This is a genomic window from Pseudomonas sp. A214 (assembly GCF_900156295.1).
GTDB classification, from domain to species: Bacteria; Pseudomonadota; Gammaproteobacteria; order Pseudomonadales; family Pseudomonadaceae; genus Aquipseudomonas; species Aquipseudomonas rhizophila.
Window position 1 is genome coordinate 863,560 of record NZ_LT707062.1, and the last position, 115,343, is coordinate 978,902.

General features: G+C 60.1%; 82 protein-coding genes and 3 pseudogenes (1 of these 85 running past the window's edge). 53 read left to right on the forward strand and 32 right to left on the reverse strand.

From position 1 onward, the window contains the following. Positions 1 to 8: 8 nt before the first annotated feature. The 8 genes from BW979_RS03875 to BW979_RS03910 all read left to right on the forward strand — a co-directional run bounded on the left by BW979_RS03875 (position 9) and on the right by BW979_RS03910 (position 10,845). Positions 9 to 1,307, forward strand: a complete 1,299-nt coding sequence (locus tag BW979_RS03875) for an MFS transporter (RefSeq protein WP_047226720.1) — start codon at positions 9 to 11, stop codon at positions 1,305 to 1,307. Positions 1,308 to 1,538: 231 nt separating this feature from the next. Beyond that, positions 1,539 to 2,537 carry a phosphate ABC transporter substrate-binding protein PstS family protein gene (locus BW979_RS03880; protein WP_076383209.1) on the forward strand — a complete coding sequence of 333 codons (999 nt, stop codon included), beginning with the start codon at positions 1,539 to 1,541 and terminating at the stop codon, positions 2,535 to 2,537. A 466-nt stretch (positions 2,538 to 3,003) separates the two neighbouring features. Further along, entirely contained in the window at positions 3,004 to 5,037 is a 2,034-nt protein-coding gene (locus BW979_RS03885) for an ABC transporter permease subunit (protein ID WP_172833810.1), read from the forward strand. A gap of 15 nt (positions 5,038 to 5,052) precedes the next feature. After that, the gene (gene pstA / locus BW979_RS03890; RefSeq protein WP_047226723.1) at positions 5,053 to 6,723 is read left to right on the forward strand and encodes a phosphate ABC transporter permease PstA; all 1,671 of its coding nucleotides are present in this window, start codon (positions 5,053 to 5,055) and stop codon (positions 6,721 to 6,723) included. Between the two features lie 139 nt (positions 6,724 to 6,862). Continuing rightward, on the forward strand, positions 6,863 to 7,696 hold the full coding sequence (gene pstB / locus BW979_RS03895) for a phosphate ABC transporter ATP-binding protein PstB (RefSeq protein WP_047226724.1): 834 nt from the start codon (positions 6,863 to 6,865) through the stop codon (positions 7,694 to 7,696). A gap of 121 nt (positions 7,697 to 7,817) precedes the next feature. Beyond that, positions 7,818 to 8,579, forward strand: coding sequence for a phosphate signaling complex protein PhoU (phoU, locus tag BW979_RS03900; RefSeq protein ID WP_047226725.1), 762 nt, complete (start codon positions 7,818 to 7,820; stop codon positions 8,577 to 8,579). Positions 8,580 to 8,748: 169 nt separating this feature from the next. Beyond that, the gene (locus BW979_RS03905) at positions 8,749 to 9,711 is read left to right on the forward strand and encodes a response regulator (RefSeq protein WP_047226726.1); all 963 of its coding nucleotides are present in this window, start codon (positions 8,749 to 8,751) and stop codon (positions 9,709 to 9,711) included. Between the two features lie 237 nt (positions 9,712 to 9,948). Then, positions 9,949 to 10,845, forward strand: coding sequence for a peptidoglycan DD-metalloendopeptidase family protein (locus BW979_RS03910; protein ID WP_047226727.1), 897 nt, complete (start codon positions 9,949 to 9,951; stop codon positions 10,843 to 10,845). Between the two features lie 144 nt (positions 10,846 to 10,989). Here the strand turns inward: BW979_RS03910 and BW979_RS03915 are convergent, their stop codons facing one another. The 3 genes from BW979_RS03915 to phoB all read right to left on the reverse strand — a co-directional run bounded on the left by BW979_RS03915 (position 10,990) and on the right by phoB (position 14,511). After that, a complete protein-coding gene (locus BW979_RS03915; protein ID WP_076383211.1) occupies positions 10,990 to 12,330 on the reverse strand; it encodes a hemolysin family protein in 1,341 nt (446 codons plus the stop codon). A gap of 123 nt (positions 12,331 to 12,453) precedes the next feature. Then, positions 12,454 to 13,740 carry a phosphate regulon sensor histidine kinase PhoR gene (gene phoR, locus BW979_RS03920; protein ID WP_230682609.1) on the reverse strand — a complete coding sequence of 429 codons (1,287 nt, stop codon included), beginning with the start codon at positions 13,738 to 13,740 and terminating at the stop codon, positions 12,454 to 12,456. 81 nt (positions 13,741 to 13,821) lie between these two features. After that, positions 13,822 to 14,511: a phosphate regulon transcriptional regulator PhoB gene (phoB, locus tag BW979_RS03925; RefSeq protein ID WP_003177195.1), complete on the reverse strand. Its 690-nt coding sequence runs from the start codon at positions 14,509 to 14,511 to the stop codon at positions 13,822 to 13,824. Between the two features lie 152 nt (positions 14,512 to 14,663). On the opposite strand from phoB, the gene BW979_RS03930 reads away from it, so the two are divergent. Then, a complete protein-coding gene (locus tag BW979_RS03930) occupies positions 14,664 to 15,050 on the forward strand; it encodes a COG4315 family predicted lipoprotein (RefSeq protein WP_076383212.1) in 387 nt (128 codons plus the stop codon). 92 nt (positions 15,051 to 15,142) lie between these two features. Here the strand turns inward: BW979_RS03930 and ubiA are convergent, their stop codons facing one another. Beyond that, positions 15,143 to 16,033, reverse strand: a complete 891-nt coding sequence (gene ubiA / locus BW979_RS03935) for a 4-hydroxybenzoate octaprenyltransferase (RefSeq protein WP_076383213.1) — start codon at positions 16,031 to 16,033, stop codon at positions 15,143 to 15,145. Next, entirely contained in the window at positions 16,033 to 16,596 is a 564-nt protein-coding gene (locus tag BW979_RS03940) for a chorismate--pyruvate lyase family protein (protein ID WP_047226791.1), read from the reverse strand. Before BW979_RS03940 ends, ubiA begins: the two co-directional genes overlap by 1 nt. A gap of 196 nt (positions 16,597 to 16,792) precedes the next feature. On the opposite strand from BW979_RS03940, the gene BW979_RS03945 reads away from it, so the two are divergent. From BW979_RS03945 to BW979_RS03955, 3 genes are all read left to right on the forward strand, one after another. Then, positions 16,793 to 16,957 carry a rubredoxin gene (locus BW979_RS03945; protein WP_047226732.1) on the forward strand — a complete coding sequence of 55 codons (165 nt, stop codon included), beginning with the start codon at positions 16,793 to 16,795 and terminating at the stop codon, positions 16,955 to 16,957. A 35-nt stretch (positions 16,958 to 16,992) separates the two neighbouring features. Beyond that, positions 16,993 to 18,141, forward strand: coding sequence for an NAD(P)/FAD-dependent oxidoreductase (locus tag BW979_RS03950; protein WP_047226792.1), 1,149 nt, complete (start codon positions 16,993 to 16,995; stop codon positions 18,139 to 18,141). A gap of 192 nt (positions 18,142 to 18,333) precedes the next feature. Continuing rightward, positions 18,334 to 18,609, forward strand: a complete 276-nt coding sequence (locus BW979_RS03955; protein ID WP_047226733.1) for an HU family DNA-binding protein — start codon at positions 18,334 to 18,336, stop codon at positions 18,607 to 18,609. Positions 18,610 to 18,803: 194 nt separating this feature from the next. Here BW979_RS03955 and BW979_RS03960 read toward each other — a convergent pair whose 3' ends face one another. Then, a complete protein-coding gene (locus tag BW979_RS03960) occupies positions 18,804 to 19,712 on the reverse strand; it encodes a hypothetical protein (protein WP_076383214.1) in 909 nt (302 codons plus the stop codon). Then, the gene (locus tag BW979_RS03965) at positions 19,709 to 20,407 is read right to left on the reverse strand and encodes a hypothetical protein (RefSeq protein ID WP_076383215.1); all 699 of its coding nucleotides are present in this window, start codon (positions 20,405 to 20,407) and stop codon (positions 19,709 to 19,711) included. Before BW979_RS03965 ends, BW979_RS03960 begins: the two co-directional genes overlap by 4 nt. Positions 20,408 to 20,936: 529 nt before the next feature. On the opposite strand from BW979_RS03965, the gene BW979_RS03970 reads away from it, so the two are divergent. Then, entirely contained in the window at positions 20,937 to 21,500 is a 564-nt protein-coding gene (locus tag BW979_RS03970) for a hypothetical protein (protein WP_156893486.1), read from the forward strand. A gap of 50 nt (positions 21,501 to 21,550) precedes the next feature. On the opposite strand, the gene BW979_RS03975 is transcribed toward BW979_RS03970, so the two are convergent. The 4 genes from BW979_RS03975 to BW979_RS03990 form a co-directional block, all read right to left on the reverse strand. Continuing rightward, the gene (locus BW979_RS03975; RefSeq protein ID WP_076383217.1) at positions 21,551 to 22,489 is read right to left on the reverse strand and encodes a hypothetical protein; all 939 of its coding nucleotides are present in this window, start codon (positions 22,487 to 22,489) and stop codon (positions 21,551 to 21,553) included. 125 nt (positions 22,490 to 22,614) lie between these two features. Further along, positions 22,615 to 23,664, reverse strand: coding sequence for a DUF262 domain-containing protein (locus tag BW979_RS03980; RefSeq protein WP_172833782.1), 1,050 nt, complete (start codon positions 23,662 to 23,664; stop codon positions 22,615 to 22,617). Then, on the reverse strand, positions 23,661 to 24,668 hold the full coding sequence (locus BW979_RS03985; RefSeq protein ID WP_156893489.1) for a hypothetical protein: 1,008 nt from the start codon (positions 24,666 to 24,668) through the stop codon (positions 23,661 to 23,663). The genes BW979_RS03980 and BW979_RS03985 overlap by 4 nt, the downstream gene beginning before the upstream one ends. Before the next feature lie 524 nt (positions 24,669 to 25,192). Then, complete coding sequence (locus BW979_RS03990) at positions 25,193 to 25,552, reverse strand: DUF6124 family protein (protein ID WP_076383219.1); 360 nt, start codon at positions 25,550 to 25,552, stop codon at positions 25,193 to 25,195. 383 nt (positions 25,553 to 25,935) lie between these two features. On the opposite strand from BW979_RS03990, the pseudogene BW979_RS03995 reads away from it, so the two are divergent. Then, positions 25,936 to 26,810, forward strand: a pseudogene (locus tag BW979_RS03995) (serine/threonine-protein kinase). Positions 26,811 to 26,879: 69 nt separating this feature from the next. Here the strand turns inward: BW979_RS03995 and BW979_RS04000 are convergent. Together BW979_RS04000 and desA are read right to left on the reverse strand one after the other, a co-directional pair. Next, positions 26,880 to 27,413 (reverse strand): cysteine hydrolase family protein, encoded by a 534-nt coding sequence (locus tag BW979_RS04000; protein ID WP_076383220.1) that lies wholly within the window; start codon positions 27,411 to 27,413, stop codon positions 26,880 to 26,882. Positions 27,414 to 27,685: 272 nt separating this feature from the next. Then, positions 27,686 to 28,870 carry a delta-9 fatty acid desaturase DesA gene (gene desA, locus BW979_RS04005; RefSeq protein WP_076383221.1) on the reverse strand — a complete coding sequence of 395 codons (1,185 nt, stop codon included), beginning with the start codon at positions 28,868 to 28,870 and terminating at the stop codon, positions 27,686 to 27,688. A gap of 146 nt (positions 28,871 to 29,016) precedes the next feature. Here desA and dibA point away from each other — a divergent pair, with 146 nt between their 5' ends. The 9 genes from dibA to BW979_RS04050 all read left to right on the forward strand — a co-directional run bounded on the left by dibA (position 29,017) and on the right by BW979_RS04050 (position 39,645). Beyond that, complete coding sequence (gene dibA, locus BW979_RS04010) at positions 29,017 to 30,924, forward strand: phosphodiesterase DibA (protein WP_076383222.1); 1,908 nt, start codon at positions 29,017 to 29,019, stop codon at positions 30,922 to 30,924. Between the two features lie 142 nt (positions 30,925 to 31,066). Beyond that, positions 31,067 to 31,249 (forward strand): sulfur starvation response protein OscA, encoded by a 183-nt coding sequence (oscA, locus tag BW979_RS04015; protein WP_047230313.1) that lies wholly within the window; start codon positions 31,067 to 31,069, stop codon positions 31,247 to 31,249. A gap of 50 nt (positions 31,250 to 31,299) precedes the next feature. After that, positions 31,300 to 32,313, forward strand: a complete 1,014-nt coding sequence (locus BW979_RS04020; RefSeq protein WP_047230312.1) for a sulfate ABC transporter substrate-binding protein — start codon at positions 31,300 to 31,302, stop codon at positions 32,311 to 32,313. Positions 32,314 to 32,526: 213 nt separating this feature from the next. Continuing rightward, on the forward strand, positions 32,527 to 33,345 hold the full coding sequence (cysT, locus tag BW979_RS04025; protein WP_047230311.1) for a sulfate ABC transporter permease subunit CysT: 819 nt from the start codon (positions 32,527 to 32,529) through the stop codon (positions 33,343 to 33,345). A 12-nt stretch (positions 33,346 to 33,357) separates the two neighbouring features. Beyond that, on the forward strand, positions 33,358 to 34,227 hold the full coding sequence (cysW, locus tag BW979_RS04030; protein ID WP_047230310.1) for a sulfate ABC transporter permease subunit CysW: 870 nt from the start codon (positions 33,358 to 33,360) through the stop codon (positions 34,225 to 34,227). A gap of 3 nt (positions 34,228 to 34,230) precedes the next feature. Next, on the forward strand, positions 34,231 to 35,220 hold the full coding sequence (locus BW979_RS04035) for a sulfate/molybdate ABC transporter ATP-binding protein (RefSeq protein ID WP_076383223.1): 990 nt from the start codon (positions 34,231 to 34,233) through the stop codon (positions 35,218 to 35,220). A gap of 333 nt (positions 35,221 to 35,553) precedes the next feature. Further along, positions 35,554 to 36,924, forward strand: a complete 1,371-nt coding sequence (locus BW979_RS04040) for a hypothetical protein (protein ID WP_047230308.1) — start codon at positions 35,554 to 35,556, stop codon at positions 36,922 to 36,924. Continuing rightward, a complete protein-coding gene (locus BW979_RS04045; RefSeq protein ID WP_076383224.1) occupies positions 36,914 to 37,426 on the forward strand; it encodes a sorbitol dehydrogenase in 513 nt (170 codons plus the stop codon). Before BW979_RS04040 ends, BW979_RS04045 begins: the two co-directional genes overlap by 11 nt. Further along, positions 37,423 to 39,645 (forward strand): GMC oxidoreductase, encoded by a 2,223-nt coding sequence (locus BW979_RS04050; RefSeq protein ID WP_076383225.1) that lies wholly within the window; start codon positions 37,423 to 37,425, stop codon positions 39,643 to 39,645. Before BW979_RS04045 ends, BW979_RS04050 begins: the two co-directional genes overlap by 4 nt. Before the next feature lie 130 nt (positions 39,646 to 39,775). Here the strand turns inward: BW979_RS04050 and BW979_RS04055 are convergent, their stop codons facing one another. Then, positions 39,776 to 40,300, reverse strand: coding sequence for an Mpo1 family 2-hydroxy fatty acid dioxygenase (locus BW979_RS04055; protein WP_076383226.1), 525 nt, complete (start codon positions 40,298 to 40,300; stop codon positions 39,776 to 39,778). A gap of 87 nt (positions 40,301 to 40,387) precedes the next feature. Between BW979_RS04055 and BW979_RS04060 the strand changes: the two genes are divergently transcribed. Continuing rightward, on the forward strand, positions 40,388 to 41,074 hold the full coding sequence (locus tag BW979_RS04060; protein ID WP_047230304.1) for a Crp/Fnr family transcriptional regulator: 687 nt from the start codon (positions 40,388 to 40,390) through the stop codon (positions 41,072 to 41,074). 141 nt (positions 41,075 to 41,215) lie between these two features. Here BW979_RS04060 and BW979_RS04065 read toward each other — a convergent pair whose 3' ends face one another. Further along, positions 41,216 to 42,220: an AraC family transcriptional regulator gene (locus BW979_RS04065; protein WP_076383227.1), complete on the reverse strand. Its 1,005-nt coding sequence runs from the start codon at positions 42,218 to 42,220 to the stop codon at positions 41,216 to 41,218. Between the two features lie 100 nt (positions 42,221 to 42,320). Here BW979_RS04065 and BW979_RS04070 point away from each other — a divergent pair, with 100 nt between their 5' ends. Beyond that, entirely contained in the window at positions 42,321 to 43,394 is a 1,074-nt protein-coding gene (locus tag BW979_RS04070) for a fatty acid desaturase (protein WP_076383228.1), read from the forward strand. Positions 43,395 to 43,547: 153 nt separating this feature from the next. On the opposite strand, the gene BW979_RS04075 is transcribed toward BW979_RS04070, so the two are convergent. From BW979_RS04075 to BW979_RS04085, 3 genes are all read right to left on the reverse strand, one after another. Next, positions 43,548 to 46,052 (reverse strand): TonB-dependent siderophore receptor, encoded by a 2,505-nt coding sequence (locus tag BW979_RS04075; RefSeq protein WP_076383229.1) that lies wholly within the window; start codon positions 46,050 to 46,052, stop codon positions 43,548 to 43,550. Between the two features lie 86 nt (positions 46,053 to 46,138). After that, positions 46,139 to 47,140, reverse strand: coding sequence for a FecR domain-containing protein (locus BW979_RS04080; RefSeq protein WP_076383230.1), 1,002 nt, complete (start codon positions 47,138 to 47,140; stop codon positions 46,139 to 46,141). After that, on the reverse strand, positions 47,130 to 47,630 hold the full coding sequence (locus tag BW979_RS04085) for a sigma-70 family RNA polymerase sigma factor (RefSeq protein WP_047230328.1): 501 nt from the start codon (positions 47,628 to 47,630) through the stop codon (positions 47,130 to 47,132). The genes BW979_RS04080 and BW979_RS04085 overlap by 11 nt, the downstream gene beginning before the upstream one ends. A gap of 251 nt (positions 47,631 to 47,881) precedes the next feature. On the opposite strand from BW979_RS04085, the pseudogene BW979_RS28055 reads away from it, so the two are divergent. The 4 genes and pseudogenes from BW979_RS28055 to BW979_RS04105 form a co-directional block, all read left to right on the forward strand. Then, positions 47,882 to 48,859 (forward strand): annotated as a pseudogene (locus tag BW979_RS28055) (cache domain-containing protein); the annotation flags it as partial. Between the two features lie 117 nt (positions 48,860 to 48,976). Next, the gene (locus BW979_RS28060) at positions 48,977 to 49,762 is read left to right on the forward strand and encodes a methyl-accepting chemotaxis protein (protein ID WP_371517439.1); all 786 of its coding nucleotides are present in this window, start codon (positions 48,977 to 48,979) and stop codon (positions 49,760 to 49,762) included. 794 nt (positions 49,763 to 50,556) lie between these two features. Continuing rightward, positions 50,557 to 50,859 (forward strand): IS3 family transposase, encoded by a 303-nt coding sequence (locus tag BW979_RS27740; RefSeq protein ID WP_047230570.1) that lies wholly within the window; start codon positions 50,557 to 50,559, stop codon positions 50,857 to 50,859. Then, positions 50,856 to 51,692, forward strand: a complete 837-nt coding sequence (locus tag BW979_RS04105; protein ID WP_047230569.1) for an IS3 family transposase — start codon at positions 50,856 to 50,858, stop codon at positions 51,690 to 51,692. Before BW979_RS27740 ends, BW979_RS04105 begins: the two co-directional genes overlap by 4 nt. 189 nt (positions 51,693 to 51,881) lie before the next feature. Here BW979_RS04105 and BW979_RS04110 read toward each other — a convergent pair whose 3' ends face one another. The 5 genes from BW979_RS04110 to BW979_RS04130 all read right to left on the reverse strand — a co-directional run bounded on the left by BW979_RS04110 (position 51,882) and on the right by BW979_RS04130 (position 58,897). Continuing rightward, positions 51,882 to 52,346 (reverse strand): SRPBCC family protein, encoded by a 465-nt coding sequence (locus BW979_RS04110; RefSeq protein ID WP_076383232.1) that lies wholly within the window; start codon positions 52,344 to 52,346, stop codon positions 51,882 to 51,884. A 34-nt stretch (positions 52,347 to 52,380) separates the two neighbouring features. Further along, positions 52,381 to 55,800, reverse strand: a complete 3,420-nt coding sequence (locus BW979_RS04115) for a non-ribosomal peptide synthetase (protein WP_076383233.1) — start codon at positions 55,798 to 55,800, stop codon at positions 52,381 to 52,383. A gap of 10 nt (positions 55,801 to 55,810) precedes the next feature. Continuing rightward, a complete protein-coding gene (locus BW979_RS04120; protein WP_076383234.1) occupies positions 55,811 to 56,743 on the reverse strand; it encodes a diiron oxygenase in 933 nt (310 codons plus the stop codon). Further along, a complete protein-coding gene (locus BW979_RS04125; protein ID WP_076383235.1) occupies positions 56,740 to 57,516 on the reverse strand; it encodes a DUF3050 domain-containing protein in 777 nt (258 codons plus the stop codon). The genes BW979_RS04120 and BW979_RS04125 overlap by 4 nt, the downstream gene beginning before the upstream one ends. Before the next feature lie 688 nt (positions 57,517 to 58,204). Further along, the gene (locus tag BW979_RS04130; protein WP_076383236.1) at positions 58,205 to 58,897 is read right to left on the reverse strand and encodes a GntR family transcriptional regulator; all 693 of its coding nucleotides are present in this window, start codon (positions 58,895 to 58,897) and stop codon (positions 58,205 to 58,207) included. 273 nt (positions 58,898 to 59,170) lie between these two features. Here BW979_RS04130 and lapG point away from each other — a divergent pair, with 273 nt between their 5' ends. The 3 genes and pseudogenes from lapG (at position 59,171) to BW979_RS28065 (ending at position 63,413) form a co-directional block, all read left to right on the forward strand. Continuing rightward, the gene (gene lapG / locus BW979_RS04135; RefSeq protein ID WP_370695181.1) at positions 59,171 to 59,794 is read left to right on the forward strand and encodes a cysteine protease LapG; all 624 of its coding nucleotides are present in this window, start codon (positions 59,171 to 59,173) and stop codon (positions 59,792 to 59,794) included. Positions 59,795 to 59,808: 14 nt separating this feature from the next. Beyond that, positions 59,809 to 61,755: a cyclic di-GMP receptor LapD gene (gene lapD / locus BW979_RS04140; RefSeq protein WP_047230504.1), complete on the forward strand. Its 1,947-nt coding sequence runs from the start codon at positions 59,809 to 59,811 to the stop codon at positions 61,753 to 61,755. Positions 61,756 to 63,054: 1,299 nt separating this feature from the next. Continuing rightward, a pseudogene (locus BW979_RS28065) lies at positions 63,055 to 63,413 on the forward strand (DUF6124 family protein). A gap of 286 nt (positions 63,414 to 63,699) precedes the next feature. Here the strand turns inward: BW979_RS28065 and BW979_RS04165 are convergent. Both BW979_RS04165 and BW979_RS04170 read right to left on the reverse strand, forming a co-directional pair. Then, positions 63,700 to 64,038 (reverse strand): hypothetical protein, encoded by a 339-nt coding sequence (locus BW979_RS04165; RefSeq protein WP_047230543.1) that lies wholly within the window; start codon positions 64,036 to 64,038, stop codon positions 63,700 to 63,702. Positions 64,039 to 64,177: 139 nt separating this feature from the next. Further along, positions 64,178 to 75,616 (reverse strand): retention module-containing protein, encoded by an 11,439-nt coding sequence (locus BW979_RS04170; protein ID WP_076383239.1) that lies wholly within the window; start codon positions 75,614 to 75,616, stop codon positions 64,178 to 64,180. 359 nt (positions 75,617 to 75,975) lie between these two features. Between BW979_RS04170 and BW979_RS04175 the strand changes: the two genes are divergently transcribed. From BW979_RS04175 to BW979_RS04185, 3 genes are read left to right on the forward strand one after another with little or no spacing between them, the layout of a single operon-like run. Further along, positions 75,976 to 77,325, forward strand: a complete 1,350-nt coding sequence (locus BW979_RS04175) for a TolC family outer membrane protein (RefSeq protein WP_047230445.1) — start codon at positions 75,976 to 75,978, stop codon at positions 77,323 to 77,325. A gap of 38 nt (positions 77,326 to 77,363) precedes the next feature. Next, positions 77,364 to 79,520 carry a type I secretion system permease/ATPase gene (locus BW979_RS04180; protein WP_076383240.1) on the forward strand — a complete coding sequence of 719 codons (2,157 nt, stop codon included), beginning with the start codon at positions 77,364 to 77,366 and terminating at the stop codon, positions 79,518 to 79,520. Then, positions 79,510 to 80,877 (forward strand): HlyD family type I secretion periplasmic adaptor subunit, encoded by a 1,368-nt coding sequence (locus BW979_RS04185; protein ID WP_047230443.1) that lies wholly within the window; start codon positions 79,510 to 79,512, stop codon positions 80,875 to 80,877. The genes BW979_RS04180 and BW979_RS04185 overlap by 11 nt, the downstream gene beginning before the upstream one ends. A 162-nt stretch (positions 80,878 to 81,039) precedes the next feature. On the opposite strand, the gene BW979_RS04190 is transcribed toward BW979_RS04185, so the two are convergent. Next, complete coding sequence (locus tag BW979_RS04190; RefSeq protein ID WP_076383241.1) at positions 81,040 to 81,729, reverse strand: NYN domain-containing protein; 690 nt, start codon at positions 81,727 to 81,729, stop codon at positions 81,040 to 81,042. A 465-nt stretch (positions 81,730 to 82,194) separates the two neighbouring features. Here BW979_RS04190 and BW979_RS04195 point away from each other — a divergent pair, with 465 nt between their 5' ends. From BW979_RS04195 to BW979_RS04210, 4 genes are read left to right on the forward strand one after another with little or no spacing between them, the layout of a single operon-like run. Beyond that, positions 82,195 to 82,974: an efflux RND transporter periplasmic adaptor subunit gene (locus BW979_RS04195; RefSeq protein ID WP_047230440.1), complete on the forward strand. Its 780-nt coding sequence runs from the start codon at positions 82,195 to 82,197 to the stop codon at positions 82,972 to 82,974. Then, the gene (locus tag BW979_RS04200; RefSeq protein WP_076383242.1) at positions 82,971 to 84,290 is read left to right on the forward strand and encodes an efflux RND transporter periplasmic adaptor subunit; all 1,320 of its coding nucleotides are present in this window, start codon (positions 82,971 to 82,973) and stop codon (positions 84,288 to 84,290) included. Before BW979_RS04195 ends, BW979_RS04200 begins: the two co-directional genes overlap by 4 nt. 1 nt (position 84,291) lies before the next feature. After that, positions 84,292 to 86,388 (forward strand): biotin/lipoyl-binding protein, encoded by a 2,097-nt coding sequence (locus BW979_RS04205; protein WP_047230438.1) that lies wholly within the window; start codon positions 84,292 to 84,294, stop codon positions 86,386 to 86,388. Between the two features lie 9 nt (positions 86,389 to 86,397). Then, entirely contained in the window at positions 86,398 to 86,889 is a 492-nt protein-coding gene (locus BW979_RS04210; protein ID WP_047230437.1) for a GNAT family N-acetyltransferase, read from the forward strand. Positions 86,890 to 87,009: 120 nt separating this feature from the next. Here the strand turns inward: BW979_RS04210 and BW979_RS04215 are convergent, their stop codons facing one another. Beyond that, the gene (locus BW979_RS04215; protein WP_047230436.1) at positions 87,010 to 87,321 is read right to left on the reverse strand and encodes a DUF6916 family protein; all 312 of its coding nucleotides are present in this window, start codon (positions 87,319 to 87,321) and stop codon (positions 87,010 to 87,012) included. A gap of 46 nt (positions 87,322 to 87,367) precedes the next feature. Further along, positions 87,368 to 87,955, reverse strand: a complete 588-nt coding sequence (locus BW979_RS04220) for a phage tail protein (protein WP_047230435.1) — start codon at positions 87,953 to 87,955, stop codon at positions 87,368 to 87,370. Between the two features lie 249 nt (positions 87,956 to 88,204). Between BW979_RS04220 and BW979_RS04225 the strand changes: the two genes are divergently transcribed. From BW979_RS04225 to BW979_RS04245, 5 genes are read left to right on the forward strand one after another with little or no spacing between them, the layout of a single operon-like run. Continuing rightward, positions 88,205 to 89,050 (forward strand): sulfotransferase family protein, encoded by an 846-nt coding sequence (locus tag BW979_RS04225; protein ID WP_047230434.1) that lies wholly within the window; start codon positions 88,205 to 88,207, stop codon positions 89,048 to 89,050. Between the two features lie 53 nt (positions 89,051 to 89,103). Continuing rightward, on the forward strand, positions 89,104 to 95,415 hold the full coding sequence (locus BW979_RS04230) for an Ig-like domain-containing protein (protein WP_076383243.1): 6,312 nt from the start codon (positions 89,104 to 89,106) through the stop codon (positions 95,413 to 95,415). 40 nt (positions 95,416 to 95,455) lie between these two features. Further along, the gene (locus BW979_RS04235; RefSeq protein WP_076383244.1) at positions 95,456 to 96,967 is read left to right on the forward strand and encodes a TolC family protein; all 1,512 of its coding nucleotides are present in this window, start codon (positions 95,456 to 95,458) and stop codon (positions 96,965 to 96,967) included. Between the two features lie 12 nt (positions 96,968 to 96,979). Beyond that, complete coding sequence (locus tag BW979_RS04240) at positions 96,980 to 97,765, forward strand: aspartyl/asparaginyl beta-hydroxylase domain-containing protein (protein ID WP_076383245.1); 786 nt, start codon at positions 96,980 to 96,982, stop codon at positions 97,763 to 97,765. Continuing rightward, complete coding sequence (locus BW979_RS04245) at positions 97,753 to 98,709, forward strand: sulfotransferase family protein (protein WP_076383246.1); 957 nt, start codon at positions 97,753 to 97,755, stop codon at positions 98,707 to 98,709. Before BW979_RS04240 ends, BW979_RS04245 begins: the two co-directional genes overlap by 13 nt. A 601-nt stretch (positions 98,710 to 99,310) precedes the next feature. On the opposite strand, the gene BW979_RS04255 is transcribed toward BW979_RS04245, so the two are convergent. The 3 genes from BW979_RS04255 to BW979_RS04265 all read right to left on the reverse strand — a co-directional run bounded on the left by BW979_RS04255 (position 99,311) and on the right by BW979_RS04265 (position 101,409). Beyond that, a complete protein-coding gene (locus BW979_RS04255) occupies positions 99,311 to 99,694 on the reverse strand; it encodes a DUF6124 family protein (protein WP_076383247.1) in 384 nt (127 codons plus the stop codon). Positions 99,695 to 100,121: 427 nt separating this feature from the next. Beyond that, positions 100,122 to 100,883, reverse strand: coding sequence for a slipin family protein (locus BW979_RS04260; RefSeq protein ID WP_047226796.1), 762 nt, complete (start codon positions 100,881 to 100,883; stop codon positions 100,122 to 100,124). Between the two features lies 1 nt (position 100,884). Further along, positions 100,885 to 101,409: an NfeD family protein gene (locus tag BW979_RS04265; RefSeq protein WP_047226797.1), complete on the reverse strand. Its 525-nt coding sequence runs from the start codon at positions 101,407 to 101,409 to the stop codon at positions 100,885 to 100,887. A gap of 144 nt (positions 101,410 to 101,553) precedes the next feature. On the opposite strand from BW979_RS04265, the gene BW979_RS04270 reads away from it, so the two are divergent. From BW979_RS04270 to BW979_RS04295, 6 genes are all read left to right on the forward strand, one after another. Then, entirely contained in the window at positions 101,554 to 101,799 is a 246-nt protein-coding gene (locus BW979_RS04270) for a DUF2789 domain-containing protein (protein WP_076383248.1), read from the forward strand. 213 nt (positions 101,800 to 102,012) lie between these two features. Beyond that, positions 102,013 to 102,594, forward strand: a complete 582-nt coding sequence (locus BW979_RS04275) for an alpha/beta hydrolase (RefSeq protein WP_076383249.1) — start codon at positions 102,013 to 102,015, stop codon at positions 102,592 to 102,594. Between the two features lie 46 nt (positions 102,595 to 102,640). Beyond that, a complete protein-coding gene (locus BW979_RS04280) occupies positions 102,641 to 103,564 on the forward strand; it encodes a sigma 54-interacting transcriptional regulator (RefSeq protein ID WP_076383250.1) in 924 nt (307 codons plus the stop codon). Positions 103,565 to 103,823: 259 nt separating this feature from the next. Then, positions 103,824 to 104,768, forward strand: a complete 945-nt coding sequence (locus BW979_RS04285; protein ID WP_076383251.1) for a hypothetical protein — start codon at positions 103,824 to 103,826, stop codon at positions 104,766 to 104,768. Between the two features lie 28 nt (positions 104,769 to 104,796). Further along, positions 104,797 to 109,527: an RHS repeat domain-containing protein gene (locus BW979_RS04290; protein WP_076383252.1), complete on the forward strand. Its 4,731-nt coding sequence runs from the start codon at positions 104,797 to 104,799 to the stop codon at positions 109,525 to 109,527. Between the two features lie 177 nt (positions 109,528 to 109,704). Further along, positions 109,705 to 110,487 carry a MetQ/NlpA family ABC transporter substrate-binding protein gene (locus tag BW979_RS04295; protein WP_076383253.1) on the forward strand — a complete coding sequence of 261 codons (783 nt, stop codon included), beginning with the start codon at positions 109,705 to 109,707 and terminating at the stop codon, positions 110,485 to 110,487. A 329-nt stretch (positions 110,488 to 110,816) separates the two neighbouring features. Here BW979_RS04295 and BW979_RS04300 read toward each other — a convergent pair whose 3' ends face one another. Beyond that, a complete protein-coding gene (locus tag BW979_RS04300) occupies positions 110,817 to 111,977 on the reverse strand; it encodes an AAA family ATPase (protein WP_047226804.1) in 1,161 nt (386 codons plus the stop codon). 142 nt (positions 111,978 to 112,119) lie between these two features. Here BW979_RS04300 and BW979_RS04305 point away from each other — a divergent pair, with 142 nt between their 5' ends. The 3 genes in view from BW979_RS04305 to BW979_RS04315 are tightly spaced (each overlapping or abutting the next) and all read left to right on the forward strand, a layout consistent with a single transcriptional unit that may run on beyond the window. Further along, the gene (locus BW979_RS04305; RefSeq protein ID WP_076383254.1) at positions 112,120 to 113,217 is read left to right on the forward strand and encodes an efflux RND transporter periplasmic adaptor subunit; all 1,098 of its coding nucleotides are present in this window, start codon (positions 112,120 to 112,122) and stop codon (positions 113,215 to 113,217) included. Then, positions 113,214 to 114,278 (forward strand): efflux RND transporter periplasmic adaptor subunit, encoded by a 1,065-nt coding sequence (locus BW979_RS04310; RefSeq protein ID WP_076383255.1) that lies wholly within the window; start codon positions 113,214 to 113,216, stop codon positions 114,276 to 114,278. The genes BW979_RS04305 and BW979_RS04310 overlap by 4 nt, the downstream gene beginning before the upstream one ends. After that, positions 114,275 to 115,343, forward strand: partial view of an efflux RND transporter permease subunit gene (locus BW979_RS04315; RefSeq protein WP_076383256.1) — the 5' end (the start) only. Its footprint extends 1,979 nt past the window's final position; the window shows 1,069 of its 3,048 coding nt (coding positions 1-1,069); the start codon lies at positions 114,275 to 114,277; its stop codon lies beyond the right edge, outside the window. The genes BW979_RS04310 and BW979_RS04315 overlap by 4 nt, the downstream gene beginning before the upstream one ends.

A 115,343-nucleotide genomic window follows, 5' to 3' on the forward strand; every position in this document is an offset into this window, starting at 1 on the left:
CCCTTGCCATGACCACTGCGCCTTCGAGCACGGCGACACCCGTTCAATCGGCTCGTCCGTTGACCCGTAACGATTACAAGACCCTGTCGCTTTCTGCCTTGGGCGGTGCGCTGGAGTTCTACGATTTCATCATTTTCGTGTTCTTCGCCACCGTGGTTGGCAAATTGTTCTTCCCCGCCGAAATGCCTGAGTGGCTGCGCTTGATGCAGACGTTCGGCATTTTTGCCGCCGGTTATCTGGCCCGGCCGCTGGGCGGGATCATCATGGCTCACTTCGGTGACCTGCTGGGACGCAAGAAAATGTTCACCTTGAGCATTTTCATGATGGCCGTGCCGACCCTCATCATGGGGTTGCTGCCGACCTATGCCCAGATAGGCATGTGGGCGCCGATTCTGCTGTTGCTGATGCGCGTGATCCAGGGCGCGGCCATTGGTGGTGAGGTGCCGGGAGCCTGGGTGTTCGTTTCCGAGCACGTTCCGGCGCGCCACATCGGCTACGCCTGCGGCACGCTGACGTGTGGCCTGACCGTGGGGATTTTGCTGGGTTCGCTGGTGGCCACGGCCATCAACAGCATCTATACGCCGGTGGAGGTCGCGGATTACGCCTGGCGGATTCCGTTCCTGATGGGGGGTGTGTTCGGCCTGTTCTCGGTGTACCTGCGCCGTTGGCTGCACGAAACCCCGATATTCGCCGAGCTGCAACTGCGCAAGGCCCTGGCTGCGGAAGTACCGCTGCGAGCGGTGCTGCGTGATCATCGTGGCGCCATTGCCCTTTCGATGTTGCTGACCTGGCTGCTGTCGGCCGGCATCATCGTGATCATCCTGATGACCCCGACCGTGCTGCAAACGGTGTATCACTTCAGCCCGACCACCGCGTTGCAGGCCAACAGCCTGGCGATCGTATTCCTGAGCTTTGGCTGCATCGGCTCGGGCGTGCTGGCCGACCGCTTCGGTGCCGGGCGAGTGTTCGTGTTCGGCAGCGCGTTGCTGTTGATCACCTCCTGGACCTTCTACCACAGCCTGTTCAACCACCCCGACTGGCTCTTTCCGCTCTATGCCCTGAGCGGGCTGTTGGTGGGCACCATCGGCGCGGTGCCCTATGTCATGGTCAAGGCGTTCCCGGCCGTGGTGCGCTTCAGCGGCCTGTCGTTCTCCTACAACCTGGCCTATGCAATCTTCGGCGGCCTGACCCCGATGATCGTCACCCTGCTGCTCAAGGAAAGCCCGATGGGGCCGGCCTATTACGTGGCGGTTATCTGCGGTATCGGGATTGCGGTGGGGGCGTATCTCTGGAAGGAAGGTCGTTAAGCAGTTATTGACTGTATTGACTTCATCGCGAGCAGGCTCGCTCCCACATTGGATTCTGTGTTCACCGCACATCCCCTGTGGGAGCGAGCCTGCTCGCGATTGGGCCTGCGCGATCGTCTTTTAAATCTCAATAATGGCCTTTCATCCAATTGTCATATTTCAGCCATAGAGTGTTCACACGGCTTACCGATACTTGGCCGACTTAACACACCTATCTGCTAGGAGTAAGGCATGAAACTGAAGCGTTTGATGACGGCAATGACCTTTGTCGCCGCTGGCGTTGCGACCGCCCACGCGGTTGCCGCTGTCGACCCAGCCATCCCGAGCTACACCAAGACCACCGGTGTGTCGGGCAACCTGTCCAGCGTCGGCTCCGATACTCTGGCCAACCTGATGACCCTGTGGGCCGAGAACTACAAGAAAGAATACCCGAACGTAAATATCCAGATTCAGGCCGCCGGTTCTTCCACTGCGCCACCTGCTCTGACCGAAGGCACCTCCAACCTGGGCCCGATGAGCCGCAAGATGAAGGACAACGAGCTGCAGGCCTTCGAAACCAAATACGGTTACAAGCCTACTGCTGTTCCAGTGGCCGTGGACGCCCTGGCGGTGTTCGTACACAAGGACAACCCGATCAAAGGCCTGACCATGGCTCAGGTCGATGCAATTTTCTCGTCGACTCGCCTGTGCGGCGCCAAGGCTGACGTCAAGACCTGGGGTGACCTGGGCGTGACCGGTGACCTGGCCAACAAGCCAATCCAGCTGTTCGGTCGTAACTCGGTATCCGGCACCTACGGCTACTTCAAAGAAGAAGCCCTGTGCAAAGGCGACTACAAGTCCAACGTCAATGAACAGCCTGGTTCGGCGTCGGTTGTACAGTCCATCAGCAGCTCGCTCAACGGCGTTGGCTACTCGGGCATCGGCTACAAAACCGCCAGCGTGAAAACCGTTGCTCTTGCCAAGAAAGAAGGCGGCGAGTTCATCGAAGACACCGAAGAAAACACCCTGAACGGCAAGTACCCACTGTCGCGTTTCCTCTACGTTTACATCAACAAGGCTCCGAACAAGCCTCTGGCCCCGCTGGAAGCTGAGTTCCTGAAGCTGGTTCTGTCCAAGCAAGGTCAGGAAGTTGTGGTCAAGGACGGCTACATCCCGCTGCCAGCCAAGGTTGCCGCCAAGGCCCTGGCTGACCTGGGTCTGTCCGAAGGCGGCAACGTCGCCAAGAAGTAACACCTGAGCCCGGGCCACACCCGGGCTTTTGTGGGGGCGAGCTAGCTCGCGATAGCGGTAGGTCAGTCAACATTGAGGTTTGAATGTGATGACCCCATCCCGAGCAAGCCCCCCACACCCCAATTTCTGTCCGCTGCCGGTATTCACGGGCGGCGGATTTGTTGCGTCACTGCATTGTCATCTTTCTGTCATACAGGATCGCTAGGGTGTGCGCATGAATGATCTGGCCAATTCCACAATGACTACGACTTCCCCTCCCAAGCGCATTGACTTCAATACGCCTGAACTGCAACGCAAGCGCCGTATCCGCGCGCTCAAGGATCGCCTGACCCGCTGGTACGTTCTGGTCGGCGGGCTCGCCGTGCTGGCGGCGATTACCTTGATTTTCTTCTTCCTGGCGTATGTGGTCCTCCCGCTGTTCCAGGGCGCGGACCTGACCTCCAAGGACTCGATTACTCCTGCCTGGATGCAGGACGCCGGCAAACCGCTGATGATCGCCATCGAAGAGCAGAACCAGGTGGCGATGCGGATCTCCGACAAGGGTCAGGCGCTGTTCTTCGACATCGATACCGGAGCAGAGCTGCGTCGTGTCGACCTGCCGGTGCCGGCGGGTGCCAGCGTGACCTCCATCGGCGAAGACCAACCCGGCAGCCCGCTGGTGGTGATCGGTCTGTCCAACGGCCAGGCACTGGTGGTGCGTCATACCTATAAAGTCAGCTATCCGGACGGCAAGAAAACCATTTCGCCGGCCATCGAGTACCCGTACGGCGAAACGCCGATTGTGCTCAACGAGCAGGGCGCGCCGCTGGAGCACGTATCGCTCAACGCCACTGATTCGACCCTGTTGCTCGCCGGTTCCACGGGCGCGCAACTGCAGGTGCTGTCGATCACCAGCGAAGAAAACATGATGACCGGTGAAGTCACCAGCGAGCAGACGCGTATCGATCTGCCGCAGATGACCGAGCCGGTCAAAAACATCTTCGTCGACCCGCGTCAGCAATGGCTGTATGTGGTCAACGGGCGTGCCCAGGCCGATGTGTTCAGCCTGCGGGAAAAGAGCCTCAACGGTCGCTACAAGCTGCTTGAGAACGGCGACGCCCAGGTCACCGCCAGCACCCAATTGGTAGGCGGGATTTCCCTGATCATTGGTGACTCCACAGGTGGCCTGGCTCAGTGGTTCATGGCCCGCGATGCGGACGGTGAGCAACGCCTGAAACAGATTCGTACGTTCCAGATGGGCACTGCGCCGATCGTTGAGATCACCGCCGAGGAACGGCGTAAAGGTTTCGTGGCCTTGGACGCTTCCGGCAAACTCGGCGTGTTCCACAGTACCGCTCACCGCACCTTGCTGGTGGACCAGGTGGTCGACGGCCAGGGCCTGTTCGGCATGTCACCTCGGGCCAACCGTCTGATCGTGGAGCAAGGCGGCAAGTTGCAACCGTTGCTGCTGGATAACCCGCACCCGGAAGTCTCGTGGAGCGCGTTGTGGGGCAAGGTCTGGTACGAAAACTACGACGAGCCTAAATACGTCTGGCAATCGACTGCGGCCAACACCGATTTCGAACCCAAGATGAGCCTTTCGCCGCTGACCTTCGGCACCCTGAAAGCGGCGTTCTACGCGATGCTGCTGGCTGCGCCGCTGGCGATTGCTGCCGCGATCTACACCGCGTACTTCATGGCCCCGGGCATGCGCCGCAAGGTCAAGCCGGTGATCGAACTGATGGAAGCGATGCCGACGGTGATCCTCGGTTTCTTCGCCGGCCTGTTCCTGGCGCCCTACGTCGAAGGGCACCTGCCAGGTATCTTCAGCCTGCTGATGTTGTTGCCCGTTGGCATCCTGGTGGCCGGTTTCGTCTTCAGCCGCTTGCCTGAGTCCGTGCGCCTGAAGGTGCCAGAGGGCTGGGAAAGCGCGATGCTGATCCCGGTGATCCTGTTCGTGGGCTGGCTCTCGCTGTACATGAGCCCGTACATGGAAGCCTGGTTCTTCGGTGGCGACATGCGCATGTGGATCTCCCATGATCTGGGCATCACCTACGACCAGCGCAACGCCCTGGTAGTCGGCCTGGCGATGGGTTTCGCGGTCATCCCGAACATCTACTCCATCGCTGAAGACGCCGTGTTCAGTGTGCCGCGTGGCCTGACCCTGGGCTCGCTGGCCCTCGGTGCCACGCCGTGGCAGACCATGACCCGCGTGGTGATTCTCACCGCCAGCCCCGGCATCTTCTCGGCGCTGATGATCGGCATGGGCCGTGCGGTCGGTGAAACCATGATCGTGCTGATGGCCACCGGTAACACGCCGGTCATGGAAATGAACCTGTTCGAAGGTCTGCGCACCCTGGCGGCCAACGTGGCGGTGGAAATGCCTGAGTCGGAAGTCGGCGGCAGCCATTACCGCGTGCTGTTCCTGTCGGCGCTGGTGCTGCTGCTGTTCACCTTCATCATGAACACCCTCGCCGAGCTGATCCGTCAGCGTCTGCGCAAGAAATATTCGTCGCTTTAAGAAAGGTAGAAGTCTGTGAAACAGAACTCCCTGAAAGGATGGTTCAAGAGCGGCGCCCCCGGCGTCTGGATCAGCGGTGGTGCGGTGTCCATCGCGGTCATCATGACCATTGGCCTGCTGGCAGTGATTGCCGTGCGCGGTCTGGGCCATTTCTGGCCGGCGGACCTGATCCACGCCAGCTACAACGTGCCGGGCATGCCCGCGCATCTGGTTGTAGGCGAAGTGGTGCAGAAGGAATCAGTGCCCCGCGAGCGTCTGAAAAGCGCTGGCCTGCCGGTGCCGGACGAAGGCCCCGAGTTCATGACCCGCGAGTTGATCAAGGTCGGCAACCGGGACCTCAACGGCACGGATTTCACCTGGATCGTCGGTGACTGGCTGACCAACCAGACCACGCCGCCGGAGCTGATGGCCATCGAGCGTCGTGAGTGGGGTAATTTCTACGGCTACCTGGTCAACGTCAAAGAGAACGGCAAGGTCATCGCCGAAGGCGAAGCGGCCTGGCCGGAACTGCAAGCTCGCGTGGCCCGGGTCAACAAACTCGCGGCTGAGCTCAAGACCCTGGAAAAATCCGACATCGGCGCAATCAACGCAGGGCTTGAGCGCATTCGTCTCAAAGGCCGCAAGCTGGAGCTGGAAGGCAAGCTGGACGCTGCTGCACAAGCGGACCTGGACGCTGACCGCGCCGAGCTCGATGCCCGCTACAAAGACATCGAAGCGCGTCTGGGCGACCTGCATTCGCAGTTCAACCGCGACAGCCTGACCGCCCGCGATGCCAATGGCAAAGAACTGGAAATCGAGATCGGCAAAGTGGTGCATGCCTACCAGCCGAACGGCATGGGGACTTTCACCAAGATCGGTTTCTATTTCAGCAAGGTCTGGGAATTTCTCAGCGACGATCCTCGTGAAGCCAACACCGAAGGCGGGATCTTCCCGGCGATTTTCGGCACCGTCATGATGACCCTGATCATGGCGATGGTGGTGACGCCATTCGGTGTGCTGGCAGCGGTGTACCTGCGCGAATACGCTCGCCAGGGACCGATGACCCGCCTGATCCGCATCGCGGTGAACAACCTGGCGGGCGTACCGGCCATCGTCTACGGTGTGTTCGGCCTGGGCTTCTTCGTTTATGTGTTAGGTGGTTCGGTTGACCGGTTGTTCTTCCCCGAAGCCCTGCCGGCACCGACATTCGGTACCCCGGGCCTGCTCTGGGCGTCCCTGACCCTGGCGCTGCTGGCGGTGCCGGTGGTGATCGTCGCCACTGAAGAAGGCCTGGCGCGTATCCCGCGTACTGTGCGCGAAGGCTCCCTGGCCCTGGGCGCGACCAAGGCTGAGACATTGTGGAAAATCGTGCTGCCCATGGCGAGCCCGGCGATGATGACCGGCATGATCCTCGCGGTGGCTCGCGCCGCGGGTGAAGTGGCGCCATTGATGCTGGTAGGTGTGGTGAAACTGGCCCCGTCGCTGCCGCTGGACGGCAACTACCCGTACTTGCACCTGGACCAGAAGATCATGCACCTGGGCTTTCACATCTATGACGTAGGCTTCCAGAGCCCGAACGTCGAAGCGGCGCGACCGCTGGTATACGCCACGGCGCTGTTGCTGGTGCTGGTGATTGCCACGCTCAACCTGTCGGCGGTGTGGATCCGTAACCACCTGCGCGAGAAGTACAAAGCACTCGATAGCTGATTTCACACTGATCTTTTGTGGGAGCGAGCCTGCTCGCGATGGCATCACCTCGGTTTTAAAGCCAAACCGAGTTGCCTGAATCGCGAGCAGGCTCGCTCCCAGACAACCGAACCGAATTTGTTAGCACAGGGAGCCTCCCATGCAACACGAGACACAAGCACGCGGCATCAACATGTCGGCCCTGGGCCGCGACAAGCAGAGCCTGGACCTGGCTCAGGAAACCGTCGCCATCGAAGTGCCCGGCCTGAACCTGTTTTACGGCCAGAAGCAGGCGCTGTACGACGTCAGCCTGAACATCCCGAAGCAGCGCGTCACCGCGTTCATCGGTCCGTCGGGCTGCGGCAAGTCAACCTTGCTGCGCACCTTCAACCGTATGAACGATCTGGTGGACGGCTGCCGCGTCGAGGGCGAAATCAACCTCTACGGTAACGACATCTACCGCAAGGGCGAAGATGTGGCCGAGCTGCGTCGTCGTGTGGGCATGGTGTTCCAGAAGCCTAACCCGTTCCCCAAAACCATCTACGAGAACGTGGTCTACGGCCTGCGCATCCAGGGCATCAACAAAAAGCGCATTCTTGACGAAGCCGTGGAATGGGCGCTCAAGGGCGCGGCGCTGTGGGACGAGGTCAAGGATCGTCTGCACGAATCGGCACTGGGCCTGTCCGGTGGTCAACAGCAACGTCTGGTGATTGCCCGTACCATCGCCGTTGAGCCGGAAGTCTTGTTGCTCGACGAACCTTGCTCGGCCCTGGACCCGATCTCGACCCTGAAAGTCGAAGAGCTGATCTACGAGCTCAAATCCAAATTCACCATCGTCATCGTGACCCACAACATGCAACAGGCGGCGCGGGTTTCCGACTACACCGCCTTCATGTACATGGGCAAACTGGTGGAATTCGGCGACACCGACACCCTGTTTACCAACCCGGCCAAGAAGCAGACCGAAGACTACATCACCGGTCGTTATGGCTAGTCGAGGCCGCTGCAAGCCGCACGTTTGACGCGGCGATACAGAAGCGGTGCGGTATCAGGATCAACATTCAACTGCTTGAAGCTTGCAGCTTGAAGCTTGCAACTTTCGCGGAGCGCACAAGATGATTTCGAAGGAAGGCCTTACTCACCACATTTCCGCACAGTTCAATGCCGAGCTCGAGGAGGTGCGCAGTCACCTGCTGGCCATGGGCGGGCTGGTGGAAAAGCAGGTCAACGACGCGGTGACCGCGCTGATCGAGGCCGACTCCGGCCTGGCCCAGCAAGTGCGCGAGATCGACGACCAGATCAACCAGATGGAGCGCAACATCGACGAAGAGTGCCTGCGCATCCTGGCCCGTCGTCAACCGGCCGCTTCCGACCTTCGCCTGATCATCAGCATCTCCAAGTCGGTGATCGATCTGGAACGAATCGGCGACGAAAGCACCAAGATCGCCCGTCGCGCCATTCAGCTGTGCGAAGAAGGCGAGGCGCCGCGCGGTTACGTCGAAGTTCGTCACATTGGCGACCAGGTGCGCAACATGGTGCGCGACGCACTGGATGCCTTCGCCCGTTTCGACGCCGACCTGGCACTGTCGGTGGCCCAGTACGACAAGATCATCGACCGCGAATACAAGACCGCGCTGCGTGAGCTGGCGACCTACATGATGGAAGACCCGCGCTCCATCTCCCGGGTGCTGAGCATCATCTGGGTGCTGCGTTCTTTGGAGCGTATCGGCGATCATGCGCGCAACATCTCGGAACTTGTGATCTACCTGGTGCGCGGCACCGACGTGCGGCACTTGGGGCTCAAGCGCATGAAGGCCGAAGTGGAGGGCACCTCGTCCGAAACCGCTAATGTTCCGGGCGAAACTGACGATAAGTAAGATTGCCCAAGAAAAGCGCCCGGCCTTCTGGTCGGGCTTTTTTTTGCGGCTTTTTTAATCGAAAGCAGCACCCCGCGAACGAAGAGTCCCGGCGTGACTGAAGGTTTTTTGGCAATATGCCATCAGTAAAAGCGGTATGCTTGCCGGGATTTTTTAGAGGTGTATCTGGATGAGTAAGGTCAGTGTGTTGGTCGTGGACGACGCTTCGTTCATTCGTGACCTGGTGAAGAAGTGCCTGCGCAACTACTTCCCGGGCATCCGCATCGAAGATGCGGTGAACGGTAAGAAAGCCCAATCCCTGCTGGCCCGTGAGGCGTTCGACCTGGTGCTGTGCGATTGGGAAATGCCGGAAATGTCGGGCCTGGAGCTGCTGACCTGGTGCCGCCAGCAGGACAATCTCAAGGGCATGCCGTTTGTGATGGTCACCAGCCGCGGCGACAAGGAAAACGTGGTCCAGGCGATCCAGGCCGGCGTTTCCGGCTACGTCAGCAAGCCGTTCACCAACGAGCAACTGCTGACCAAGGTCAAGCAGGCCCTGCACAAGGTTGGCAAGCTCGATACCCTGATGAACAGCGCTCCGACCAAGATGAACTCGGCGTTCGGCAATGATTCGCTCAGCGCGCTTACCGGCGGCAAGGCGGCTCCGGTTGCGGCGGCGGCTCCGGCGGTCAATCCATTTGCCAAGCCTGCTGTCGTTGCAGCTGCCGCGCCCGCCGCTGTTGCTGCTCCAGCCCGCGGCATGCTCAACAGCCCGCCGGTCAAGGCGCCTTCAGCCTCCACCGCCCCGGCTGGCGCCAACCGTGGTCAGGGCCAGTTGCGCCTCTCCAGCGGCACCCAGCAATGCGTGATCAAGGCCCTGAGCCTCAAGGAAGCGCTGCTGCTGGTCAAACGCACCGACACCCTGCCACAGGTGCTGGAAAGCGCCGTGCTGGACATGGAGCAGGGCGACAACGCCGAAACCGCTCGCCTCAACGGTTACTTGCACGCCATCGTTGCTCACGAGCAGACCCCCGACAGCGAATGGCTGCAACTGACCTTCCGTTTTGTCGATAAAGACCCACAGAAGCTCGACTACATCTCCCGCCTGATTGCCCGCGGTACAGCGCAGAAGCACTTCGTACCTGGCGCCTGATTCGGCGGCGTCCTTCAGTCAGTCATCGCGAGCAGGCTCGCTCCCACAGTGATCTCTGTTGTTCACAAAATTTGTGTCCACAGCAGATCCAGTGTGGGAGCGAGCCTGCTCGCGATGGGGTCACCAGCGGCAATAGCGCCCTATCGGCCAACCCATTTTGAAACATCCGTCGACTACGCTGGTCCATCCAGCTGCTAGGCTGCTGTACAGGCCTTCATTTCGACAGAATTCTTGCCCATGTTTTTGCCCCTGCTGTTTGCCTGTGGTCTTGTCCTGGCCTCCACCTCGGCCGTGGCCATGACGATATACAAATCCACCGATGCCAATGGCGTGGTGTCCTACAGCGACCGCCCCAGCAAGGGCGCGCAGGTGTTCGTGTTCCGTGATCGCATGGTCGAACGTCTCGAGCGCCAGGTGTTTCTCGATATCAAGAAACAGAAGGGCGCGGACGCGGTGTTCGTGCGCAACGACTTGTACGCGCCGGTGGAGATCGAATTGAGTTTTGCCGGGCTACGCAACGTCAGCGGGGCACCGAGCCGGCCGATCCGGCGGGTGCTGCCGGCGCGCAGTAACCTGCGTCTGGCGCTGCTCACGGCCACGCGCCCCGGAAAGCCTTTGGTGTATACCCCGCGGTTCGAATACTCCCTGGGCGACCCTGCAGGCACGGCGCAGGCTTATCGCTACCCGCTGCCGTGGCGTGGTGGTCCGTTTCGGCTGAGCCAGGGGGCCAACGGTCAATACAGCCACTATGGCCCCAAAAACCGTTATGCCATGGACATCGCCATGCCCGAGGGCACGCCGATCATCGCGGCGCGCGGCGGCGTGGTGGTCAAGACGGAAAATCACCAGACCGGCCGTGGCACCGACCCGTCGGGCAACTTCGTGCGGGTGCTGCACGATGACGGGACCATGGGCGTGTACCTGCACCTGCAAAAAGGCTCGGTGAGCGTGCGGGAAGGGCAACGGGTGATGGTGGGAACGCCGCTGGCGCTGTCGGGCAATACCGGCAACAGTTCAGGTCCGCACCTGCATTTCGTGGTGCAGCGCAATACCGGGTTGGGGCTGGTGTCGATTCCCTACCAGTTCAATCAACCGGTGGGCGACTTGCCCAACTTTGCGTTGGGCAAGCAGTAAGCGGCTGGCGCCGATCTACTGTGGCGAGGGAGCTTGCTCCCGCTGGGTCGCGAAGCGGCCCCAAAAGCGACGACTGCTTCGCAGCCGAGCGGGAGCAAGCTCCCTCGCCACAGAGATTGTGCATGCCTTGTAGAAAGGTGGGGCTCAATCGAGCATCAACACCTTCGCCAGAATAATCTTCGGTCCTTTCATCTTCTTGATGATGATCCGCAGGCCTTCGACTTCCAGCACTTCTTCCTCTTCCGGCACGCGCTTGAGGGTTTCATAGACCAGCCCGGCGAGGGTCTCGGCCTCGATGTGGTCCAGGTCGATGCCCAGCAGGCGCTCGACCTTGAACAACGGCGTGTCACCGCGCACCAGCAGCTTGCCCGGCTGATAGGCCAGGATGCCGCGCTCGGCCTTGCGGTGTTCGTCCTGGATGTCGCCCACCAGCACTTCGAGCACGTCTTCCATGGTCAGATAACCGATGATGTTGCCGTCGGCTTCTTCAACCAGGGCGAAGTGCGAGCCGCCCTTGCGGAACTGCTCCAGCAGCTGCGAGAGCGGCATGTGCCGCGACACGCGCTCCAGTGGGCGGGTGAGTTCGGCCAGGTTGAACGACTCGGGAATGTGATCCAGGGCCGCCAGTTCCAGCAGCAGATCCTTGATGTGCAGCAGGCCGACGAACTCCTGGCGATCGCTGTCGTACACCGGATAGCGGCTGAACTTGTGGCGACGGAACATCGCCAGGATCTCCTTGAGCGGCGCATTGAACTCCAGCGTCACCAGGTCTTCCCGGGAGTTGGCCCAGTCCACCACTTCCAGCTCGCCCATTTCCACAGCCGAGGCCAGCACACGCATGCCCTGGTCGCTTGGGTCCTGGCCACGGCTGGAGTGCAGGATCAGTTTCAGTTCTTCACGGCTGTAATGGTGCTCGTGATGCGGGCCGGGTTCGCCTTGGCCGGCGATACGCAGGATGGCGTTGGCGCTGGCATTGAGCAGGTAGATCGCCGGGTACATGGCCCAGTAGAACAGGTACAGCGGCACGGCGGTCCACAGCGACAGCAGCTCGGGCTTGCGGATCGCCCAGGATTTGGGCGCAAGCTCACCGACCACGATGTGCAGGTACGAAATGATGAAGAACGCGGTGAAGAACGACACGCCCTTGATCACTTCCGGTGACTCAACGCCGACCGCGCCCAGCAGCGGCTCCAGAACGTGGGCGAACGCCGGCTCACCGACCCAGCCCAGGCCCAGGGAGGCCAGGGTGATACCCAGTTGACAGGCCGACAGGTAAGCATCGAGCTGGCTGTGAACGGTACGCAGGATATGCCCGCGCCAGCCGTTTTTCTCAGCGATGGCCTCGACCCGGGTCGAGCGCAGTTTGACCATGGCAAATTCGGCCGCAACGAAAAAGCCGTTGAGCAGAACCAGGATCAGAGCAAAAAGAATCATGCCGAATTCGGCGAAGAGTGTTGCCAGGGACAAGCCAGGGGAAGGGTCCATGATGGAGTTTTGCGGGTTCCGTATATTCGAAAGGATTGGAAATGAGTGCCTGAAAAGGCAGGCACAAGTCAGCCAATGTAGCGGCTGACTGGGCTGTTGCCTAGTGGCGAGTGCTGGCCGGTCTCAATCGGCGGCGCGGGTGAGGCGCGCGCGAACCGTCTGTGCCGGGGCAAAATGGCAGGTAAACGTACTGCCATGGCCGGGCACGCTGCTGATTTCCATGCGCCCGCGATGCCGCAGTAACACGTGCTTGACGATCGCCAGGCCCAGCCCGGTGCCGCCGGTATTGGAGTTGCGGCTGGAATCGACGCGGTAGAAACGTTCGGTCAGGCGCGGCAGGTGTTTGCTGTCGATGCCGATGCCCGAATCCTGCACGCTCAGGTGTGCGCCTTGGCCGTCGCCCCACCAGCGAACGTGAATCCGGCCTTGTTCCGGCGTGTACTTGACGGCATTGAACACCAGATTGGAGAAGGCACTGCGCAATTCGGCCTCGCTGCCCTTGAGCTGCACGTTAGGGTCGGCTTCAAGGGTGATGGTCTGCTGCTTGGGCCCGGAGAGTTCCTGGGCATCCTCAACAATGATTTGCAGCAAGTCGTCGACAGGCACCGGCTGGTTGTCCGAGGGGTAATCGGTGGCTTCAAGTTTGGCCAGCAGCAGCAGGTCATTGAGCAGGGTCTGCATACGCCCGCTTTGCTGGTGCATCTGCTGCAACGCGCGGCTCCAGCGTGGGTTCACTTCCTCGACATTGTCCAGCAGGGTTTCCAGATACCCGCAGATCACGGTCAACGGTGTGCGCAATTCATGGGAGACGTTGGCGACGAAGTCTTTGCGCATCTGTTCCAACTGATGGATGCGCGTCACGTCACGCACCAGCATCAAGTGCTCGTTGTTTCCGTAGCGCGTGAGGTACAGCTGAATGCGCACCCGGTCATTGGTGGGCGAAGGAATCTCCAGCGGCTCGGCGTAGTTTTCCTGTTCGAAGTATTCCTTGAAGCGAGGGTGGCGCACCAGGTTGGTCACCGGCTGGCCGCTGTCCTGGGGGGTCTTGAGGCCCAGCAGGGTTTCGGCGGCGCGGTTCCACCATTCCAGGTTGCCATCGCTGTCGAGCATGATCACCGCGTCCTTGAGCGCCGCAGTGGACTCCTGGACCCGGTCGATCACCGCTTGCAGGCGGCCACGCACGCGCTGGTCACGCCGTTGCAGGTGATAGATGCTGTCGAATACCTCACCCCACAGGCCATAGCCGTCGGGCGGGGCCTCGTCGGGTTTATGCAGGCGCAGCCACTCATGCATGCGCAGCAGTTGCTTGAGCGTCCAGGCCAGGTACAGCGCCAGGCCCGCAGCCAGACTCCAGCCGTAGAAGCCGGTGATCAGGCCCACGACCAGACAGCCGGTCACTAGCAACAACATGTGGCGAATCAGGGTGCCATGCCAGTTTTGATTCAATTGAACGCGCGTCCTTGTCAGCTTGTCGGGCGGTAAGGGCTCGGGTCAGGCCTTGGTCGAAAAACGATAACCGGTGCCGCGCACAGTTTGTACCAGATTCTCATAGGCATCGCCGAGGGCTTTGCGCAGGCGACGAATGTGCACGTCCACGGTGCGCTCCTCGACATAAACATTACCGCCCCAGACCTGGTCCAGCAGTTGCCCACGGGTATAGGCGCGCTCCTGGTGAGTCATGAAAAATTGCAGCAGGCGGTATTCGGTCGGGCCCATCTCGGCGGGTTTGCCGTCGATGGTCACGCGGTGGCTGATGGGGTCCAGCAGCAGGCCGCCGACTTCAATCGGTGCCTCGCCATCGGTCGGACCGGCGCGCCGCAACACGGCCTTCAGGCGTGCCACCAGCTCCCGAGGGGAAAACGGCTTGGTGATGTAGTCGTCGGCACCGACTTCCAGGCCCTGGATCTTGTTGTCTTCTTCGCCCTTGGCGGTGAGCATGATGATCGGGATATCACCGGTCAGCTCATCGCGCTTGAGGCGTCGCGCCAGTTCAATGCCAGACGTACCGGGAAGCATCCAGTCCAGCAGAATCAGGTCGGGCTTGCGGTCGACGATGATGGCGTGGGCCTGTTGGGAGTTTTCTGCTTCCATGCAGTCATAGCCGGCCATCTCCAACGCAACGGCGATCATCTCGCGGATGGGCGCTTCGTCGTCGACGATCAGAATGCTCCTGCCAACCATGGGGTAATCCTCTTGTCATTTAACTGTCTTGCGCCGCATTAGATAACGGAATTATTGCAGTCGTGTGACACTTGTTTCGGCACCCGGCAGTGTAGAGGATCCTGGACTAAGCTTTTGAGTCCGATTCCTGACAACTGCAAAAGAAGGTTTCCATGACTTACCTTACCCAATCCATCAAGGCTCTGGGCCTGGCGGTTGCCTTGGTGCTGCCGGCGCTGGCGTACGCGGCTGACGAACCGGCGATGATCAAAGATGGCATGCTGACCGACCACAAGGGCATGACGTTGTATACCTTTGAAAAAGACCAAGGCGGCAAGTCAGCGTGCGTCGCCAAATGTGCCGAGAACTGGCCACCGCTCAAGGCTGAAAGCGCTGCCATGCCCATGGGTAAATGGACCGTGATTACGCGCGACGACGGGTCGTCGCAGTGGGCCTACGACGGCAAGCCGCTGTACACCTTCGTGAAGGACGAGAAAGAAGGAGACAAGACCGGTGACGGCGTAATGGGCGGTGCCTGGAAGGTTGCCAAGCCCAAGTAGCTGATCGGTGCTAAAACGCTTTTGTGGCGGGGGAGCAATCTCTCCGCCACAAAGATTTTCATGACCGTGGGTTCAGCGCTGGGTCAGCGGTCTCACCGCAACGCGTAATCCAGCACAATCCCCACGAAAATCGCCAACCCGGCCCAATGGTTGTGCAAAAAAGCCTTGAAGCAGCGCATCCGGTCTCTGCTGCGGGTGTACCAGAATTCCCAGGCAAAACACCCGGCAGCGGCCACCAGCCCCAAGTGGAACCAGCCGCCCAACTGGAATTTCGCCCCGGCCAGCAGCAGGCAACCCAAGGCCAAGCCCTGCAGCGTCAGGATGATCACCCGGTCGGCATCGCCAAACAGAATGGCCGTGGACTTGACGCCGATCCGCAAGTCATCGTCCCGGTCAGTCATCGCGTAATAGGTGTCGTAACCCACCGTCCATAGCAGGTTGGCGATGTACAGCAGCCAGGCCGCCGCCGGCAGATGCCCGGTTTCGGCAGTGAACGCCATCGGCATGCCCCAGGAGAACGCTGCCCCCAGCACCACTTGCGGATAGTAGGTGTAGCGCTTCATGAACGGGTAACTGAACGCCAGCGCCAGCCCGCCGAGGGACAGCAAGATGGTCGGTGCATTGGTGCACAGCACCAGCAGGAAGCTCACGCCCATCAGCACCGCGAAGAACACCAGCGCCTCTTTCGAACTGATCTTGCCGCTCACCAGCGGGCGCTGTTCGGTGCGTTTGACGTGGCCGTCCACCTTGCGGTCGGCCCAGTCGTTGATCACACAACCACCGGCGCGAGTCAGAACCACGCCAAGCACGAAAATCACGATGTTGGCCAGGGACGGCGAACCTTCCCCGGCAATCCACAAAGCCCACAACGTCGGCCATAACAGCAGATAGATGCCGATGGGCTTGTCCAGGCGCGTCAGTTGCACGAAGTCCCACGCCCGCGGGTTCAGGCGGTTCAAGGATTTGAGCAGTTGCACGTACATCAGCAGTTCTCCGAATAGGCGCGGGCGACGGTCCACAGGCGCGGCAGGAAAATTTCCGCCACCAGCACACTCAACGTTCCGCGATCAAAACGCGAACGGCGGCCCCACAGTTCACGAGCGCGCACCTCAGCCGGCAACCATTGTTCGGGGTAATGGCAAACCTCGATGGCCCGGCGCTGGAACGCCTGGTCGCAAAACAGCAACTCGCCCAGAGAGCGACTGCCCAGCTCGTCCATCTGCAAACCGTCGCCCTGCAACGCGCTACGCGCCGCCACACTGCGGGCAAACACCCAGGCCTCGCCATGGCCGCGCAGATACACCTCGCGTACCCAGCCTTCGCTGCCCTCGGCCAGATCCAGCGCGGCACATTCATCGGCACGCAAGGGTTGCCAACCTTCGAACAGCGGCGTCACGCTGAAACGCTCATCCGACAGCCGCGTCAGGCGCCGGGTCAGGGACCCTTCGTCGAACAGCCAGTCGAGCACACAGGCGTCAGGGCGAGGCGACAGCAGGGGCTGGGGCAACCATTGGAGTGTAGGAAATATCGAATTTGTATGCGGCACAGAGGTCTTGAATGGCAGCAAATGAGGCCGCGAGCTTACCATGTCGGTTGGCGAATTTGATTCAGCGGGGCGGTCTTAGCGTCGATCATGCTTGCATCTATCGCGACCGATCAGTACAAAACGCCCTGAGCCGGAAGGGGCAGCTTTACATCGACCCAACATACCGGCAAATGCCGACACCTGAGGAAGTACCTGAATGAAAAAGTGGCAATGTATTGTCTGCGGCCTGATCTACGATGAAGCCCTTGGCTGGCCGGATGACGGCATCGCGCCCGGCACTGCCTGGCAGGACGTACCCGAAGACTGGCTCTGCCCGGACTGCGGCGTGGGTAAATCGGATTTCGAAATGATCGCTATCTGATCGTTTCCTGCATGGAGAGCTACATGGAGAGCAACATGAGTGCACCTGTCGTCATCGTCGGTACGGGCCTTGCCGGTTACAACCTGGCCCGGGAGTTTCGCAAACTCGACAGCGAAACTCCGCTGCTGCTGATCAGCGCCGATGACGGTCGCTCCTACTCCAAGCCGATGCTCTCCACAGGCTTTGGCAAAAACAAAGACGCCGACGGCCTGAGCATGGCCGAGCCGGGCGCCATGGCCGAGCAACTGAACGCCGAAGTGCGCACCCACACCCGCATCAGCGGCATCGATCCGGGCCACAAACGCTTGTGGATCGGCGAAGAAACGGTGAACTACCGCGACCTGATCCTGGCCTGGGGCGCAGAAACCGTGCGCGTGCCGGTACAGGGTGATGCCTCGGACCTGATCTTCCCCATCAACGATCTGGAAGACTACGCACGCTTTCGCGCAGCGGCTGCCGGCAAGCGCCGGGTGCTCTTGCTCGGTGCCGGGCTGATTGGCTGCGAATTCGCCAACGACCTGATCCTGGGCGGTTACGAAGTGCAACTGGTCGCGCCGTGCGAGCAAGTCATGCCGACCCTGCTGCACCCTGCGGCCGCTGCGGCGGTACAGGCCGGGCTGGAAAGCCTCGGCGCGCGTTTCCACCTGGGGCCGGTGCTCAATCGCCTGCAACGGGTGGCCGACGGGCTGGAGGCGCACCTGTCCGACGGCCAGGTGATCGCCTGCGACCTGGTGGTCTCGGCCATCGGCCTGCGCCCCCGCATCGATTTGGCCGCCGCTGCCGGCCTGGTGGTCAATCGCGGCGTGGTGGTCGACCGCCACCTGAAAACCTCCCACGCCAACATCTACGCCCTGGGCGACTGCGCCGAGGTCGACGGCTTGAACCTGCTGTACGTCATGCCGCTGATGAGCTGCGCCCGCGCCCTGGCCCAAACCCTGGCCGGCAACCCGACCGCCGTGCGCTACGGTGCCATGCCAATTACCGTGAAAACCCCGGTGTGCCCACTGGTGGTTTCGCCACCGCCACGGGGCAGCGAAGGCGTGTGGAGCGTTGAAGGGCAGGGCAGCGACATCAAGGCCCTGTGCCGCGATGCCAACGGCAACTTGCTGGGCTACGCCCTGACCGGCGCGGCGGTGATGGAAAAACTGGCACTGAACAAAGAGCTTCCAGCGCTGCTGGCGTAAATGCCAGTCCTTCTGTCGTAAATACCCTGCTTTCGGCGCGACAAAGGCCACCCTGACACTGGCGCCGCCTGCGGCCCCGTGCCATCCTCACTCCCGTCTGCCGCAGAGTAGAGCCTGCGGCGCCTTAGGGGCTGTTTCCATGAGTACAGCCCAGACATAACAACAAAAAAACCGTCAAAAGGGGCTTCATTCATGCGTAAACCAGAACTCGCCGCCGCCATCGCGGAAAAGGCTGACCTCACTAAAGAGCAAGCCAACCGCGTCCTCAACGCCGTTCTCGAAGAAATCACCGGCGCCCTGCACCGCAAGGACAGCGTCACCCTGGTAGGCTTCGGCACCTTCCTGCAGCGCCACCGCGGCGCGCGTACCGGCAAAAACCCACAGACCGGTGAGCCGGTGAAGATCAAGGCCAGCAACACCGTCGCCTTCAAGCCGGGCAAAATGTTGAAGGCCAGCGTCAATCCATAATCGCCGCGGGTTCCCCGGTTAGGGGGCAAGCGGTAGAAAAAAAGGGCATGCCGATTGAGTCGGATGCCCTTTTTTTATGGCTTTTTCCCGAACGTCGAAGGCCCCAAACCGCCAATGTGGGAGCGAGCCTGCTCGCGATGGTCGCCTGTTGGTTGGGCGAGGGGATTTATCCCCGCTCGGCGGCGCAGCCCAGATTAACGCCCGTATACCTTCTGCAACTGCGCCTCTGTCAGCGCATCCTCGAACGGCACCGGCACTGATTTCACCGCGCCGTAGAGGTTGCGATAACGCCAGTAACTGCCGTTGTGGGCCAATTGATAACCGCGCTCGACCACGCGCTGACCATCGAGCACATAACGCAAGGTTTCCTGGGCGGCTGGCGGTGGGGTCGGCAGCATCAGGTCGGTGGTCAGCACGCGCATCGATTCGTCGATGCACTCGTCCAGCACCGCCGTGACTTGCGTCAGATCCAGGCTGCCATCATCAATGCAGCGGCTGCCGCAACGCCGAATCGGCTGGCTGGTGACTTCGATGCGCATGCGGTACAGCGCCGAACCGGCAATATCCTGGACCTGCACCTGATTGATCAGCACGAAACTGCCGCGATCGGGGGTGAGCATCAGTTTAGGTTCGACCAGTAGGCGCGCGGTCACGGGCCCCGCTCCCTGCTTGAGGCCGGCCGCCAGCGAAGCCTGCTGGAAACGCTGTTGCAGACGTTCCTGCAACGGTACGCCCGCCAACAGGTCGGCCAGCGGGCGCGACTCCTTGGCCGCAGCGGTTTCCGCATCCCGCTGCAAGCTGCCGCTGCCCATCTGGGTATTGATCAGGCTGGCGACCAGCAAACCGGCAAGCCCGGCGGTGTTGCCGGAACTGGCGATCAGATTATGGCTCGACGACGCGGCCTGCTGCGCGGCCTTGGCGTCGACCACAGTGCTGGCCCCCACGAACGCCGGCGGTAGTTGTACATCCACCTTGACCCCATGGGCCTGGACGTAAGTCACCGCCTCTTGCGACTTGAAACCGGCCGGCGGCGCAGGCTTCTGCGCGCAACCGGCCAGCACCAGCAGGGCCAGCGTGGCGGCCGCTAACAGCGCCCGTTTCATTGTTGTTCGAACGGGGTGATCATTTGCTGGCGGCTGGTATCCATCGCCTGGTAGAAGGCGTTGGTCAGATTGGCGTAGTTGGGCTCGTCCCACTCACCCTGAGCGGCCTGCACAACGGCAAAAGGTTTGAACCACAGCAGCTTGTTGTCGGCCAAATCAACCACCATGCCTTGCCCGCCCACCTGCGCCATCGGCACGCTGGTCGGCACGACGCTGTAATAGCTGCGAGTGGCGCCGGTAGCCAGAATGTTGACCAGCAACAGGCGATCCACCCCGTAAGTCGCCTTGAGCGGCGTCAGGTCGCGGACCGTGTAGCCTTCGCGGAAACTGACTTCCTTATAGACCTTCAGATCCACCGGCTCGTCGATTCGTTTGGCCTTGTAACCCTTGGCCTGCAACTTGGCGACAATGGCGTCCGGCAGCGTGTTGAGGTCCTTGACTTGCCATTTCTCGACACTGTCGCTGAGCGTGCTGTTAACACCCTTGTTGATGGCCAAATCCAGAAGACCCTGGTTGCCGGTCAGCGCCAGCACAGGCTCCGGCACCACGGTAATCGCCACGCCGATAGTAGGCTCCTTGGCGTCCCAGAATTGATGATCCAGTGGTACTGGCGGTTGAACGTGGGCGCAGCCGGTGAGCGTGAGGCAGGCGAGTAACGTCAGTGCAGCGAGAGTGCGGAAGGTGTGAAAAGACATGCATCAAGTCCTTATGATTTAAAAACGATGCTGCCTGTGTCGGCAGCATTGGGCGGAACAATAGTGGCAGATTGATATTTTTCTGCAGAATTACAGGGCGCGCGGGAGGGAACTGGCAAATTTTGAAGCCGCGTGGAGGTTATCCGCGTGGTTCTATGGGGCGAATACGGGCTTGTGCGGTTCATTCCGACGGGCAGCTACGGGCCCAGAGTGTGTAAAAACGCTTCGCCAAAATTGAGGTGTGCGCGTCTACGTGAAATCTGAAATTTATTGGCACGTCAGCAGATGTGGATTTTGCGTAGAAGCGCGATTTCCAGTCCGGATTTGAGTACCTGTCGCGCTGAAAAACGTTTTTACACAGCCTCGGCCAAAAGCAGACCATGGGCATGTTGCTACACTCTCCTCTAATGTGCCAAAAGCCATGTCGCCTTTCCGCCTCACCTAATTTCGTGTTTCTGGAGTAACAATCAAGAAAAACAGAGGTTACGCATGAGCAAAGAAGCCTATAAGGCACAAACGAAAAACAGCATTGAAAATACCGACTAAACCAAATTTTCATTTATTAAAAAATATTAGAGCGTTGGCTGCAATGAACAACCGAATCGGCGACAACCTATTTCACTTTGGCGCAAACGAAGAGCTTGTGCGTGAACTGATGTCGGTCGGTGTGAAATTCGTAATAATCGGAGGCCTTGCTGTCGCTTGGTATTGTCCCGAGCGCCAGGCTGATGATCTAGATCTTCTGATCGAGCCGAGTTTAGAGAATTCAACTCGAATCTCGTCGGCTCTCGCAAAGCTTCATCTATCAGGCTTCTCCGCTGACTCCTTCACTCGGCTTGGCCTGCAGGTGCCGCTGAAGGGTTCCTACTATGCAGAGCTGATCACGCCAACACAGGGGTTGCCAACTTACTCCGAAGTCGAAGCTGACGCTCTTCCTGCCAAGCTCTTTGGTATGCCCGTTCTGGTGGCCTCTATCCCGGCTCTCATCGCTATGAAGAAGATTGCAGTTTCAACACTAGCCGAGCAGTCAGAAAAGCATCTCAATGACATTGCCTTACTGCAGAAGTGTGCTGCCAAAACTCTCCTTCAATGAGACGCGGATTGAGAAAGTCCGGTACGATCCGCACTATCGCACAAGAAGATTCAAATACTATTATTCTTTTGTTCTTTTTCTCGTTTTTGTATCGACATTCGAACTAGTCTAACCCGTTCCGAACTTAGCGGAGAGTGGAATGGTCTTCTTTTTTTGGGAATTGAAATGCCCCAAACTATATTAAAGGCTTTCTTGTGATCATCCCGAATATCGAGAGTTGCAAGCCTCGCCCGCAAAACATCTGAGCGCAAGATAACATCCCTAAGCACGCCATAATCTGGAGATGCCAGTGCTTGATAATATATATACTTGACCTCATATGCCGTAAGCTGAGAAACCACGATGCGCCAATATGCCTGCTTCCTTTGCTCAGACTCTAATTCATCCTCAACCAGAATAAGAATATTAGCTAGCGTTTCAACATATCTGGACTGTCTAAAATAAACAGACTGGATCATTGAAAATAGGTGATAAAGATATTCATCTTGAGCAGCAGGACTTATATCATCCGAGAATGCTCGTAACCCCATACAGGCATCATCGAATCGCTTGTTAAGGTAATTTAAGGCGTCTATGCCAAAAATTCGCTCTGATTGACTTCCGACTTTACGGATCGAGAGCTCGCGTAGATTTTCCTTATACAAAGAAAGCAGCTGATAAAAAGAGCTTTCAAAGCGCTGATGATTAAAGGTTAAGCTTTGTAATTTCAATTCATTCCTTGTTTCTTCGAGCTCTTTCCTATTTAGCTGTAACTCCTCTCTCTGAAGAAATACTGTTGACATCAGCCCCATAAAAGCCAGACCTGTAAAAACAGAAGTTAAAACACCAAAACTATCGCCAAAAGTACCCGCCTTATCCAGAGACCATTCACTTATTGGCCAGGTCACCACCACTATCATCAACGCATATAAGACAAAAGCTAATATGATGCCAGCTGCCGAGAGCTTAACAAACCTAGATACTAAAAATGATTTTTGCTCGCCACTCACAGCTACACTCCACAACCTTGATTATCACAGCAAACGCTACTTTGAGCTAAGCCCCCCGCTCTAGCGAACAGAAAACAAATTCCTTTTGCGGGCTGTTCGCCTGGCAGAATAGCAATTGTAGGACTTTATTTAATTGCGAGTTTTTCTTCCCCGCATGCTGCCAATAAAGAGTTAACCCTTTTAACTCTCATAAAACGCTCTTTTGTCCTAGAGTTCATGCTCTTTTTGTATTCTTCTCGGACTATATTCGTTTCCGTATCACCTCTTAGTTCGCCGTAGAATTTATGTAATTCAGCTTTGTAGCTTTGAACAGACTTTCCGTTGATATTTAAGATAAGGGCAAGCCCCCAAAGACCATAAAGATGAGATACGCCGCTAATGCGAGAGCCAACGTAATCTAGCTCCAGAGAGTTAAGCTCGTCACATATCGATAAAGACAAGCTTAGCGCGTCTTTAAAGTCTTCATCGCAATACTTTAGATACAAGTCATCAAGTATCTTCTGGCTTGAGCCAATGACTAAGCGCTGATGTGAAGATAGTAGGCATTCAGAACAGAATTCTTTGTCCTCCATTCGTGCGAGATCGGTGACTCCTAAGCGCTCGATGAAATATTTGTGACCGCGAAGTTCCTCCACTGATTTTATGATATTAGTTGAGTGGTATTGGGCGTTTCGAAGCTCTTGGCCATTTAGTGCTTCGCCATTACGATTTAATCTGTCAAAAACTTCTTCGATAAGCCCTTGATCGGATGGATCCACATATTCTACTGGGAGGTCGTACTTCCAAAACGCCGCTTTGAACTCTGCCAAGCGTTTATCTGAGCTGAGATCCTTAAAATAACTACCATCCAAAATTCCTTCTTCCTCAACAGGCCCATATTCATTGGCTGCTGGGATTTCATTATTGATGAAGCGAGCAATTGCAGTTAATCGCTGCTTGCCGTCAATGACGTCGAATGTAGTTGTACCTGTATCACTGTCAATTTTTCTATGCAAAAAAATTGGTGGTATAGGAAAATTTCGCAATATGCTATCTATCAAATAGCTTTGCTTTTCGTCGGACCAGACTGAGCGACGTTGATAGGGTGGATCATAGTTGAATTTATTCGCTTGGTTTTGTTCATGAAAACTTGCGATGGATATGGTTGTGGTATTGCGATCTAGTTTTTTAATCACTTTATCATCCTCGCAAGATGTTTTGGATTGGAGTATGAATGGTACGACTTAAACAAACTGCAACAGACTGCTTCAAAGTGTGCATTTGGGAAGGGGTTAACTGAGATTACTCGTGCCTTACGCGAAACCTCCCCTAGAAGCATGTCTATCTCCTTACGGTCCACATGCCAATAGCTTAGACCATAAATGATAACAATGTCATTCTCTTCTAATTTCTTTGCTGCCTCAATAGCCTTATCCCAGATCTGTCTAATCCAGCGATGTTTGTATCTGTCTGACTCTCCAGCTGGAGGCAATATCCCGACTAATGGATAGTGCTTGTCCAAATCCTCATATTTAACCGCAAGCTCGTCTATGCCCCCTTCAGTAAAACTAGCTTCGTAGTTTACCGAGAATGCAGTGTTATCAATGGCTGACTTTCCGCAAAAAGTTATTGAGCCATGAGGTTTATGGATCGTAACTTTGGAGTTTTGATCTTCATCAAGTAGGGGTATTGAAAATGCGATGCCCTTCGCTTGAAGAGTCCTCTCAAGAAAAGCGTCGTAATTAAAATTTATTATATCAACACTGCTTATATTGTCATCTTTTGCGGCTTCAATAAGCCAATCAATTGGCTGACTGGCATCATCACTGGAAAAGAAGTTTTCTGATAGCAGGGTAGTATCATAATGCACAAACAGATATCTCAGATAAGCTACAAGCTCTTTGTATGCACGTATATATATTCCATCTTCAAGTGATGCTGGGTCGGCTAAGCAGCATGCATTTACAGCGGTAATAATCTGCTCTATTACATCATATGAGTTTTGTGGCGAAGTTGTTTGCCGTGCGCCGAGCGCCCACAAATTTGGGCAATGTTCATAGCTAAGGAATCCAGGTTTTCCCGTTGCAGGCCATGTCACATCACATCCCATCGAGAAAAGGTTAGAGAGATCGACGCATTTGTGTATCTGATTCAACATTGAAATAGACAAGCCATTTCCAGCTACAAGCAATATCTTCATATTATATCCATATTTTGCCGGTATTCCTGGGGACGTAATAGGGTTGAAGTCATTAGAGACGCTGGAGGACCATGAGATGTGCACCTTCTGCTGTCTGAACTGACCAATAAACTTTATTTGGGTTAAAGAATTTCGTGGGTGCATTTTTGAAGAAGAGACGATATCGAATTGCCATGCAAATTGTCTATACGTGTATTTTCTCGACAATCATTGAGCGCTATAATTTTGCGCGCTAATTAAAATTCATTTCAACGTGCTTGGCTATTGCTGTTCGCCAGAAACCTGGACCGTACGTCCGCAATTGGCCGATTGCTGCCGGTCACGAATGGTAGCTCATGGCCGATAGCAGGCGAGGATCAACAGCCGTTAGTACTTGGGCCGTTTTGCTACGTGTCTGTAGGTGATGCAGCGAAACGAAAGCGCAGCCCAGTGATGAGATGAAACAGGCTCGCTAGGAAAGCTGCGGTCAGACGCATATACGTCAAACCCGACGCAAGACGTCGGGTTTGACGTCGGATGGGTTGTTATCGCGGATCGACGTTATCCAGCACCCGGTTCGCCAGCAATGAACTCAGTTCAATCAGTTGCTGGACACCGAGGGCGATGTGGCGGCGGGGGCCTTCGAGGTCGAAAGCCAGATTGCTGATCATCGCGTCGGCGGATGCCAGGTTTTCGCTGAGGTTGGCGAGCAGGCATTCGTTGTCGGCGTTTTTTGCCACGGTGAAAAGCTGGCCCGGTTTGGATGCATTTTCGGACTTTTCCGGTTTCGGTAGCAGATAGTGATCCAAGACGCGTTTGGTGGTTTCGTCGTGCTGTTTGTTTTTTCGACCTGGATGAGGAGACGTTGAGTCAGTTTCAGGAGGATTTGGAGTAATTTTGAACATCGTTGCGTTACCTCTAATGAGTAGGCCGCAACCATCTCGCTACTAAACGAAAGGAGGCAGCTGTGCGCAAGTTAGTAGACCGGTAGAGGTAACGGATCCCGGCGCGCCCGAAGGCGCCATGCGCACAGCCACCATCGAGTGCAGGCAATGCCTGACTGATGAGACTCATGCAACCGTTACTACTACCGGGCTACTAAACCCGACCACTGATGGGCAGTGGCAGGGAAACGATAGAACCCGTGGGCAAGGCGCACAAGCGGGCGGATTCTGGCGTAGTTGTAGGCAAAGGCGCAAGGATGCGTAGCTTGATGGAAAAGCGGTGCTGAATAGGTGGGGAGGGTAGCCATGACACGAATTCTGCCTTCGCCAATGCGTCTCCTTCGATGGCATCGGGCGAGCGTCGTATCAGCGACTATCGCAAATACTCGCAGGTCGCTATCACCTGGAACGCCTGCTCGGAGCAGGAGGCATGGGGATCGTGTACCGCGTACGGGACCTGCTACACGAACAATACGGTGATCCCGATCCGTACATTGCGTTGAAAATGCTCAGTGAGCAATTCGATGGCTCGCCTGACGCGAGCGCGCTGCTCTACAGCGAGTTCGCCCTGAGCAGGCGATTGCATCACCCGAACGTGTTGCGTCCATACACCTTCGAAGTGGACGCTGACCATCGACGGGCTTTTATCACCATGGAACTGATGCGTGGCTTGACCTTGGACCAACTGCTTTGCGAGCGGCCGCTGGGTTTGCCCTGGCATGAATTGCAAGCCATCGCCGCGCCGCTGCTCGACGCCTTGGCGTATGCCCACAGCCGGGGCGTGCTGCACGGGGACATGAAGCCAAGCAACGTCATGCTCAGCGAGGAGGGGGTGCGTTTGTTTGATTTCGGCTTGGGCCTGGCGCAAGAAGGGCCTTTGAAGAGCCTGCCAAACCTGAGTCGAGATCGCCTCAACGCCTGGACCCCGAGCTACGCCGCCCCTGAGTTGCTTGACGGCGCACCGTTGTCAGAGGGGGCCGATGCCTATGGGGTGGCTTGCTTACTGTATGAGCTGGCGAGCGGCAAACACCCGTTCCGCCGTTTACCTTCAACCCAAGCTCGAGACGCCCGCATGGAGCGCGAACTCAAAGCTCCGCGCAATTTGCCCAGGCGTTGCTGGGCGGCGTTGCGCTTGGCGCTGACGTTTGATCCGGGACAGCGCCGCATTACTGCGGCGCAGTTGCGTGACGCCTTGGGTGCTGAGTCGTCCTGGTGGTGAGTTGGTTGCGAGCAATGTCATGAGCGTGCCGGCAATGCATCTTGTGGCCGGCAAGCCATGTGCATTCCCTTAGTTTCGGCTCTGCTGGAAGCTCCACTCCTCAGCCCGAACTAGCCGGCAGAACGGCCCTTCAAGAGTCGCATTGTGATGAGCAACGATGTCCTTGGCTTTCATTACTGGCGTGTCTGAACAGGTATGGCCTTCGGCGACAAGTACCGCGTCGAAGCCAAGATCACGAGCAGCACGACAGGTGCTATCGACGCAGTATTGGGTTTTCATGCCAGTGATCACCACGCCGGTAGCCCCGAGAGACCGCAAATTGTCCGCCAGGTCGGTCATTTCAAAGGCGTTGGGCCGCCGTTTTTCGAATACCACCTCTTCACCCAGAAGCTTCAGTTCCTGCGCAACCATCGTCAACGGGCTGCCTGGTCCGATTGGAGATCCATCGGGCCCAATGTGGCGCGCGAGAAAAATCGGGGCGCCAGCGTTGCGTGCCTTGTCCATCAGGGTATTCACTGTTGCCAACAACTCTTCGCAGCGCCATGGTTTTTCCGGGCCGTGAACAAGCCCGACTTGGATATCGAGTATCAATAGGGCGTACATGAGTGCATCTCCTTGCGTTTGAGCCAGCGACACAAGGGCGTAAAAAAGGCCCTGTCCATCGCTGGCGGGCCTTTGAAGTTCGTCTGCTATTGGCTCACGATACCTCGCACGCTCCGCTTTCAGCGGTCGTGGTGGTGGTAGTCGAGGTGAGGCAATAATGGGTCATAGCTCGACACTAGCACACAAAACCCCAAAAAAAGGCGCTTCCCCACTCAAGGAGAAGCGCCATCTTTTTAAGTGAACAGCATTCCGCCGGCTGGCGGGGTTGCTTATCAGGCCGTTGCAGGCCGCAGCGAGTAGGTCTTGAGCTGGTCAGCGAAGTCGCGCAGGGACTGGATGCCGCTGGCCTCGGCTTCGTGGATCCATTCCTTGATGGCCGCGAGCATGTCGTGGCCGTTGCTGCTGGTCTTGGCCCAGATCTGCTGCAAGGCCAGGCGTTTTTCGTAGATCACCTTCAACGCCTGACTGTGTTCCAACATGCTCTGGATGCGCGCGTGGTGACGCTCATCCAGCAGGCTGGTTTCCCGCGATAACAGGCGTTTGGCCCGGTGGAATTGGTGGCGGACCGAGTGATCGACCTTTTCCAGTTCCTGCTTGACCAGCGGCGCGATGACCAGCCTGCGGTACTGGGCCATGATCTGGAAACGGTTGTTGAGGATCGCCATGGCGGTGTCCATGTCCAGATGCCCCTTGCCCTCGACACGGTGGGCGATCGGCGCGACGCGCTGGACCTTGGCCAGGCGCAGGAAACTGAATACCTGGATCCAGGCCCAGCCCAGGTCGAACTCCCATTTGCGTACCGACAGCTTGGCCGAATTGGGGTAGGTATGGTGATTGTTGTGCAGTTCTTCGCCACCGATCAGGATGCCCCAGGGCACCAGGTTGGTCGCCGCGTCGCGGCATTCGAAGTTGCGGTAGCCCACGGCATGACCCAGGCCATTGACCACGCCCGCGGCCCAGACCGGAATCCACATCATCTGGATGGCCCAGATGGTGATGCCGATGGTGCCGAACAGCAGCAGGTCGATGACGCCCATGATCGCCACGCCCATGAGTGGGAAGCGGCTGTAGAGATTACGCTCGATCCAGTCATCAGGGCAGTTCTTGCCGTAGATGCGCAGGGTTTCGGGGTTTTCCGCTTCGGCGCGATAGAGTTCGGCGCCTTTGCGCAGCACGGTGGACAGGCCTTTGATCACCGGGCTGTGGGGATCATCGACGGTTTCGCATTTGGCGTGGTGCTTGCGGTGGATGGCGGTCCACTCGCGGGTGTTCTGCGCCGTGGTCAACCACAGCCAGAAGCGGAAGAAATGTTTGAGGCCGGCGTTGAGCTCCAGGGAGCGATGAGCCGAATAACGGTGCAGGTAGACCGTGACGCCAATGATCGTGACATGGGTCATCAGTAGGGTGACTGCCACCAGTGACCAGGGCGACAAGCCAAGAAAACCTTCGTACCACATAGGCTATAGGGCCCTCGATAAAGATAGAAACAGCCGTTGCATTATCACCTGCCGCACAGATAAAACCAGTCGGCCTTTCAGATAACAGTGGCAGGATGTTTCTTACTCTATAATTCCCACCTCTTTGTGGGGACATGGATCGCCGAATGACCGTCTATCACCGCAGCGCCATGCGTGGAGCGCTGCTTTATCTCGTGCTGTCGGTCGTCTGGCTGCAGCTGGTTGGTTATTTATTGAGCAGCTTTTTCGATCAATCTGCCGATCAGCTTCGCTGGCAGTTGATCAACGGATATGCCTGGGTCCTGGTCAGCGCCGGATTGGTTTTCCTGGCGGGTGTGCGGATATCCCGGCTTTTCGGAAAAGGCGAACACCGTGCCGACGGCGAACGTTTGCGCCAGGCCGCCGCCGTCTTCGATTGCACGCGCGAAGGGGTGTTGGTGACGGACCCGAACGGCCTGATCGTGCACGTCAATCGCGCCTTCATGACGATTACAGGGTATGCCCGGGATGAGGTGTTGGGCCAGCGGCCCAACCTGTTCAAGTCTGGCCGTCACGGGGCGGATTTCTACCAGGAGATGTTTGCGTCCCTGGGCAGCCGTGGCGAGTGGAGCGGCGAGATCTGGAACCGACGTAAAAGCGGTGAGATCTACCCGCAATGGCAGACGATCCGCGTCGTTCGCGACGATAACGGTCAGGTCAGCCATTACGTCGCGGTGTTTTCGGACATCAGCGCGATCAAGGATTCGGAGCACGAACTGGCCTACCTAGCCCACCACGATCCGCTGACCGGTCTGCCCAATCGCCTGCTGTTTTCCGATCGCGCCGAGCAGGCGCTGGCGTCGTCGCAGTTGCACAAACGCGGCTGCGCCTTGTTGCTGGTGGACCTGGACCATTTCAAGAACATCAACGACAGCCTGGGGCATCACGTTGGCGATCAATTGCTCAAAAGCGTGGCGGAGCGATTCCGGGGGCTGTTTGCGCCCGGCGTGACCTTGGCCCGGCTGGGGGGCGACGAGTTTGCGGTGCTGGTGGAAAATTGCTCGCAGCCGGCGCAGGCGGCGGTGCTGGCCCAGCGCATTATCGATGCCCTGAAAGAACCGTTGCGCCTCGAAAACCAGCTCTTGTTCATCAATGCCAGCGTGGGCATCAGCCTGTTTCCTGGGGATGCCCTCAGCGCGGGGCAACTGCTGCGCAATGCCGACTCCGCGTTGTTCAAGGCTAAGAGTGCCGGGCGCGATGGCTACGCCCTGTATACCGAAGAACTCACCGCTCATGCCCAGCAACGAGTCGAGATCGCCTTCGAACTGCGACGCGCGCTCCAGCAGCAGGAGCTGCGGGTTCATTACCAGCCGGTACACGATCTGGCGACCAGCCGCTTGATCGGTGTTGAAGCTTTGGTGCGCTGGGAACATCCCGAGCGCGGGCTGGTTTCGCCGGCCGAGTTCATTCCCATCGCCGAGCGCACCGGGCTGATCGCCCAAATCGATGCCTGGGTCATGGAGCAGGCCTGTCGACAGATGCGTCAATGGCAGGAGGCCGGGGTGGCGTTATCGTTTGTCGCGGTCAACGTTTCCAGTCGGCTGTTCGCCCGTCGCGAGTTGTACGAACAGGTCGCGCGGGTGCTGCACGTTTCAGGCCTGGACCCGGCCTGTCTGGAGTTGGAAGTGACCGAAAGCGCGGTGATGGACGATCCGGAAGTGGCCCTGGAGCAAATGCACCGTCTGCGGGAATTGGGGGTGCGACTGGCTATCGATGATTTTGGTACCGGTTATTCGTCGTTGCTGCGACTCAAACGCTTGCCCGTCCAGAAGCTCAAGATTGATCAGGGCTTTGTGGCCGGGTTGCCGTGGGATGAGGACGACGCAGCGATTGTCCGGGTAATCATCGCCCTGGCCCGCAGCATGGGTATGCAAGTGCAAGCCGAAGGCATCGAGCAGCGCGAGCAGGCAGCGTTCCTGCTGGAACATGCCTGTGGGATGGGGCAGGGCTACTGGTTCGGGCGACCCGTTGCCGCGCACCAGCTGGATTGGGATCGCGCGCCCGCAATCAATTAATTGCCTTTGCACATCGGCTGCTTGTGTTTTTGGTTATATAAAAATTCTTAAATAGTCTTTTTAAGAATATCTAAGCCTATCTAGTATTGCTCCTACGCCACAAACGGTGCCGCCCACTTCCAGGCATTCAAGGAGCAATAGCATGAGCGCATCTCTACGCAGCGTTGACGGTCAGGACGAAGCAACTCTGTTGCGCGAGATCCTCAATGCCTTGCGGGACCTTCGTTTTGGCGCGGTGGAAATCACCGTGCACAACGCGCAAGTCGTCCAGATCGAGCGCAAGGAAAAATTCCGGTTGCAGCAGCCGAGCCACAAACCGGGTTGAAGACCAACACTTCACAAACATAAAAAACCGGAATTCCAGGAGTTTTCACCATGCCGTCAATTCGCCGTTATGCCTTGGCCGTCTTGGCCAGCGCTGTTTTTGCAGGTTCCGCTTTTGCCAAGGATTACGAGTTGCTTAACGTGTCCTACGACCCGACTCGCGAGCTGTACCAGGATTACAACGCCGAATTCGCCAGTTTCTGGAAGAAAGCGCACCCGGACGATAGCGTGAAGATCCAGCAATCTCACGGTGGCTCGGGCAAGCAGGGTCGGGCGGTGATCGATGGCCTGCGGGCTGACGTGGTGACCCTGGCTCTGGCTGGCGACATCGACGAAATCGCCAAGCTGGGCAAGTCCCTGCCGGCGGATTGGCAAACACGCCTGCCGGAAGCCAGCACACCGTACACCTCAACCATCGTGTTCCTGGTGCGCAAGGGCAACCCCAAGGGCATCAAGGACTGGGGCGATCTGATCAAGGATGACGTGTCGGTCATCACCCCGAACCCGAAGACCTCCGGCGGTGCTCGCTGGAACTTCCTCGCCGCCTGGGCCTATGGCCTCAAGGCCAACGGTGGTGACGAAGCCAAGGCCAAGCAATACGTTCAAGCACTGTTCAAGCATGTGCCGATCCTCGATACCGGCGCCCGTGGCTCGACCATTACCTTCGTCAACAACGGTCAGGGCGACGTGTTGCTGGCCTGGGAAAACGAAGCCTTCCTGGCGCTGAAAGAAGACGGCGGCGCGGACAAATTCGACATCGTCGTGCCGTCGTTGTCGATCCTCGCCGAGCCGCCGGTGGCGGTGGTGGACAAGAATGCCGAGAAAAAAGGCAACCTGGAGATCGCTGAAGCCTACCTCAAGCACCTGTACAGCCCGGCCGGCCAGGAAATCGCCGCGAAAAACTTCTATCGTCCACGTGACAAGGACGTGGCCGCCAAGTACTCCCGGCAGTTCCCGAAATTGGACCTGGTGACCATCGACAAGGACTTCGGTGGCTGGAAAACCGCCCAGCCGAAATTCTTCAACGATGGCGGCATTTTCGACCAGATCTATCAGGCGCAGTAAGCTGGGCAGGCCTGAATGAGCTGATTACAAGGTAAGGCCGGACACTGAATCTGTGGCGAGGGGATTTATCCCCGTTGGGGCGCGAAGCGGCCCTGAATCTGGCATGTCTTTATGCTCAGGTGAATTGAGTCGGCTGCTTTGGGGCTGCTTCGCAGCCCAACGGGGATAAATCCCCTCGCCACAGTTTTTGCGCGTTCTCAACCAAGGACCTTTATGTCGCGTCGCATATCCCCCGTCATACCCGGCTTCGGGCTGACGCTGGGCTACACCCTGGTGTACCTCAGTCTGATTGTGCTCATACCCCTGGCGGCAATGTTCGTACATGCCGCCCAACTTACCTGGGAACAGTTCTGGGCGATCATCTCCGCGCCACGGGTGCTGGCGGCCTTGAAGCTCAGCTTCGGCACTGCTCTGTGCGCGGCGATCATCAACGGTGTGATCGGTACGCTGTTGGCCTGGGTGCTGGTGCGCTACACCTTCCCCGGTCGCAAGATCATCGATGCAATGATCGATCTGCCGTTCGCCCTGCCCACCGCCGTGGCCGGTATCGCGCTAACGGCGTTGTATGCGCCGACCGGCCTGGTCGGCCAGTTCGCCACCGACCTGGGTTTCAAAATCGCCTACACCCCGCTGGGCATCACCCTGGCGCTGACCTTCGTGACGCTGCCGTTCGTGGTGCGCACGGTGCAGCCGGTGCTGGCCGATATCCCCCGTGAAGTCGAAGAGGCCGCCGCCTGTCTCGGTGCCAAGCCGTGGCAGGTGTTCCGCCACGTCCTTGTGCCGGCGTTGTTGCCGGCCTGGTTGACCGGCTTCGCCCTGGCTTTTGCCCGTGGCGTGGGTGAGTACGGGTCAGTGATTTTCATCGCCGGCAACATGCCGATGAAAACCGAGATCCTGCCGCTGCTGATCATGGTCAAGCTCGACCAATACGACTACACCGGCGCCACCTCCATCGGCGTGCTGATGCTGGTGGTTTCCTTCGTCCTGTTGCTGCTGATCAACCTGCTGCAGCGGCGCATCGAAACCCCATAAGGAGGCGCGAACATGTCCCAATCGTCTATTTACGCGGCCTCCACCAACGCCGCCCGCCGCGGCAGTGCAACATCGCGGCGAGTCCTGATCGGTCTTGGCTGGTTGATCTTTGCGCTGTTCCTGCTGCTGCCACTGTTCATCGTGGTCTCCCAGGGGCTGAAGCTGGGCCTGGGGGCGTTCTTCGCCGCAATCTTCGAACCCGATGCCCTGTCGGCGCTCAAGCTCACGGTGATCGCGGTGCTGATCTCGGTGCCGCTGAACCTGGTGTTTGGTGTCAGCGCCGCGTGGTGCGTGAGCAAATATTCATTCCGTGGCAAGAGCATGCTGGTGACCCTGATCGACCTGCCGTTCTCGGTGTCGCCGGTGATCGCCGGCCTGGTCTATGTGCTGATGTTCGGTGCCCAGGGCCTGTTCGGGCCGTGGCTGTCGGATCACGACATCCAGATTGTGTTTGCGCTGCCGGGCATCGTGCTGGCGACGATCTTCGTCACCGTGCCGTTCGTGGCCCGTGAGCTGATCCCGCTGATGCAGGAGCAGGGCACCCAGGAAGAAGAAGCCGCGCGGCTGTTGGGTGCCAATGGCTGGCAGATGTTCTGGCATGTCACCGTGCCGAACATCAAGTGGGGGCTGATCTATGGCGTGGTGCTGTGTACCGCCCGGGCCATGGGCGAATTCGGCGCGGTATCGGTGGTGTCCGGGCACATTCGCGGGGTCACCAACACCCTGCCGCTGCACGTCGAGATCCTCTACAACGAATACAACCACGTGGCCGCGTTCGCTGTGGCGAGCCTGTTGCTGATCCTGGCGCTCTTGATCCTGCTGCTCAAGCAGTGGAGCGAAAACCGAATCAACCGCCTGCGCGCCAGCGCCGCGGAGGAATAAGTCATGTCGATCGAAGTTCGTAACGTCAGCAAGAATTTCCACGCCTTCAAGGCCCTGGACGATATCAGCCTGGACATCCAGAGCGGCGAGTTGGTGGCCCTGCTGGGGCCGTCGGGTTGCGGCAAGACCACCTTGCTGCGGATCATCGCCGGCCTCGAAACCCCGGACCAGGGCAACATCGTGTTCCACGGCGAGGACGTTTCCGGCCACGACGTGCGTGATCGCAACGTCGGTTTCGTATTTCAGCACTATGCCCTGTTCCGCCACATGACGGTGTTCGACAACGTTGCCTTCGGCTTGCGCATGAAGCCCAAGAACCAACGCCCGAACGAAAGCCAGATCGCGACCAAGGTCCACGAGTTGTTGAACATGGTGCAACTGGACTGGCTTGCCGACCGTTACCCCGAACAGCTTTCCGGCGGCCAGCGCCAGCGTATCGCCCTGGCCCGCGCCCTGGCGGTGGAGCCTAAAGTGCTGCTGCTGGATGAACCCTTCGGCGCCCTCGACGCCAAGGTTCGCAAGGAACTGCGGCGCTGGCTGGCGCGGTTGCACGAGGACATCAACCTGACCTCGGTGTTCGTGACCCACGACCAGGAAGAAGCCATGGAAGTCGCCGACCGGATCGTGGTGATGAACAAGGGCGTGATCGAGCAGATCGGCTCGCCGGGCGATGTCTACGAAAACCCGGCCAGTGATTTTGTGTACCACTTCCTCGGCGACTCGAACCGCCTGCACTTGGGTGAAGACCGGCATGTGCTGTTCCGCCCTCACGAAGTCTCGCTGTCGCGTTCGGAACTGGAGGATCACCACGCCGCCGAAGTGCGCGACATTCGCCCGCTGGGCGCCACCACCCGGGTGACCCTGAAGGTGGAAGGCCAGAGCGATCTGATCGAAGCTGAAGTGGTGAAGGACCACGACAGTCTGGTGGGCCTGGCGAAGGGCGAGACGCTGTTCTTCAAGCCGAAGGTCTGGCAGAAAGTCTCAAACCTTTAAGATCAAAAGCATCGCGAGCAGGCTCGCTCCCACAGTGGAATGGGCTTGACCACAAGTCTGTGGGCAACCCAAAAAACCTGTGGGAGCGGTGTCGGCCACAACATCTGCGGCCCAGCCCCAGTCTCCTGTGGGAGCGAGCCTGCTCGCGATGGCGGTCCCACTCACGCCCCGATCAGAATCTGAATAACCCCGCCCAACGTTGCTTCGATTGGTTCTACACCAATACCTTTTCCCATCTAAATCCCTACCTAGACTCTGACGTGCCAGGAGGCAGTGAGAGTTCATGACGGACCGGTGTTATCTCCTGGCGCCCTGATGCCAAGGAGATAAAGCATGAGAATGGAAGTCAGTCGGCATGGCCCGTTTGGCTGTGCCTTGCTAAGCGTTTTATTGAGCCCATCCGTCAGCGCCACCCCCTCGTTGTCACCGCAGATACCCTTCGATGTCACGGTTGCCGAGGAACATCCCACGCTGGCCAGCCTTCAGCGCGATTTCGATGACCTGTCATGGCAGACCTTCATTGCCCTGAACTGGCCGGCGCTGGACAACGGCAATCCCAATACCGGCACCTCCATCGGCAAACAGGATGGGGCAACGGTGTGGGAAAGCTGGAAAGAGAGCTACCAGATCTTCCGGGCCAAGGGTCAGGCGCCGTTGGCCTGGGACGCGCCGGCGACGCTTCCCGAAGCGTGCAAGTCGCTCAAGTCCGGGCGCCTGTTGCAGCAGATGGGCAAGGTGCCCGATGTGCTGGATGAGTTTATCCAGCCTTTCGAGAGCGGCCCGCTGGTGGATCAGAACGGTACCTATACGCGCAACGAAATCGTGGTCAACCGATCGATGTTCAATTCCATTGTCGACAATGGTCTGTACAGCATCGAAGGCCAGCAGAAGTTTTTTGCCGCAAACCCGACCAACGCCGTGGCTTTCAGTTGTGGCTCGGCCAAGACACAGGACGTCGGCGCGCTGATGGTGAAAGCATCGTGGAAAGTGCTGGGCGCCAATGATCGTCCGCAGGATTTTCACACCGTCGATGCGCTGGTCTATACACCGGGAAACAGCGACCCGAGCAAAGGACCCATTGTCGGGGAGTCGTGCAAGTCCGAACCGGTGGGGTTGGTGGGACTGCACATCGTTCACAAGACCGACAGCGCCGCGCAGTGGGTCTGGTCGACCTTTGAACATGTAAAAAACGTACCCGAACAGACCACCCCCCCGGCCCAACGGGTGGGACCTTATCTGTTCTACAACGCTGCCAGCCAAAGCGATATCAACCAGCCGCCGCCCCGGCCATGGAACCCGGCGGTCAAGGCAACACCCTCGCAGATCGTGCGTGAGATACCGCTGACCGAAGCCACCAAAACCCTGAACGCCACCTATCAAGCCCTGTTGCGTACAGTCAACCCACAGAGCGTCTGGGCGAACTATCAATTGATCAGTACCCAGTGGCCGTCGGCACCACAGCCCAACTGTCAGATATCAGCCGCCAACCCGCTGGGCAATCCTGCCCCGTTGTTCCTGGCCAACGCCACGCTGGAAACCTACATCCAGGGCACCGTGCCCCAAGCGTCTTCCAGTTGCATGGCGTGTCATGGCAATGCGGCTACCCATGTCACCGAATCGCCGCGCACCAGCTTCGCGGATTTCACCTATTTGCTCGAACGCGCGCAGTCCACGACTGGACAAGGAGTCAAGCATGAGCAGTGAACTGGAAAATTTCGTAGGCCTTTCATCGGTCCTGACTGGCATTTCCACTGAGCGATTGGCACCGGCGATCGACCAGGTGGGTTTGCCTCCGCTGTTTCTTGAATTCATCACGCCAAGAATCACGCCTGATGTGCTCAGTACATTGCTGACTCAATACGCCAACCTGGCGGGGGACAATCAATCCCCGGATCAGATCGCCCAAGCGGTGTTGATGGACGGAGCGCTACCGGCCGACACGCAGACCGCCAAAGCCGCGCGTTCGATCATGAAGCTGTGGTTGCTGGGCGTCTGGTACCAACCCTATGACGCGGCGAGTTTCAAAAAGGATGAGCAGACGGTGGTGTCCGACCAGGCTTATATCAATGGATGGGCCTGGAAAGCCGCCCAGGCTCATCCCATGGGCTACAGCGAGATGTTCTTCGGCTACTGGAACACGACGCCGCCCAGCCTTGAGGATTACACCGGGGTAGTCGCCAACGCGCAGCAAGGAGCTTCGTCATGAGTACCGAACAAGCAGAGGTGGTCATCGTTGGTGCGGGCCTGGCCGGTAGCATCATTGCCTATCAGTTGGGCATGGCTGGCGTGGATGTGCTGGTGCTCGAATCGGGCCCGGAGATCCCTGCCAATCGTACGCAGTATCTGGAGCGCTTCTACACGGCGACCCTGAAAACCCCGGAGTCGCCCTATCCTCCGGTATCGACCCTGGACACACCGCGGGATCCGACCAAGGAAAATGCCCCGCGGGCAACCATCGCCGATCTGATCCTGGGTTGGGACAAACCGGAAATCAGTTACCTGGTGCAGAAAGGCCCGTTGCCCTTCAACAGCACCTATGAACGGGTGGGCGGCGGGACGACCTGGCATTGGGTCGGAACGTGCCTGCGCATGGTACCGAACGATTTTCGCCTGAAGAGCAAATACGGCGTCGGGGTGGACTGGCCGATCGGCTACGACGATCTGCAAAGTGCCTATTGCCGGGCCGAGGCGGAAATCGGTGTATCGGCCAATGTCGCCGACCAGGCTTATCTGGGCATGACCTTTCCCGAGGGCTATTCATTCCCGATGCACAGCATTCCGCTGTCACTGGTTGACGGCAGTTTTGTCAGCGCCGTGACCGGGCAGACGTTCGACGGCTTGCCGCTGGTGGTCAGTCCGACCCCGGCGGGGCGCAATTCCCAGCCCTACGCCGGGCGCCGGGTGTGTGCCGGCAATACCAACTGCACGCCGATCTGCCCGATCCAGGCCAAGTACGACGCCACGGTGACCATGAACAAGGCCCGGGCCACCGGCAAGGTCCGGGTCATGTACCGGACCGTGGCCAGCAAAGTGACCGTGGGCCCGGACAAGAACATCAATGGCATCGAATTCATTCAATATCAGCTTGGCGAGGGACCGAAGACGGGAAACGGTGTGGCCATCGGGCAGCGTTACGTGATCGCGGCCCATGCCATCGAAACCCCTAAATTGTTGCTCAACTCCAAGACCCCGGACTGGCCTAAAGGTGTGGCCAACAGCAGCGGGCAGGTGGGACGCAGCCTGTCCGATCATCCGATTTACCTGGCGTGGGGGCTGATGCCGGAAGGCAAGACGGTTTTCCCATATCGTGGCCCGGTGTCCACGGCGGGCATCGAGAGCCTGCGTGACGGTGCCTTCCGCAGCCAGCGAGCGGCATGGCGCATCGAAATTGGCAATGAAGGCTGGAACTGGCCGGTTGGCGATCCTTACGTCACCGTGGCCGATTTTATCGACGGGAAGAACATAAGTCGCACCAATCCATTGCCGGCGAAAGAGACACCGCCGCCGCCCACTGAAGCGCTGTACGGCACGGCACTGATCAAAAAACTCAACGAACTGTTCATCCGCCAGTTTCGGATCGGCTTCCTGGTGGAACAGGTGGAAGACCATCCCGACCAGTCCAATAGCTACATCGTGCCCTCGACGGATAACTACAAGGACGGGCTCGGCATTCTTCGGCCGGAAATCCACTACGACCTGTCCGATTACACCAAGGAAGGTTTCAGGCAGGCGAAGATACTGGCGAGCCACATCATCAAGGACCTGCTTGGCGCCGTGGAACTGACAGCACCCATTGGCAAAGGGACCTTCAACTACAAAGGCGAAGATTACAGCTTCCAGGGCGCCGGACACCTGATGGGGACCTATCGCATGGGCGATGATCCAGCCAAGTCGGTGGTGGACAAATACCAGCGCAGTTGGGACCACAAGAACCTGTTTCTGGTGGGCGATGGCGTGTTCCCCAGCACGGGCACCTCGAACCCGAGCCTGACGATTGCGGCGCTGTCGTTCCAAGCCGGGGACACCGTGGCCAACGACCTGAAGGCGGTGACCATGCAGGTCCAATCCAACATCGCCTGGCAGGGCACTGGAGTGCAGATCAACGGGTTGATACCGCGCGTGGTTCGCTACGTCAGTGGGTTATGGTGCGCGAGTCCGCAGGGCGGCAATGTCGATGGAAACGGTGGTTCGCGGCACATCGACTACAGCAGCTATGCCTTGCCCGGTGCCGCCGAAGGCGCCTTGATCGGTCGTGTGGGCAACGATGGAACGCCGTTCCTGGTGGGTGATCTGGCGCAGGTTCCGAGCGACCAGCAAGGGGAACTGCAACTGTGCATCAACGATGACCTGACCGGGCAACATGGGTCTGGCTTGAAAGATAACACCGGCGCGCTGACGATACGGGTCGAGTTTGGTGCGCTGTAACCTGAGCGGTAAGGCCTGACTCTTGTGGGAGCGAGCTTGTGGGAGTAAGGCTTGCCCGCGATGCAAACACCTCGGTGTAGCTTGATAGACCGAGGCGATGCCTTCGCGGGCAAGCCTTGCTCCCACAGATTCAGACGGCCGAGCGTTGGTGACGCAAGGCCACGGGCCCGGCGCGTTCTTCAATGGCCCGCTTCAGTTCGCTACGAAGCCCCAGCAGGAAACCCGCCTCCACCACCACGAACAGAGGCCCGACAATCAACCCGGTGAGGTCATCGACGAACGCCGGTTTACGGCCTTCGTAATAGTGACCGACGAACTGGATCACCCAGCCCACCACGAACATCCCCAGGCCACTGCCCAGCCACACCAAGGTGCTTTGCGCGGCGAGCACCTGGCCCAGCCATAGCGCCAGGGCCAGCAGTACCGTCATCAGCACCCCCAGGCGCAACTCAAGGCGTAGATAGAACCAGGCACTGGCTACCGCTATCAGCAGCGCCGGCGACACCAGGACCGCGCCCACCGGCCAACCCGGCCGTGACAGCAGTACGGCGACGGCGACGAAAATCAGCGGAATACCGATGAAGTGCGTGGCGATGTTGCGTGGGTCGCGGTGGTAGGCAGCGTATTGACTGAGATGATCAACGAGGCTTTTCATTGTTGTTCCTCCTGAGGTGATGCCTGCATGATGCCCGGGTTCCACGAGGCGTTCTGTCAGTTAGCCGACACTTGTCCCGGAGTTTCCATGAATACCCATCCCTGGCACTCGCACCTGTTGGCCGGTCACTGGTACAGCCACTTGCCCGCTGAGTTACAGAATAGTCTGTTGGGCATGTCGCGGGTGCGCCGCCTGGTGCCGGGGCATCGGCTGTTTCAGCGCGGTGACCCACCCTGCGGGATGTACGCCGTATTGGAGGGCGCGGTACGGATCGGCGCAGTGAACGAACAGGGCAAGGAAGCGCTGCTCAGTGTGGTGGAAGCCCCCCACTGGTTTGGTGAAATCTGCCTGTTCGATGGCCAGCCGCGCACCCATGACGCGGTGAGCGTGGGCCAGTGCACCTTGCTGCACTTGCCTCAGGCGCCGTTGATGGCGTTTCTGCAAGAACATCCGGTCTATTGGCGAGATATTGCGCGGCTGATGAGCCACAAACTGCGCCTGACCTTCATCAATCTCGAACACCTGAGCCTGATGCCCGCCCCGGTACGTGTTGCCAATCGCCTGCTGATGATCGCCGAAGGCTACGGCGAAATCGAACCGGCGCGACGGGTCTTGCAACTGCCCCAGGAGCAACTGGCGCTCATGCTCTCACTGTCGCGCCAGACCACCAACCAGATCCTCAAGGACCTTCAGGCCCAGGGCATTGTGCAGCTGGCTTATGGTGAGATTGAAATCCTGGATATCGAGCGGTTGCGGGCATTGACCACGATCTGAAGGCCTGTATCGACTGATCCATCGCTATCGCGAGCAGGCTCGCTCCCACAGCGTTGGTGGCGGGCCTGAATGTTGAGTTCACCTCAAGACAATGTGGGAGCGAGCCTGCTCGCGATAGGGCCGCCCAGCCAACGCAAACCCCTAGCGCAACCCATCCCGAAACTGCCCCGGCGTCATTCCGGTCCAGCGCTTGAACGCCCGGCTGAAGCTGCTGGCATCGGCAAAGCCCAGAAGATAACCGACTTCACTCAGTGAGCACTGCGGGTCGCGCAGGTGCAGCAGTGCCAGGTTTTCCCGACATTCGTTAAGCAGCGTGTCGAAGCGGCAGCCTTCATCGGCCAAATGCCGTTGCAGGCTGCGCAGGCTCAGGTGCATGGCCTGGGCGATGCGCTCGGCGCTGGGTTCGCCTTCGGGCAGTTGGGCCTCGATAGCGGCTCGCACCTTGCGCTCCCAGGTCAGCGGCTGGAGCTGGGCGAGGGTGCGCTTGAGTACCGTCTCGTTGTGTTCAGCCAGCTCCGGATTGGCGTCGTCCAGGTGGCTGTCGAAATCGACGAGGCTGAATTCCAGGCAATCTTGCTCGGCGCCGAAATACACAGGTGAACGGAACACTTTATGCCAGGGGCCGGGGTCCGTCGGTTCCGGGCGCCGCAAGTACACCGCCAGCGGCGCGTAATCGCGGCCCAGTCGGTTGCGACACGTGCGCACGTAAATCGCGGCGAACGCATCGATGGCTTCAAAGGCCGGCGTCGCCCGGCCTTGGGGCACGTCGAGCGTGAAGCGGTATCGGTCTTCGCAGCGGCTCAGTTGCAGCATCAACGCATCGCTGACCACCGGGTGATAACGCACGATTCGCTCAAACACTTCTCGCAAACTGCCGCTGGCCACCAGGGCATAACCCAGAGCGTGGAACGTGGTGGGACTGACGAAGCGCGAAACCCGCAGGCCGATCGCCGGATCACCGCTGGCCTGCACGGCCAGTTCCCACAGGCGCGTGGTGGCCGAGAGCGGATAACGGGCATTCGGGTCGTCCATCAACTGCGGATCGAGCCCGGCCTCCAGGCACAGGGAATGGCTGTCCAGGCCCAACGCATCAAGCTGTTTGCGCAGGGCGCGGGTCCAACTGGCGAGGGAGGTGGGTTCAGTCATGGCGATTGGCGCTTGCGGTCAACAGGTTGGCGTTTACGGCTACCACCCTAGGGGGCATCGCCCGGCAGGATGAGCACATCGATAGAAGAGGATGTAAGCCATGCACGGCACTTGCGCAAGCCCCGAGCGATTGAATGCACAACAGCGATCGGCCCATATTCGCCAGGTAGTCTTGGCCCGAGGCGAAGAACTGCGCCAGCGCTACCCGATCCTGCGTCATCAGGATGCGTTGGGCGCGGGCATCCTGGCGTTCGCCCTGGCCGGGATGGTCGGTTCGGCGCTGCTCTACATCAACGGTCACCTGGCCGGTTGGGCATGCCTGCTGCTCAACGCTTTTTTCGCTTCACTGACCCACGAGCTGGAACACGACCTGATCCACAGCATGTATTTTCGCAAGCAACGCGTACCCCACAACCTGATGATGGGCCTGGTCTGGCTGGCGCGGCCCAGCACCATCAACCCGTGGATCCGCCGCCATTTGCACCTCAATCATCACAAAGTGTCCGGCAGCGAGGCCGACCTGGAAGAGCGGGCCATTACCAATGGCGAGCCCTGGGGGCTGGCGCGCTTGCTGATGGTGGGCGACAACGTGATGTCGGCCTTCATTCGCCTGCTGCGGGCCAAGACCTGGGCGCACAAGCGCAGCATCCTCAAGCGCACGCTGAAGGTGTATTTCCCGCTGGCGCTGTTGCACTGGGGCGCGTGGTACGTGTTTCTCGGTTTCCATGGGGCCAACGCTGTCGCCTATTTGCTTGGCACGTCGATTGATTGGTCGCCGACCACGCTGGCAGTGATGCACGTGATCGATATCGCAGCGGTGGTGATCATCGGCCCGAACGTGCTGCGCACCTTTTGCCTGCATTTCATCAGCTCGAACATGCATTACTACGGCGACATCGAGCCGGGCAATGTCATCCAGCAAACCCAGGTGCTCAACCCCTGGTGGCTGTGGCCATTGCAGGCGTTCTGCTTCAACTTCGGCAGTAGCCACGGGGTCCATCATTTCGTGGTCAAAGAGCCGTTCTACATCCGCCAGATGACGGTGCCGGTGGCCCACAAAGTGATGCGTGAGATGGGGGTGCGGTTCAATGATTTCGGCACGTTTGGGCGGGCGAACCGGTTTGTGCGGGAAGAGGGTGTGGTGCGGGAGGAAGGGGATGCGGTGCGGGTTTGACGCAAACAGGTTCGAGAAGTAAAAACCGAACCTTGTGGCGAGGGAGCTTGCTCCCGCTGGGTGGCGCAGCAGCCCCAAAAAAAACAGGGCCGCTTCGCGTCCAGCGGGAGCAAGCTCCCTCGCCACAGAGAATGAGTTACCAAAGAGAACGGGTCAGAACTGATAACTCACCGTCGCCGCCACGTTGCGTTCTTCGCCCAGGTAGCAGTAGCTCAGGCTGGCGCAGGAGGCGACGTAGGTTTCGTTGGTCAGGTTGTTTGCGTTCAGGCGCACGTCCACGCCTTTCAAGCCGACCTTGCCCAGGTCATACCCCACCGACGCATCGAACAACGTATAGGACGGCACCTTCATGGTGTTTTCCGCATCGGCCCAGCTGTAGCCGACATAACGTACGCCACCGCCCAGTCGCAGGCCATCGAGCGCGCCGCTGTCGAACTTGTAGTCCGCCCACACCGAAGCCATGTGGCGTGGGGCCTGGGTCGGTGAGTTGCCCTTGTTTTCGATGATGTCGGTGGTGGTGCTCAACGTGCTGATCATCGATTTCGAATATTCGATATCGGTGAAGGTGTAGCTGCCCAGCACTTTGAACTGCTCGGTCAGTTGCAGGTGCGCTTCCAGTTCCAGGCCCTGGGAGCGAACGGCACCGACGGCGCGGTAGAAGTTTTCCTGGGGCAGTTTGGTCGCCAGGTTCTCCTGGTCGATGCGGAACAGCGAGGCGGTGTACAGGTCATCCGTACCCGGTGGCTGATACTTCAGGCCCAGTTCCCATTGCTTGCCATCGGTCGGCGACAGCGGGTTGCCGGCGCTGTCGGCGTAGGAGTTGGGGTTGAACGACTCGGAGTAGCTGACGTACGGCGCCAGGCCGTTGTCGAACAGGTACAGCGCCCCGGCACGGCCAGTGAGCTTGCTGCGTTTGTCGTTGATCTCGGTGCCTTCCGGGCGGCCGAACTCAGCGATGCGGTTTTCATCCGAGGTTTTCACCCAGTCCTGACGCAGGCCCAGGGAGAAACGCCATTTATCCATCTCGATCAGGTCTTGCAGGTAGACACCGGTCTGTTCCAGGCGTCGCAGGTAGCTGGTGGGGCTGAAGTAGGTGATAGCCGAGTTGCCATAGACCGGGTCGAAGGCGTTGATCGGGGCCAGGCTGCCGCTGGTCCAATCCACCACGGTCTTGCGCCGCTGATAGTCAGCGCCCATCAGCACGGTGTGCTTGGTCGCCCCGCTGAAAAATTCAGCCTGCAGCATGTTGTCGACGATGAACGAATGCAGTTTTTCTTCGGCACCGGTGTAGTAGCGGTTCAGCTCGTTGCTGGTCGGCGTGGTCCAGCCGTAGGCGTAGACCTGATCATTGGTGACTTGGGAGTCCAGGTAACGGAAGTTCTGCCGGGCGGTGAAGACATCGTTGAAACGGTGTTCGAACTGGTAGCCGAACGACTGCTGATCACGTTCATAGCCATCGACGCCCGGCTCGCCTTCGAAGAAATTTTCCGAGATACGCTTGCCGTTGCGCTGATGCAAGGTGCCGTCGGCTGGCATGCCGCCGTGATAACCCCCGTCGGGGTCGTGCTGCAGGTAGGCCTGAAGTGTCAGCGACGTGTCTTCGGTAAAGTCGATGCTCACCGTGGGGGCGAGGGCAAAGCGCTTTTCCTTGGTGTGGTCGAACTGCGTGTCGGACGTATCCGCCAGGCCCACCAGGCGATAGGCGATGCGTTTGTCGTCATCCACCGGCCCGGTAAAGTCGAAGCCCATGCCGCGTTGGCCCTGGGTGCCGACCGTGGCCTGGATTTGGTGATAGGCCTCGTACAGCGGTTTCTTGCTGGTGAGTGCCACCAGGCCGCCGGGCGAGCTACGCCCGTAGAGCACCGAGGACGGGCCTTTGAGAATGTCGACCCGCTCAAGGAAGTACGGGTCGACTTGCATGGAACTGTAGGTGCCGCTGTCGCCCATGGACTTGAGGCCGTCGAGGTAGATGTTGTCCACCGAGCCATCGTTGAAGCCGCGCATCGCCACGTAGTCGTAGCGATGGGTCGCGCCGTAGGGGTTGGTCAATACCCCTGGGGTGTAGCGCATGGCCTGGGAGACGGTTTGCGCGCCTTGGTCGTCCATTTGCTCGCGGGTGACCACGGAGACGCTTTGCGAGGTTTCCCGCAGGGCGGTACTGGTCTTGGTGGCGACCTGGCTGTGGGTGGCGTTGTAGCCCGCCATGCTGCCCAACGCGTTACCCAGGGCAAACCCCTTGATGTCGGTGGTCGGCAGCGCCAACGTGCCGCCCGAGGCCTCGGTTTGCAGCACATAGCTGCTGCCATCCGGGCTGACGGCGGTCAGGCCTGAAGCGCTGAGAAGATGGCTCAGGGCCTGGTCCGTCGAATACTCGCCGTGCAGTCCCGGGGACTGGATACCGCTCGTCTGCTGCGGAGTGCTTGCCAGGGTGATGCCGGCCTGACGAGCGAACTGGTTCAGCACATCGCTCAGGGGGCCGGCGGCAATGTTGTAGCTCTGGCGCGCGGTGGTGACACCGTCTTGCGCCGCGACGGCGAACATTGGCACGGCGCCCGCACTCAACACCGTGCAGAACAGTGCAGCACGGATGGCATGGCGCAACAGGCCTGTTTGCGAGGAGCAGCCAAAGGGGGTGTTGAGGTTTACGCACTCAGTCATTGTGGGTTTCCGTTGGAGTCGCTAAGGGCAGATAAGCGTTGCTTACTGTCCTAGCCGGACTTGCGCGCAAAACCCGCCAAAAAAAATCAGACCGATTCCTGCACCGTGACCCACCAACGGGTTCGATAGCGTAATTGAACGGGGAGCGTGCGCGGCAGGACGGCCAGCAACCTGTCGGTGTCTTCCAGGCGGAAAACGCCTGACAAGCGCAGGTCCGCAATCGACGCGGCGCATTTCAGATAGCCCTGGCGGTAACGTCCTACCTCGTTGAGGAAGTCCTCCAGACGCATGTTGCGCGTCACGAGCAAACCCTCCGCCCAGGCGCCGATGTCCATATCCAGCGGCGGCGCCATGGTCGCTGTCGATGAGCTGAGCAGATAGCTCTGCCCGGCGCTCACCTGTAGCGGGGCACCATCGGCGCCACGGTGTGAAAGGATCGCGACCCTGCCACGGGTGACGCTCAGGCGTGTGCAGGCATTGTCCTGCCGCACCACGAAGCGCCCGTCCAGCCCTTCGAACAGGCCATGTCGGCTGCGCACCAGCAGCGGCCGCGCGGGATCGCGACCGCAGGTGAGCATGATTTCACCTCGCGTCAGGCTGATCAGGCGATGCTCGGTCGTGTAGTCCAGGTCGGCGGCGCTGTCAGTGTTCAGTTCAAGCCGCGTACCGTCGGGCAACTGGAAACCTCGATGTTCGCCGGTGGCAGTGGCGAAATCCGCGCTCCACGGCTGCCAGCCCAGGTCCTTGCCCAGCCAGGCGGCGGAGCCTATCAGCGCCACCCCCGACAACAGTTTCAAGGCCTGGCGCTGACCGAGTCGCTGGGCGCTGTTTTCCAGGGTGTCGAGAGCGACGTGGGCGCCGGGGACCGCCCGCAGGTTCGAGGTCAACTCACTGTGCAGCGCTTGCACCCGCTGCCAGGCCAATTCGTGTTCGTGATGGGCGGCGCGCCAGACCTCGCATTGTTGGCGCAAGGCCGGATTGGCAGCATGGTTGCGCAGGCGCAGCAGCCAGTTGATCGCTTGCCTGACTACCTGTTGGGATGGGCCGCTGCGTCGATTCAACACGTTATCCACAGGCTCAGCTTTCATAGCGCAACACATAGCAGTGATACAGCGCATCGGCGACGTATCGTTCCACCGAGCGCAAGGAAATGCCCATCTGCTCGGCAATCTGCTTGTACGTCAGGCCTTCGCACTGGGCCAACAGAAATGCCCTGCGCACTTTCGGCTTCAGGCCCTCGAGCATTCTGGCGATGGCTTCCAGCAGCTCCAGGATCAAGGCCTGGGCTTCGGTGTCGGGGGCTTGGGCGGGTGGCAGGTGGGCGATGGATTCCAGGTAAGCGCGTTCGATTTCTTCCCGGCGCCAATGATCGATCACCAGGCCTTGGGCGATGGTGCGTAGAAAGGCGCGGGGCGACTTGAGCTCCAGGCGTTCGGTGCGTTGCAGCAGGCGCACGAAAGTGTCCTGGGCCAGGTCCGCTGCGTCGGCAGCATTGCCCAAGCGGCTGCGCAGCCATGTGTGAAGCCAGCCGTGATGGTTGCTGTAGAGCGTCTGTACTGCAAACTCGGGAGATGACATGAACGCGAAGGCCTGGATGTCGCAAATGATAATAGGTCGCATTGTCATCAGGGGTCAGTGAATTTGCAACCACCGTTCGACGCACCGTGTCCTTCCGTCGCCCATTTGTTTAAAGGGCTCATATTTTTTTAACTTTTGCCGACAGCGTTATATGCGTGCACCAAAGTGGAGCAGATCACAAGTCCGCCCGCGCTGTGACATGAATGCTGCAACCGGAATGCACCCCCACTCCCTGCATAAGAAGCCTGTCGATGAATCTGAAGTTCAGCCATAAAATCCTTCTGGCCGCCTCTGGTGTGGTCGTTCTGGCTTTTGCCCTGTTCACGCTCTACAACGACTACCTGCAACGAAAAACCATTGGCAGCAGTCTCGAATCCTCCATCCAGCAGTCCGGCGACCTGACGGCCAGCAGCATCCAGAACTGGATGAGCGGCCGGGTGCTGGTGCTGGAAAACCTGGCGCAGAATATTGCGCACCAGGGCGCGGGTGCCGATCTGCCGGGGCTGGTGGATCAGCCGGCGCTGACGTCGAATTTCCAGTTCACTTACGTGGGTCAGGCCAACGGCGTCTTCACCCAGCGCCCTGACGCAAAAATGCCCGACGGCTACGACCCGCGCCAGCGCCCCTGGTACAAACAGGCAGTCACCATCGATCAAACCATGCTGACCCCGCCCTACCTGGCTGCGGTCGGCGGCCTGGTGGTGACCATCGCCCTGCCGGTGAAGCACAACGGTGAGTTGCTCGGTGTGGTGGGGGGCGACCTGAGCCTGGAAACCCTGGTGAAAATCATCAACTCCGTGGATTTCGGCGGCATCGGCCATGGGTTTCTGGTCAGCGGCGACGGCCAGGTCATCGTCAGCCCGGACAAGGACCAGGTGATGAAGAACCTCAAGGACATCTACCCCGGTACGCCAGTGCGCATCGAGAAAGGTATCCAGGAGGTTGAGCTCAATGGGCAGGATCGCATTCTTTCGTTTACCCCCGTCGCAGGCCTGCCGAATACCCAGTGGTACATCGGTCTATCGATCGACAAAGACAAGGCCTACGCACCGCTGAGCCATTTCCGTACCTCGGCGCTGATTGCGATGTTTGTGGCGGTGGCGGCCATTGCGTTGCTGCTGAGCCTGTTGATCCAGGTGTTGATGCGTCCATTGACCACCATGGGGCGCGCCATGCAGGACATCGCCCAAGGTGAAGGCGACCTGACCCGGCGTCTGGTGGTCCAGGGCAAGGATGAGTTCGGTGAGCTGGGCAGCTCGTTCAACCAATTCGTGGAGCGGATTCACGCGTCGATCTCGGAAGTGTCTTCCGCCACTCGGCAAGTGCATGACCTGTCGCAGCGGGTGATGACTTCGTCCAATGCCTCGCTCATTGGCTCCGACGAACAGAGCGCCCGCACCAACAGCGTGGCAGCGGCCATCAATCAGTTGGGCGCCGCGACCCAGGAAATCGCCCGCAATGCCGCCGACGCCTCGCAACAGGCCAGTGGTGCCAGCGAGCAAGCCGATGACGGACGCCAGGTGGTGGAAAAAACCATCCAGGCCATGACCGAGCTGTCACAGAAGATCAGCCTCTCGTGCACCCAGATCGAAACCCTGAACGCCAGCACCGACAACATCGGGCACATCCTGGACGTGATCAAGGGCATCTCTCAGCAAACCAACCTGCTGGCGCTGAACGCTGCCATTGAAGCGGCCCGTGCCGGTGAAGCCGGGCGCGGGTTTGCGGTGGTGGCCGATGAAGTGCGCAACCTGGCGCACCGCACCCAGGAGTCGGCGGAAGAAATCCACAAGATGATCACCTCGCTCCAGGTCGGTTCCCGTGAAGCGGTGACGACGATGAACGCCAGCCAGCTTTCCAGCGAAGAAAGCGTGGAAGTGGCCAACCAGGCGGGTCTGCGGCTGGTCAGCGTGACGCAGCGCATCGGTGAAATCGACGGCATGAACCAGTCGGTGGCCGCGGCCACCGAAGAACAGACCGCCGTGGTGGAAACCCTCAACATGGATGTCAGCCACATCAACCTGCTGAACCAGCAAAGCGTCGCCAACCTCAATGAAACCCTGAAGGATTGCGATGCCCTGTCGCAACAGGCCAATCGGCTGAAGCAGTTGGTGGACAGCTTCAAGATCTGATCTCAGCCGACCTCACCGCCAACCGTGCCGCCGCCATCGCGAGCAGGCTCGCTCCCACAGGGGATTGGCGGTGTGACTGGATCTTGCTGCCAACCGAAATCAGTGTGGGAGCGAGCCTGCTCGCGATGGCGACAGCACAGCCAACATCATCGCCAGCTGACCCACCGCTTTCGCGAGCAAGCCCGCTCCCACAGGGAATCGGCGGTGGGACTGGATCTTGCGGCCAATCGAAATCAGTGTGGGAGCGAGCCTGCTCGCGAAGACGGCGGCACAGCCAACATCATCAGCCAGCTGACCCACCCCTTTCGCGAGCAAGCTCGCTCCCACAGGGGATTGGCGGTGTGACTGGATCTTGCGCCCACCCCGGAACCAAAACTGTGGGAGCGAGCTTGCTCGCGATGGCGACAGCACAGCCAACATCATCGCCAGCTGACCCACCGCTTTCGCGAGCAAGCCCGCTCCCACAGGGAATCGGCGGTGGGACTGGATCTTGCTGCCAATCGAAATCAGTGTGGGAGCGAGCCTGCTCGCGATGGCGACAGCACAGCCAACATCATCGCCAGCTGACCCGCCGCTTTCGCGAGCAAGCTCGCTCCCACAGGGGATTGGCGGTGTGACTGGATCTTGCGGCCAACCGAAATCAGTGTGGGAGCGAGCCTGCTCGCGATGACGGCAGCACAGCCAACATCATCGCCAGCTGACCCACCGCTTTCGCGAGCAAGCTGAACTGGCCTAATGATTTTGGACACTTCAATCGGGCGCTATGATGGCGCCCAAATCTGAGGTGTTTGGATATGCGCAAATCTTATTCCAGTGAGTTCAAGCTCAAGGCTGCCAGCATGGTGCTGGACGAGGGCCAGTCCGTTCCCGAAGTCTGTGCCAGCCTGGATATTGGCCCTACCGCCTTGCGCCGTTGGGTCGACCAGGTTCGCAAAGAGCGCTTGGGTTCGACCCCCGAGGGGGCTAAGGCGATTACCGCCGATCAGCGAGAGATTCAGCAGCTCAAAGCGTTGCTCAGGCAAAAAGACCTGGACATTGAAATCCTAAAAAAGGCCAGTGCTCTCCTGCTTTTGGACTCCAAAGATCATTCTCGTTGATCAACGAGCTGGACGAGCAGTACGGCGTTAACAATTGCTGTCGGGCGTTTGGGGTCAACCGCAGCAGCTTTTACGCCTGGCGTCAGCGCCAAGGCAAGGTGAAGCCTGAGCGGGAGAAACTCAAAGCCGTGCTGGTCGAGCATCACAAGGAATCCAGAGCATCCGCCGGGTCTCGCACCCTTTCCAAGGAACTGCAAGCAAAGGGGCATCGTGTCGGGCGACATCTGGCTCGCAGTTTGATGCGCGAAGCCGGTGTTGCCAGTCATCAGCGGCGGCGGCACAAGTACAAATCTTCCGGCGTGGAAGCGCTGGTAGCGCCGCATGTGCTCAAGCGCAAGTTTGATGTCACGGCGATCAACCAGGTGTGGTGTGGAGATGTGACGTACATCAAGGTGGGTAAGCGCTGGATGTATTTCGCGGCAGTGTTGGATTTGTTTGCTCGCCGGATCGTGGGGTGGTCGTTTTCAATGATTTCCGATGCCACGCTGACCTGCGAAGCGTTGCGAATGGCGGTTCAATTGCGAGGCTGTCCAAAAGAGGTGCTGTTTCATTCTGACCAAGGTTGCCAATACACCAGCCACAAATTCAGGAATGAGATGCGCAAGCATGGACTCCTGCACAGCATGAGTCGTAAAGGTGAGTGCTGGGACAACGCCCCGATGGAGCGTTTCTTTGGGAGCCTGAAATCAGAGTGGGTGCCAGACGATGGCTACAGCTCGGAGCATGAAGCCCGCGTGGATGTGCAACGTTATGTGATGCGATACAACAACGTCAGGCTCCATAGCTACAACGACTACCGGTCGCCGGTAGCCATGGAGAAACTGGCGGCGTGAAACCTTAACTGGTGTCCAGAATTACTTGACCAGTTCAAGCTCGCTCCCACAGGGGATTGGCGGTGTGACTGGATCTTGCGCCCAACCGAAATCAGTGTGGGAGCGAGCCTGCTCGCGATGGCGACAGCACAGCCAACATCATCGCCAGCTGACCCGCCGCTTTGGCGAGCAGGCTCGCTCCCACAAGGTTTACTTGAACATCACTTGCACATTCCCCATCGCCTCATCGGCAAACCCTTGCAGGAAATCTCGGAAGCCGGACGGGGTATGGGCATCGGTGTGGTCGGCGATGATGGTCCAGGTGGCGCGGCAGCGGTTGTCCGCCAGGGGCTCGACGCGCATTGCCGCCCACAGGTTATCGATGCCCAGGGTGTTGTAGATCAGTGTCCAGGTCATGTGCATGGCCTGGTCATCATGGCTGTTGAGCTGTTCCACCACCAGGTTCTGCCCGTCGCGGAAAAACTTCTTGCGCAGGGACCTCACGCCCTCGCCGGTCATTTCGATGTGCTCAAGTGCCGGGATGAATCGATCGAACCTTGCAAAATTGCCCACCACTGCCCAGACGCTCGCCGCGTTGGCGGGTACTTCCACTGAAGTTTCGACCTCGCAGGCGTGGGGGTTCTTGATCAAGGTGTTGGGTTGAAGTGCATTCATGGTCTTGCTCCTTTTTTTACAGTTGAGGGGTGCTTCAGATGAAATCGATGGCCTTGAGGTAATCAGCGCCGCGGCGCAGCAAGGCCGGGGATTTTTCCGGGTAGCGGGCACCCATCTGCCGTACACCGGCCCGGGCGTTGGCGTGGTTGATCAACGAGATGTCGCCGATGTCTTCCTCGAAACCGTTGAGGTAGAAACCCAGTACGCCGAACAGCGCATTGTCAGCATCGACTCGGCCCAGTTGCCGTTGCCAGTCGGCGACGCTGACCAGGGAAAATTCCCGGCCGCTGTCACGAAACGACGCCACATAAGCGTCCCAGCTCAAGGGCTCGGGGTTGTGCAGGTTGAACACCGCCTGCGTCGGCTGATAACGACTGGCGTGGAAGGAGATGAAGCGCGCCAGGAAGTCCACCGGCATCAGGTCGAAGTTGAGGGACAGATCCGGCACCTGACCGAGCTGGATCGAGCCCTTGAGCATCAGCATCAACCGGTTCTTGTGGGGCTGGCAGACCCCGGTCAGGCTGTTGAAACTGATGTTGCCGGGGCGAAACAGATTGACCCACACCCCGCGATCCCGAGCGCGCTGCAGGATCCGTTCGCCGACCCATTTGGACAGGTTGTAGCCGTTCTTGATGTAGATCGGCGGCGTCTCTGCGGCGGGCTGCTCCAGGACCTGGCCGTCGGCATCCAGCGCACTGGACGCCGACAGCGTAGAGACGAAGTTGAAGATCTTCTTGCTGCGCCCTTCACACAGGCGCAGGCATTCGAAGATCGGCTCCACGTTGTCCCGCGCCAAAGACTCGTAGTCGAGCACATGATTGACGTGGGCGGCGTTGTGCACCAACGCGCCGAAGGTGCGGTCGATGCGGGCATAGACGTCGTCTGGCAAACCCAATTGCGGTTGGGTGATGTCGGCGGCGTAGACACTGACGCGGCTCAGGTCCAGGTGGTTCAGCCGATTGTCCCGCAGGGCCTGGGCAAAGCGTTCGGCCGCGCTTTGTCCACCGGACTCGCGCACCAGGCACGCGACTTCGGTGGCGCCCCAGGCCAGCAAGGCCTCGACGATGTGTACCCCAAGAAAACTGTTGGCGCCGGTCACCACCACCTTGTGCACATCACCACACCGGCTGACAGGCAGGGGATCGAGGTTGAGTTCCGCTTGCGCATCGATCAAGGCCTGGGGGCTGAGGGTCGATGTGCTGTTTTGCGCAGGATCGTCCAGTAACTTCGCCAGCGTGATCAGCGTAGGTGCTTCGATGAAGCGATTGATCGACAGGCTGCGCCCGAAGGCTTCGCGGACCCCCAGCAACAGTTGTGACAGCAGGATCGAATGGCCACCGAGATTGAAGAAGCTTTCATCGGTGGCGATGTCGTCGACCGGCAGCTCCAGCAACTCGGCCCACAGTTGCCGCAGCTGCGTTTCCAGAACGTTCTGCGGCTGGCGCCGATGGCTGCCGACCTGCACTTGCACCGCCGTGGCGAGCAAGGCCCGGCGATCGACTTTGCCATTACTGGTGTAGGGCAGGCTGGGCAATTGCACGTAGGCCGCCGGGTGCATGTAGCTGGGCAGCGCGTTTTGTACATGCTCGCGCAAAGCCTGAAGGGCAGCGCCGGCCCGCTCTTCCCGAGGGTGAACCAGAAACGCCAGGATCCGCCGTCGGTCATCGACCCCCACCGCTACTTGGCGAAACAACTGGCTGTCGCGCAGGCAATGCTCGATTTCCTCGGGTTCGACCCGGAAGCCACGGATCTTCACCTGGTTATCGCGCCGACCACACAGTTCGATGCCGTGGTCGGTCCATTGGGCGATATCGCCTGTGCGATATACCCGCAGCGTTGGCCCGTCGGGCAGCGTCAGGTTGAGGTAGCGGCTCGCGGTCAACGTCGGGTCGTTCAGATAGCCGAGGCCGACCCCAGGCCCGGCGATGTACAGCTCGCCCGGTGTGCCTTGGGGCACCGGTTGCAGCTGCTCATCCAGAATCAGCACCCGGCCATTGGCGATGGGCACACCGAGGTTGCGGTTGTTGTCACCGACACCGAATTGCCGGGTGGTGACCAGCACCGTGGTTTCGGTGGGGCCGTAGATGTTGTGGAAACTGCACTGCGGTGCGAGCTGCTCGATCACGAACGGCTCACAGACATCGCCGCCGGTAATCAGGTGTTCCAGCCCCAACGGTGCATCCAGCGGCATCACGCTCAGCAGCGCGGGCGGCAGGAAAGCATGAGTGACACGCTGTTGCTGAATCAGCGCCACCAGTTGCTGCGGGTCGCGACGCTGGTCTTCGCTGGGCACCACCAGCGTCGCACCCTGGATGAAGGTCGGCAGGATATCCAGCAGCGATGCGTCAAAGTTGATGGTGGAGAACTGCAATGCCCGGCTGTCACGCTGTAAGCGGACATAGTCGCTATACCAGGCGCAGAAATGGCTGAGGTTGCGATGACTGAGCAGCACGCCTTTGGGTTGGCCGGTGGTGCCGGACGTGTAGATCGCCACGGCCGGTTCGTCGCTGTCCACCACGCGGCGGATCAGCGAGGCCGGGATGCCGGGTTTGGGTGAAGGCAGCTTGCGTACATCCAGCGTCGGCAGCGACAGCTCGCCCAGGTCGCTGTCACCGTCGTGCAGCAGTAAGTCGGCGTTGGCGTTCTCCAGGATAAAGCGCCGTCGTTGCGCGGGGTGCTGCGGGTCCAGCGGCAGGTACACCGCCCCGCAACCCAGCACCGCCAGGATAGCTGCGTACAACTGTGCGGACTTGGGCAGGCAGACACCAATCACTCCAGGTTTTGCCCCGGCCAGTTGCTTGAGCATCGGCTCCTGCAAGCGCAACGCCAGACTGCGCAAGGACTTGTAGTCGACAAGCTGACCGTCGACCCACAGGGCCGCTTGCGTACCGTCATCGAGCATGCGCTGCTCGATGTCATGCATGACCGGCACTTCGGCTGCAGCCAGCAGCCAAGGCACCGCGGGCCGATTGAGGTGGTGTTCGAAGGCCAGCGGCTCCAACACGTCCAGTCCCTGCAACGATTCATCGCAGGCGTCGGTCTGCACCGTCGGCCAGTGATCGAAGCAGGCTTCGTCCCGGGAAAGCTGGCTGACCAGTCGCGCACCGTGCTCGACCACCGCCGCCAAGGCGCGCAGTCGCAAAGACTGGCCGTTGCCGCAGCCTTGCGGGGCGATCACTTCCTGGGACAACGGCCGATGCGCGCTGTCGCGGAAAACCACCACCGGCTGTGGCAATGCCTGGCCGGGAAAAGCCTGGAGCGCCACACGCACCTGAAGGTTTGAGCAGGCGTCTAGGGTGCAGGGCAGCGTCCCGTCATCAATCAACAGGTCTACCGCTGTGTGGTGGTTCGCTGATTCAAAATGCACAACACCGTGGCCGTGCAGTTCGAGCTCCTGGGCCAGGTCGGTCATGGCCTGGCTTGTGCCAGACACGGCAATTTCGAGGCGTCTCATGGGCGGATCCTCATGGGGTCAGGTAGTCGGCCAGGGCGTCACGCACGCAGGGGGACGCCAGCATCGAGCTGCTGCGAAAAAAGCGCGTGATATTGCCCACCAACGGGTGAAAACGATTGATGGGATACGCCAGCGCACTGGCCTCTTCGCGCAATGACTGGCGCACCGATTCGTCGACGGGCAGGTGTGCGATCAGCTGGAAATCGAACGCCTGTTGCAGATCGCTCGCCAGGTACTGGCTGATGAAGCCGGGCATCAGTCGCGCAATCGCATCGCGGTCAGCTTCGGGCGCGCTGCGCCAGTAGATTTGCACCAGACGCGTCCAGAATCCGGAGTGCCGTCCCTCATCCAGCAAGTGGTCGGCCATCAGGCCCTTGATCGACGCCTTGACCGAATCATCCCGGGCGAATGCCGCCACCTCGTTGGTCACGGTGTTCTCGGCAATGGCGATGCAGATCAGCTCCACGGCGCTGAGCAAATGCTCCGGTGCCTGGGCCAGCGTCGCCGGGATGGCGCGGCTGAGCTCGATCTGATCGGGCAACGGGATCGGCGCAATGCCAGTCATGTCGATGGTCTGCTGCATGAAGTCCATCGCCACCAGTGCGTGATAATCCTCGTCTACTACCACCGTCATTGCGTCGTAGCGGCAGGCGAACGGGAACTCGATGCCGAAGCTGTTCTTGGCAATGCGCCGGGCGGTGTGGTCCACCAGCTCGGTCTCGAAGATCACCACATCGTTGATGAACTTGTAGAGGCTCTGCACCAGCACAAAATCGCGCAGTTGCGGGCAGTGGCTGAGGAAGGTCTGGCTGTGCACCAGAGGCTGACGGCTCATGGGGAAGATCAACTTGTCGTCGTCTTCGACCCGGCGCCGTGGCCGGGTGCGGATGGTCGCGCGGCTTTCCCAGGCGTCGGCGAAGGATTGGTATTCGACAGCGTTCATGGCGCCACCTGCGCAAGCGGTTGGGCCATGCTCTGGCGTAACCCGTCCCACAGCGCGGTGCGGCTTTGGACGGCGGCGAGTGCAGCGGCCAGCACCTCGGTTTCGCGCTGCGGGTCGCCATCGATCAGTCGGGCCAAGAGTTTTTCCGCTGCCGGGCCGTGGTCCTCGGAATCCACTTCGATGTGCCGCTGCAGGTAATAACGAAACGTCGGCGCCTGATCCAGGCCGATGCCCCAGGCGTCCAGCATGCGCTGGAACATCTGCGGGATGACGCTCTCGCGACCATGCACGAAGGCGGCGGCCACGCTGTGGGCCGGTGCGTGCAGCGCCGTTTGCAGTGTCTGGCGGACGAACCGGGCCGCCGCCGGCTCCACTTCGACGCTCTCCAAGGCTGTTTCGGGACTGACGCCTTCCTGTTGCAAGGTGATGAACTGCTCAATGGCGCGAGTATCGGCGCCAACCTCGCGCATGGCGTCCAGGTACAGTTCGAAATGGCTGCAATAGCCGGCTCCGGGGCGGTCATCCGACTCCTCGCCCAGGACGATTTCGTTGATCAAACGTGCAGCGTGTGGGTCGGCCGGCGGTAACCAGGGCAAGTGGACACAGGTCAGCTCCCGTTGCAGCCGTTTGGTCAGTGACATGAAATCCCACACGGCAAAAACATGGCTTTGCATAAAACGGCGCAGCAGATCGATTGATGTTATTTCAGAAAAAACCGGGTGTTGGCCAAGGGCGTGTTTTTTCAGAGATAGTTGTTCTTTGGTTGGCTGCATCGGAACGTCCTCATCAATGTTGTTTGTTCGGAAAAGTCACCCGGGCTTTAATAAAAGCGAGCGGGTGCCTGAACCGGAGTCCATAAGTTTCGAAAGTATTGAAGTGCTCGTCTTAACTACGCATTCATGGCGTGCGGGCAAGGTTTTTCGGACCTAAGCCATAAATGTAAGCGGTCGATAACAACTCGACGGATAAAAAGCTAATACACCGAACAAGTAAGCGGCAAGTGTTTTTTTAATTATTTAAATGGGGTTATTTATTGGGCGCGAAGAGGGGTATTAAAACTTTTAATATAAGTTTTATTCAGGCGAAGCCGCTCCTTCCGATAGAGAAGTATCAGAATCGAAGAAGTTGAGTGAATGCCTCACTCGGAGCACTTCAGGGGACAGGGAAATAAGAAGTTGTTGTTTTATGGGGGGGACATCGGACGGACTTCCGATCATCCCGCCGGTTGGGCGGTGCTCCTTGCGTGTTGGCTTCGATTCGCCTGGCTGCGGCCAGGCGCTGACTTCTTCAGGTCTGTTTTTTAATCGACAAACGCAAGAGTGGGCCCAAATCGATGGCAGTGCCATTGAACTGATGGGGGCGACAGGGCGCGGCTACGCTGCGGCCTCGTCGGGCGGGCGAGAAACCGTGTAGGAGGGATGTGTAAGAAAGTGATGCGCCCCTCGGGGCGCGGGGGGCAGGTCAACGGCTTGGTTGTTGTTCCAGATAGCGACGGATGGTGACGCAGGCTTTTTCCAGATGCAGCTCCAGCAGGGCAACCGCTCTGTCGATGTCCTGCGCCGTAGCGGCCTCCAGCAGCGCGCGATGATCGTCCTGGGTCAGTTTGCCCAAGCCCATGGACGACAGATGGAAGCGCAAGAAGCGTTCTTCCTCATTGAGCTCGCGCTCGATCAGGTCCAGCAGTTTGCTGTTGGGTGCCTTGTGATAAAGCGACATGTGAAACAGCCGGTTGAGCCTGCCGATTTCAGCGTGGTCGGTCTGGGCTTCCAGTTGCTCGATGTAATGGGCGGCCATGGCCAGGTCCTCGGCATCGAGGAGGGGAATGGACAAGCGCAATGCGAAAGATTCAAGGACCGAACGCAGGGCGTACGTTTCGATCGCATTGTTGGTGATCAACGGGGCTACCACGGCGCCTTTGTGCTGAACCACATTGAGCAGTGATTGCGCCTCGAGCTGGCGCAAGGCCTCGCGTACCGGCATGCGGCTGACGCCGAACAGGTCGGCCAGTTCCTGCTGGCGCAGGGCGGTGCCGCAGGGCAGGCGCCCGTCGAGTATGGCCTCGCGCAGGGATTCTTCGATGATTGAGCGGGCCTGGGCAGCGGGAACGGGCCCGTTGACCTGGATAGTGCTTAGCGGTTTGGGCTTCTGTGTCACGACAACGCACCCTGACTGGTAGTAACAAAAATTGGATCCAAGCCAACAGTAGTTACAGATTGCCAAGCCGTCAAAACCTCGCGGCCCCGGTTCCTGAACTAAAGTTTAGTCTGCTCGTGGTGATCGGACCTTGCCATTGTCTTTTGCCGGGCCAGGCTTCACCATCCAACGCATTTCCCACGGCCCTTTTTGGACGTATTTCCCTTGGCTGCACCTTTCCCTGTTCCCAGGTCCTTGCGCTGGCTGTGTTCGGCATTGTTGCTGGCCGGCCTCATGCTGGGCGGCCTGCAGGCTGATTGGGACTTTGCGCAGATCAGCCGGCGGGCGCAAGCGTTATATGGGCCGTTGGGCGAAGGGCAGCAACGGATCGATGCCTGGCAGCAATTGTTGGCGACCCAGAAGCAGACGCCGGAGCTTGAGCAGCTCAAGGTGGTGAACCTGTTTTTCAACAAACGGGTGCGCTACGTCGAAGACATCGACTTGTGGCGTCAGGTCGATTACTGGGAGACCCCGATCCAGGCCTTGTGGAAAGGGGCCGGGGATTGCGAGGACTACGCCATTGCCAAGTACTTCAGCCTGCGTCGTCTGGGGGTGTCCAGTGACAAGCTGCGCATCACTTACGTCAAGGCGTTGCGGCAGAACCGTGCGCACATGGTGCTCACTTACTACGCAACCCCCGATGCCATGCCGCTGGTACTCGACAGCCTGATCGACGGCATCCTGCCGGCCAGCCAGCGGACCGATCTGTTGCCGGTCTACTCTTTCAATGCCGAGGGATTGTGGCTGCCAGGCGCCAAGGGCAACAAGAAAGTGGGTGACACCAAGCGCCTGTCCCGGTGGCAGGATGTGTTGAAAAAAATGCAGGCCGAAGGTTTTCCGGTCGAGACGACTAACTAGGAGCGCGCGCTCAGATGTCCTTGTTCAAACAGCTGTTGATCGCTATCTGTCTGTTCCTGGTGGTTGCCTTCAGCGGCAGCTTCATGGTCAGTCTGGAAAGCTCGCGGGCCCAGTACGTCAACCAGTTGCGCTCCCACGCCCAGGACGCGGCCACGGCGCTGGCGCTGTCCCTGACGCCGAACATCGACGACCCGGCGATGGTGGAGCTGATGGTCAGTTCGATTTTCGACAGCGGCTATTACGCAACCATCCGTGTGGTCGATGTCGCCACCGACCAAACCCTCGTCGAGCGTACCGGCACGCCCGACGCCGGCAACGTGCCGCAATGGTTCATCAAGCTCATCGGCCTGGAGCCGGCCGGTGGCGATGCGATTGTTAGCCGTGGCTGGGAACAGGCGGCGCGGGTCGAAGTGGTCAGCCACCCGATGTTCGCCCTCGCCAAGCTGTGGCAGAGCGCATTGGGCAGCCTGGGCTGGCTGCTGCTGTGCGGCGCGGTGAGCGCGGTGCTGGGGGCCTTGCTGCTGCGTCGTCAGCTCAAGCCGCTGGATTACATGGTGCACCAGTCCCATGCCATCGCCCGTCGCGAGTTCCTGAGCCTGCCGGAGTTGCCGCGTACCCCGGAACTGCGCCGGGTGGTGCAGGCGATGAACCAGATGGTCGAGAAGCTCAAGGCGCTGTTTCAGGAGCAGGCCGAGCGTAGCGAAAAACTGCGGGTCGAGTCTTACCAGGACAATCTCACGGGACTGGCCAACCGGCGGTATTTCGAAATGCAGCTCCACGCCCGGGTGAGCAACCCCGAGCAGGCCAGTTCCGGTTATCTGCTGTTGCTGCGGGTCAAGGACCTGGCCGGGTTGAACCAGCGGCTGGGCGGGCAGCGCACCGACCAGTTGCTCAAGGCCGTGGGCGAACAATTACAGCGTGAATGCGCCCGCTACCCTGAAACCCACAACATGGTGACGCGCATCCGCGGTGGGGAGTTCGCCGTGCTGGCGCCGGGGCTGGTGCGCGAGGAAGCGCTGCAACTGGCGCAGAACCTCGAAAGCGCCTTGGCCAGCCTGCATGCCACCGGTGCGACCGATGTGGCTTCGGTGGCCTCCATCGGACTGGCTCCATTCGTCCATGGCGACTCGCCGCAAGCCGTGCTCCAGCTCGGCGACCAGGCCCTTGCCCAGGCCGAAAGCCAGGGCGAACCGGGTTGGGCCTGCCTGGACCACAGCGCCTCGGCCAGCGTCGGTGACGATCATCATGCCTGGCACAATCTGCTCGACCAGGCCTTGAGCAATCAGCGCTTCGAGCTGTACTTCCAACCGGTGGTGGCCGCCCAGGACACCCAAGTGGTGCTGCATTACAAAGTGCTGTCACGGCTGCTGGACGAGCAGGGCCAGACCATCCCCGCCGGGCGCTTTCTGCCATGGCTGGAGCGCTTCGGTTGGACCGCGCGTCTGGATCGTTTGATGCTCGAACAGGTGCTCAAGCAAATGGCCGGGCATGACCAGTCCCTGGCGTTGAACCTGTCTTCGGCGACGTTGGCCGATCCGCAGGCGCTGAACAAGGTCTTTGAGATCCTGCGGGCGCATTCCAACCTTGGGCCGCGCTTGACCCTGGAGATTGGTGAAGAGCAACTGCCGGAGCAAGCGGTGCTGGAGGAGTTGACTCGGCACCTGCGTGAGCTTGGTTTCTCCCTGAGCCTGCAGCGTTTTGGTGGGCGGTTCAGCATGATTGGCAACTTGTCGCGGTTGGGGTTGGCTTATCTGAAGATCGATGGCAGCTATATCCGTGCCATTGATCAGGAGAGTGACAAGCGCCTGTTTATTGAAGCGATCCAGCGTGCTGCTCACAGTATTGACTTGCCGTTGATTGCCGAGCGGGTTGAGACGGAGGGGGAGTTGGCGGTGATTCGGGAGATGGGGTTGTTTGGGGTGCAGGGGCAGTTGGTTGGGGAGCCTCGGCGTTGGGGGTGAGGTTTGTTGACCTTATGACCGAGTACATATCCATTGCTGCGGTAACGGCGGCTTATGGTTCCGCCCTTACGGCGGGTCACTTTTGGCAAACGCCCCAAAAGTAACCAAAAGGTCTTGCCCCACCACTCGGTGCCTCGCCTAGGCTCGGCATGCCCGAACGCAGGCATTGCTCCGTGGGCCCGCCGCGAAGGGCCATCCATGGCCCAGCGCGGCTATCCCGGCATCCATGCCGGGATGCCCACTACGCAATACCTACGTTCGGCCAGCGTGGTTGACGGGGCCCCAGATCAAAATCAAAAGCGAGGCGGCCTGACAGCCGGCCTGGCTTTGGCGGGTGTACACCAATCAGACTTGTTTGAGCAGAACCTGTGGGAGCAAAGCTTGCTCGCGAGGCGGCCTTATAGCCGGCCTGTCTCTTGCGGCTGTGCATCAATCGGACCTGTTTGAGCAGGCACTTGTGGGAGCAAAGCTTGCTCGCGAGGCGGCCTTATAGCCGACCTGCTCTTGCGGCTGTGCACCATCAGACCAGTTTAAGCAGGATTTGTGGGAGCAAAACTTGTTCGCGATGAGGCCGACACATCCAACATCCAACATCTTCATCAACTGAACCACCGCCATCGCGAGCAAGCTTTGCTCCCACAGGATGAACGCGGTCATCAGAAAACAGGTCGGCTGTCAGGCCGCCTCGCCAAGCTTTTGATCTGGGACGCCCCGTTAACCACGCTGGCCGAACGCAGGCATTGCGTAGGGGGCACCTCGGCATGGATGCCGAGGTAGCCGCGCTGGGCCATGGATGGCCCTTCGCGGCGGCCCCCGGAGCAATGCCTTCGTTCGGGCACACCGAGCCTAAGCGAGGTGCCGAGTGGTGGGGCAAAGCGTTTTTGGTTACTTTTGGCGCTCTTCCAAAAGTGACCCGCTGTAAGAGCGGAACCGCCAGTAGCCGTTACCGCAGAAACGGATATACACCCCTCTAAAAGTAAGGTCCTAGGAGATTTCCTTCGAGTTGTGGCGAACTTGGTGAACTTGTCCGGCGTCTGCCCCGTGGCTAGTCTGGGTTTGTCACTGAAAAAACGGTGACACCGGCGTGCAAGCCGGTTAGAAAGACGCCCAACAATATCACCAGCCACTTATCGTGCATTCGTGCTCATGTTTTATGGCAGCTGTGTGCGGGAGACCTTCGGGTCTGCCGAGGTTTTTGGGCGTTGTCTTACTCGGTCTTGCACACTCGCACATAGCTGCCACCCTTCATCGCGTGCAAGCGAGCCAGGGCGGCTCTGAATTGAATAGGAAGCCCAAACCATGTTCAAAGCTACGCCTAACCCTCCACAGCCCTCATCCAAATCCCGAGTCGAAACCCTGCAAGCAAAAAACTCGACGAAGCCGCCGAGCGCGCTCTCGACTACTATCTCAAACCCAAACCCGTCGACGAGGCCCAAGCAGGCCAGCTCTTCATCGTATCCCCGAACATCGACACCGAAACCTTACTGGCCAATGCCTCCGAAGACCTGCTGTCCATCAGCGCCATCGCCGCCGACCTGGCTGATGACGTCGACGGCTCGCGCCGCAGCGTGATTCTGGCGATCAGCCGAATGGCCGACGGGGTGCATTTGTTGGTGGAGCGGGCGATGGATCGGCTTGAGGTTCAAACGTCGAACTGACAGGCCTGTGGCGGATTGAAGATGGCCATCGCGAGCAGGCTCGCTCCCACAAGAGGCCTGTTGGCGAATGGAAAATTGCGCCCTGACACAAATCCAATTGTGGGAGCGGGCTTGCTCGCGAAGGCGTCGGCACATCCAACATCATCGCAAACTGACCCACCGCTTTCGCGAGCAAGCCCGCTCCCACATAAGAACTGCGTGACGGCAATATCTGCGACTTGCCCCATCCCCCTGTGGGAGCGAGCTTGCTCGCGATGAGGGCAGCCCCGACACCGATGAACCAGGCTTAGATCAACCCTTTCTCATCATCATCGATCAACCGGCTCAACCCGCCCAAGGCTTCCCGGGCCTGGTTGCGGTCCATCAGCTTGGCCTGGGCCGCGGGGGGCAGGTCGGTGACGCGGATGACGCCTTTGCTGGTCAGCACCTGGATCAAGTCGTCGAGTACCCGGATCATTTCCAGGTCGCTCTGCTTGAGCTGCTTGAGGCTGTTTTCTACCGCCTGGTTGGCGAACCAGTCCTGGATTTCGTGGCTGTCGGCCGGCAGGGTTTCGGTGGCCTCCGCATAAGCGGTGGCTTCCACGCGCACCAGCAGGCCTTGTGCATCGCGTTGCACATAAAACATCGGGCATCCCTCATGTATGAAGCGGCGTCATGCTGGGCAGCATAGGCCAACTGCGCGCGAGTATGGAGGGTGGCGACAAAATCGTCATCCTGGATGCAGCCCGGTACGACCGCCCCTAAGGGCGGCCGTTAAGCCACGGTCAGCTGTTGTTGTGATCGACCTTGATGGTCGGATCACTGCCGGCGATCAACGAGTTCAGGTTGATGTTCGACCAGTTGTTACCTTCCAGCTTGATCGTCACATCAGGGGTGGCCGCTGCGGCGTCGCCCGCGTTGAACTTGCCGGAGGTGCTGACCTGCAGCGACGACACGCCATCGACCGTGCTGATCTTCAGGAAGTTGTCGATGGTGCTACCGGTTTCGCCCTGCAGCAGATCCCGCAGGTCGATCCGGTCACCCTCGCTGGCCTTGAAGTCCTTGATCACGTCGGTGCCGGTGTCGCCGGACTTCCAGACGAAGGTGTCGCCACCCAGACCACCGATCAGGGTGTCGTTGCCCTGGCCGCCGATCAGCGTGTCGTTGCCTTTGCCGCCGAGCAGGATGTCATTGCCCTTGCCGCCGTTGAGCAGGTCGTTGCCGCCCTGGCCGAAGATGATGTCATTACCGGCACCGCCCAGCAGTGTGTCATTGCCATCGTTGGCACCGGACACATCGAAAGCGTTGTAGTGTTCGGTGATGTACTGGTGCACGTTGCTGGTGGTGACTTTGCTGACTTCCACACCGCTCTGCTGGGCCACGAAGGCCTGAATGGACTGATAACCTTCGCCGGCGATGCCATTGAAGCTCACCAGGTCGCCGAACAGGATGTCGTTGCCGTCTGCCCCGTTGACTGTGTCAGCGCCCGGCAGGGTCGCTTCGGTGTGTCCGATGATGGAGTCGGCCAGGTTCTTGGGATCGATGTTGGTCTGCGGAGTCTTGTCCGAGTCGTAGTCCTTCAGGTCATCCAGCGTCACGCCTTTGTTCAGGCCGATGGCTTCCACGCCAGATACCGAACTCAACAGCGCGAAAGCGCTCAGGGAGTTGCTGGTGGTGGTCGAGCCGGTACTGCTGCCGGTGCCGTCGCGGTACGACAACTCATAGGTGCCGTCGCCCTGGGCGCGCAATGTGCCCAATTCCTCACTGCTCCAGTAACCGCCCCAGGATTTTTTCCAGGTGAGCAGGGTGAGATTGCCGGATTCATCGACCTGAACGCGGTGCGTACTGTCGAGCTCGGCGCTGAACGTCTGGCCCAGCTTGTAGTTGGTCGTGGTGATCAGACTGTCGAGCTTCACGTCGCCATACAAGGTCGGGTTCGTCTGCTCGCCGGACTGATAGTAGGTCGGCTGGCCGTCGGTGATGAAGTACGTCAGGTTCGTCGCGCCGGTGTTGCTCAGGGCTTCGCTGCTCTTGAACCAGTTGGCCGTGGTCTTGAACACGTCCTCGTAGTTGGTACCGCCGCCGGACACCATCGAATCCAGCACACTTTTGAGCAGCGCGAGTGCGTTCGGATCCTTGAGGTTGACCGATACGGTTTTATTCACCTGGCTGTCGAAGTCTGCCAGGAAAATGTTCACCGTCCCGGAGTTGCCGCCCATGCTCTGCTTGAGGGTGTTGAACACCGACGTCAACGAGTCCTTGGCGGCTGTGACGGACGCTGCGCTCATGCTGCCGGAGCTGTCGACCATGAAGGCGATGTTGTAGTTGACGCCTGGCACGACGGTCAGCCCGCCGATGTCGGCGACCACAATGTCGTTGCCGTCGGTGCCGGTGACGTTGTCACTGCCAGAGGTGGCCGTGGCGGAGTTGTAGACCGCCGGATGAACCGTGACCGGTATCTGCGCCGTGGTGGTTGCCGAGCCGCCGAGGGCTTCGGTGGAAGTCGAGGTTACGGTCAGGTTGAACTGGCCGTTGTAGTAGGTCGGTGGCGTCAGGGTCAGGCTGCCCAGATTCCAGCCGGTGACCGAGGCCTCGCCATTGCTGCCCACGGTCGCCGTGTGGCCGGCACCGTCGCTCAGCACGCTGCCTTCCGGGATCCCGCCGATTTTCACGCTCAGGCTTTCGGAGCCGTCGGTATCGGTCAGCGCCGTGGTGATCTTCGACAGGTTCACACTGCCGCCTTCGGCGCCTTCGTTGAGCTTGAAGCCGTCGTAGTAGCCTTCACCATTGGTGCCGTGCAGGTCCGAAACAGTCACGCCCGCATTCACCAGATCAGCCACGCCGGTGTACAGCGGCACGCCGGCACTGCTCAGGTCGGTCGGGGTGCTGCCGTTGACCGACAGGTTCACGTCATAGCTGCCCGGGCCGGTCTGGTTGTGGTGGTAGATGTCCAGGGTGTAGTAGCCGCTGGTGGTCGGGGTGAACGAGCCATTGAGCTTGCCGCCCGCTCCCCAGGTGATGCCCGCGACATCCTTGCCACCGATGGTCACCAACAGGCTGTCATCGCCGGTACCGCTGAAGGTGTAGGTCTTGCCAGCTTCGAGGAAAATCAGGCCCGAGGTTTTCGACGCGGTGCCCGGATTCACGTTGCTGTCGGACTGCACGTTGTTCACGGTGGTGCTGCTGTTGGGGGTTCCGGCGGCATCGATCACCGACTTCAGCGTACCGGACGGCGCGCCGCTGCCATCGGTGCCCAGGCCCGACAGACCGGTCCAGACTTCCTTGACCAGGCCAGTGGAGTTTACGGCGTTCCCGGCTACGTTGAGGGTTGGTGCGTCAGCGACCGGCGTGATGTCGATCTTCACGGTGCCGGTAGTGCCCAGCGCCTGGCCGTCGGTTGGCTGGAACTTGATCTGCGCGTAATCGGATTTCTGATCGCCCACGCCGTTCGCGTTGCCGTTGGCGCCGGACTCATGGGTATCCGGTGTGAAGCGCAGTTTGCCGGCGTCGATGTCGGTCTTGGTGAAGGTCTGGTTGTTGGCCACGTCCTTCCACGTTGCACCGTCCAGATACTGCAACTTGCCGTCAGCGGGCAGTCCGGTGATTTTTACCCCAAGGCTGGATGCCGAACTGTCCACATCGCTGACACCAAAGGTCGACCAGCCAAGAATCAACGAGGTGTCTTCGGTACCGGTCACCGCGCCACCGGTTGCGACCGGCGCATCGTTGACCCCGACCACGTTCACGGTGGTGGTGGCCGTGTTGGAGTAGTTTGTGCCGTCGGTCACCGTCACGGTGATGATGCGCGGCACGGTGCTCGGGTCGTCGCTGCTGTTGGTGAAGCTGATGTTCTTGATTTGCTGCATGTAGTCGGCCAGCGTCGCATTGCCCGACAGGGTCAGGGTGACCGTGCCGTTGGTGCTGTTGGCGTTGATGCTGATGCCGTTGACGCTGTTACCCAGGTTCAGCGCATCGCCGGGCTGACGGTTGGTCAGCACGATGGTGGCGCCGGTCAGCATCGTGCTGTCCGGGTCGGTGATTTTCAGGTCGGTGTCGCCGATGGACACGCCCGGACCGGTGGTGCCTTCGGTGAAGGTCACCTGGTAATCGGCGCCGGTCTTGCCGCTGGAGTTGTTGGCATCCAGGTCCAGTACCGGCGGTGCATCGTTGTCGATGATCGAGGTGCTGACGCTGCCGTTGGTGCCGCTGACGGCCAGGTTTTCGAAGTTGCCGCCGGTGGCCGAGTCGATCTTGACCACGAAGTTTTCGGTACCTTCGGTGATCTTGTCGTCCAGCGTCGCCACGTTGAAAGTGGCGCTGGTGGCATTGGCCGGGATCTTCACGGTGTAGACACCGGTGAAGTCGGTACCGTCGGCGGCGGTACCGCTGTAGACGATCTTGAGCGTCACTTCGGCTTGCGCCGGGTTCGTCAGGCTCACGGTGTACGTCGCGGCCTGGCCTTCGGTGACCGAAGTGCTGCCGGTGATGCTGACGATGGTGTTATCGACGGTGTCGGTCACGTCGGTGACGGCTGGGGTGGTGCTCGGGACGAGGTTCTCGAAGTTGCCACCGGTGGCGTTGTCGATGCTGACTTCGACCTTGCCGGCGTCTTTGTAGACGTCGTCTTTTGGCGCATCGACAGTGACCGTGCCGGTGGTGGCGCCGGCAGCGATGTTGATTACGGCGCCATTGCTCAGGGTCACGGTGACCGGAGTGCCAGCGGCGTTGGTCAGGGTTGCGGTGTAGGTGATTTGACCACCTTCGGCAACCGAATCGGTAGCGCTCAGGCTCAGGCCGGTCGAGTCCTGCACATCGGTAACGGTGGTGTCCGCTGGAGTGGCGTCGATGTCCAGTTTTTCGTAGTTACCGCCCTGGGCATCGTCGATCTTCACGCTCAGGTTGTCGCCGCCAGCAAGGGCGTCGTTCTGGGTCACGAAGTTGACCGAACCGCTGCTGGAGCCAACCGGGATGGTGATGCTTTGACCGTTCGACAGGTTGATCACCAGCGGAGCGCCGGTGACCGGTGCGTTGACCGAGGCGGTGTAAACCACGGTGCCGCCTTCGGCCACAGTCGAGGTCGCGGTCAGCGAAACGGTGCTGGTGTCGATGGTATCAGTGACATCAGTCACTGCCGGAGTCGTGCTCGGTACCAGGTTTTCGAAGTTGCCGCCCGTGGCGTTATCGATGTTGACTTCGACCTTGCCGGCGTCTTTGTAGACGTCGTCTTTTGGTGCATCGACGGTCACAGTGCCGGTGGTGGCGCCAGCGGCGATGTTGATCACGGCGCCGTTGCTCAGGGTCACGGTGACTGGCGAACCAGCGGCGTTGGTCAGGGTTGCGGTGTAAACAATCGAACCACCTTCGGCAACCGAATCGGTAGCACTCAAGGTCAGGCCAGTGGTGTCCTGAACGTCGGTAACGGTGGTGTCCGCGGGAGTCGCGTCAATGTCCAGTTTTTCGTAGTTACCGCCCTGGGCGTCGTCGATCTTGACGCTCAGGTTATCGCCACCAGCAAGGGCATCGTTCTGGGTCACGAAGTTGACCGAACCGCTGCTGGAGCCAACCGGGATGGTGATGCTCTGGCCGTTCGACAGGTTGATGACCAACGGAGCGCCGGTGACCGGTGCGTTGACCGAGGCGGTGTAAACCACGGTGCCGCCTTCGGCCACAGTCGAGGTCGCGGTCAGCGAAACGGTGCTGGTGTCGATGGTATCAGTGACATCAGTCACTGCCGGAGTCGTGCTCGGTACCAGGTTTTCGAAGTTGCCGCCCGTGGCGTTATCGATGTTGACTTCGACCTTGCCGGCGTCTTTGTAGACGTCGTCTTTTGGTGCATCGACGGTCACAGTGCCGGTGGTGGCGCCAGCGGCGATGTTGATCACGGCGCCGTTGCTCAGGGTCACGGTGACTGGCGAACCAGCGGCGTTGGTCAGGGTTGCGGTGTAAACAATCGAACCACCTTCGGCAACAGTGTCAGTGGCCGAGAGCGTCAGGCCGGTAGTGTCCTGCACGTCCGTAACGGTGGTGTCCGCTGGAGTGGCGTCGATGTCCAGTTTTTCGTAGTTACCGCCCTGGGCATCGTCGATCTTCACGCTCAGGTTGTCGCCGCCAGCAAGGGCGTCGTTCTGGGTCACGAAGTTGACCGAACCGGAGCTGGAGCCGACTGGAATGGTGATGCTCTGACCGTTCGACAGGGTGATCACCAGCGGAGCGCCGGTGACCGGTGCGTTGACCGAGGCGGTGTAAACCACGGTTCCGCCTTCGGCCACATTTGCGGTCGCGGTGAGCGAAACCGTGCTGGTATCAATGGTGTCGGTCACGTCGGTGACGGCTGGCGTGGTGCTTGGCACCAAATTCTCGAAGTTGCCACCGGTGGCATTATCGATGCTGACTTCAACCTTGCCGGCGTCTTTGTAGACGTCGTCAGTCGGCGCATCGACGGTCACGGTGCCAGTGGTAGCACCAGCAGCAATGTTGATTACAGCGCCGTTGCTCAGAGTCACGGTCACTGGCGAGCCAGCGGCATTGGTCAATGTCGCGGTGTAGGTGATTTGACCGCCTTCGGCAACGGTGTCAGTGGCCGAGAGCGTCAGGCCAGTGGTGTCCTGCACGTCAGTAACGGTGGTGTCCGCCGGAGTTGCATCGATGTCCAGTTTTTCGTAGTTGCCGCCCTGGGCGTCGTCGATCTTGACGCTCAGGTTATCGCCGCCAGCAAGGGCGTCGTTTGGTGTAACGAAGTTGACCGAACCGCTGCTGGAGCCAACCGGGATGGTGATGCTTTGGCCGTTGCTCAACGTCACGACCAACGGAGCGCCGGTGACTGGCGCGTTAACCGAAGCGGTGTAAACGACGGTGCCGCCTTCAGCCACGGAGGAAGTCGCGGTCAGGCTGACAGTCGAAGTATCAATGGTGTCAGTGACATCGGTGACGGCTGGAGTGGTGCTCGGCACCAGGTTCTCAAAGTTGCCGCCCGTGGCGTTGTCGATGCTGACTTCGACCTTGCCGGCGTCTTTGTAGACGTCGTCTTTTGGAGCATCGACGGTGACGGTGCCGGTGGTGGCGCCGGCAGCGATGTTGATTACAGCGCCGTTGCTCAAGGTCACCGTCACTGGCGAGCCAGCGGCATTGGTCAATGTCGCTGTGTAAACAATCGAACCGCCTTCAGCAACAGTGTCAGTGGCCGAGAGCGTCAGGCCAGTCGTGTCCTGAACGTCGGTAACGGTGGTGTCAGCCGGAGTGGCGTCGATGTCCAGTTTTTCGTAGTTGCCGCCTTGAGCATCATCAATCTTGACGCTCAGGTTATCGCCGCCGGCAAGAGCGTCGTTCTGCGTAACGAAGTTCACCGAACCGCTGCTGGAGCCAACCGGGATGGTGATGCTTTGGCCGTTGCTCAACGTCACGACCAACGGAGCGCCGGTGACTGGCGCGTTGACGGAAGCGGTGTAAACCACGGTGCCGCCTTCGGCCACATTTGCGGTCGCGGTGAGCGAAACCGTGCTGGTGTCGATGGTATCGGTCACGTCGGTGACGGCTAGAGTGGTGCTCGGCACCAAATTCTCGAAGTTACCGCCGGTGGCGTTGTCGATGCTGACTTCGACTTTGCCGGCGTCTTTGTAGACGTCGTCTTTTGGCGCATCGACAGTGACAGTGCCGGTGGTGGCGCCGGCAGCGATGTTGATTACGGCGCCATTGCTCAGGGTTACGGTCACTGGCGAGCCAGCGGCGTTGGTCAATGTGGCGGTGTAAACGATCGAACCACCTTCAGCAACGGTATCGGTTGCACTTAAGGTCAGACCGGTCGTGTCCTGCACATCGGTAACGGTGGTGTCCGCTGGAGTGGCATCAATGTCCAGTTTTTCGTAGTTGCCGCCCTGAGCGTCGTCGATCTTGACGCTCAGGTTATCGCCGCCAGCAAGGGCGTCGTTCTGGGTCACGAAGTTCACCGAACCGGAGCTGGAGCCAACCGGGATAGTGATGCTCTGGCCGTTCGACAGGTTGATGACCAACGGAGCGCCGGTGACCGGTGCGTTGACCGAGGCGGTGTAAACCACGGTGCCGCCTTCAGCTACATTCGCGGTCGCAGTGAGCGAAACCGTGCTGGTGTCGATGGTGTCGGTCACGTCGGTGACGGCTGGAGTGGTGCTTGGCACCAGGTTCTCGAAGTTGCCGCCGGTGGCGTTGTCGATGCTGACTTCGACTTTGCCAGCGTCTTTGTAGACATCGTCAGTCGGCGCGTCGACGGTCACAGTGCCGGTAGTAGCGCCGGCAGCGATGTTGATCACTGCGCCATTGCTCAAGGTCACGGTGACCGGCGAGCCAGCGGCGTTGGTTAGGGTTGCGGTGTAGGTGATTTGACCACCTTCGGCAACCGAATCGGTAGCACTCAAGGTCAGGCCAGTCGTGTCCTGCACATCTGTAACGGTGGTGTCAGCCGGAGTGGCATCGATGTCCAGTTTTTCGTAGTTGCCGCCCTGAGCATCATCAATCTTGACGCTCAGCGAATCACCACCTGACAAAGCATCGTTCTGGGTAACGAAGTTGACCGAGCCGGAGCTGGAGCCGACTGGAATGGTAATGCTCTGACCGTTCGACAGGGTGATCACCAGCGGAGCGCCGGTGACCGGAGCGTTAACCGAAGCGGTGTAAACGACGGTGCCGCCTTCAGCCACGGAGGAAGTCGCGGTCAGGCTGACAGTCGACGTATCGATGGTGTCAGTGACATCGGTGACGGCTGGAGTGGTGCTCGGTACCAGGTTCTCGAAGTTGCCGCCCGTGGCGTTATCGATGCTGACTTCGACCTTGCCGGCGTCTTTGTAGACGTCGTCTTTTGGAGCATCGACGGTGACGGTGCCAGTTGTGGCGCCGGCAGCGATGTTGATCACTGCGCCATTGCTCAAGGTCACGGTGACCGGCGAGCCAGCGGCGTTGGTCAGGGTTGCGGTGTAGGTGATTTGACCACCTTCAGCAACCGAATCGGTAGCACTCAAGGTCAGGCCAGTCGTGTCCTGCACATCTGTAACGGTGGTGTCAGCCGGAGTGGCATCGATGTCCAGTTTTTCGTAGTTGCCGCCCTGAGCATCATCAATCTTGACGCTCAGCGAATCACCACCTGACAAAGCATCGTTCTGGGTAACGAAGTTCACCGAACCGGAGCTGGAGCCAACCGGGATAGTGATGCTCTGGCCGTTCGACAGGTTGATGACCAACGGAGCGCCGGTGACCGGTGCGTTGACCGAGGCGGTGTAAACCACGGTGCCGCCTTCAGCTACATTCGCGGTCGCAGTGAGCGAAACCGTGCTGGTGTCGATGGTGTCGGTCACGTCGGTGACGGCTGGCGTGGTGCTCGGCACCAGGTTCTCAAAGTTGCCGCCCGTGGCGTTGTCGATGCTGACTTCGACTTTACCGGCGTCTTTGTAGACGTCGTCTTTTGGCGCATCGACGGTCACAGTGCCGGTGGTAGCGCCGGCAGCGATGTTGATTACAGCGCCGTTGCTCAGAGTCACGGTCACTGGCGAACCAGCGGGGTTGGTCAGGGTTGCGGTGTAAACAATCGAACCGCCTTCGGCAACGGTGTCAGTGGCCGAGAGTGTCAGGCCAGTCGTGTCCTGCACATCGGTAACGGTGGTATCAGCGGGAGTCGCGTCGATGTCCAGTTTTTCGTAGTTGCCGCCCTGAGCATCATCAATCTTGACGCTCAGGTTGTCGCCGCCGGCAAGGGCATCGTTCTGGGTCACGAAGTTGACCGAACCGCTGCTGGAACCGACTGGAATGGTGATGCTCTGGCCGTTGCTCAACGTTACGACCAACGGAGCGCCGGTGACCGGTGCGTTGACCGAAGCGGTGTAAACGACGGTTCCGCCTTCAGCCACGGAGGAAGTCGCGGTCAGGCTGACAGTCGACGTATCGATGGTATCGGTGACATCAGTCACGGCCGGAGTCGTGCTCGGAACGAGGTTCTCGAAGTTACCGCCCGTTGCGTTATCGATGCTGACTTCGACTTTGCCAGCGTCTTTGTAGACGTCGTCAGTCGGCGCATTGACGGTCACAGTGCCGGTGGTGGCACCGGCGGCGATGTTGATTACAGCGCCGTTGCTCAGGGTCACGGTGACCGGAGTGCCAGCGGGGTTGGTCAGGGTCGCGGTGTAGACAATCGAACCGCCTTCGGCCACTTCAGTGGAAGCTGACAAACTCAGGCCGGTGGCGTCCACCGAGTCGGTAATCGTCGTCACGGCAGGTGTAGTGCTTGGCACCAGGTTTTCAAAGTTGCCGCCCGTGGCACCGGTAATGGTGGTGCTGACGGTGCTGCCATTGTTGTAGACGTCGTTGGCCGGGGTATCGACGTTGACGGAGCCGGTGGTTTGCCCGGCGGCGATGGTGATGACCGAGCCATTGCTCAAGGTCACGGTCACCGGCGTCTGGGCCGGGTTGGTCAGGGTGGCGGTGTAGGTGATCTGGCCGCCTTCAGTGATGGTATCGCTGGCGGTCAAAGTCAGGCCGGTGGCGTCCACGGAATCGGTGATCGTCGTCACGGCAGGCGTGGTGCTCGGCACCAGGTTTTCAAAGTTGCCGCCAGTCGCACCGCTAATAGTGGTGCTGACGGTGCTGCCGTTGTTGTAGACGTCGTTGGCCGGGGTATCGACGTTGACGGTGCCGGTGGTTTGTCCGGCAGCGATGGTGATGACCGAGCCATTGCTCAAGGTCACGGTCACCGGCGTCTGGGCCGGGTTGGTCAGGGTGGCGGTGTAGGTGATCTGACCGCCTTCGGTGATGGTGTCGCTGGCGGTCAGGGTCAGGCCGGTGGCGTCCACGGAATCGGTGATCGTCGTCACGGCAGGCGTGGTGCTCGGCACCAGGTTTTCAAAGTTGCCGCCCGTGGCACCGGTAATGGTGGTACTGACGGTGCTTCCATTGTTGTAAACGTCGTTGGCCGGGGTATCGACATTGACGGTGCCGGTGGTTTGCCCGGCGGCGATGGTGATGACCGAGCCATTGCTCAAGGTCACGGTCACCGGCGTCTGGGCCGGGTTGGTCAGGGTGGCGGTGTAGGTGATCTGGCCGCCTTCGGTGACGGTGTTGCTGGCGGTCAAGGTCAGGCCGGTGGCGTCCACCGAATCGGTGATCGTCGTCACGGCAGGCGTGGTGCTCGGCACCAGGTTTTCAAAGTTGCCGCCCGTGGCACCGGTAATAGTGGTGCTGACGGTGCTGCCGTTGTTGTAGACGTCATTGGCCGGGGTGTCGACGTTGACGGTGCCGGTGGTCTGGCCCGCAGCGATGGTGATGACCGAGCCATTGCTCAAGGTTACGGTCACTGGCGTCTGGGCCGGGTTGGTCAGGGTGGCGGTGTAGGTGATCTGGCCGCCTTCGGTGACGGTGTTGCCGGCCGTCAAAGTGACGGTGGTGGTGTCCACGGTGTCGGTGATCTGGGTCACTGCCGGTGTGGTGGGCAAGGTCACGGCAATGCCGGTGCCGCCAGTAGTGCCGGTGACGGTGACGCTGATCTGGCTAGGGTCGTTATAGACAGTGTCGTTCGGCGCCAGGGGGACGTTGACGCTGCCGGTCAGTTGCCCGGCGGGAATCACGATCACTGCGCCGTTGGACAAGGTCACGATCAGGTTGGTCTGAGGCGCCTGGGTGACGGTCGCGGTGTAGACCAGCACGCCGCCGGCCTCGGTCAGGGTCGGGGTGGCGCTCAGGGTCAACGTCGAATCAAGCACCGCGTTGGCAGTGGTATCGGCGTCGGTGTCGCCGCCGGTGATGTCATCGTCAGCGGCCGCGGCTGCGCTCAAACCCTCAGTCGGGAACCCGATGGTCGGGTCGACGCTGCCAGCGGTGGCATCCAGCATCACAACGCTGTGGCCGCCACCGGCGGCCCCACCCGTACCTGCAGCAGTGGCGCCAGCGGCGGTGGCTTCAAGGGCGGTCGTCGGGTCGACGCCGGCGGCAATGGCCTGCTGCAGTTCTTCTACCGACGGTGCAGCCTGGGCAGTGGCCTGGGCGAGATCGGTGGAGGAGTCCGGGGCAGTGGCGCTCCACTGGGTGTCGCGACCCAGGTCCAGCGTGCGCCCATCGGCCAGTTCCAATGTAACGGCGCCAGCAGCGCCGGTGTCCAATTGATCGCCTGTGGACAGGCGGTCACCTTCAATGAGCACACGCCGGATGCCTTGGGGGGATACGACGAAAACCTGACCAACAATGCTTTTGACGACGGCAATAACACTGCTCATTGAAGACTCTCCGGGTGCCACGTTCAGTAGACTTCCATGTACCTAACAGCCTCTGGCTGCGCCGGTCTGGACGCTCTTGCTTCGCTAAATAAGGTTGTTTTGACGCTTCATGACGTCAATATTTTGGCTTGGTTTTTTTGATTTTTTTGTTTATGCCAAACTATTGACCTTCTGCTGGCCATCCTAAACAATCGCTTCAGTAATGTCACATTGATATTTAAGCGGCGACCTGTTCTTTCGGTGCATGATTCACTGCCTGTTTCGAACTTTCCGACATACGGTCATCCCGGTTGCCATCATCCGATGCAGCGCCACCTTTCGCTGTGATTCAAGACAAGAGTTTCGGGAATAATCCAACCATGCGTTTGCACCTGTTCAAGGCTTTACCTTTCGCCCTCGCCGCCAGTTTCGTACAAGCACAAACCTTGCCGCAGGCTATGCAACAGGCGCTGGATGTCCATCCTGAGATTCAGGCCGGTGTGAACAGCCGACTGGCGGCGGACTACCAACTCAAGGCCGCTAAAGGCGGCTACCTGCCTAGAGTGGACCTTGCGGCGGGGTACGGTCGCGAAGGTACTGACAGTGTGACGACCCGCTCGGGCAGCAATAATCATTGGGAAACCTTGAACCGTAGCGAGTCCAGCCTGCGCCTGACGCAAATGGTTTTTGACGGTTTTGCGACGTCCAGCGAAGTGGGGCGTCAACAAGCCACCGTGAATGCCCGTGCCTATTCCTTGCTGGACGCGTCCGAGCGCACCGGATTGACCGTGGCCCAGGTTTATCTGGACGTGCTGACCCGACGCGAGTTCGTACGTCTGGCCGAGGAAAACCTCAAGAGTCACGAGCGCATCTTCGATCAAATCAAGCTGCGCACAGACCGTGGCGTGGGCAGCGGCGCCGATCTGGATCAGGCTGAGGCGCGCATGGCCCAGGCCCGCAACAACCTGATCACCGAGCAGACCAATCTGGCCGACGCCGAGACCAACTACCTCAGCGCAGTGGGCCAGATGCCCGACCAGCTGGAACGTCCCGCCGATTTTCTGGCGCTGTTGCCGGCCAACCTGAACGAAGCCCGTGCCCAGATGCTGGAGAACAGCCCGGTGTTGCGTTCCGCCGAAGCCGACATCGCGGCCGCCGAGCAACAGTACGAAGCCGCCAAGTCGAGCTTCTACCCCCGCTTCGACGCCGAGTTGGGCCGTACCGCCGACAACGATCTGGATGGTCAGAACGGTCACAACAACGAATGGCAAGCCATGCTGCGCATGCGTTTCAACCTGTACGCCGGTGGTAGCAACAAGGCGGATCTGGAGTCCAAGTCGTATCTGTCGAACCAGGCCCTGGACATCCGCAACAACGCCCTGCGTCAACTGACTGAAGAGTTGGGCCTGGCCTGGAACGCCCTCAACAACGCCAACGCCCAGGTACCGATTGCCCAGCAGTACGTCGATCACAGCGCCAACGTACGCACCGCCTACCAGCGGCAGTTCGGTCTCGGCGAGCGGACCCTGCTCGACTTGCTCGACAGCGAAAACGAGCTGTTCAGCGCCTCCCGCCGTCTGGCGGAGATCAAGAACGTGCAGTTGTTCAGCCAATATCGGATCAAGGCAACCATGGGGCAGTTGCTCAAAAGTCAGGGGGTTGTCGCGCCGTTGGCATCCGTTGTGCAGAATGACGTCAAGCCCAGGGTCCAGTTGCCTGGGATGAATTGAGTCATCCATCCCGTTTTGATCAGCAAAGAGTGCCCAGCGTGGAATCAGAAGTCAGTCGAGCCGAACTCATCCATGATCCACGCACGCTGCACGACGACCCATTGCTGGACGGCTTGCTGGCGCTTTGCATGCTCCATCAGAAGCCGGCCAGCGCGGCGATGCTCACCACCGGCCTGCCGTTGCCCAAGCAACGGCTGAGCGTCGAATTATTGTCGCGAGCGGCAGCACGTGCCGGTCTGCAAGGCCGGGTGCTGCAACGCAAGCTCGAGCAGATACCGACCATCGCCATGCCGGCCCTGCTGTTGCTCAAGGAGGGTCGTAGCGCGGTGTTGCTCGGCTGGGTCGGCGATGACCAGGCGCGTCTGCTGCTCAGCGAAAGTGATGGCGGCGAAGTGACGGTCAGCCGTGAACTGCTGGCCGACGACTACAGCGGCAAAGTGTTCTTCGCTCAACCGCAACACAAATTCGACGTGAACCACGGCACGCTCATTCCTCGGGCGCGTTCGTGGTTCCGCGACACGCTCAAGCGCTCGCGCTGGCTGTACGCCGACGCCATCGCTGCCAGCTTGCTGATCAACATTATCGCCATGGCGGCGCCGCTGTTCGTGATGAACGTTTACGATCGCGTGGTGCCGAACCAGGCCGAGTCCACCCTGTGGGTGCTGGCGATCGGTATTACCGGCGCCTATGTGTTCGACCTGATCCTCAAGATGTTGCGCAGCCTGTGCCTGGACCTGGCCGGCAAGAAAACCGACCTGATCATTTCGGCGACGCTGTTCGAGCGCATCGTTGGCATGGCCATGAAGTATCGCCCGGCACGGGTGGGCAGCTTTGCCCAGAACATCCATGAATTCCAAAGCCTGCGGGACTTTCTCGCCTCGCTGACCCTTACCAGCCTGATTGACCTGCCGTTCACCTTGCTGATTTTCATGGTCATCGCGATCCTCGGTGGGCATCTGGTATGGATTCCGGTGCTGGCCTTTCCGATTGCCCTGCTGATCGGCTACGCCTTGCAAAAGCCCCTGGTGGCGACCATGGAGCGAACCATGGCCCTGGGCGCCGAGCGTCAATCCAGCCTGATCGAAACCCTGGCCGGTCTGGATGCGGTGAAGGTCAACAACGCCGAGAGCGAGCGCCAGTATCAGTGGGAACAAACCATCGGCACCCTCAGCCGCCTCGAGCTGCGGGTCAAGATGCTGTCCGGCCTGGCGATGAACATCACCTTGCTGATCCAGCAGTTGGCCGGGGTGATCATGATTGTCTTCGGCGTCTATCAGATCATTGCCGGCAACCTGAGCATGGGTGGGTTGATCGCTTGCTACATGCTCAGTGGCCGCGCCCTCAGCCCATTGGCGTCGCTGTCGGGTCTGTTGACTCGCTATCAGCAGGCGCGGGTGACCATGGTTTCGGTCGATCAGATGATGGAGCTGCCCCAGGAGCGCAACTTCGAAGAGCGCCCGTTGAGCCGTAAGGTCTTGCAGGGTGCCATCGAATGCCGTCAGTTGAATTTCACCTACCCGAACCAGCAGAACGCTGCGCTGAAGAACATCAACCTGGTGATCAAGCCCGGGGAAAAAATCGGCATCATCGGTCGTAGCGGCTCGGGCAAGAGCTCCCTGGCCAAGTTGCTGGTGGGTCTGTATCAACCGGACGACGGAGCGCTGTTGGTGGATGGCGTGGACATTCGCCAGATCGACGTCAGCGAGCTGCGCTACAACATCGGTTATGTGCCGCAGGATATCCAGCTGCTGGCCGGTACCCTGCGGGACAACCTGACCTCCGGCGCCCGTTACGTCGAGGACGAACTGGTGCTCCAGGCCGCCGAACTTGCCGGTGTGCATGAGTTCGCGCGCTTGCACCCGCAAGGCTATGAACTGCAAGTTGGCGAGCGCGGGCAGAACCTGTCCGGCGGCCAGCGACAGAACGTCGCCCTGGCCCGCGCGCTGCTGCTCAACCCGCCCATCCTGCTGTTGGATGAACCCACCAGCGCCATGGACAACACCGGTGAGGAACGCTTGAAACAGCGCCTGGCCGCCGTGGTGGAAAACAAGACCGTGCTGCTGGTGACGCATCGGGCATCCTTGCTGTCGCTGGTGGACCGCCTGTTGGTGATCGACCGTGGGCAGATCCTCGCCGACGGCCCGAAAGCCGCGGTGATGGAAGCGTTGAAGAAGGGGCAGATCAGTGTTGCTTAAGTCGGGTTTGAAAAATGCCGTGGGCCGCTATTTCAAGGGCTCGGACTCGCTGCATGGCCAGCCTCTGCCTGAGGTCAACAAAGCCCTGATCGAAGACGCTCCGCGAGTGGTGCGGCTGACGATCTGGGGGATCATCGGCTTCTTTGTCTTCCTGTTGCTGTGGGCCAACTTCGCGCAGGTCGACGAAGTGACCAAGGGCGACGGCAAGGCGATTCCGTCGTCCAAGATCCAGAAGATCCAGAACCTGGAAGGCGGGATCGTTGCCGAGCTGTTTGTCAGCGAAGGGCAGATCGTCGAGGCCGGCGCGCCGTTGATTCGTCTGGATGACACTCGGTTTGTCTCCAACGTTGGGGAGACCGAGGCTGATCGGTTGTCCATGTTGTTGCGGGTCGAGCGGCTGAGTGCCGAAGTCGATGACCGGCCGCTGAACTTCCCGGAGGACGTGCTCAAGGCGGTTCCGCGCCAGGCCGCCAGCGAAGAGTCGCTGTACATCAGCCGCCGCCAGCAACTGCACGATGAAATCGGCGGGTTGCAGGAGCAGTTGATCCAGCGTCAGCAGGAGTTGCGCGAGTTTGTTTCCAAGCAGTCGCAGTACCGCTCCGCCCTGTCGTTGCAACGCCAGGAGATCAACATGTCCGAACCGCTGGTAGCCCAGGGTGCGGTGTCACCGGTGGAAGTGCTGCGGCTCAAGCGGGCTGAAGTCGAAACCCGTGGGCAACTCGACGCCACGACACTGGCGATTCCCCGCGCTGAATCGGCGATCAAGGAAGTGCAGCGCAAGATCGATGAGACGCGCGGCAAGTTCCGCAGCGAAGCCCTGACCCAACTCAATGAGGCGCGTACCGACCTGAACAAGGCCCAGGCCACCGGCAAGGCTTTGGAGGATCGGGTAAGCCGTACACTGGTCACCTCGCCGGTGCGGGGTATCGTCAACAAGTTGCTGGTGAACACCATCGGCGGGGTCATCCAGCCCGGCAGTGACCTGGTGGAAATCGTGCCCCTGGACGACACCCTTCTGGTGGAAGCGAAAATCCGTCCCCAGGACATCGCCTTCCTGCACCCCGGCCAGGACGCCACGGTGAAATTCACCGCGTACGACTACACCATTTACGGTGGGCTGAAAGCCAAGCTGGAGCAGATCGGCGCCGACACCATCACCGACGAAGACAAGAAAACCACTTACTACATCATCAAGCTGCGCACCGAGCGCAGTCATCTGGGCACCCCTGAAAAACCCCTGTTGATCATCCCGGGCATGGTGGCTTCGGTGGACATCATCACCGGCAAGAAAACCGTACTCAGTTACCTGCTCAAACCCATCATCAAGGCGCGGGCCGAGGCGTTGCACGAGCGGTAGTGTTTGAGCGGGCCTCCTCGTCACAAATGCTGAGTTGTCTGGGCTGACGTCGTCGCGAGCAGGCTCGCTCCCACAGGGTGACTGGCTGTGTCGCGATAGTGCTTTGCCACGGTAGGACTAGAGGTATCGGAGCTGGGCGTCGGTATATCCGGCTGCAGGGGTTTACCAGTAATCCGGTTTGATAGCGGGGGCTTTGTGGGTGGGTACTCGGGTGGGGAACTGGTGGGATTGGAGTTCCTCACAGGTGACAACGCGGCGTGTCCAGTGGGCGTGCTGCTTTAGCGAACCTGGAGACGGGCGATTCAGCTCGGCTCTGTGGGGAAGAATGACGCCGACGGTTATTGCAGGAAAGTCTTCTCGTACGGCTCTCAAGGCCGGCGTCATGTCGGTGTCGCTGGATACAAGCACCAACTGCTCCAACCGTTCATGATGCTTCAGTTTCGTTTGCTTGGCAGCGGTTCGATACATGCTGATTGCTATGTGAACGTCCGTTTCTTTCTCCTCCAGCTTCCAGATGTCGACTTTGTCGTTGCGAGACGCTTTCGTCTTTCTATCAATAAAGCGAGGGGCCTTGGCAGGTTCAAGTTGATGGTGACCGTAATGGACACAGATATGGGTGCTCTTCAGGGCGCGAATATAAGTGTCTTGCGCTTCTTTTGATGCTTGACCCCGGGTGGCCAATGACGGTTTGACCGAGGAGGTGAAGTAATCAACCGAGGAAGTGGTGCTCTGCGGATTTTCGATATGCGCGATATGCGACAACAGACTTCGCAGATCCAGCCACTTGTAAGGTGTGTCCGCGAGCAGCCCATAGAACAGGTTGTAGCCATCTACAAAAAATGCGGTTCGCACAAGCTCAATCCCCAGAAACGAAAAAACCGGCCTAAGCCGGTTTTTTCACCCCAACGGCCAGAAAATTGAATCTCTGCGTACGGGGTTGAGTAAAGCCATCCTAAGTTGAGCGTGACATGGCGTCAACTGCTGTTTGGTTTACCTTTTTTCACCGGCAGATCAGTGTTGAGCGTATGCGCGGTGGGAGGTCAAACTTATTCTTTGTTTGATCTGTCAGCGTTTGTTACGAAATTGAGGGCTCCTGCGGAGAATACGAGAGATCCATCACCGAAAGCCGTTTTGTATGAGTGGAAGCTCTCAAGATTCTGTGGGATTTGATACCGACTCATCCCAGCAAAAACCGAGCGCTTTTTGATCTCCTCTTTGGTCTTTTTGAAACAAGAGATTGCTTCCTCCTCCCTGCTACTCCCTTGACGCCCCCCACCGCTGTCGTAGACTCCGCCCATCCGTCAGGGAGTAACGGTTATGCGGCGTTCAGGTAGTTGGGTTTGGGGGTTGGTCTTTGTAACGTGCTGGGTGCAGGCGCAGACGCCTGTTTCCGATGATCCGCTGCTCGAGAGCGGCGTCAGGGCCAGTGCACCGAGCGGCAATGAGGCGCGTGGCGTGCTTCGGGCACGGGATCAGGCGGTGCTTGCCAGTGAGTTGGCTGGACGAATTGTCGAGTTGCCGTTCAGTGAGGGGGAGTCGTTCAAGCAGGGCGATACCCTGGCGCGTTTCGATTGTTCAGCGTACCAGGCTCAGCTCAATGCAGCTCGGGCCGCGAGCCGTGGTGCCAGTGAAGAACTGGCCCATAACAAGCAATTGGCGGCGTTGAAATCGGTCGGGCGTTTCGAAGTGGCACGCGCCGAGGCCAGGCTCAGCGAAGCGCAGGCGCAGTCCCAGGTTTATCAGGTCCAGGTCAAGCGCTGCAGCGTGATCGCGCCGTTCGATGGACAGGTGGTGGCGCGCGAGGTCCAGCGCTATGAAAGCGTGGCCGCCGGCGCGCCGTTGCTGGACGTGGTGGACAACCGCACCCTGGAAATCCATCTGCTGGTGCCTTCGCGCTGGATGGGCAGGCTCAAGCCGGGCCAGTCCTTCACCTTTGTCCCCGATGAAACCGGCCAGCCGCTGCAAGCGACGGTCAAACGCCTTGGCGCGCGCATCGACGAGGGTAGCCAGACTTTGCTGCTGGTGGCGACGCTGCCTGACGCCAAGGGGCTGTTGTCCGGCATGAGCGGTACGGCGCGTTTCGCGGAGTTCAAGTGAACGCGCCGATCACGGGCAGCGCCGAACAGGTATTTGCCCGATTCCTCGACCTGGAGCGCCAGACGCGGGCTGCGCGTACCCCGGCGCAACTGAGTTACAGCCTGGTCAACGATGGTCAGGCCCTGTTCGGGTTCCGCCATGCCGCGCTGTTGATCGCCGGCAAGGTCCAGGCGGTGACCGGCGTCAGTGCCGTGGATCCGAACGCACCGTTCGTGGCGTTTGTCGAGCAGGCGGTGGCGCAGCTATTCAAAAAAGGCTTGCTGAACCAGGCCCGGGTAATTGCCGCCGATGGGGTGAGCGACTCCATTCAGGCGGACTGGCGAAGCCTGTCGGCGGGGCAGGTGTTCTGGCTGCCGTTGATCGATCATCAGGGGCAGGTGTTCGGCGGTTTGTGGCTGGCCCGTGACCTGCCATGGCCCCCCTCTGAACAAGTGCTGCTGTCGCAACTGGGCGACACCTATAGCCACGCCTGGTTGGCGCTGCAACCGCGCAAACCGTGGCGCTTGCGCTGGACCCGCAAGCGTCAGGTCGCCTTGGTGGCGGTGCTGCTGTTGGGCTTGCTGGTTCCTGTCCGACAGTCGGTATTGGCCCCGGCCGAAGTGGTGCCGCTGGGCGGGCAGGTGGTGGCGGCACCTTTGGACGGGGTGATCGCCCAATTCCTGGTCAAACCCAACCAGAGCGTCAAGAGCGGCGACTTGCTATTGCGCTTCGAAAGCACCAGTCTCAAGGCCCAGGCCGATGTGGCCGAGCGCGTGTTGGGCGTGGCCGAGGCGGAACTCAAGGCTAACGCTCAGCGCGCGTTTGCCGATGCCGAGTCGAGCTCGAAGATTGATCTGTTGGCCGCTCGCGTCGAGCAGAAACGCGCCGAACGCGACTATGCAATCGAGTTGCTCAAACGCAGTGAAGTGCGCGCTGAACGGGACGGTATTGCGGTATTTGCCGATGCAGAACGTTGGCTCGGCAAGCCGGTGCAGACGGGGGAGCGGTTGATGGAAATCGCCGACCCGAACCAGGCCGAATTGCGTATTGAGCTGGCGGTGGGCGACGCGATTGACCTGGCCCCCGGTGCCCAGGTGGCGTTGTTCCTCGACAGTGATCCGTTGCAGCGACACCTGGCCAGGCTCGAACGTTCGGCCTACGAGGCGCAACCCACCGCTGCGGGGCAACTGGCGTATCGCCTGGACGCGCGTTTTGATGACGCGGCGCCGCGCATCGGTCTGCGGGGCACGGCGAAAATTTTCGGCGATCGCGCCCCGCTGGCGCTGTACCTGTTGCGTCGACCACTGGCCGGCTTGCGCCAGAGCGTGGGTCTGTAGCATGGGACTGCCGAGCCTGCGGCCAGACCTGCAATTGTCCCCTGCCGCCCCGGACCCGGACGGCTCCCCTCAATGGACCCTGGCCGATCCGGTACGCGGGCGCTATTTCAAGCTTGGCGCGGCGGCGATGCGCATGCTGCGGCACTGGTCCCTTGGTGAGCCGGAACAGGTGCTGCAAGCCGCGAACCGTGAGCCGGGCCTTCCGCTCAATAATGAATCGCTGGAGCAATTGCTGGGCTTTTTGCGAGGTCACGATCTGATCAGCGCCATGGACCCGCAACAGCGCGACAGCTATCAGTTCAAGACGGCCGCCCAGCGTCAGAGCCTGTGGCAGATCCTGCTGCACCAGTATCTGTTTTTTCGCATTCCGTTGTGGCGCCCGGATGCTTTTCTCAACCGCGCCTGGCCTTTTCTCGCGCGGTACGGGCCCGCCATCCTGCGGTATGGCATGCCGCTGACCCTGGGCGTGGGCATTTTTCTGGTGTCGCGGGACTGGCAGCGCTTCGTGGCGACGTTTCCGCACCTGTTCAGCCTGGGTGGCGCGCTGGCATTCGCGGTGGCGTTGTTCTTCGCCAAGTTGTGCCACGAGTTCGGTCATGCCTTCATGGCCAAGCGCGCCGGTTGCCGTGTGCAGAGCATGGGCGTGGCATTCATGGTGCTGTTGCCGATGTTCTATACCGACGTCAGCGACGCCTGGCGGGTCAATGATCGTCGTGCCCGGCTGCTGATCGGCGCCGGCGGTGTACTGGCCGAATTGCTGCTGGCGTGCATCGCGTTGCTGGCCTGGTCGCTGTTGCCCGACGGACCGGCCCGCACTGCCGCGTTCATGTTGGCCAGCGCCACCTGGATCACCACGTTGATCATCAACCTGAACCCCTTCATGCGCTTCGACGGTTATTTTCTTCTCAGTGATTTCTGGGCAGTGGATAACCTCCAGGGGCGAGCGTTTGCGTTGTGCCGCTGGCGTTTGCGTGAAGCCTTGTTCGGTTATGGCGCGCCGGCTCCGGAACCCTGGACGCCGACAATGCGTCGTCGCTTGCTGGTGTGGGGATACGGCGCCTGGTTATGGCGCGCGGCGTTGTTTTTGGGTATTGCCCTGGCGGTCTATCACCTGTTCTTCAAGGTGCTGGGCATTTTCCTGATGCTGGTGGAATTGGTGTGGTTCATTTTTATGCCCATCGTGAACGAATGGCGGCAGTGGTGGAGCCGGCGCGAGCAGGCCCATGGTCCGCGAGTGCTGCTCAGTGGCCTGGTGTTACTGGCGTTGGCGTTGGCGCTGCTGTTGCCCTGGCGCAGCGCCGTCGAGGTACCGGTCATGCTTGAGGCCGGTCGCGCCAGTGCCTTGCATGCGCCGGTGGCGGCACGGATCAAACAGGTGAATGTGCATGACGGCCAGACCGTGGCCCAGGGCGATGTGTTGATCGAGCTGGAGTCACCGGACATGGCTTCGCGCCTGGCGATTGTGCGGCGGGAAATCGAGATCCAGCAGTTACAGATGCGTCGCCAGGCCGGCCGCAGCGAAACCGCCGCCGATGCCGGTATCGTCGAACAACAACTGGCCGAAGCGGTGGCCGAATACCGGGGCCTGGTCGCCCAGCGTGAGCGCCTGCTGTTACGCGCGCCCCATGCCGGACAGGTGCGTGATCTGTTACCACAGTTGTCGGTGGGGCGCTGGTTGTCGCCCACACAGCCGCTGGCGCGGGTGGTACAGGCCGACTCCCGCTTACGCGGCTACCTGACCGAAGCCGAGCTTTGGCGGGTCGAACCCGGGGCCACGGGGCGTTTCATTGCTGACGATCCAATGCACCCCTCGATTGCCGTGCAATTGAACGAGATCGATACCAATGGCGTGGCCTGGGTCGAGCAACAGGCGTTGACGTCCGATCACCACGGGCCGATCGCGGTACGGCGTGACTCGCAGCAACGGGCGGAGCCGGTGCAGGCGCAATATGGCGTGCGTTTGAGTGCTGTTGATAACACGCCTGCGCCGGCGCAACCGCTGCGTGGCGTAGTGGTGTTGCAGGGGCACGGTGAGTCGGTGTTGGGAGCGACCTGGCGTCGGCTGGCGGCGCTGGGTGTCAGGGAAAGCGGGTTTTAAGGAGCGAGCATGAATTCAGTGGCGGCGGAGGGGTTGGTGGTACGGCCATCGCAGGTCAGCGATGGGCCGTTTCTGCAGAGTCTTTACCAGACGGCGCGAGCGGATCTGCAATGGATCGACGGCGAGCACGAGCAAGTACAGCAGGTGATCGCACAGCAGTTCCAGGTGCAGGAGCAAGGGCTTGGGGATAACTTCCCCAACGCCATGCATTACGTCGTGGAAAAGCTCGGCACCGCCATTGGCGCCTTGAGCACTGATTTTGGCCCCAATGAAATCCGTGTGCTGTACCTGGCGTTCATCCCCCAGGCGCGCGGGCAAGGTTACGGTCGGGCCGTGCTGCAAGGGGTACAGAAAGCCGCACAACAGATCCGCTGCCCGGTGGCGACCGTGGTCTGGAGCAGTAACCCGCACGCACGCCAGCATTACCTGGCATTGGGCTTTGAAGTGCAGGAGCGCAACCCGGCGGCGGAGCGGCTGGTTTGGTATCCGAAGGGGAACTGAGCTGCTTCTGGCTCGTGTGGGAGCGAGCCTGCTCGCGATAGCGGTGGTTCAGTTTGAAGTGATGTTGGCTATGCCACCGTCATCGCGAGCAGGCTCGCTCCCACAAGGGATCATCAGTCTTCAGTTAAACGCAATGTAGAAATACCCCAGCGCCGGATCCCGTCCCATGGGCGGTATCCGCGACACAAACACCCCTTCGAGTCTTCCCAGTTCTGGCACCTCCAGGCCACAGGGCCCGTCCACGAAGTCCGTGTTCTGCAGGCTGTTGAACTCCACGCTGAACGGCATGCGCTCAGCGTTCGGCATCTTCGCCCGAGGTGCTTGCTCGAGGGTTTCGAACCGCACGGGCAGGGTACTTCCATCGGGTAGGGTCAGGTTGCTGACCTGGCCCAGCAGCGGCTGGAAATGACGGCTTTGGACTTGCAGCAGCATCTCGGCGCTCCAAAAGGCCGGAGGACCGCAGCCCTCCGGCGGGTGATCAGTTACGGGAGGGGAAAAAGCCTTGCAGGGCGATGCTGAAGTTGATCGCCAGGAACGGGTTCATGATCGCCATCGGTGTACTGCTTCCCGCTGGGGACACCGTGCCGCTGATGGTGGTGGTCACGCCTTGCAGCGCTACCGGTGAAGCGCCGAGCTGGTCGGAATAGATATTCGCTGCGCCCGGTCCGGTGCCCGAGGTGCCGATGAACGAGTTGGTGGCCGTTGGAGTATTCACCGGATTGCTGGCCGGGTTCGCCAGCTGCAAAGCGGTCGCGGCGGTAGCCCCTGTGAGGGCGTGAGTGTGCGCGGGCAGGTTGGCCTGCGTCGCGGTGACGTTTTCGGTGCCGGAGATTTCGCCGATGACACGCGGCGTCAGGCCCAAACCGTTGCCCATGCCCATGGGCAGGCGACCCTGCAGGTTGGGGAGCATGAAGGTGGTCTGGCCGTTGCCCCCGTACGTCACGCCGATCAGGGCGAATAAGGTTTGGTACTGGGAAAGGGCAAGCGTCTGCCCGTTGCACAGGGCCCAATCTCTGGGCGCGAAGTTGAAGGCGAACGACTGGATAGTGCCGATGAATACTTCCATAGAATCCTCATCCATCAGGTTATTGGTATGGCGACTCGTCACGCACGGCTGAGCGTAGACCGAGATATTTCATTCTGCTGGGCTGGAAGGGAGGAAAAATGTTGTCCAGTGGCTTAATCGATTCAGGTTCGCATGGCGCCTATACCGTCCATCTTTTTTACAGATCTGGCTGGGTTTGATATCAAAGTAGTACTAGTCGCGGATTATTTCCTCAGCTACGCTTTGCGCTACAAATGGAATACAAACAAGGTGAAGGGATTGCCGCAGTTTCACTTTATCTCCGGTTTACCGCGCTCGGGCTCGACCCTGCTTTCTGCCATTTTGCTGCAGAACCCGCGCTTTCATGCCGGCATGACCAGCCCCGTCGGTTCGCTGTTCAGCAGCGTCCTGCAGCAATGCAGCGCCGGCAGTGAGTTTGGCTCGGTGATCGACACCGACCTGCGCCGTCGCCTGTTGCGCGGGCTGTTCGACTCCTACTACGCCGACAAGGCCGACAAACCCGTCATCTTCGATACAAATCGCCAGTGGTGCGCCCGCTTGCCTGCGTTGCAGGACCTGTTCCCCCAGGCCAAGACCATCGCCTGCGTGCGCAACGTCGCCTGGGTGCTGGACAGCCTGGAGCGGCTTTACCGCGCCAATCCGTTCGAGAACACCAAGCTGTTCAATGACGATGACGAGCGCAACACCGTCTACAGCCGCTGCGAAACCCTGGCCCAGCGCAACCGCCTGGTTGGCTTTGCCTGGACAGCGCTCAAAGAGGCGTATTACGGCGAAAACGCCGAGTCCATGTTGATCGTCGACTATGACCTGTTGAGCCAAGCCCCGGAGCGGGTGATGCGCCTGGTGTACGAGTTCATCGGTGAGCCCTGGTTCGAACACGACTTCAATCACTTGACCTACGACGCACCGGCCTTCGACCAGGCCTTGGGCGTTGCCGGCCTGCACAAGGTCAAGCCCAAGGTCGCGCCGCAAGCCCGGCGGACCTTGTTGCCGCCGGATCTGTTTGAAAAGTATGCCGAGTTGTCGTTCTGGCGCGATGGGTCCGCCAGCGCCGCCAATGTCATTCGTATGAAAACCGACGCCGCGGTCAGTTGACTCGCGGTTTTTTTCATTTGCGTGTTTAAAAAGTTCGAGTCCAGGTGAACGTCATGTGGTGGAGCAAAGGCAAATCGCGGGTAACCGAGGGCGCACAGGCCCTGGCATCGCCAATGATCATGTCCCTGGAGCCGCGAATGCTGTTCGACGGCGCGGTGGCGGCGACCGTGGCCGATGCCGCACAGGCGGACGCCCAGCCCACTGCAGACGCGGCCAAGACGCCTGCGGCTGACCAGGCTTCAGACAGCCACGCGCCTCAAGGGCAGACCGATGCCACCCAGGCCGCTGTGCCCGGCAAGGCCGTGGTGTTTGTCGATTCCCGGGTCAAGGACTCGGCCAGCCTCCTTGAAGGCGTTGCGCCCGGTACCCAGGTGGTGCAACTGGATGCCACCAAGGACGGCCTGCAACAGATCGCCGATTACCTGGACACCCACCAAGGCATCAGCTCGGTGCAGATCATCGCCCACGGCAACGCCGGCGATCTCTGGTTGGGCAACAGCTACCTGTCGGCGGACAACGTTGAGGCCCGCAGCGAGGTGCTGGCGCAGATCGGCCAGGACATGAACGCCGGTGGCGATATTCTGATCTATGGCTGCTACACCGCTGAAGGTGACCGTGGCCTGAGCCTGGTCAATTCACTGGCGCAGTTGACCGGCCGCGACGTGGCGGCGTCCATCGATCGCACGGGCCTTGGCGGCGACTGGGACCTGGAAATCGCCACCGGCAACATCGAAAGCGCCAACGTGCTCTCTGCCAATGCCATGAGCGAGTACCAATGGGGCCTGGCCACCTGGACCGCTACCAACAACCTCAATTCCGGTATTGGTTCTCTGCGCGCCGCTTTGGATTCTGCGCAGAATGGTGACATTGTCACGTTCAATGCCGGCATGACTGTCGCGCTGACCCAGGTGCTGGTGGTCGACAAGAACGTCACCATCGATGGCGATCTCAACAACGACAACGTGGCCGACGTCACCCTCGATGGGCAATACCGCACCCAGATCATCAACGTGACGGCCGGCACCACGGCGACCCTCGATGGCCTGGTGATTACTCGCGGTATGGTGGCGGGTAACGGCGGTAATGGCGGCGACGATGCGCTGGTGTCAAAGGGCGGCGGGATCTATAACGCCGGCACCCTGACCCTGAGGAACGTCACCGTCACCGCGAACGCCGCTTCGGGTGGCGGCGGCGGTGGTGGTGTCACGCCGCAATACGCCGGCGGCGGTGGTGGCGGCGGTGGCGCGATCACTGGCGGTACGGGCGGCAAGGGCGGCGATACCCTCAACGCCACGGGCTCCAACGGCTCGGCCGGCCAGGGCGGCGCCGGGGGGGGCTTCTTCAACATGGGCGGGCGTGGTGGTTCCTCCACCGGCGGGGCTGGCGGTTCCGCGTATCCGGGCTACAGCACGGGCTCCGCAGGCGGTACAGCCGTCAGCGGTGGGCTATCCATCGGTGGCGGTGGCGGTGGCGACGGCTATAACGATATTGGCGGCGCCGGTGGCGGAGCGGTCGGTGGTATCTACAACGACACCGGCGCGACCCTGCGAATCATCGGCAACTCGGTTATTTCCAACAACGTCGGTGCAGGTGGCGGCGGTGGTGGCGGTGGCGCTGGTGGTGGTTACAACCACACGGGCGGTGCCGGCGGCGTCGGTGTCGGGGCCATCTGGAACAAAGGCTCGATCCTGATTACCGCCGCCAACTTCGCCGCCCTGGCCGGCAACGTCGGTGGCAGCGGCGTGGGTGGGACCAGTGCCGGCACCGCGGGTGTTTCGCCGGCGTCGGTGGCCAACGTCTACGGCGACGGCGGCACCATCAACACCAACTATGTGCCGGACGAGACGCCGCCCACCGCGACCGTCGTGGTGGCCAATACCAACCTGAACTCCGGTGGCACGTCGCTGGTGACCATCACCTTCTCCGAAGCTGTCACCGGCCTCACTGCGGCCGACCTGACGGTGCAGAACGGCACCATCGGCACCTTGACCAGCGGCGACGGTGGCATCACCTGGACCGGCACTCTGACCGCGGCCAGCAACATCGCCGACACCACCAACATCATCACCCTGAACAACACCGGGGTTGCCGACCTGGCCGGCAATGCCGGCGTGGGCACCACCGACTCGAACAACTACGTGGTCAACGACACCGTGGCGCCCACGGCGTCCATCGTGGTCAGCGATACTGCCCTTCGGGTCGGTGAAACCTCGTTGGTGACCATCACTTTCTCCGAAGCGGTCAGTGGTTTTACCGCAGCGGACCTGACGGTGGCCAACGGCTCGATCAGCGGCCTGAGCTCCAGCGACGGTGGCATCACCTGGACGGCCACCTTCACACCGGACGCTGCGATCACCGACACTTCCAATCTCATTGTCCTGAATAACACCGGCGTGGCGGACCTCAATGGCAACGCCGGCGTGGGGACGACCAACTCCAACAACTACGCTATCGACACCCTGCGTCCGACAGCGACCATCGTGGTCAGCGACACTGCCCTCAGGGTCGGTGAAACCTCGGTGGTGACCATCACCTTCAACGAGGCGGTGAGCGGTTTTACCACCGCTGACCTGACGGTTGCCAACGGTTCGGTTACCGGGTTGAGCAGCAGCGACGGCGGTATCACCTGGACCGGGACACTGACCCCGAGCGCCAGCATCAGCGACACCACCAACCTGATCACACTGAACAACACCGGCATTGCCGATCTGTCCGGGAACGTTGGCACCGGCACCACCGATTCGAACAACTATGCAATCGACACGCTGCGTCCCACCGCCACCATCGTGGTGGCCGATACTGCGCTGAATATCGGCGAAACATCGCTGGTGACGATCACTTTCAGCGAAGCTGTCACGGGCTTTACCCTGGCAGACCTGACTGTGGCCAATGGCTCCTTGAGCGGGCTGAGCAGCAGCGACGGCGGCATCACCTGGACCGCGACGCTCACCCCGAGCGCCAGCATCAGCGACGCCACCAATCTGATCATCCTGGCCAATACCGGTGTGGCGGACGCGGCCGGTAACACCGGCAGCGGCACCACCAGCTCCAACAACTATGCAGTCGACACCCAGCGACCCACCGCTAGCATCGTTGTGGCCGACACCGCGCTGAGCGTTGGCGAAACATCCCTGGTGACCATCACCTTCAACGAAGCGGTAACAGGCTTTACCGCCGCCGACCTGACGGTCGCCAACGGTACGATCACCGGCCTGAGCAGTGGCGACGGCGGCATCACCTGGACCGGCACGTTGACACCAAGCGCTAGCGTCAGCGACACCAGCAACCTCATCACCCTGGATAACACTGGTGTGGCGGATGCGGCGGGCAACGTCGGTACGGGCACCACTGATTCGAACAACTACGCCATCGACACCGCGCGTCCGACCGCGACCATCGTGGTCGCCGACTCGACCCTTGGCGTCGGCGAAACCTCGCTGGTGACAATTACCTTCAGCGAGGCGGTGACCGGTTTCACCCTGGCCGACCTTACCGTTGCCAACGGCAGCCTGAGCGGGCTGAGCACCAGCGATAACATCACCTACACCGCGACTTTCACGCCGAGCGCGGGCGTCAGCGATAGCACCAACCTGGTCACGCTCAATAACACGGGCGTGGTGGACGGCGCGGGCAACACCGGCAGCGGCACCACCGATTCGAACAACTACGCCGTCGACACCCTGCGTCCGACCGCCACCATCGTGGTCGCCGATACGGCGCTGAGCGTCGGCGAAACCTCGCTGGTGACCATTACCTTCAGCGAGGCGGTCAGCGGGTTCGACAATTCGGACCTGAGCGTCGCCAACGGTACGCTGAGTGCGGTCAGCAGCAGTGATGGCGGCCTTACCTGGACCGCCACCTTCACTCCGGCCCTCGGCGTCACCGACACCTCCAACGTCATCACCCTGAACAACACCGGGGTCAGTGACGCGGCGGGTAACTCCGGCACCGGCACTACCAACTCCAACAATTACCAGGTCGACACCAACGTACCGACGGCGACCATCGTGATTGCCGATACCACCCTGAGCATCGGCGAGACGTCATTGGTCACCGTGACCTTCAACTCGGCGGTCAGCGGGTTCGACAATTCGGACCTGACCGTCAGCAACGGCACGCTCAGCACCATGAGCAGCACCGACGGCGGCGTCACCTGGACGGCCACCTTCACGCCGAGCGCCAGTATTTCCGACACCAGCAACGTGATCACGTTGGACAATACCGGCCTGATCAATGGCGCGGGCAACGCCGGTGTCGGTACTACCGACTCCAACAACTACACCGTCGACACGGTGCGCCCAACGGCGACTATCGTCGTGGCCGACACCGCCATTGCCGCCGGCGAGACCTCGCTGGTAACCATCACCTTCAGCGAGGCGGTGACCGCGTTCACCAGTGCCGACCTGACGGTTGCCAACGGCGTGATTTCCGGCCTGAGCAGCAGCGACGGCGGCATCACCTGGACCGCGACCTTCACGCCGACCGCTGGCGTCACCGACACCAGCAACGTCATTTCGCTCAATAGCGGCGGTATCGTCGACCTGGCGGGCAACGTCAACGTCGGCACGACCGACTCCAATAACTACAGCATCGACAGCCAGCGTCCGACCGCGACCATTGTGCTGAGCGACTCTGCGCTGAGACCGGGCGAAACCGCTCAAGTGACCATTACCTTCAGCGAGGCGGTGACCGGCTTCACCAACGCCGACCTGAGCGTGGCAAATGGCACATTGAGCGCGGTGAGCAGCAGCGACGGCGGCTTGACCTGGACCGCTACTTTCACGCCGGACCTGGGCGTGACCGACGCCACCAACCTGATCGTGCTGGACAATACCGGTGTGAGCGATGCGGCGGGCAATACCGGAACAGGCACCACCAACTCGGCCAATTATGCCGTGGAGACGCGGGTGCCAACGGCCACCGTCGTGGTGGCTGATAACGCCCTCAGCGTGGGGGAAACCTCGTTGGTGACCATCACCTTCTCGGAGGCCGTCAGCGGTTTTGACAATGCCGACCTGAGCGTGAGCAACGGCACACTGAGCAACGTCTCGTCCACCGACGGCGGCGTGACCTGGACAGCCACGTTCACCCCGACGAGCAATATCACCGATACCAGCAACCTGATCAGCCTGGACACCAGCGGTGTGGTCAACGTGTCGGGCAACAACGGTGTCGGCGTGGTGAACTCCAACAACTACGCCATCGACACGGTTCGCCCCGGCGCCACCATCACAGTGGGCGACACCAGCCTGGGCATCGGCCAGAGCACTACTGTGACCATCAGCTTCACCGAGGCAGTGTCCGGTTTTGACTTGTCGGATCTCAGCGTCGCCAATGGTGTGTTGTCCAACCTCACCAGCAGTGACGGCGGCCTGACCTGGACGGCGACCCTGACGCCTACCGCGGGCGTCAACGATGCCACCAACCTGATCCTGCTCGACGCCAGCAATGTGCAGGACCTGGCCGGCAACGCCGGCGTGGGCATCGCGATTTCCAGCAACTACGCACTCGACGCCACCCGGCCGACGGCCACCATCGTGGTCGCCGACCCGAACCTGACGGCGGGCGAGACGACTCTGGTGACGTTCACCTTCAGCGAACCGGTGACTGATTTCGATCTGTCAGACCTCAGCGTCACCAACGGTGAACTGACCAACCTGACCACCAGCGACGGCGGTAGGACCTGGACGGCAACGTTCACGCCCACGGTGAACCTCACGGACCCGAGCAACTTCATCGCTCTGGACACCAGTAACGTCAGCGACCTGACAGGCAACGCCGGAGCAAGCGTGGCGGTGTCCAACAATTACGCCATCGACACCGTGGTGGCCAACGATGTGAAGCCACCGCCGGAGTTCCTGACGTCCGACCCTGTCACGGTCGTGCCGCCCTCCGAGGTGCCGTTGCAGCCGATTGTCTTTACGCCGCCAACCGGTGACCTCGGCTCGCCGCTGGGCTTTCCACCGCTGTTTGAACAACGCGACGTGGGCGGCGGCATTCGGCCGATCGGCGACATTTTCATCAACCGTGGTGCACTGGCGCCGAGCTATATCGCCCAGGTATTCAGCTCCGACGCTGCGGGCGATGGCTCCGGCCAGGGCTTCCTGGGCTTCGGGGGTGGCGATGGCGGGGTGTTCGGCAGCAGCACGATCGCCGGTCTGTTCAGCCAGGATGCCGGTTCCGATGGTGAATCGCTGGACGCCTTCGACAGCCAGTCGATGCAGGGCGGTGACGGGTCTCAAGGGGTATTCGGCGCACCAACCCTGGGCCAGCAACTTCAACAACTCAAAGACACCGAGCAGCGTCAGGTCGACAGCCTGGCAATGGCATTGCAACAGGTCGGCATGAGCCAGGCGCAGGCCTGAACAACTAAAAAAATTGGGGCAGCCAGGGGCAATCCAGGGAATGAATAGAAGTCAGAAGTTATTCGCAATGAGTGTGCTGGCGTTGACGGTCAGCGGATGTGCGGTCACCAGCGAGCCGATCGAGCGTAGCGTCAGCGAACAGCGCGCCCGGACCGATCTGCAGAATATGTACAAGGATCAGGAGCCCCTCAGCGGCCCGCTGACCCTGCACCAGGCCATGGCCCGTGCGGTGAAGTACAACCTTGAAGGCCGCTTGAAGATCATGGAAGAAGCCCTGGCCAAGCGTCAGCTGGACCTGGCCAGTTTCGACATGCTGCCGCGCATGGCCCTGGACGCCGGCTACGTGGGCCGCAACAACGTCAGCGCTTCCAGCAGCCAGAGCGTGGAAACCGGTACCCAGTCTCTGGAACCGTCGACCTCCCAGGACCGCGATCGCGAAGTAGCCGACCTGACCATGGTCTGGAACGTGCTCGATTTCGGCGTGAGTTACATCAGCGCCAAGCAGGCCGGGGACCAGCGGCTGATCGTGCAGGAGCGTCGGCGCAAAGTCATCAACACCATCGTCCAGGATGTGCGTTCGGCTTACTGGCGAGCCATGGCCGCCGAGCGCCTGCTCAAGCAGATCGACAGCTTGATGGTCCGAGTCGATACGGCCCGCGGCAACAGTCAGAGCATGAGCGAGCAACGCATTGGCGACCCAGTGCAGGCACTGGGTTACCAGCGTTCGCTGATCCAGGCCACCCGCCAGCTCGAAGAGCAGCGCCGGGCGTTGTCCCTGGCCAAGACGGAACTGGCGACGCTGATCAACCTGCCCCTGGGCACCGAGCTGACCTTGGCCACCCAGGATGAGTACGTCATCCCGGAACTCAAGGTCGACCTCGCGCGCCTGGAACAGGAAGCCCTGACCAGTCGCCCGGAACTGCGCGAGCAGGACTACCAGACGCGCATTACCGCCGCTGAAACCCGCAAGGCCATGCTGCGCCTGTTACCTGGGCTGGAGTTCTCCGCTGGGGGGCATTACGACAGCAACTCGTTCCTGGTGGAGCAGGGCTGGGCTGACTATGGCGTGAAGGTCACCTGGAATCTGTTCAACGTGATCTCCGCCCCGGCGGCCATTAACGTGGCCAAGGCCGGTGAAGAGGTCGCGGCGGCGCGGCGCCAGGCGATGTCGATCGCCGTGCTGGCGCAGCTGTACGTGGCCAATGCCAATTACCGCGAGGCGCTGCGCCAGTTCAAGACCAGCCAGCAGCTGTCGGAGATCGATGGGCAGATCGTGGGTCAACTGCGCAACCGCCATCAGGCCGCCGGCTTGGGTGAGCTGGACCTGATCCAGGGCGAACTCAATACGCTGCAGGCTGACTTGCGGCGGGATCTGGCCTATGCCGACCTGCGCAACGCCTATGGCCAGATCTTTGCCAGCGCTGGCCTCGACCCGTTGCCCGATGAAGTGCAATCGACCCAAGTGCAGTCCATTGCCACGGCGTTGGCCAACCGCGAAGCGGCGTGGGCCCAGGGCGATATCGCGGTGCCGACCGCGGCGGTGACCCAGTAACAGGCCGTACGCATGGTGCGCCCGGCGTTTTCCCGGCTGCCGGTAACGGTGAACCTGCCTTTGCTGTTGCAGGCACTGGCAGCCGTTGAGGACGATCATTGGCAAGGCCACTTCAACAGCGCGTACTACAGTGGTGACTGGAGTGGAGTGTCGCTGATTTCGGCGGTCGATGCCTTGACCCCGTTGTCTCCCGGGCGCGGTCAGCCCGTGCAGCGCGCGCTCTGGTCAGAGGATGACCGGTGGCACGAGGCGTTGCGCGACTGGCCGTTGGAAATCGTCTCGGCCCGGCTGCTGCGACTCGGTCCCGGCGGGTGTATCCACGAGCATCGCGATTATGACCTGGGTGGCGCGAACGCCGATCTGCGCCTGCATGTGCCGCTGCTCAGCCCGCTTGGCGTGGATTTCTGGCTGGATGGGCAACGCATTCCGATGACGGCGGGCGAATGCTGGTTTCTTGATCTGTCGCTGCCTCATCGCGTCGATAACCACAGCAGTCAGCCGCGGATTCATCTGGTGCTCGATTGCCGCCCCAGCCCATGGCTGCAACGGCAGGTCGCCGCCGGGCTGCTCAGCACACCGGCAATCGTGGCTGAGCGAAGTGATCTGGTGTGCTTTGAGCAGCTCGTTGAAACCGACCCTCAACTTGCCCGGACTTTGCAGAGCCTGCATGACGTAGACGCTTTCATTGAGTGCGCAATCGCGATGGCTGCCGCACGCGATTTACACGTTACCCGGGAGCAATTGCAGGCGACCATGCGCAACGGTCGCCGGCAGTGGAGTGATCAGTGGAAGGCCTGAACCTGGACGGCTGGCTGCCGATCCGCGTGTGGCAAGCGGCGGGGCAGTGGCGGGTTGACTGGTGCTGGTTCGGGGAGGAGCGATTGTCGCAACCGTTCTTCGGCGACGCGGTGGAACACGCCCTGCGGTTGCCCTTCAATCAGGCGTTCCGCCGCCAGACAGCCTTGAGCGCCCTGGACCAGTGGAGACAACAAAGCCCAGGCCTGCCCCCGAGTGCATTCATCTTCCATGCCTCCCGCTGTGGCTCGACATTGATCAGCCAGATGCTGGCGCAACTGGACGACCACATCGTCATTTCAGAACCGCCGCCTCTGGATACTCTGCTGCGCGGTGATATGGCGCACGCTGACCGCTGCGTGGCACTCAGGGGGCTGATGTCGGCCTATGGGCAGCGCCGCCGAGGCATGGAACAGCGGCTGGTGATCAAGCTTGACGCCTGGAACATCGGTGAACTGGCGCTGCTGCGCGAATGTTTTCCCGACACGCCTTGGTTGTTCGTGTACCGCGACCCTTTGGAAATCGCCGTTTCCCATTGGCGTCGTCCCGGCATGCACATGGTGCCGGGGATGATCGGGACAAGCGTGTTGGACGACGGATTGCCCTTCGGCGGCCAGGAAGATTTCATCGCGCGCCGGCTGGGGCGGTTGTTGCAGGCGGGGTTGGAGCACTGCCATGAGTTTGCCGGGCTGGCGGTTAATTACGCTGAGTTGCCTGATGCGATGGCAGGGCGGCTGGCGGTGTTTTTCGGGCTGAATGATGCCCAGCGCCGGCAAGTGTTTGCCATGACGGGGCAGCATGCCAAGCAGCCGGGGCAGGCGTTTGCCGGTGATAGCGAGGACAAGCGTCGGGAGGCTTCGTCACGGCTGCGCAATCAGGTGATGCATTGGGCGCAGGGGGCCTATGAGGCGCTCGAAACCTGGCGCGTTGGCCGGCATCAATGTTGACTGACCCTGCGCAATCGCGAGCAGGCTCGCTCCCACATTTGTTTTGTGTTGGTTTGAATATCCGCGACTGCTCACAATCCCCTGTGGGAGCAAAGCTTGCTCGCGATGGCGGCCTGATAGCCGGCCTGGCTCTCCCGGTTGTACGTCGATCAAACTGTGGGAGCGAGCCTGCTCGCGATGGCGGCCCGATAGCCGGCCAGGATTTGGTTGACTGGGTACATATCCGTTGCTGCGGTAGCGGCTGCTGGCGGTTCCGCCCTTACGGCGGGTCACTTTTGGCAAACGCCCCAAAAGTAACCAAAAGGTCTTGCCCCACCACTCGGTGCCTCGCCTAGGCTCGGCATGCCCGAACGCAGGCATTGCTCCGTGGGCCCGCCGCGAAGGGCCATCCATGGCCCAGCGCGGCTATCCCGGCATCCATGCCGGGATGCCCACTACGCAATACCTGCGTTCGGCCAGCGTGGTTAACGGGGCCCCCAGATCAAAATCAAAAGCGAGGCGGCCTGACAGCCGGCCTGGTTCTCCCGGTCGTACTCCAATCCAATTGTGGGAGCGAGCCTGCTCGCGATGGCGTCGGCACAGTTTGCATCAAAGCAAAGCTCTACCCCTTGGTCCCAGGCGCCGCCATCTCCTTCGTTTCCAAATGATCCAACGCCCGTTCAACCAACAACTGAACCCCATCGGCCATGCGGCTGATCGCCAGGGCTACACAGCGGCGTGAGTCATCGACATCGTCAGCCAGGTCGGCGGCGATGGTGCTGATGGAGAGCAGGTCTTCTGAGGCGTTGGCGAGCAGGGTTTCGGTTTCGATGTGGGGGGCGACAATGAAGAGCTGGTTTTTGTCAGGTTCGGACGGTGAGGAAGGCTGGGGTTTGAGGTAGTAATCGAGGGCGCGGGTGGCGGCGTCTTCGAGCTTTTTTTCTTCGAGGGCTTCGACGCGGGATTTATGGCCGCTTTGCGGCGGATTCGGTGTTGCTTTGAACATAATGATTTCCCTGGAGGTGGAGCCGACACCCATCGATTGCACTTCGAAAAAGGTGGCAGCTGTACGTAGGTGTGCAAGACCGGTCCAGGAACCCGGCAGACCCGAAAGTCTCCCACGCGCAGCCGCCATAACAGTCGGCGAGCATAGAAAAATGCTCGGCGAATAGCCATAACGAATGCGTTCCTAGATCGGACTTGCACGTCCGTGTCACCGTTTTTTGCGATGACGGACAAAGGTTAGCGGCGCTCGAAATCGCTGCGTAGTTCATGAACAACGCTGCGTATTGAAGGAAATGTCCGAGGGTTTGGCGGGGGAAAAGATCAAAGGATCGCAGTCTTCGGTAGCTCCTACAGAAGTGGGTGTAGGAGCTACCCAAGGCTGCGATCCTTTGATCTTTCGCTTGGAATTCCATGCCCTGCGCAATTGATCAAGACTTGTTGGGCGACAACTCCGCCATCCCCTTGAGCAACTCGATCGGCAGCGGAAAAACGATGGTGGAGGTCTTGTCCCCGGCAATGGAGCCCAGTGTCTGCATGTAGCGCAGTTGCATGGCGCCAGGCTGGCGACCGAGCATTTCGGCGGCTTGCATGAGTTTTTCCGAGGCTTGCAACTCGCCTTCGGCGTGGATCACCTTGGCCCGTCGTTCCCGCTCTGCTTCGGCTTGCCGGGCGATGGCGCGGATCATCGATTCATTGAGATCCACGTGCTTGATTTCCACGTTGGCCACTTTGATACCCCAGGCGTCGGTCTGGGCGTCCAGCACTTGCTGGATGTCGCTGTTCAGTTGCTCGCGCTCGGCCAGCAATTGGTCCAGGTCATGTTTGCCGAGAACGGCGCGCAAGGTGGTCTGGGCCAGTTGGCTGGTCGCCATGAGGAAGTTTTCGACCTGGATAATCGCCTTCTGTGGATCGAGCACGCGAAAGTACAACACCGCGTTGACCTTCACCGAGACGTTGTCGCGGGTGATCACGTCCTGCGCCGGTACGTCGAGGACAATGGTGCGCAAGTCGACGCGGATCATCTGCTGCACCACGGGAATCAGCAGGATCAGCCCGGGCCCTTTGACCTGCCAGAACCGGCCGAGCTGAAAAACCACCCCGCGTTCGTATTCGCGCAGGATCCGGAACGTTGAAGCCGCCAGTGCTATCAACAGCAACAACAGCATCGTGAAACCGATTTGCATACCCATATCAGGCTCCTTGTGAATCAGCGGCGGCCACTTCCAGTAGCAGACCCTTGCGTGCGATGACCCGCACGGCCTGGCCAGGCCGCAGCGGCATCGCGCTTGTCACCTGCCAGCGTTCGCCTTCCAGCTGGATCCAGCCATGATGGTTATTGCCGGCCTGTAACGCTGTCACCGCCGTGACGCTGCCCAACAACGCGGCATCGCCGCTGACGGGTTGGCGCGGTCGGGTTTTCAATGCGCGGACCAGGAGGGCTATCAGCAAAAAGCCACTGATCAGACCCAGGACGATCATCAGTGGGACCGGTATATCGGCGTTGGTCAGGATGATCGCGCCAATGACGCACAGAATGATGCCGCCCAACCCGGCGACTCCGTAGTTGGGCAGGGCGGCCTCGGCGATCAGCAAGGCCACGCCCGCGGCAATCAGCCAGAAACCCAAGGGATTGGCCGTCAGTAGCGCGAGTCCGTCAGCCGCCAATGCGGGCCCGCTCATGGCCAGCAATGCGACCATCAAACAGCGAATGTTCACTGGATCCTCCGCGATGTGATTGGGAACTCTATCTAGAGTCTAGTTCACGCGTGATTTGATCGAATTTTGATCAGTCTGGCGGTCGTCAAGAGGCTAGACTGCGGGGAGTAACCCAGCCATCCGATCTATGCTCAGGAGTCCCGCATGGAATCCCCGATCCACAGCCTGCCCGCGCTGTTCAAACAATTGGGCCTGTCTGACGACCCCGTTGATATCGACAAATTCATCACGACCCATTCACCCCTCAAGCCTGAACTGCACTTGGCTGACGCGTTTTTCTGGAGCACAAGCCAGCAGCAGTTACTGCGTGAAGAAATCCTTGAGGACGCGGACTGGGCGGAAGTGGTGGACCAGTTGAATGTGTTGCTGCGCAAGGGACGCAACGAGTGACACGGAAGCAGAACCTGTGGGAGCGGGCTTGCTCGCGAATGCGTCGTATCAGCCAGCATCACCGACAGCTGGCCCAGCGCTTTCGCGAGCAAGCCCGCTCTCACAGAGAAAGGTTGTTATTCTTTACTGTTATTAATAAATAGCTTCTTATTCCTTAATCAATCTGGCTCACCTCCCTATACTCGCCTGCAACAGACACGCGGGAGAGCACCCATGCGCAACGAATCGATTCGCTACCTGATTGTGCCGGGCTGGCAAGGATCGCCGCAAAACCACTGGCAAACCCATTGGCAGAACAGCCTGCCCAACAGTGCCCGGGTCGAGCAGGGCGACTGGTTGACCCCTCGGCGTGAAGACTGGGTGGCGGCGCTGGCCGAAGCCATTGCCGCCGACAGCAGGCCGGTGATCCTCATTGCCCATAGCCTGGGTTGCATCACGGTTGCCCATTGGGCGGCCAGCGCGCCGGTGCAGTTTCTGCAGCAGGTGCGCGGGGCGTTACTGGTGGCGCCGGCGGATGTCGAACGGCCGGCCTGCGCGCCTGCGTTGCGCAACTTCGCGCCGATTCCCACCGATCTGCTGCCATTTGCGAGCCAGGTGGTCAGTTCCGACAATGACCCCGCCGTAAGCGTTGAGCGCGCGCTTGAACTGGCGCGTCATTGGGGCGCCGAGGCCGGGATTCTGGCCGGGGCGGGGCATATCAATGTCAAGTCTGGCCATCAGCGTTGGGAGCAGGGGTTCGCCTATCTCTATCGTCTGCAAACCCGCATGGAGCACCACGCCCTGCGTCGCGCCTGAATTTTTTTGCCCTCCCGTCTCCCGGCGGTTGGGGCGGGAGTCTGCCATGAGCTTGCATGAAACACTGGGTCAGCCGTTGCTGACGTTTCCCGACGCACAAAAAAGCCCCCTGAGCATTCGCGCCAAGGCGTTGGTGTTCGTCGACCCGCGTTCGCGGCAACTACGCCACGCATTGGAGCAACTGGCGCCGCGCTCGATCGCTGTACTGATTCGCGGCCAAACCGGTACGGGCAAGGAGTTGCTTGCCCGTTACTTGCATCGTGAAAGCGCTCGCGGTGGACTGTTCGTTTCGGTCAATTGCGCTGCGATCAGCCCGACTTACGCCGACGCCGAATTGTTCGGTTATGCCGTCGGCAGCCACAACGGCTCGGCCAGTAGCCGCGCCGGCTGGTTCGGCTCGGCCAATGGCGGCACCCTTTATCTGGATGAGATCGGCGATTTACCGCTGCCGATCCAGCTAAAATTGTTGGCGGCTCTGGAGAACCACGAAGTCATCCGCGTCGGCGCCCACCAGCCCAGCCCTGTGGATGTGCGCCTGGTTGCGGCCACCAGCATCGATCTGGCGCAAGCAGTGGCAGCCGGTAAATTCCACCAACGGCTCTATGACTATCTCAGTGAAGGTCAACTCGAGTTGCCGGCTTTGCGCGAGCGGGTGGGCGATATCCTGTCCCTGGCCGAGTACTTCCTGGGCATCTACAGCCAGCGCCTCGGCCTGGCGGTGCCGCTGATCAGCGAAGCCGCGCAGCACGCGCTGGAACGGCACGACTGGCCGGGCAATACCCGCGAGTTGGAGAACGTCATTCATTTTGCGTTGCTGGTGAGCACCGGCGATCAAATATTGCCAGAACATCTCAATTTACCGCATCAACCGACACCCGCAACGGTGATTGAGCAAATGGTTCTTGAGTTGATCAGGCAAGGTGACCGGCAACAACTTGAGCGATTAAAGACATGGATCGCCGGGATCTGATGCCTGCGTCAATAATGTTACTGAATCATTTGAGCGCTGATGATTTTTATATTGTCGGCGTTGTTGTTGCGCGGATCCCGTAAATGTCGGGGCTGTTTCATTTTGCGGCCAGTTATAAGTTGTCATTCAAATAATTTGTCTGGGTTTTGATCTTGATTGGTGGCGCCGTAGTGATGGTTAATTAAATGGCGCAAGCAATGTGGCGACCAAACTGGAAGGCTGCCACTTATCAATCAAGTAACGGACTAAGGATTTGAAAATGGAACTTAAGAATAATGAACCTGGCGTGGCGACATGGTCGGACCTGAAAACCTTTAAGATTTTTTCAGTCTCGGGCGGTAATCAGTTGTACCGCAACGGTTATCAGCAATTGAAGGTTAAAGTGGTTGTCGAGGTCGAAGACTGGCTCTGGGGCAGTGTCGCTCTAAGCCAGTCCGAGCTGGACTCCATTGTTCTGGTCGATGCATTGACCGGATTGGCATTGACCAAAGACCGGCACCGCGAAGACATCAAAGACTGGAGGTACACCGAGCGGGAGGACAGCCGTTTTCGCCAGCTTCCTCCGAATGGCCCTATCCAAGGCTCGGTGCCGTCGGGTGAGTTTGTTTACACCAAAGATTTTTATGTCACGACCCGTTCCGACACACCGATAGATTTACAGCTGTGCATCACGCGGGCCGATGGCAAAAAATTTCTATCTTCCAAGGCCAGCGAGTTTGGCTCTCTGGTATTGATTCCACTGGCGCCCGCTGTTTACCGAAGTGAGCAGTACTCTGTTCGCACCATCCCCGCCTACTATTCCAGCCAATCGCCTGATATCGCGAAAGTCGAGGGTTTTGTCCTGGAGTTGATCGTTGACCAGCAGCGAATGGAATTTATGGCGGACTTTTATATGAGGACGCATCTTCAGATAGGAAGCCCGGACAATCGATACTCGGGTTATTACGTGGTGGGCTATGGCGATGGCCGCGCAATACGAACGTCAGCCTATTTGAGTTGGGAGCGGCCGGATGCGGTAGGAAGGAATTTAAGCGAAAAGGGCGTGGTTGCATTCGTTCTGGCGTTCGGAAAAAAGGGTGGGCCGGTGTGGGTCCGAGAGAATAGAAACAGCGCTGCACTGGAAATGCGTGATGTATTTGGAAATTTCCATCAACTGCGCGTCGGGATAACTGAAGAGACGTTGGCGGTCTGGGTCGCCCGGTAAATCAGAAACCATGTTCAAGGAAGAATAGATGAGTCGCTCAGTTTCATTCAAAGAGCAGTTAACTTCGGCTGCCTTCAGGTTTGATAGTTTCATTCGTTCGGGTGTTGATCCTCGTACCGGTAGTTATAGTTGCAGCGTGGCGCTGGATGCAGCGCCCACTGACGCAGCCGGCGGGTCGAAGCTACCGCTTACCCTTTCATATGATTCCTTCAATAATCAAAACATGGGTTTAGGCACCGGCTGGTCCCTGCGCACCTGCAGCTATGAGCAACGCCGACGCAAGCTGACACTGTCGAACGGCGTGACCTATCAGCTTCTGGTCAGCGAAGGCCAGGCCACGTTCAAGGATAAAAAGCTCGATAACCTGAACGTTACGGTGCAAGGCGATGAACTTGTCATTGAGCACATCGATGGGCGGACCGAAATACTCTCGCGCCCCTCTGCAACGGCTGAGGAGTGGCTGCTGACGCATGCGTATTGCCCCAATGGCAAGCAAACGCGCTATGCCTACAGGCTCATCTCCGGACAGCGACGTCTGACGGAGGTTTATCACCAACAGCACCGCCTGTTGAGTATCGACTATGCCCAGAACGGAGGAACGCCACCGACCATTACCTTGTGGCCGGATATGCCTTCAAAAAGACTCCAATACCGGTTCGCGCTCAACAATGAACTACTCCAGCGCATCATTCTGGTCACGGCCGAAAATAATCAGTTGATGTGGTCCTTTGGTTATCGGCGAATCAATGGTTTTTTGCTGATGACCAACGTCCAACAGCCAAGCGGCGCGCAGGAAACGCTCAGTTACAGGCCTGAGGGACATCGCTTGCCTACGGGGGCGCCGGTCTCTTCGTTGCCGGTTGTCGTCCAGTCGGTCATGTCCCCCGGCGGGGGGCAGCCGGCCATGATGAGCAAATATGAATACTCGCGCAGAAACTTTCTCGGGTTCGATTCGCGCGCGCTCTGGACCGCTGACAGTGATGTGCTTTATGGCTTGAGCGGGCAGTACGAGTACGCTTGCACCCAGATACAGATTGCCCTGGATGAAGGTGGTCAGCGTGAGGCGTCTCGCGTCACGCGTACCTACAACCGCTTTCATTCGATGATTTCGCAAAGAACGATCAGTGGCGGCAAGATGCAACTGCGGGAGATCGAATACCACGATGTCCCCAATAGGGCTTTCGAGGATCAGCCCCCACAGTTCCAGATGCAACGCGTGGTGCGCGACAGCTTCTTTGACAGCAGCGATGCCGCGGATGCGGGGCGCAGTAGAATCAGAAGCGAGGTCACCCGCACGTCCTATGATGAACATGGGAATCTGCTGGAAAAGACCAGTCCGAGCGGAGTGCGTGAAGTCTATGAATACTTCCCCGCACAAGGGGATGCTGACTGCCCTGCCAGTCCATTGGGCGTGCCGTCCTTGCTCAAACAGAAGTCCATTTTCGCTTCCCCTGACTTCGCTGCCGCGCCTACAACGGTGGTCCGTTACACCTACGCTGAGCTGCCTTCGTTACGTCCCGGTGGCGGCCGTTGTGTGCAGCTGGCCAGTGAAACACTGTACGAAGACGGCGTCAGCGAGCCACGGGTGGACTGTCGATTAAAGTACGTCAATGACGTCAATGACGTCTTCCATGCGAGGCTGCAAAGCAAAGTTGAAACGGTAGGCGGTGTGCGGACTGAATACCATTATGCCTACCAGCGTGAAAACGGGCATGTCCGCACCGACCAGACCTTTAGCGCCGAAGGCGTGAGGCACTTGCGACAGAGCTGGCATGACGAGTGTGACTGGCTGATCAAGACCCGTGAATCCGGGGGCAGCAGCGTCAGCATGAAATACGATTCGCTGGGGCAACTGATCCGTGAAACGGTGATGCCAGGCACCGACAGCGCAGCGTCGCGTCAATTCACCTATCAACCGTTCACACCCGAAGATCCGTTTGTCACGGTCATCGTCACGGATTCGCGGGGTGTCCAGACAGCGACCCGCAGTGACGGCGTCGGCCGCACCATCAGCGTCCAGAAGCAGGATGTCGATATGCCTGGCGCGCCCATGCGCCTGATCTATCAGGCCGAATACGACAGCCTCGGGCGCCTGAAGGCGGATGAAGAAACCGACTGGTTCGAGGGCCAGGCGAAATCACTGAAGACCCTGTACGAGTATGACCCGTGGGGACATCAGAGCCGCGTCCGTCGCCGTGGACAGGTGATCGTGCATGATGAGGTCGACCCGGTAGCGCTCACTCGCACACAGTGGATGGAGGGCGCCGGCAAGACGCGTACGTTCACGAACGTTTTTGGCAAACCGTCGCGCATCGAACGGGTGGACCTGTCAGGCGTTATTCGAGAGGTCACCGCCTACGAATACGATGGGCTGGGACGGTGCATCAGGCAAAGGGCTTCTGACGGGGCGGTGACTCGCTTCAGCTACGATCTGGCGGGGAGGGTTCTGAGTACGGTTTTGCCCGACGGTACGGTCATCAAGAAGCAGTACGCGGTACACAGCCAGGGTGACCATCCCACGCAAATCAGCGCCAATGACTACGTGGTGGGTAGCCGAACCTACGATGGGCTGATGCGTATTACGCTCAATCGCTCAGATGGTCGCACTGAACGATTGGTCTATGAAGGCTCCAGCAGGAACGCTTCGCAGAGGATCACTGCGGCCGGCAAAGTCCTGCGGTTCACCCTTGATCCGTTGCTCGATGATTGTGTCACCGAGCGCGCAGGCAGCCAGGCGCCGGTTTCGACAAGGCATCGTTTTGATCCGCGCACCGGCCTGCTCCAGGAGTCGGCCAACGCGCTGGTGCAGCGACGCATGGAATATTCTGCGTCCGGTCGGCTCAAGCAGGAAAAATGGGTAACTGCGCTCGACCGGTTCGAAAGTTCGCAAACCCACTCGTTGATGGGAAAGCCGATTTGCCATACAGACGTTAACGGCGCGGATCGCACCTGTCTTTATGACGAGACAGGACGGTTGTCGGGCATCACCCAAGGCCGAGTCTGCGTCGCCTACTCGTACAACGCTCAAGAGCACCTCAGTTGTATCACCGTCACCGACGCTCAATCGGGCCTGTCGATGGTCACCGACCTGGTGTACGACGAGTTTGGCCGCGAGGTTCTTCGACGTTCCTCCTCCCAGGAAAAAGACGTCCTGGAGTTGGCCCAGTCGTTCGGCCCCGGCGATAAGCTCAGCCAGCGCACGCTCAAGGTCGGGAACGTCCTCCTGCGCCTGGAATCGTTCACCTATGATCTGCGTGGCCGCTTGGAGCGTTACGCCTGCAAGGGTGAGCAGGCGCCCGTGGATACGCAGGGAAAAGTTATCGTTTCCCAGGATTTCACTTACGACTATCTCGATAACATTCGTCAGGTCACCACCCGTTTCGTCGGTGGCGAGAACATTGCGAACTATCGGTATGACCTGGCTGACAAAACGCAACTCAGTGCCGTCATCCACAGTCATCCCGACTATGTGGCGGGCAATACAACCTTCAGTTATGACGCGGACGGCAATCTGCTCAACGATGGGCAAGGGCGCAGGCTGCTGTATGACGAGTTGGGCCGCCTGGAAAGCGTGACGTCGGCGGACTCCAGATCGACGTTGGCCCGCTATCGGTATGACGCCTCGGATTGGCTCCATGCCTTTGAGCTGACGGGGGAGAAGGCATACCGGCGTTTCCACCATCAAGAGCAGTTGTGCAGCGAAGTGGCGGGTGACGAGAGGCGCAGCATCGTGCGCGAAGGGCGGCAGTTGCTGGCCCTGTTGCAAGGCCAGGAGACGGCGCTGTTTTGCACCGACGCTTACGGCAACGTCCTGCAGGCACTTTCCGGTGCAGACACCACCACGCAGGCTTATTCACCCTATGGGCAACGCCCGGTGTCCGACGGGTTGGGTAGCCTGTTCGGTTTCAATGGCGAGCCGCTGGACCCCGTGACGGGATGTTACCTGCTGGGTAATGGCTACCGGGTTTACGATCCGGTACTGATGCGATTCCACCGGCCCGACAGTTGGAGCCCGTTCGATGGCGGCGGCCTCAATCCTTATGCCTATTGTCTGGGAGACCCGATCAATCTCAGCGACCCGACAGGCCATATTTCTGCCTGGGGTTGGGTCAAGATAGGTCTTACTGCTGCTTTTGCTGTGGCTTCCGTCGCATTGACCCTTGCGACCCTTGGCGCATCCGCACCTTTGGTCGGGGTGTCATTTTCGGCTGCGGCGGCGTTGACGCTGGAAGTGGTGTCAGGCGCGGCATCGATTGCATCGGTGGTGTTGACGGAGGCAGCCCCGGATGCCGTCGCCACGCAGATTCTCAGTTACACCAGTATTGCGCTGGGTATCGTGTCTGGCGGGGCTTCCCTGGCGGGCAAGGTATTGGGCAAAGGCACAAGCGTCGCGTTGCAGAAAACCGTCGAGGCACTCGGTGATACCGTGACATTGAATCGTGGCAATGCCTTGCGTGCGGTACGTGTTGGGGAATATGCCAAGGCCGCGAGCCGTCTGGTTCCTGAAGGCGGGCGGCGTAACTTCATCGCTGTGCAAAACGACCTGAGGAATGTACTGACAGCCAAGGATGTGGTCGGTTACGTCAAGTATCCGGTTGACGGCGTCAGGTACACGATCGATAGAGATCGGTACATCGAAAAAGCCAAAGAGTATCTCCAGCGCGCGGACGAATTTTTCGGCAGCCAGTCGCTTGGGCAGGCACAGGACGAAATCTATGGTGACGTCAGGAAGCGAAGCGCCGATATCCGATTTGCCTGACGAGGAAATTACGCCTGCTCATTTATGGCTTATGGGTATAAGCACCTCAACAAAAGATATTGTTAAGGCATAAAAAATATCGGTATCGTCCACATCACGCCAGCGATAGCACTTCGCTGGCACTTCCATTGTTTGACCGTGGTCCATGACGACGGTGATCTTCGATAAGGACACTGCATGAAAAAGGTTCTGTTATTCACCGCGTTGGCAGCAGCCCTGACCTCGGGTCTGGCCCAGGCGGCGGAGAAACTGGTCGTGGCGGCCACCCCGGTGCCCCACGCTGAAATCCTTGAGCTGATCAAGCCGGCCCTGGCCAAAGAAGGCGTGGACCTGCAAATCAAGGTGTTCACCGACTACGTTCAACCCAACGTACAGGTTGATCAGAAGCGCCTGGACGCCAACTACTTCCAGACCCTGCCGTATCTCAAGAGCTTCAACGAAGGCAAAGGCACCGATCTGATGACCGTGATCGGCGTGCATGTGGAACCGTTCGGTGGTTACTCGAAGAAAGTCAAAAGCCTGGCCGAACTCAAGGACGGCGCGACCATCGCCATCCCCAACGAAGGCAGCAACAGTGGTCGTGCCCTGATCCTGTTGCAGAAGGCGGGCCTGATCGAGCTCAAGGACCCGAAAAACGCCCTGGCCACGCCCAAGGACATCGCCAAGAACCCGAAAAACTTTCAGTTCAAGGAGCTGGAATCGGCCATGCTGCCGCGTGTGCTGGATCAGGTCGACCTGGACATGATCAACACCAACTACGCCCTGGAAGCGGGTCTTAACCCGGCCAAGGATGCGCTGGTGATCGAAGGTTCGGATTCGCCCTACGTGAACTTCCTGGTGGCCCGCCCGGACAACAAGGACAGCCCGGCCATGCAGAAACTGGCCAAGGCCCTGACCAGCCCGGAAGTGAAGGCATTTATCGAGAAGAAATACAGCGGCGCGGTACTGCCGGCGTTCTGATCGAACAGCAAGGATTTTAAGTTTCAACGCCGACGGCTTTGCCAGCGTCGGCGTTTTTTTTGTGCCGACGCTCAGAACCCGTCTTGATCGATGTAGCTATGCAGGCGGTTTTTTCAATGCGCGGCGCAGGGCCACGAGCAGTTTGACGATGTCGCGTGGGTCGAGGTGTTGCGGGGCTTTCACGTCAGCCATTGTGATCTTCCTTGTGATGGGGGCCAGGCAGTCTGGCCATAAGCTGCGGTTCCTTGGAGAGGTCCGTCGAGAAATAGACCCGTCCTACAGCCAGTGGAAAAATAGCCTTCTTACTTGGCCCCTGCAAATACCGTCGATCAATCCGGCCAGCTCCAGGCCGGCGCATCCAGTATTCCCTGGCCGACGATCCCGGTCTGGCCCAGATCTTTCTCCAGCACGATGCAATTGCAGTCGTTGTCCTGCTGCAAGGCGGTGATCAAGCGCCGGGCATGGGAGACCACCCAGACCTGACAGTGCGCTGAAGCGCGGATGATCAACCGCGCCAGGGCCGGCAACAGGTCCGGGTGCAGGCTGGTTTCCGGTTCGTTGAGCACCATCAGCGAGGGTGGGCGCGGGGTGAGCAGTGCGGCTATCAGCAGCAGATAGCGCAGGGTCCCGTCGGAAAGTTCGGCAGCCGACAGCGGGCGCAGCAAGCCATGCTGATGAAACTCGATGCCGAAACGCCCGCCTTGCAGTTTCTCGATATGCAGCCGGGCACCGGGGAATGCGTCGCTGATGGACGAGTGCAGGGCTTGATCGTCGCCGATCTCAAGAATGGTTTGCAGGGCAGCGGCCAGGTCACGCCCGTCGTGGTGCAGCACCGGCGTGCGGGTGCCCAGTTGCGGCTGGCGCGCCGGGGCGTCGGCGTCGCTGCGAAAGTGGTCATAGAAGCGCCAGCGACGAATGAACTCGCGCATCTGCAGCACCTCCGGTGAGGTGCGCAGGCTGCCGACCTGGTCGAACAAACTGTCAAAGGTGGGCGTGTACTGAGCCAGGACGTCCCAGGTGCGACCGTCCCGGGCACGGATCATGGGCCCGTTGCGATCCACCAGCAGGCTGGCGGGACGAAACACCGGGCCGGCCCAGATGCATTCGCGCTTGATTTCAGGGTCCAGCGAAAACGCGGACAAACTCGGTTCTGGCAGGCCGAGGGAAATCGAATAGCTGAAATCTTCCCCGGCAAAACCCAGGCGCAGACGTTTCGTGCTGAGCCGCACCGTAGCTCCGATGGGCACCTCGCCGTTGCGCATACGCCGGCTGATCACTTCCGGCCCGGCCCAGAAGGTCGAGTCCAGCCCGCCTTCGCGGGCCAGGGCGTTGACCACGCCACCCTGGGCGGTCTCCGCCAACAGGCGCAGGGCACGATACAGATTGGATTTGCCACTGCCGTTGGGGCCGGTGATCAGGTTCAGCCGGCCCAGGGGGATCACCAGTTTGTTGATCGAGCGGTAGTTGGCCACCGCCAGTGTCTTGAGCATGTGCAAATTTTTCCCGCTGCCGCAAAGGCACTAGTCTGCCTGATGGGTGTATCCATTGTGATCCTGTGGCAGGTGTTGAACCCTGTTCTAAGCTCACAGTCGTATCGTCACTGGTACGTCCGTACAACGCAAAGGAGTCTGCATGGCTGGTCCTCGAAGTAAAGTTCTGGTTGGCCTTGGCTTGTGTGTGGTGTTGGCCGGATGCGGTGATGAAAAACCCGAGGAAAAGGCCCTGCCGAGGGTTTTCGTGCAACAGGCCGTGCCCACCGAATATGCCGCCTCGGTGACCCTCACCGGTGACGTCCAGGCTCGGGTGCAGACCGATTTGTCGTTCCGCGTGGCCGGCAAGATCGTCGAGCGCAAGGTGGATGTCGGTGACCGGGTTTCGGCTCGACAGGTGCTCGCCCGGCTCGACCCCCAGGATCTGCAGACTCGTGTCGACTCCGCCCAGGCTCAGGTGGCTGCCGAACAGGCGCGGGTCAAGCAGAGTGCGGCGGCGTTCGTGCGCCAGCAAAAACTCTTGCCCAAGGGTTATACCAGCCAGAGCGAATATGACACGGCCCAGGCGCAACTGCGCAGCAGCCAGAGTGCGCTGACCGCTGCCCAGGCCCAGTTGGCCAACGCCCGCGAACAACTGAGCTATACCGCGCTGATCGCCGAGGCTCCGGGCATCATCACGGCACGGCAGGCGGAGGTCGGCCAGGTGGTGCAGGCCACGGAACCGATCTTCAGCCTGGCCCAGGACGGAGAGCGCGACGCCGTGTTCAATATCTACGAGTCACTGTTGCGCGAACCGCCCTCGGATCCCGCCATCGTCATCAGCCTGCTGGACAACCCGGCCATCAAGACCACCGGTACGGTGCGCGAGATCACCCCGGCGGTTTCCGCTGAAACCGGCACCGTGCAGGTCAAGGTGACGCTCAGTGAGTTACCCGAAGGCATGCGCCTGGGTTCGGTGGTCAGTGCCACCGCCAAGTCTGCTGGCAAGACCGCCGTGGAACTGCCCTGGTCGGCGCTGACCAAGAACCTTCACGATCCGGCGGTGTGGCTGGTGGACGATGCAGGCAAGGCGCAGTTGCACAATGTCACCGTCGGCCGGTATCTCACCGGTAAGGTCATCATCAGCGACGGGCTCAAGGGGGGTGAGACAGTGGTCACTGCGGGTGGGCAATTGCTGCATCCCGGCGTGCGCGTAGAGATCGCTGAAAATACCCATGAGAAATCCGGAGTCCAGCCATGAAGCGTTTGTGGATGGTCTCGGCTGGCCTGTTGCTGGCGGCGTGCTCGAAGGAAGAGCCGCCACCTGAGCCGGTGCGCCCGGTGTTGTCCATCGAGGTTCGCGCGCTTGACCAGCAAGCCCTTGGGCGCTTCGCGGGCAGCATCCAGGCCCGTTACGAGACCAATGTGGGGTTCCGCGTGCCGGGACGGATCGCCAGCCGTAACGTCGATGTCGGCGCCGAAGTGAAGAAGGGTGATTTGCTCGCTACCCTCGACCCCACCGATCAACAGAACCAGTTGCGCGCCGCCCAGGGCGACCTGGCGCGGATCGAGGCGCAGTACATCAATGCCCAGGCTAATGCCCGTCGCCAGCAGCAGTTGTTCGACCGTGGTGTCGGCGCGCAGGCGCAACTGGACATTGCCCAGACCGATCTGAAAACCACCGCGGCTTCCCTGGAACAGGCCCGTGCATCGGTGGAGCAGGCTCGCGACCAACTCAACTACAGCCAGTTGCACACCGACCACGATGCCGTCGTCACGGCCTGGGATGCCGAGGCCGGGCAGGTGGTCACTGCCGGCCAGCAAGTGGTGACCCTGGCGCGCCCGGACATCAAGGAAGCGGTGATCGACCTGCCGGCCGGCCTGGCTGAGCGCCTGCCCGCCGATGTCGTGTTCGAGGTTGCCGGGGAACTGGACCCGAGCATCCGCACGACCGCCACCGTGCGCGAGATCGAACCCCAGGCCCAAAGCGCCACCCGCACGCGCCGCGCACGGCTGACCCTGGGCGATACACCGCCAGGCTTTCGCCTGGGCACGGCCATCAGCGTGACCCTGAGCTCAACCATCGAGCCGCGCATCGAGCTGCCGCTCAGTGCCTTGCAAGAGGTTGATGGCACAACGCGGATCTGGCTTGTCGATCCGCAGAGTCAGACCGTTTCCCCCCGAGAGGTGAGGATTCTCAGCCGCTCCACCGACTCGGTGCTGGTGGCCAATGGCATCAAGCCCGGCGACCGTGTGGTCAGCGCCGGTGTGAACAGCCTCCAGCCGGGGCAGAAAGTGAAACTCGACGAGGACGCACGATGAAAGGGCCTTTCAACTTATCCGAATGGGCCCTGCGGCATCAGTCGTTTGTTTGGTACTTAATGTTCGTCGCCCTGTTGATGGGGGTGTTTTCCTACATGAACCTGGGGCGCGAAGAAGATCCCTCGTTCACCATCAAGACCATGGTCATCCAGACCCGTTGGCCTGGCGCGACCCAGGAGGAAACCCTCAAGCAGGTCACCGACCGCATCGAGAAAAAACTCGAAGAGCTCGACTCTCTCGACTATGTCAAAAGCTATACCCGGCCAGGGGAGTCGACGGTGTTTGTGTACTTGCGCGATACCACCGGCGCCGAGGAAATCCCCGGGATCTGGTATCAGGTTCGCAAGAAGATCGACGACATCCGTGGTGACTTCCCCCAAGGCCTGCAAGGCCCGGGATTCAACGACGAATTCGGCGATGTGTACGGGTCGGTCTATGCCTTCACCGGCGACGGGCTTTCGATGCGTCAGTTGCGCGATTATGTGGAGCAAGTGCGCGCCGAAATCCGTGAGGTACCGGGCCTGGGCAAGGTCGAGATGGTGGGCGAGCAGGATGAAGTCCTGTACCTGAATTTTTCGACCCGCAAGCTCGCCGCGCTGGGTATTGATCAGCGCCAGGTGGTGCAGAGCCTGCAATCCCAGAACGCTGTGACTCCCGCCGGGGTGATCGACGCCGGGCCGGAGCGGATTTCCGTACGCACTTCCGGGCAGTTCCAGTCGGAAAAGGACCTGGCCAACGTCAATCTGCGGCTCAATGATCGTTTTTATCGCCTGGCCGACATCGCTGACATCAGTCGCGGTTATGTCGACCCCGCGACCCCAATGTTTCGCTTCAATGGCACGCCGGCCATTGGCCTGGCCATTGCGATGAAGAAGGGCGGCAACATCCAGGAATTCGGCAAGGCACTGCACGCGCGCATGAACGAACTGACCGCCGATCTGCCAGTGGGCGTCGACGTGCATACCGTGTCGGACCAGGCCGAAGTGGTGGAGGAAGCGGTCGGCGGTTTCACCAGCGCGTTGTTCGAGGCGGTGATTATCGTGCTGGTGGTCAGCTTTATCAGCC

What these genes read in the sequence shown, in the direction of transcription:
- BW979_RS04085 (WP_047230328.1), bottom strand. Translation starts at nt 47,630, where the DNA reads ATGTCATCTCCCGAGTTTGCAGTACAGACGCTCTACAGCAACCATCAC.
- BW979_RS04255 (WP_076383247.1), bottom strand. Translation starts at nt 99,694, where the DNA reads ATGTTCAAAGCAACACCGAATCCGCCGCAAAGCGGCCATAAATCCCGC.
- BW979_RS03960 (WP_076383214.1), bottom strand. Translation starts at nt 19,712, where the DNA reads ATGAAACGGGCGCTGTTAGCGGCCGCCACGCTGGCCCTGCTGGTGCTG.
- BW979_RS03950 (WP_047226792.1), top strand. Translation starts at nt 16,993, where the DNA reads ATGAGTGCACCTGTCGTCATCGTCGGTACGGGCCTTGCCGGTTACAAC.
- BW979_RS03885 (WP_172833810.1), top strand. Translation starts at nt 3,004, where the DNA reads ATGCAGGACGCCGGCAAACCGCTGATGATCGCCATCGAAGAGCAGAAC.
- BW979_RS03880 (WP_076383209.1), top strand. Translation starts at nt 1,539, where the DNA reads ATGAAACTGAAGCGTTTGATGACGGCAATGACCTTTGTCGCCGCTGGC.
- BW979_RS04295 (WP_076383253.1), top strand. Translation starts at nt 109,705, where the DNA reads ATGAAAAAGGTTCTGTTATTCACCGCGTTGGCAGCAGCCCTGACCTCG.
- BW979_RS04300 (WP_047226804.1), bottom strand. Translation starts at nt 111,977, where the DNA reads ATGCTCAAGACACTGGCGGTGGCCAACTACCGCTCGATCAACAAACTG.
- BW979_RS04280 (WP_076383250.1), top strand. Translation starts at nt 102,641, where the DNA reads ATGAGCTTGCATGAAACACTGGGTCAGCCGTTGCTGACGTTTCCCGAC.
- BW979_RS04205 (WP_047230438.1), top strand. Translation starts at nt 84,292, where the DNA reads ATGGGACTGCCGAGCCTGCGGCCAGACCTGCAATTGTCCCCTGCCGCC.
- BW979_RS27740 (WP_047230570.1), top strand. Translation starts at nt 50,557, where the DNA reads ATGCGCAAATCTTATTCCAGTGAGTTCAAGCTCAAGGCTGCCAGCATG.
- BW979_RS04290 (WP_076383252.1), top strand. Translation starts at nt 104,797, where the DNA reads ATGAGTCGCTCAGTTTCATTCAAAGAGCAGTTAACTTCGGCTGCCTTC.
- BW979_RS04040 (WP_047230308.1), top strand. Translation starts at nt 35,554, where the DNA reads ATGAGAATGGAAGTCAGTCGGCATGGCCCGTTTGGCTGTGCCTTGCTA.
- pstB (WP_047226724.1), top strand. Translation starts at nt 6,863, where the DNA reads ATGCAACACGAGACACAAGCACGCGGCATCAACATGTCGGCCCTGGGC.
- BW979_RS04285 (WP_076383251.1), top strand. Translation starts at nt 103,824, where the DNA reads ATGGAACTTAAGAATAATGAACCTGGCGTGGCGACATGGTCGGACCTG.
- BW979_RS03905 (WP_047226726.1), top strand. Translation starts at nt 8,749, where the DNA reads ATGAGTAAGGTCAGTGTGTTGGTCGTGGACGACGCTTCGTTCATTCGT.
- BW979_RS03910 (WP_047226727.1), top strand. Translation starts at nt 9,949, where the DNA reads ATGTTTTTGCCCCTGCTGTTTGCCTGTGGTCTTGTCCTGGCCTCCACC.
- BW979_RS04020 (WP_047230312.1), top strand. Translation starts at nt 31,300, where the DNA reads ATGCCGTCAATTCGCCGTTATGCCTTGGCCGTCTTGGCCAGCGCTGTT.
- BW979_RS04275 (WP_076383249.1), top strand. Translation starts at nt 102,013, where the DNA reads ATGCGCAACGAATCGATTCGCTACCTGATTGTGCCGGGCTGGCAAGGA.
- BW979_RS04175 (WP_047230445.1), top strand. Translation starts at nt 75,976, where the DNA reads ATGCGTTTGCACCTGTTCAAGGCTTTACCTTTCGCCCTCGCCGCCAGT.
- BW979_RS04045 (WP_076383224.1), top strand. Translation starts at nt 36,914, where the DNA reads ATGAGCAGTGAACTGGAAAATTTCGTAGGCCTTTCATCGGTCCTGACT.
- BW979_RS04075 (WP_076383229.1), bottom strand. Translation starts at nt 46,052, where the DNA reads ATGACTGAGTGCGTAAACCTCAACACCCCCTTTGGCTGCTCCTCGCAA.
- dibA (WP_076383222.1), top strand. Translation starts at nt 29,017, where the DNA reads ATGACCGTCTATCACCGCAGCGCCATGCGTGGAGCGCTGCTTTATCTC.
- phoU (WP_047226725.1), top strand. Translation starts at nt 7,818, where the DNA reads ATGATTTCGAAGGAAGGCCTTACTCACCACATTTCCGCACAGTTCAAT.
- BW979_RS03965 (WP_076383215.1), bottom strand. Translation starts at nt 20,407, where the DNA reads ATGTCTTTTCACACCTTCCGCACTCTCGCTGCACTGACGTTACTCGCC.
- BW979_RS04120 (WP_076383234.1), bottom strand. Translation starts at nt 56,743, where the DNA reads ATGAACGCTGTCGAATACCAATCCTTCGCCGACGCCTGGGAAAGCCGC.
- cysW (WP_047230310.1), top strand. Translation starts at nt 33,358, where the DNA reads ATGTCCCAATCGTCTATTTACGCGGCCTCCACCAACGCCGCCCGCCGC.
- BW979_RS04305 (WP_076383254.1), top strand. Translation starts at nt 112,120, where the DNA reads ATGGCTGGTCCTCGAAGTAAAGTTCTGGTTGGCCTTGGCTTGTGTGTG.
- BW979_RS04055 (WP_076383226.1), bottom strand. Translation starts at nt 40,300, where the DNA reads ATGAAAAGCCTCGTTGATCATCTCAGTCAATACGCTGCCTACCACCGC.
- BW979_RS04270 (WP_076383248.1), top strand. Translation starts at nt 101,554, where the DNA reads ATGGAATCCCCGATCCACAGCCTGCCCGCGCTGTTCAAACAATTGGGC.
- BW979_RS03930 (WP_076383212.1), top strand. Translation starts at nt 14,664, where the DNA reads ATGACTTACCTTACCCAATCCATCAAGGCTCTGGGCCTGGCGGTTGCC.
- BW979_RS04235 (WP_076383244.1), top strand. Translation starts at nt 95,456, where the DNA reads ATGAATAGAAGTCAGAAGTTATTCGCAATGAGTGTGCTGGCGTTGACG.
- ubiA (WP_076383213.1), bottom strand. Translation starts at nt 16,033, where the DNA reads ATGTACGTGCAACTGCTCAAATCCTTGAACCGCCTGAACCCGCGGGCG.
- BW979_RS04210 (WP_047230437.1), top strand. Translation starts at nt 86,398, where the DNA reads ATGAATTCAGTGGCGGCGGAGGGGTTGGTGGTACGGCCATCGCAGGTC.
- lapD (WP_047230504.1), top strand. Translation starts at nt 59,809, where the DNA reads ATGTCCTTGTTCAAACAGCTGTTGATCGCTATCTGTCTGTTCCTGGTG.
- BW979_RS04230 (WP_076383243.1), top strand. Translation starts at nt 89,104, where the DNA reads ATGTGGTGGAGCAAAGGCAAATCGCGGGTAACCGAGGGCGCACAGGCC.
- BW979_RS04240 (WP_076383245.1), top strand. Translation starts at nt 96,980, where the DNA reads ATGGTGCGCCCGGCGTTTTCCCGGCTGCCGGTAACGGTGAACCTGCCT.
- BW979_RS04060 (WP_047230304.1), top strand. Translation starts at nt 40,388, where the DNA reads ATGAATACCCATCCCTGGCACTCGCACCTGTTGGCCGGTCACTGGTAC.
- BW979_RS04125 (WP_076383235.1), bottom strand. Translation starts at nt 57,516, where the DNA reads ATGCAGCCAACCAAAGAACAACTATCTCTGAAAAAACACGCCCTTGGC.
- BW979_RS03945 (WP_047226732.1), top strand. Translation starts at nt 16,793, where the DNA reads ATGAAAAAGTGGCAATGTATTGTCTGCGGCCTGATCTACGATGAAGCC.
- BW979_RS04000 (WP_076383220.1), bottom strand. Translation starts at nt 27,413, where the DNA reads ATGTACGCCCTATTGATACTCGATATCCAAGTCGGGCTTGTTCACGGC.
- BW979_RS04260 (WP_047226796.1), bottom strand. Translation starts at nt 100,883, where the DNA reads ATGGGTATGCAAATCGGTTTCACGATGCTGTTGTTGCTGTTGATAGCA.
- BW979_RS04070 (WP_076383228.1), top strand. Translation starts at nt 42,321, where the DNA reads ATGCACGGCACTTGCGCAAGCCCCGAGCGATTGAATGCACAACAGCGA.
- BW979_RS04310 (WP_076383255.1), top strand. Translation starts at nt 113,214, where the DNA reads ATGAAGCGTTTGTGGATGGTCTCGGCTGGCCTGTTGCTGGCGGCGTGC.
- oscA (WP_047230313.1), top strand. Translation starts at nt 31,067, where the DNA reads ATGAGCGCATCTCTACGCAGCGTTGACGGTCAGGACGAAGCAACTCTG.
- BW979_RS04220 (WP_047230435.1), bottom strand. Translation starts at nt 87,955, where the DNA reads ATGGAAGTATTCATCGGCACTATCCAGTCGTTCGCCTTCAACTTCGCG.
- phoR (WP_230682609.1), bottom strand. Translation starts at nt 13,740, where the DNA reads ATGTTGTTGCTAGTGACCGGCTGTCTGGTCGTGGGCCTGATCACCGGC.
- BW979_RS04165 (WP_047230543.1), bottom strand. Translation starts at nt 64,038, where the DNA reads ATGTTTTATGTGCAACGCGATGCACAAGGCCTGCTGGTGCGCGTGGAA.
- BW979_RS03875 (WP_047226720.1), top strand. Translation starts at nt 9, where the DNA reads ATGACCACTGCGCCTTCGAGCACGGCGACACCCGTTCAATCGGCTCGT.
- BW979_RS03985 (WP_156893489.1), bottom strand. Translation starts at nt 24,668, where the DNA reads ATGAAGATATTGCTTGTAGCTGGAAATGGCTTGTCTATTTCAATGTTG.
- BW979_RS28060 (WP_371517439.1), top strand. Translation starts at nt 48,977, where the DNA reads ATGACTTCGTCCAATGCCTCGCTCATTGGCTCCGACGAACAGAGCGCC.
- BW979_RS04170 (WP_076383239.1), bottom strand. Translation starts at nt 75,616, where the DNA reads ATGAGCAGTGTTATTGCCGTCGTCAAAAGCATTGTTGGTCAGGTTTTC.
- BW979_RS04065 (WP_076383227.1), bottom strand. Translation starts at nt 42,220, where the DNA reads ATGACTGAACCCACCTCCCTCGCCAGTTGGACCCGCGCCCTGCGCAAA.
- BW979_RS04215 (WP_047230436.1), bottom strand. Translation starts at nt 87,321, where the DNA reads ATGCTGCTGCAAGTCCAAAGCCGTCATTTCCAGCCGCTGCTGGGCCAG.
- BW979_RS04115 (WP_076383233.1), bottom strand. Translation starts at nt 55,800, where the DNA reads ATGAGACGCCTCGAAATTGCCGTGTCTGGCACAAGCCAGGCCATGACC.
- lapG (WP_370695181.1), top strand. Translation starts at nt 59,171, where the DNA reads ATGCTGGGCGGCCTGCAGGCTGATTGGGACTTTGCGCAGATCAGCCGG.
- BW979_RS04110 (WP_076383232.1), bottom strand. Translation starts at nt 52,346, where the DNA reads ATGAATGCACTTCAACCCAACACCTTGATCAAGAACCCCCACGCCTGC.
- BW979_RS03915 (WP_076383211.1), bottom strand. Translation starts at nt 12,330, where the DNA reads ATGGACCCTTCCCCTGGCTTGTCCCTGGCAACACTCTTCGCCGAATTC.
- BW979_RS04035 (WP_076383223.1), top strand. Translation starts at nt 34,231, where the DNA reads ATGTCGATCGAAGTTCGTAACGTCAGCAAGAATTTCCACGCCTTCAAG.
- phoB (WP_003177195.1), bottom strand. Translation starts at nt 14,511, where the DNA reads ATGGTTGGCAGGAGCATTCTGATCGTCGACGACGAAGCGCCCATCCGC.
- BW979_RS03990 (WP_076383219.1), bottom strand. Translation starts at nt 25,552, where the DNA reads ATGTTCAAAATTACTCCAAATCCTCCTGAAACTGACTCAACGTCTCCT.
- BW979_RS04195 (WP_047230440.1), top strand. Translation starts at nt 82,195, where the DNA reads ATGCGGCGTTCAGGTAGTTGGGTTTGGGGGTTGGTCTTTGTAACGTGC.
- cysT (WP_047230311.1), top strand. Translation starts at nt 32,527, where the DNA reads ATGTCGCGTCGCATATCCCCCGTCATACCCGGCTTCGGGCTGACGCTG.
- BW979_RS03955 (WP_047226733.1), top strand. Translation starts at nt 18,334, where the DNA reads ATGCGTAAACCAGAACTCGCCGCCGCCATCGCGGAAAAGGCTGACCTC.
- BW979_RS04080 (WP_076383230.1), bottom strand. Translation starts at nt 47,140, where the DNA reads ATGAAAGCTGAGCCTGTGGATAACGTGTTGAATCGACGCAGCGGCCCA.
- desA (WP_076383221.1), bottom strand. Translation starts at nt 28,870, where the DNA reads ATGTGGTACGAAGGTTTTCTTGGCTTGTCGCCCTGGTCACTGGTGGCA.
- BW979_RS04050 (WP_076383225.1), top strand. Translation starts at nt 37,423, where the DNA reads ATGAGTACCGAACAAGCAGAGGTGGTCATCGTTGGTGCGGGCCTGGCC.